Origin of the sequence: Polaribacter marinivivus (assembly GCF_042651285.1) — a bacterium.
GTDB classification, from domain to species: domain Bacteria; phylum Bacteroidota; class Bacteroidia; order Flavobacteriales; family Flavobacteriaceae; genus Polaribacter; species Polaribacter marinivivus.
On the sequence record NZ_JBHSCY010000001.1, the window covers coordinates 514,174 to 629,516 of the forward strand.

Below are 115,343 nucleotides of genomic sequence, written 5' to 3' on the forward strand. Positions count from 1 at the left end.
CACCACTTTCTAATGCATCTTTAACTTCAGCCATAAATGCTTCTACAGTTGCTAAAACGTCTGTTTTTTCAATTCCTGATTTGTCTGAAATTTTTGATACGATATCTGCTTTCGTCATGTCTTTATTTTTATTGTTTTAATTTCAAAAATGCGGATGCAAATATATGATAATTAATCAATTCCGAAAACAATAAATATTAAATTTGTTATGATTTTTATAGTTAATATTGCAAACCTATTTTTTTTGAATGATTTTTTCTAATAAACTAATTCTATGGTACTTACAAAACAAGAGAGATTTACCTTGGCGTAAAACTAAAAATCCATATCATGTTTGGTTATCAGAAATTATACTTCAGCAGACAAGAGTTGCTCAAGGTTTAGATTATTATTTAAAATTTATTGACGCTTTTCCAACTGTAAATCATCTTGCAAATGCAGAAGAAAGTACTGTTTTAAAATTATGGCAAGGTTTAGGATATTACTCTAGAGCTAGAAATTTACATTTTTCAGCAAAATACATCGTAAACGAATTAAATGGTGAGTTTCCAAAGACCTATAAAGAAATTGTAAAACTAAAAGGTGTAGGTGATTATACAGCATCTGCTATTGCTTCTATGTGTTTTAATGAGTCAACTGCTGTTGTAGATGGCAATGTATATAGAGTACTTTCTAGATATTTTGGTATAGATACTCCAATAAATTCATCAGCAGGTATTAAAGAATTTAAAGCTTTGGCTCAATCTTTAATTGATGATTCTCAATCAGGTACTTTTAATCAAGCTATTATGGATTTTGGAGCTATACAATGTAAGCCCAAAAAACCATTATGCTTGTTTTGTCCTTTTGCTGATAGCTGTGTTGCTTTTCAAAAAAACAAAATTGACCTACTACCCGTAAAAGAAAAGAAACTAAAAATAAAAAATAGATATTTTAATTTTTTAGTGATTAAAACAGCTGATCATAAAACCATTTTAAAAGAAAGAAAAGGTAAAGGCATTTGGCAAGGGTTATATCAATTTCCATTATTAGAAAGTGAAAAAAGCATAGATAAGAACGACTTGATTTCTTCTGAAATGTTTAATGAAATGTTTCCAAATGAAGTTTCAATTTCATTATTTAATAAAAAAGAAGTTGTGCATAAATTATCTCATCAACATTTACATACTCAGTTTTGGATTATAGAGTTAAACCATCAAAAAGATGCAAATATTGATTGGAAAGCTATAGAAAACTATCCAGTACCAGTATTAATTTCGAATTTTTTAGAAGAATATCTCTCTTAAAAAATTGATATTTTTTCTTACATTTGATTAGAAATAAAAAAGCTATGGCAGGTACAATAAATAAAGTAATTTTAATTGGTAATTTAGGTGATGATGTTAAAATGCATTATTTTGATGATCAAAATTGTGTAGGTCGTTTTCCTATTGCAACTTCAGAAAGTTATACAAATAAACAAACTGGAGAAAAAATTACAAATACAGATTGGCACAATATTGTGGTTAGAAATGGACTTGCAAAAGTCTGCGAAAAATACCTGACAAAAGGTGATAAAGTTTATGTTGAAGGAAAATTAAAAAATCGTCAGTGGGAACAAGATGGTGTAAAACGTTATGCTACAGAAGTTCATGTAAATGAAATGACGATGCTATCTAACAAGAAAAACAACGAAAACCCAATGTCACCTCAACAAAATCAACAGCCTTCTACTACTCCAAAATCTGTAGTGCAAGAAGAAGATGATGATTTACCATTTTAGTAACTAAATTTTTAAAATTTGGATCCAGATCCTGAACTATTATTAACATTTTTACTCTCTTTTGATTTTTTAACATCAATAAATGCTATTGTATTAATTGTGCTATTAATTTGTTCTGCATTAATATCTGGGACAGAAGTAGCCTTTTTTTCGCTTTCGCAATCAGATTTAAACGAACTCTCTAATGAAGGTAAAGAAGACAACATAATAGTTACTTTACTAGAAAGACCTAGAAAATTATTAGCTACTATACTAATCACTAATAATTTTATAAATATTTTAATTGTACTTCTTTTTGCCTCTTTAGCAGAAACTTTATTTGGTGATTTCGATTATGAAATGAATTTATATTTCTTTTCATTACCTATTCGTTTTTTAATAGAAGTAATATTAGTTACTTTTTTAATTCTATTATTTGGTGAAGTTTTACCTAAAGTTTATGCGTCTAGAAATGCATTAAGCTTTTCTAAATTAATGGCTAAATTCATCAATTTTGTAAATCTAATTTTAACTCCTTTTAGCTTACCATTAATTACATTAACAAAGTTTATAGAAAAAAAATTAGGTAATAAAAACTCAAACTTTTCAGTAGAAACTTTATCTCAAGCATTAGAATTAACATCTGAAGGAGCAACAACAAAAGATGAGCAAAAAATTCTTGAAGGTATTGTAAATTTTGGAAACACAGAAACAGTGCAAATTATGAAACCTAGAATAGACATTTTTGCATTATCTGATGATGAAGAATATGAAGTGGTTCTTGATAAAATTTTAAAAAACGGATATTCTAGAAATCCAGTTTACAATGACAGTATAGACAATATTGTTGGTGTTTTATACGCTAAAGATTTATTAGCCCATTTAAATAAGAAAAATTTTAAATGGCAAAACTTATTACGTGAAGCTTATTTTGTGCCAGAAAATAAAAAGTTAGACGATTTGCTAGACGATTTTAGAGCCCGTAAAAACCACTTAGCTATTGTAGTTGATGAATATGGAGGTACAAGTGGATTGGTTACTTTAGAAGACGTTATTGAAGAAATTGTAGGTGACATAAATGACGAGTTTGATGATGATGATTTACAATATTCAAAAATTGATGAAAACAATTATATTTTTGAAGGAAAAACAACAATCAAAGATTTTTGTAAGGTATTAGATGACGAAGACGAAGCTATTTTTGAGGAAGAAAAAGGAGAAAGTGAAACATTAGCAGGTTTTTTATTAGAAATCTCTGGAAGATTCCCAAAAAAAGGTGAAAAAATAATATTCAAAAATTATACGTTTACAATAGAAGCGTTAGATAAAAAGCGCATAAAACAAATAAAAGCCACAAGAAATGCGTAAGCTACTTTTTTTATTTATGCTAACTATTTTTAGTTCTTGTAAAGAAGATACATTACCAAAACCAAAAGCTTATTTAAGTTTAGAGTACCCTAATAAATCTTATACTCAATTATCTTTACAAAGACCTTTTACTTTTAAAGTAGCCAATAACACTATTGTTGTAAATGAACCCAACAATTGGTTAAAAATTAAATATCCAGACTTAAAAGCGTCTATAGATATCACTTACAGACCTATTAAAAACAACTTAAAAGAACTATTAACAGAAGCAGAAAAACTAGTTTTTAAACATGCAGTAAAAGCAGAACAAATTATACCTAAAGACTTTGTAAATAAAGATAAAAGAGTTTTTGGTAGCTTATATGAAATTACTGGTAATGCAGCCTCTAACTTACAATTTCATGTAACAGACAGTACTAATAATTTTGTAAAAGGATCTTTGTATTTCTATGCAAGACCAAATTACGATTCTATTTTACCTGCAGTTGAATATATTAAAGAAGATATTTTAAAATTGGTTGAAACTTTAGAATGGGAAAAATAATTTTATTGCTTTTTATATCTTTAACAATCTCTTCTTACGCACAGTCTGATAAATTTAAAGAACAAGTTACTATTGTAAATTCTTTTAAGGCAGATTTTTATACATCTCCAAAATCAATAATATTTGTGTTTAATGACTCTGGTCATCTAGGAAATTATTATACAAAATTATTTAAAGATTTAAAAAAAACATTACGCAAAGAAAAAATAAAAGTTGGGTCTGAATTTAATTTTTCTAACAAAAAAGACTTTGCTAATGATATTTCTAATGCTCCAAAAAATAAAAATAAGAGATCTGATTTTGAATTTATATGTAACATAACTACAAAGTACTATAAAGACCCAGAAGAATGGAAAAATTATAAAGATTTAAAAAAAAGAAAAACTCAACATGACTTAATCTTTACCATGTATAATAATAAAAATGAGAGGATTTTAAAACTAAACCTTTTTATACAATCATATTATACAATAGCTACAAAAACAAAAGAAACTTCTATTCTTTTTTATGAATTTATAAAGTAATTAATAGCTAGAAATTCCGCCTGTTAAATTTAAAACATTTAACTCTGGATAAACTTTTTTCATTTTTTCTGTTGCTCTGTAACTATTAAATCCACGTTGGCAAACCATAACATAAGTTTTAGCATAATCGACTTCTATTTTAGTTGCATCAAATTGTTGAATTGGTATAGTTTTATCTACTTTAAATGGTAATTTTAGGTTTGGTAATACAGCAATTAACTCTAAATTTTGCTCCCCTATTTTCTCTTTTAATGCTTTAGGCGAAATTTGCCAATCTGGATTTTGTGAAGAGCAAGCCAAATCAAAATAAGTCTGTGCTTTAAAAAGTTTTGCAATTTTATCTTTAGTAAAAACGGACTTCAATTTCATTTTTAATTGTGTGTTTTGTAAAGCATTGTAAATTAACAATTCATTTATTATAGGTTTTCCAATACCTGTAATTAATTTTAAAACCTCGTTTACTTGCGCTGTTGCTATCATACCCACAATTGCATTTAAGGTTCCAATTGTTGAACAATTTGGAATATCTGTGGCCATTTCTGGAAAAGCATCTCTTAAATTTGTAGAGTAATTACCTTCTTTTTGTAATACATTAAATGTAGCTACATAGCCATCAAATTTATATAAAGAACCATAAACTAGTGGTTTGCTTTTTATAACACAGGCATCATTTAGTAAATACTTTGTGGGTAAAGAATCTGTACCATCAACCACAATATCAACGCCACTAATTAACTCAAAAACATTATCTTTAGTTATGGGCTTATTTGTAAAACTAACTTCAGTAAAAGGAGCCCTTTTTTTTATAAAATTAGATAACACTTCTGCCTTAGGTTTTCCAACATCATCTAATGCGTAAAAAACTTGTCTATGTAGGTTAGTTTCATCAACAGTATCAAAATCTACTAAATGAATTTTACCTAAACCACTTGAAGCCAAATATACAGCTATAGGACTTCCTAAACCTCCACAACCTACTACTAAAACTGATGTATTTTGAAGCTTTTGCTGTCCTTCTTCACCAATTTCAGAAAGTGTAATTTGACGTTTAAAAAGTTGGTTTTTATCCATTATTAGCTAATTCATTTTTAGCTGACTTGAATTCTTCTGGTGTATTTACATTTCTAATAAAGCTGTCATCTATTTCAACAACTTCAACATCAGAATTGATAAGCATTTTACGTGGGCAAGAATAGCCTTGTGCTAAATATTGCAATAAAATTGGGTAAGCTTTTGGCTCATAAATAGTGATTAAAGGTTCTACAAATGTTGCACTTTTTCCTTTAATTGCTGTTGCTACTTTACTAGGATTTCTTTTTTCTAATAATAAAGAAATTATTTCTTCATTTATAAAAGGTAAATCTGTGGCTAAAACAAACCAAGCTATATTTGGATCTTTTTGAAAAGCAGAACAAATACCTCCAAAAGGTCCTAAATTGATAAACTTATCTGAAATTTCATTTTCACTTTCCCCTTTTTGAACTGAATAAAAGGTTTCTAAATTGTGGCTTTCTAACAATTCTTTTGCAACTACTTTTTGTGGCTTTCCAAAATAATTGAGTTCAGACTTATCTGTACCCATTCTTGTACTTTTTCCACCCACTAAAACCAAGCCTTGTAAAGGTGCTATCTTCTCTTTGATTAAATTATGAACATGATTTGAAATAGCATCAATTTCATCAATCGTGTAACACTTTACGTTTTTGATTTGAGGATATTTTTCTTCTAAAAAATCAAAAAAATTAGTTTCAGAATTTAGTTTAATTACAAACTGAATATTTTGTAATTGATCTAATCTTTTTAAAACGGATGCTTCTTTTGCTTCATCTAAAATTAGTATTTGCTTAGCTCCTTGATAATGATTTCCATTAATAAAAACAAAATCAAACTGAGCAAAATCTAATCGTTGTTGGTATTTATTTATACTTCCAGAAGTTGTTATTTGAACATTTCCTTGATGATGAAAAACATATTCTGATAGTTGATTTTTATCTACATCTTTAGCATGTGAAGCATCAAAATATCCCAATTTATATTGGGTGAGTTTTTTAGAAATCTGATGCACTACATTAGAAATTGTATTACAATTTGTTCCTAAAATAGCAATTTCATTAGGTCCAAAATTATCATTATCTCTTCTAACTAAATTTGTATGCTTTTGATGTTTACTCATTTTTTATATCTGATTTTCCTCCAGTTTTTTCAATCAATTTTACTTCTTTAATTACCATTTTTTGACTGATACTTTTACACATGTCATAAATAGTTAAACAAGCAATATTTGCACCAGTTAAGGCTTCCATTTCTACACCCGTTTTTCCTTCAATCGTTACTTTACAAAGCACCTCTATATGTTCTGAATCAGTAATATTAATATCTATAGCTACACCATTTATTAATAATGGATGACACATAGGAATTAACTCTGAAGTTTTTTTTACACCTTGAATTCCTGCAATTATAGCCGTTTGAAAAACAGGTCCTTTTTTAGTGATTAACTCATCATTTGTAAAATGAGAAATTATCTCCTCTCCTAAAAACATAGTTGCTTTTGCTATGGCAGTTCTTTTTGTAATTTTCTTATCAGAAACATTTACCATTTTAGGGTTATTTCTTTGATTTAAATGTGAAAAGCTCATTTAAATAGTTTTAAGTGTTTAGTTTTTAATTTTTAGTTAAACTTTCTTGAGAAGTTTTTACTATTGATGTCAATATTCTAATTAATTCATGAATATCGTTTATTAAATTATCAACATTTAAATTAGTGAGTTCACTCTCTTTCAATAATCTCAACCAATATTTGGTTTCTCTAGCTTCTTTAGAAGAAATTGACATTTTTGCAATGAAATCTTTTTTACTTTGACCAGCTAAAGCTTCTTCTACATTTGCTCCAATTGAAGTTCCACTTCTTAAAATTTGCCTTGAAATAATAAATTCTTTTTCTTCTTGTAACTTTTTATAAAGGTGTATAATTTTTAATGAAAAATCAAAACTCTTTTTCTGAACAATACTTTCTTTCATAGCTATAGTTAAAACTCAAAATTAAACATTAAAAACTAAAAATTGCGAAAGCGTAATATTGGATAGTTTTCTCCAGTTTTAAATTCAGTTTTATCATTTGGCAATTGAATAAATGCATCTGCATTTATTAAACTTGCTAAATCTCCAGAACCATTTCCTTTAATTGGTGTGGCTAATGTATGACCAAATTTATCACTTAATTTTACTTGTAAAAAGTACGTTAAATTTGGTTTAAAAATTATATCTTCAGTTAAAATGGCAGTTTCTTCTTTTGTTTTAACTCTCACTGATTTATAATACCAAGGATAAAAATACATTAAACAATTTACAAAAGTTGATATTGGATTTCCAGGAAAAGCAAACACTTTACAAGTATTGGTTTCACCCATCCAAAAAGGTTTTCCTGGTCTTTGAGCTACTCTATGAAATCTTTTTTTTACACCCAATTCATCAAAAACTTCTGGTAAAAAATCGAATTTACCTTTACTCACTGCTCCACTACAAAGCAACACATCATAATCGTTTAAAAACTGAGCAATTTTTTGCATTAAAATAGGCTTATCATCTGTAATATGCGAAGTTTCAGATTCAATTTTTAAATGCTCTAAAGCTGCAACTAAGGTAAATACATTACTTCTTCTAATTTGATGTTCTTCAGGTTTATCGTTTACAGCAACCAATTCATCACCTGTTGAAAGTATCATTATTTTAGGTTGTTTAGCCACTTTAATGGTAGATTTACCAACTGTAGCAAAAACGCCAATTTCTGCTGCTGAAATGATGATGTTTTTTTCAATTAAAGTTTCTCCAACTTTTCTATCTTTTCCTTTTTCATGAATATTTTGGAATTCGAAAACTTCATTTATCATGATTCTTGCAACACCATTTTTTATTTCTACATCTTCATATCTTATAACAGCATTTGTGTTCTTTGGTAAAACAGCACCTGTCATTACCTCAATACAATTTTCTGAATTTTGTAATGAAATTTGTGCACTTCCTGCAGGTTGTATCCCTTCAATTGTAAATGCTCTTTGACCTTTTTGAAAAGCGATAAAATCTATGGCAATACCATCCATTGAAACTCTGTTAAATGGCGGGAAATCTCTATCTGCAACAATCGTCTCTTTTAAAATTCTACCAACAGATTTGATAAATGGAGTTTCTTCAACTCCAAATTCTTGAGTTGCTTTTAAAATGATATGTTTTGCCTCTTCTACTGAAATCATAAGCCCTCCCTAACCCTCCCAAAAGGAGGGAATTTGTTACTAATTTTTAATTTGATTTACTTTTTCTATTAATATTTCATAGTTTTCAATCCAAAAGTTAACAAGTTTAAGTATTTCTTCCCTTTGGGAAGATTAAGATGGGCATCTACCCTCCAATTGTGCTCATACTCTCAGAAACATTACCTTTTCTATTGGCTTCTGCAATAAAACCATTTTCTGGTTTTTCTTTAACCAAACTTAAAAACAGTGCTTTTAAATCTTCATTACTTGCTCCATTTCTAATAAAATCTCTAAGATTGAAAACGCCATCATCAAACAAACAGTTTTTAAAAGTTCCTGTACTTGTAATTCTTATTCTGTTACAATCATTACAAATGGTTCTTGTAAAAGCAGGAATAATACCAACAGTTCCTAAATGACCATCAACTTTATAATTTCTAGAAGTTGATGATTTTTCAGACTGTATTTCCTCAACATCAAACTCCGTTTTTATCTCTTCTAAAATTTTTTTAAATGTCCAATTTTCTTTAATATCTCTTTGCCCTTTGCCATTAAATGGCATTTCTTCTATAAAACGAACTGCAACATTTTTATCTTTAGTTAGTCTTACAAAATCATTAATTTCATCTGTGTTAAAACCAGATTGTACTACCACATTAAGCTTTAAATTTAATCTGCTTTTTTCTAACGCTTCAAAAGTTTTATAAACGTCCAGAAAAACATCACGTCTTGTAATTTTAGCAAACTTATCTCTTTGTAAACTATCTATACTTAAATTGATATGCTTTACTTTTTCTAATTGCTCTATTCTATCTATATAATGAGAAATTAATGCACCATTTGTTGTGATATTAATTGCATCTAACAAATCGTTATAAGACAACATTTCTAAGAAACCAACAAAGTCTTTTCTTACAAAGGGTTCTCCACCAGTTAAACGCACTTTTTTAACTCCTAATTCTGTTAATACACGAATTAAGCGATACATTTCTTTAAACGTTAATAGTTCTTGTTTGGGTACAATATCAATTCCATGAGCAGGCATACAATATTGACAACGCAAATTACATCTGTCTGTAACTGCCAAACGCACATACTCTATTTGACGACCAAAACTATCTATTAACTGATTCATTAATTTGGTAATTTTTTACTTACTAAACCATAAATTAATGTACCAATTAATGCACCCAATAAAATAATTAAAGCAGGTAACCATTTAAAACCTAGAATTACAAAAACTGGAGCAGCACATGCACCTGAAACTCCCCAACCTAAACCAAAAAAAGTTCCTCCAACAAGTGTTCTTATAAATCCTTTTTGTTTTTGTTTTGGTGTTATTTTGTTTCCATTAATATCTTTTATTTTTTCGCTTTTAAACAATTGCATAATAATTGCAGATACTACAACTGCCCCTCCAATAATGCCAAACATATGAAAGGACTCAAAACGAAACATTTCATAAAAACGATACCAAGAAATGGCTTGCACTTTACTCAATACAATTGCGAAAAATATACCTAGAAGTAAAAATTTAATGTTCTTCATAATTAAAATAGATTAGGGATGATAAACCAAACAGCAATAATACCTCCTATAAAAAACCCGATAACAGCTAATAATGATGGCAATTGAAAACTACTTAAACCTGTGATTGCATGACCAGAGGTACAGCCACCTGCATAACGTGTTCCAAAACCTATACAAACTCCAGATAAGATTAATATTAAAAATCCTTTTAAAGAAAAAATAGCTTCATTGCTAAATATTTCATCTGGAAAATATTGATTTGCAACATTTGTAAAACCTAAATCTGTTAATTCTTGAATGGTTTTTGGGTTTAAATCTATGGTTTGATTCGGAATTAAAAAATTAGAAGATATAAAACCTCCAATAATTAAACCAATAACAAAAAGCATTGCAAAATCGCGCTCTTTCCAATCTTTTTTAAAATAGTCTGATACTTTACCTGCCCCAATCATTGTACATAAAGTCTCAAAATTGGTAGATGCTCCAAAATTTTGTCCAAAATAAAAATACAAAAAGAGTGTTAACGCAATTAGTGGGCCTCCTACATACCAAGCCCAAGGTTCTAAAATAAAATCCATTATAATTTTAGTTTTAAATAATTCATAATTTTTTTAGTTGCTCCAAGATTTTCTTGGATGTAATTTGAATTTATTGCTCCAGATTCTTTTCTAAAATCATCATCTGTTTTTAATTTTAATAAGACTTCAGTAAATTCTTTTTGGTTACTGATAGAAATACAACCATTTGCTGCTACTAAATCTACAGCCTCTTTAAATTTGTCGTATTTATTTCCAATAACTACAGGAATTCCAAAAGTTGCTGGCTCTAATATATTATGTAATCCTGTTTTTAAACCTCCACCAACATATGCTATATCTGCTGCTGCGTAAATTTTGGTTAAAATACCAATTGTATCTATGATAAATACTTGATAATTTGTTAATTCTTTATTTTCTTTTTTAGAATACAAAATAGTAGCTTTTTCTATAGAATTTTGCAGTTCTAAAATAGCATCAGTTTTAATATTATGAGGAGCAATAATAAATTTTTCTTCTTTAGAAGCATGGTTATTGATATAATCCACAATCAATTCTTCATCTTGAATCCAGGTACTACCTGCAACTATTGTGTACTTATTCTCTTTAAATTCATTAATAAAATCGATAGAGTTGTCTTGTGTTAAAATTCTTGAAACTCGATCAAAACGTGTATCTCCTGCAATAGTGACATTTTTAAAATTTATACTTTCTAGTAATTTTTTAGAATTTTTGTCTTGTACAAAAAAGTGATCAAAAGAATTTAATGCGTTTCTCATAAATTGACCATACCATTTAAAGAAAACTTGTTTTTCTCTAAGAATTCCAGAAATTAAAATAGTAGTACTATTTTTATTTTTGAGTTCTTTTAAGAAGTTTGGCCAAAACTCATATTTCACGAAAATTGCTATTTTTGGATTTACAATTTCTACAAACTTTTTTGCATTAGACTTAGAGTCTAAAGGCAAATAACAAATTACATCTGCTAAATTATAGTTTTTACGAATTTCGTAACCAGAAGGAGAAAAAAAGGTAACTAATATTTTATAATTTTTGTAATTGTTTTTTACTTCTTCTATTATTGGCCTTGCTTGCTCAAATTCTCCTAAAGATGCTGCATGAAACCAAATTGTATTTTGATTTCTTAATACTTCTATTTGTTTAAAGACCTCTTTTCTTCCATCTACAAAAAGTTTTATTTTATTATTAAATAAAGCCACTATCCTTAAAAGAATTGATACTTTAAAAACTATAAGATTGTAGAGAAATTTCATAAATGTAAAAGTACAAATTAGCCCTAAATTAATGGCACAAAAAAACGCTCAAACAATGTTTGAGCGTTTATATTATATAATCTTTGTATTTCTTAAGCCTCAAATGGAGTCACAGAAACATAAGATTTATTATCTCTTTTCTTTTGGAATTCTACAATACCATCAACTTTAGCGTGTAAAGTATGATCTTTACCCATGTAAACATTTTCACCTGGGTTGTGAGCAGTTCCTCTTTGACGAACAATAATATTTCCTGCAATTGCAGCTTGTCCTCCAAATATTTTAACACCTAAACGTTTCGATTCTGATTCTCTACCGTTTTTTGAGCTACCAACTCCTTTTTTATGTGCCATGATATAATGGTTTTAAAGTTTTTAATTATTTAGATAAAGCTTCTATTAATTCTGCTTTCTTTAAAGAAGTGTATCCAGTGATACCTTTTTCTTTAGCTACAGCTTTTAATTCTGCAACAGTCATAGAACTGTAATCTGCAGAAGCTTCTTTTACCTCAGCTTTTGGTGCTTCTTCTTTTTTTGGTGCTGCTTTTTTAGCAGTTTTCTTAGCACCTGAAGCAGCAATAGATTCTATTTGAATCTCGCTTAAATACTGTCTGTGTCCGTTTTTCTTTCTGTATCCTTTTCTTCTTTTCTTTTTGAAAACGATAACTTTATCACCTTTTAAGTGACTTAAAATCTGAGCTGTTACTGAAGCTCCTTCTATAGCTGGGGCGCCAATAGTTACATTTCCATTATCATCAGTTAAAAGAACGTTATCAAAAGTTACTTTTGATCCTTCTTCACCTTGTAAACGGTTAACGTAAACCTTTTGGTCTTTTGCTACTTTAAACTGCTGCCCTGCTATCTCTACGATTGCGTACATACTATTTGTTTTGCGTATTTATACTATTTACTTGCATTTTGTTCTTTAAAATGCGGATGCAAATATACATCTTTTTTAATAGTTAACAACATCATCTCTAATAAATTAATTTTAACTTTTTTATAAGCAAAATGATAGTGTTTTTCTGTGTAATAACTAGAAGCTTTCTTATTTTTGAGAAACGTAAATTCATGTAATTATTTTGTAACAAATATTTGCTGTTTGCGTCAGATAGTATCGAAATTTATAAATTAAATAAAAACTAATGAAGAAAAGTATTTTATCTCTAGCTTCTGTTATGCTTTTTGCTTTTGCAGCAAATGCACAGAAAGTTGAGTTTGAAGAGTATGACTTAAAGAATGGATTGCATGTAATTTTACATCAAGATAATTCTGCACCTGTTGTTACAGTTAATGTAATGTATCATGTAGGAGCAAAAGATGAAGAAAATGGAAAAACTGGTATGGCCCATTTTTATGAACACCTATTATTTACTGGAACAAAAAATATAGAAAGAGGAAAGTGGAGTGAAATACAATCTGCAAGAGGTGGTACTGGAAATGCTAGTACAGACTGGGATAGAACTAACTACTACCAAACTTACCCTTCTAATGAATTAAAATTAGCTTTATGGATGGAATCTGAGCGTATGCTACATCCTATTATTGATCAAAAAGCTGTAGATACTCAAAATGAAGTTGTAAAAGAAGAAAAGCGTCAACGAATGGATAATGCTCCTTATGGAAAAGTTATTTATGGAGATGTTTACAACGAAATTTTTGATAAGCATAATTATGGTAGACCAATGATTGGTTATATTAAAGATTTAGATGCTGCAAAATTAGAAGAGTTTCAAGCTTTTTACAATAAATGGTATATGCCAAACAATGCTGTTTTAGTGGTTGCTGGTGATTTTGATAAAGCTGAAGCTAAGACTTGGGTAAAAGATTATTTTGCTTCTATTCCTAAAAGAGAAGCTCCAAAAAGAGAAAAAATTGTTGAACCAATTAGAACGAAAGAAAAAAGAGTAAAAGTTTATGACGCTAATATTCAATTACCTTTAGTGGGTATGGGCTTTATAACTCCTTCTTTTAAAGAAAGAGATGCTAAAGTTTTAGATGTTATTTCAACTATTTTAAGTAATGGTAAAAGTTCTAGATTATACAAAAAATTAGTTGACGATAAAAAAATGGCTTTACAGGCATTTTCTTTTTCTAGACCTTTAGAAGACTACAGTGTTTATTTAATTGGTTCTATATTGGCTCAAGGTGCTGATAAAGACGAATTAATAAAAGAAATTGATGACGAAATTGTAAAATTACAAACAGAATTAATTTCTGATGAAGACTTACAAAAAGTAAGAAATAAATTCGAAAATCAGTTTGTTGCTTCTAACTCTAATGTACAAGGAATTGCTGCTACTTTAGCAAGAGAATACTTATTAGGTGGAGATACAAATAGAATTAATAACGAATTAGATATTATTAACTCTATCACTAAAGAAGAAATTAGAGAGGCTGCTAAAAAATATTTAGCAAAAAACAAACGTGTTGTTATGGATTACTTACCAGAATCTCAAAAAAAATAATCAATCTAAAAGAAGAATAATGAAAACGAAGATATATTCAATGATAACCTTACTGTTCTTAGCAGTAAGTATTTCTGCTCAAGTTGATAGAACTAAGATGCCAGAATCTGGTACTGCTCCAAAAATAAATATTGGAACACCTAAGAAATTTACATTAAAAAACGGACTACAAGTATTAGTTGTAGAAAACCATAAATTACCTAGAGTATCTGTTACTTTAAATATTGACAACCCTCCAATGGCTGAAGGTGACAAGAAAGGAGTTTCAGGTTTTGTTGGAGGCTTGTTAGGTACAGGTTCTACAACAATCTCTAAAGAAGATTTTGATAAAGAAGTAGACTATTTAGGAGCAAATATTGGTTTTGGCTCTGAAAGTGCTTTTGCAAGTTCTCTTTCTAAATATTTTCCAAGAGTTTTAGAATTAATGGCAGATGCTGCTTTTAATCCTGTGTTTTCTAAAGAAGAATTTGATAAGCAAATGAAACAATCTTTAGATGGAATTAAAAACTCAGAAAATAGTGTATCTGCAATTGCTGGTAGAGTTGATAGATTATTAACCTATGGTAAAGATCATCCTTTTGGAGAATTCACGTCAGAAGAAACATTAAAAAATATTTCTCTAGATGACGTTAAAAATTACTACAATAAAGTGTTTAAACCTAATAATGCTTATTTAGTTGTTATAGGTGATGTAAACTACAAAAAAGTAAAAAAGCAAATAACTAAGTTATTTAGTGGCTGGGAAAAAGGTGAAATGCAAACTCAAGCTTTACCAGAAGTTACAAACCCAGAAACTACAGAAATTAACTTTATAAATATGCCTAATGCTGTACAATCAGAAGTTGCTATAATCAATACTGTTGATTTAGATATGAAAGATAAAGATTACTATGCAGTATTACTTGCAAACCAAATTTTAGGTGGTGGTGGTACAGGTAGATTATATAAAAATTTACGTGAAGACAAAGGATATACTTATGGAGCTTATTCAAGTGTTGGTGCAAGTAGATATGCATCACGTTTTAAAGCTTCTGCATCTGTAAGAAATATGGTTACAGATAGTGCTGTAGTAGAATTTATGAAAGAAATAAATACTATTCGTTATAAGAAAGCTACACAAGAAGAATTAGATATTGCAAAAGCAAAATATGTAGGTAATTTTGTAAGAAACGTACAGAATCCTGGTACAGTAGCTAGTTATGCAATAAGTATTTTACAAAATGATTTACCTAAAGATTATTACGAAAACTATCTTAAAAACATAAACGCAGTTACACTAGATGATGTACAAAATGCTGCCATTAAATATTTTAAAGGTAATAAAGCAAGAATTGTTATTACAGGTAAAGCTATTGACGTACTTAAGAATCTTGAAAAAACAGATTACGTAATTAAGTATTTTGATAAAGAAGGTAACCCAACTGAAAAACCAGAAATGACATTACCAATACCTGAAGGAGTAACAGCTGCAACTGTTGTAGACAAATACTTTGAAGCAATTGGTGGTAAAGATAAAGTGTTAGCTGTTACATCTACAATGATGACAGCAAATGCAACTATACAAGGTACACCTATTGTACTTACTTCTAAAGCTGCTGCACCAAACAAAACATCTCAAATAATATCTGTAATGGGTAGTGTGATGTCTAAAACTGTTTTTGATGGTGAGCAAGGTTACCAAGAAGCAAGAGGTCAAAAAATGAACTTACCTGTAGCTCAAATAGAAAAGGCTAAAAAGAACATGGCTCCTTTTAGTGATTTAGCTTATAAAAATGGGTTATTAGATAGAATTGAACCTATTGATGGTAAAAACTTTTACGTAATTAAATTTGATGATGTAGAAGTATTCTATGATTATGAAACTGGTTTAAAAGCAAAAGAAGTTAGAACTGCAAAAGGTCCTCAAGGTGAAGTTAAAATACCAACAACTTACTCAAACTATAAAGTAGTAGATGGTATCTTATTTCCTTATGAAATTGGTCAAAAAATGGGACCTATGGATTTAAAATTCGAAGTAAAAGAAATTAAAATTAATTCTGATGTAACAGATGAAGATTTTAAATAATTTCTAATTTTAGTATAAAATAAAAAAGTCAAAACTTAATGTTTTGGCTTTTTTATTTTTATAAATTACTTAGACTTGTTAAGTAAATAAACACCTAATAAAATTATAAGACCTGCAAACAATTGAGTAACACTTAATTCTTCACCATCTAAAATACCCCAAAAAACCGCTACAATTGGTATTAAATAAGTAACAGAGGATGCAAATATAGGTGTAGCCAAATGCACCATTTTATTGTAAAAAACTTTAGCAATGCCAGTACCAAAAATAGCTAATACAGTTATATAACCTAATGACGATAAATTATTTGAATCAGTAAAAGAAAAATCAGTAAAGAAACCAGTACTTATTAAAACCATTAAAGCAGGTATTATTAATAATAAAAAATTACCTGTTACAATACTTAACGCACTTAAATCATTCAAATATCTTTTTACAATATTTACATTAAGTGCATAACCAATAGATGCTAAAACTACTAATAAAGAAAACCAATAATTTTGATTAGGGTTTAAATCTGCACCTTTTAAAATTAAAATAACAGTACCTATTAGACCTATAGCAATTCCAATAAATTGTCGTTTTTTAAAACTTGCTCCAAAAATTAAAATTCCAAAAATAAAAGTATTAAAAGGTGTGAGCGAGTTTAAAATAGAAGCAATAGAACTATCTATACCATTTACTGCATACGCAAATAAAAAGACTGGAAAAAATGTACCTAATAAAGAAGTAGTAACAATATGTTTGTAATGTTTCTTTTTAATTTTTTTGAGGCTTTTAAAACTAATGGATAACAAAAAGAAACCTGCAATTAGCATTCTTAATGCTCCAACTTGAATAGGAGTTAAACCTAAAAGTGCTTTTTTTATTAAAATAAAAGAACTACCCCAAACTAATGAAAGTAATATTAAATAAAACCACTTTTTTTGATGGTTGGTCATAATTTGCTGTATATAATGCAAAAATCCGATAAATATTCCGTTTCTATTTTGATTTTTAATAAATTTGTACAATAATTAAATTATAAAATCTAATGAGCTTAAAAAACACCATAGTTGCATCTCTATTATTTTGTTTTGTTTTAGTAGGATGTAAAACAGAAGAGAAAAAAGAATTAAAAAAAGAAAATGTCTCTTTAGCCATTTCTGGTATGACATGTGAAATAGGTTGTGCAAAAACCATACAATCTAAATTATCTAAAAAAGAAGGCGTAATAGATGCTAAAGTTATTTTTACAGATAGTATTGCCAATATTGAGTTTGATGCAAATACAGTAACTAAAAAAGAATTAATTGCTTTTGTAGATGGTATTGCAGGAGGAGATTTATACAAAGCATCAGAAACTACTAAAAAAACTCACGAATGCACTAAAGAATGTAAAGAAAAGTGTGAGTTAAAAGAAGGTAAAAAAGAATGCAAAAAGAATTGTACAATGGCTTGTTGTAAAGACAAAAAAGCTTAATCAAAGTTTATCAAATAAAAAAAGCAGGCTTAACAGCCTGCTTTTTTTATTTAGTAATAATATCTTACTTTCTAGTCCAATTTGCTCCCCAAGTAGCATAATCAGTACCAGTTAATGTATTATCTTCTGTGTAGAAATCTGCATCAGTAAAAGTAGATCCAGTATCGTTTTTCAACTTAACATTAACATCAGCAAAAATTACTGAGTTTACATTTAAATCACCACTTAATACTCCAGCACCTGTTGGATTATCTCCTTGGTCTCCATCTAAATCAAAACCTTCGTTAAAACCTTCTATCCAAACATTAGTAAATATACCTTGAGTACCAGCTCTTAAACGAATTGCTTCATTACCTGTACCAGAACCTAAGCCAATAATTGTTAAATTAGTTACAGTTGGTTTAGAGAAATATTTAGGATTAGAATTGTTACCTATGTCTGTATTGTAACCATCAGCTTCAATACCTTTATCATGATCTGGACCATGCTTTACATATGCATCAGTAATTGTACCTGTATAACCTTCTGTCCAGTCTATAGAATCATCTTGAGCATTAACAACAGAAACATTGCTTACATTTACTGTACCTCCAAAAAACTCAACACCATCGTCATTACCTTCAAACATTTGTATGTACTCTATAACCGTTTTATTTCCAACTCCATAAAAAGAGAAACCATTATTTTCTGATTGACCATCTGCTTTACCTCCTGAATATTCAACTCTTACATAACGTAAAATACCAGAATTATCATCAGCTGCAGTACCACCATAAGGTAGGTTAGCTATTTCTGAAGTAGAAGTTGATGAACCTGAAACAGAGTTTATAGGAGCTTTACCTAAGATAATCAGTCCTCCCCAATCACCAGCATTTGGTGTTGTTGCAGAAGAAGTAAAAATAATTGGCTGAGATGAAGTACCTTCTGCCTTAATTTTTGCACCTTGAGCAATAGCTAAATACACATCTGCACCAGTTGCAGAGGCCTTAATTACAGTACCTGCAGGGATAGTTAATGTTGTACCAGTCTCAAAAATTGTAGGACCAGTTAAAATATATTCTTTTGTTGCATCTAAAGTTAAATCTGTTGTGTAATTACCATTAATTTCGATAGCATTACCTGTTGTTGGAGCTCCTCCATTTCCATCTATATTAATTACAATATCAGAAGTTCCATCTTCTCCACAAGAAGTGAATAATAATACTGATAAAAATACTATTGATAAAATTTTAGTTTTCATTTTTTTTAATTTTATAATGTTTCGTTTAATTTAGTTTTTATTAAAAATTATATTTGAAGCTTAAGCTTATATTCATTCCTATTTGAAATTCTGATAAAGTAATATCACCAATTGGTGTCCCTTCTCTTACTCTAGTAATTTTTGGATCTAATAAGTTTTGTGCTTTTAAATTTAGTTCTGTGTTTTCACCAAATTTATTTTTCCAAATAAAATCTAAAGTTGGTACACCTTTTTCTTTGATATTACCAATTTGACCAGAACCTAAAGCGTCTATTCTGTCTGAGAAATAAGAAAATACTAATGAAGCTACTGGTTTGTAGTTTTCCCATTTTGTAGGGCTATAATTTATATTTGCATTCATTAAAAATGGAGATGCACCTTGTAATTGATCTGTAGGTCTGTTAAAAGAAGTATCAAATAATTGACCATCAATATTACTATACAAATCTTGCTCAGTATGCATATAGGTTACATTAAAACCTGCAGATAATTGGGTATCATCATCTTCGTTTTTAATTAAGTTTTTTCTTGCCTCTAATTCAATACCAATAACCTCTGCTTTATCACCTGTTCTAAAATAACGTTGTGTACCTGTTGCATCGTTTGCAATTACTAAGTTTACTGGGTTGTTTATTTGTTTTGCAAACATACTTACAGAGAATAATTCATCTCTTGTCATAAACCATTCGTATTTAAAATCAATGTTAAATACTTTAGAAAAAGACGGATCGTTTAATAAGTCTGGGTTACCACCTATTCTCTGTCCAACTGCTTCGTAAACAAATGGGGCAACTTCTTTAAATTCTGGTACAGAAACAGATTTACTAAATGTAAAACGTAAGTTTTGGTTTTCTTTTAAAGCGTATTTTATATTTAAACTTGGTAAGAAAAAAGTTTCTGTTGCTTCTCTAAATCTTGGATCATTTGGATTGATATTAATTACATCATAATTAATTTCTTGATTAAATGCCTCTAATCGAATACCAGGTACAAAACTCCATTTTTCATTTAAGTTGTATACAGCAGAAACATAACCAGCATTAACTTTTAATTCTCCAGTGTAGGTGTTTTCATTTGCTCCAGGAAAATTAGTTGTTGGTAATTCACCAGGTGATAATGAGTTAAAAACTTCTGTGTTATATAATCTTCCAAAATTTTGTAAATTAAAAATTGCATCTAAGTTAGTGATATCATCTACCTCTAATCTTGGAGTTAAAAAGTCATAACCATATCTAATATTTTCAAATTCACGAGTTTTAACTCTTCCATTATAACCATAGTTTAATGTTAATTTATCTGATACAATGTGAGCTAAATTAATTCTGCTATTTGTTTCTCTATCAATAATTTTTTGAAAATATCTTTGATTATCAAAAACTGTATTGCTAAAAAAAGATGGCTTTGTGTTTGGATCATTATCTAATGCAAATTGATAGTTCTCAAAACTAAATCTTCTTCTATCTGGTTCGTGTGCAAAAACGTTATTATGACCAATTCCCCATGTAAGTGTATATTTAGCATCTTCTTCGTCTGCTGCATAAAACTTGTGTTCTCCCATTAATTGGTTAACAAAAATTAAATCTTGATTAAATTGGATGTTTTGTTGAAAAAATCCTCTATCTGTATCTATAAAAGCATCTCTATTTCTACCTTTTCCTTCAGTTCCATAAAAACCAGCCATATCAGATGAACTATTTAAGAACATTGAGAAATACTTTAATTTATGATCATCATTAACCTTATAAATAGCATTACCCATTACTGTTGTTGCTGTAGTATATTCAAACTCTTGAGAGTTAGGATATTCAATTTTAAAAACATTAGGATAATCTACTAAAGGACCTTCTCTGTATTGGTAAGAATTTTGAAAAGATGCTGTACCATACAAACTTAACCTTGAATCATCTTTAAAATCCCAAGATTTACCACCAGTTAAACCTATATTTAAGTTTATTGGTGCTGCACCATTTTCTGGATCTACTCCATGAGAAAGTATAACTGCAAAAGGATTATGTTCATATCTTCTGTAAAAACCAACATGTCCTGTACCTTCACTTTTCTTAAAATTCTTTCCAGCAGCTCTTGTGTTTACTCCTGTACCAACAGAAACATCAAAAAAGCCATCTCCTTTATAATCTTTAGAAGTAATATTTACATTACCTGCAGCAAAATCACCATAAAATTCTGATGAATAGGCTTTACTTATAGATACACTTTGAATTACTTCTGAAGGAAATAATGATAAGTCTATATTCTTTTTATTTACATCATTAGAAGGTAATGATAAACCATTTAAAGTAGTGTTTAAATATCTATCTCCTAATCCTCTAACATAAACATTATTTGATCCTTCTTGTTTAGATACACCAGAAATTTTAGAAACTGCACCTGCAGCATCACTTACCCCTTTTTCTGCTAATTCTTGTGCACCTATACTTTCTTTAATTACAGTTGCTTTCTTCTGTTCTAATAATAAAGCACTTTTCTTCTCTTTACTGGTGGTTGTTTTAATAACTACATCATCTAAAGCAACACCTTCTTCTGCTGCCATTACTTGATTTAACGTGATAGTTTCACCTGCTTTAATTGCTATTGGTTTTTCAATAGTTTTATAGCCTAAAAAGCTAAAAACTATAATGTGATTCCCTGCTGGCACATTTAAAGTATAATTACCATCAAAATCTGTAGTGGTTCCAATAGTTGTTCCTTTTAACAAAACATTTGCAAAAGGTAAAGGTTCGTTATTGGTTTCTTTATCAGTTAAATTTCCTTTTACAATTCCCTTTTCTTGTGAAACAATAAAATGACTTATTGCTAAAAAAGTTATAATAAAAAATCTCTTCATTTATAATCTAAATTTATTTCACAAAAGTCTATACCTTTTGTAAAATCTATGTTAGTTATAGATTATGCTTGTATTATAGAAGTATTAACTAAAAGTTAATTATACAATAAGCCTTAACAGAAATTTAATTTTGTGAAAACATTAGTTTTAAATGTTGGTTACATATTTGTAATATCTTATATAAGATAAGATGTCTATATAATTTATTAGTTTTTGTCAACTTATTTATATGACCAGCTGCCTTTGGCCAAGGCAGCTTTTTTATTAAAATAATATTACTTTAACAATAACTTAACATTGGTGTTGGTTATTTGCAGCGACAAAAACTAATATCTATTATGAAATTAAAAACACTACGCTTAGTAGTATCTTTAATTTGTGTTTTCACGTTAGTAAACACAAATGCTCAAAAAGCTAATGCTCCTAAATTTGGTAAGGGTCTTTTTAATCTTGTAGGCAAAGACAGCACTTGGTCTATGAAAATTGGTATGAGATTCCAAACACTTACAACTTTTGGTTGGGATGCAGATAATGGTTTATCAAACCCAACCAGTAACATGTTAATTAGAAGGTCTCGATTAAAGTTTGATGGTTGGGCTTTTTCACCAAAATTAAAATATAAGTTAGAATTAGGTTTATCTAACAGAGATAAATCTGGTGCTTCATATTTTACTCACGATGCTCCTAGACAAATTTTAGATGCTGTTTTAAAGTGGAACTTTTCTGGAAAATGGGTGTTGTGGCTAGGGCAAACAAAACTTCCTGGTAACAGAGAACGTGTTGTTTCTTCTGGAGATTTACAATTAGTAGATCGTTCTCTATTAAATAGTAGATTTAATATTGATCGAGATATAGGTGTACAGTTAAGACATAAATTTAATCTTTCAGATAATTTTTTAGTGAAACACATTTATTCTATTGCACAAGGTGAAGGTAGAAATGTAACTAGAGGAAATGTTGGCGGATATCAATATACAGCAAGAGTAGAGTTTTTCCCTTTTGGAGATTTTGCTGGTAAAGGTGATTATAAAGGAGCTGATTTAAAATTTGAGTCAACTCCAAAATTATCGCTTGCTTTTAATTATGATTTTAATAATAATGCTGCTAAAACCAGAAGTAATATGGGGTCTTATATGTTTATTAATGGTACCTCTGCTGACTCTAGTGCAGAATTTTACACAACTGATGTATCAACATTATTTATAGATGCAATGTACAAACATAAAGGGTTTTCATTTATGGGTGAATATGCGAAAAGAAATGCTTCAGATCCTTTTGCTAAAAACTCAGATGGTACTTTAACTGGCGATGTTATAAATGTTGGTAATGGTTTAAACCTACAAACTGGTTATTTGCTATCTAAAACACTTGAAGTTTCTGCACGTTACACGAATATATCTTTAGATAAAAGTATTACAGGTAAAGGCGCAGAAAATCAATATACATTAGGGTTATCTAAATATATTGTAGGGCACAAATTAAAAGTTCAAACAGATTTAAGCTATACAGATATTGGTTTTAAAACCAACCAATTATTATATAGATTACAAGTAGATATTCATTTTTAAAAATAACATAAACGTAACATTCGCAATATTTACTGTTTGTAAATTTGCAATTCTAATTTTAATACAATGGGTGATCCGTATATTTTAATGCTTGTTGCTTTAGCTGCCTTAGCTATAGTAGACTTAGTAGTAGGAGTTAGTAACGATGCTGTAAATTTTCTAAATTCGGCAATTGGCTCCAAGGCAATATCAGTAAAAAACATAATGATAATTGCGAGTTTAGGTGTTTTTATGGGAGCTATTACCTCTAGTGGTATGATGGAAGTAGCACGTAAAGGGATTTTTAATCCTAGCATGTTTATGTTCCAAGACATCATGTTTATTTTTATGGCGGTAATGATTACAGACATTCTTCTACTAGATATCTTTAACTCATTAGGTATGCCAACCTCTACAACAGTATCTATTGTATTCGAATTATTAGGAGCTGCTGTTTGTATTTCATTAATAAAAATATCTAACAACGATTCTGAATCTATTAATGATATCTGGAATTATATCAACCACAAAAAAGCACTAGAAATTATTAATGGAATTTTGCTTTCTGTTGTTGTTGCTTTTTCTGTTGGTGCATTAGTTCAATTTGTCTCTAGACTAATCTATTCTTTTAATTTTGAGAAAAGAGCTACTTATATTAATGCTTTATTTGGTGGTTTTGCAATTACAGCAATCACATACTTCATTATTATTAAAGGTATGAAAGGAACACCTTTTTATAAAGATGTTAAACACTTAATTGAAGGAAATACTTTAGTAATTATTGCTGGTAGTTTTGTTGCTTGGAGTTTAATTTCTCAAGTATTAATAAAAGCTTTTAAAATTAATATTTTAAAATTAATTATTGGTGTAGGTACATTTTCTTTAGCTATGGCTTTTTCTGGAAATGACTTGGTAAACTTTGTTGGTGTACCTATTGCTGCTTGGAACTCTTTCCAAGCTTGGGAAGTTTCTGGTGTTGCTGCAGATGCATTTTCTATGGGAGTTTTATCTAAAAAAGTGCCATCTAATGTTTGGCTGCTTTTACTTGCTGGTGCAATTATGGTGGTTACTCTTTGGACTTCTAGTAAAGCACAAAATGTAATTAAAACAGGTATTGATTTATCTAGACAAGGTGAAGGGCATGAGAAATTTAAACCAAATCCTTTATCTAGAATTGTGGTTAGAGCTGCAATGGGAATTAATACTGGATTAAGTTACGTTTTACCTAAAAGTACTATTGAATTTATAGATAATAAATTTCAAAAACCAGTTATAGAGTTGCCAAAAGACAAAACTTATGAGTTACCTGCATTCGATTTAATTAGAGCTTCTGTAAACTTAATTGTTGCTGGTATATTAATATCTATAGCTACTTCAATGAAGTTACCTTTATCGACAACGTATGTTACTTTTATGGTAGCTATGGGAACATCTCTAGCAGATAGAGCTTGGGGACGTGAAAGTGCAGTGTATAGAGTTGCTGGTGTAATTAATGTAATTGGTGGTTGGTTTTTAACTGCTATAACAGCATTTTTAGCTGCTGCTTTAGTAGCTTATTTAATAAGTTGGGACAAGGTAATGATTCCAATTTTATTAGCACTTGTGGCTTTTTTAATTAGTAGAAATACTTTACTACATAGAAAAAAAGCTAAAGAAGTTAAAAAACAACAATTTATAGAAAGAGCAGACTTGATTACTATTAATGGTGTAATTGAAGAAAGTGCAGATCATATTTCTGAAGTAGCTTCTAGAGTGAACAAATTATATACCAATGTTGTTAATGATTTGGCAAATCATGATTTAAATAAACTACGTAAAACAGACAAACATGTTGGTAAGCTTAATGATGAAATTGACAGCTTAAAAGATGGTGTGTTCTACTTTATTAAATCTTTAGATGAAACTTCTGTTGAAGCAAGTAGATTCTACATTATGGTATTAGGTTATTTACAAGACGTAGCACAATCTATTAGTTACATCTCTAGAGCTAGTTACAAACACGTAAATAACAATCATAAAAATTTAAAGAAAGGGCAGTTAAAAGATTTAAAATCTATTGATGTTCAGTTAACTACTTTGTTGAGTAATATTAGTGAGATTTTCCACAACAGAACTTTCGATAATTTAGAGAGTCTTTTAGTTGAAAAACAACAATTATTGGAAGACGTTTCTGCTTCTATAGAAAATCAAGTAGCGAGAATTAGAACTGATGAAACCAGCCCAAAAAATACCACATTATACTTTAGTATATTATTAGAAACGAAAGATTTAATTGCTGCTTTAATGAATTTACTGCAGACTTATGAAGAGTTTCACCTAAGTACAAAACAAATAAATTAAACAAAATTTATTTTTAAAATAAAAAACCATGAATTCAATTTCATGGTTTTTTTGTTAGAACCAAAAGCCTAAATTAAACAACAACTGACTTTGGTCTTTTTTGTCTGGTGTCCAAGCATATTTTATTTCTATTGGCCCTAATAAAGAATTAAAACTGTAACCTAAAGCATAACCAGAAAGTACATTGCTAAATAATTCTGTATTTTTAAATACATTATCTTCTACCCTAGCATAGTTAGCTATGAATAATGCATAATGATTGTCTGAAAATTGATATCTTAAATTAAATTCAGATTTGATAAATGACTTATCTGAAAGTTCTGCAAAATCATAACCATATAATGAGACAAAAGTATTTATGTAGTTTTGATTGTAGCTTCCTAAATAAAAATTAAATATTTCTGAACTTGGATTATCTAAAGTAAAACCAGCTTCATTAGTTAGCTGAAAAGTAAGCTTATCCCAAAAAGTTGTAGCAAAACCTAAGGTTCCTTTAGTTTGTGCAAACTTTTTGAAATCGTTATTAAAATCAGTTGAATTTAAAAACCACTTAATTCCTAAGTCTGCATAAAAACCTTTTTCTACAAAATATTTTTTATCATATGTATCTAACTTTAAATATCCATATGTACTATAGTAGGTACTTTTATCTAGAATAGTTTCTTCGTTATTATTAAGAATAGTTGGTGTTGTTATTTTTAAATATTTATGCTCTAACCCCAAACCAATAGCAAATTTTCTACTAAAAGTAGTCTGTACAAATAACTGATTGGTAAAGTCTGTATAGCTTAAATTTATATTACTAATATTTGGCTGATTTATAGCAGATAAATTAAACTTTGCATTGTCTCTAAAATGATTATATCTTGAGTTTAAGCCATAACTAAAATAGAAACCATTATCTACGAAGTAATTTAAATTATACCTTATATTATCACCTAAAATTAAATCTAGAGACAATAAATCGTTATTTATAAGTAAATGCTTTTGTCTGTAATTTGCAAGAATACTAGACTTATATAGCAAATCGTAATGAGCCCCTAAACTTATAGAAGCATTTTCATTTGATTCTTTTAATAAAAATTCTAATGTATACGATTGTTTAGAAGCATCCTTACTAATTAATTTGTAGTTTATCTTATCATAATTTTTGGTTGATAATAATAATTGAATTCTTTTAGAAATTTGTTGTCTAGATAAACTATCGCCTTCTTTTATATTCAATTTTCCTAAAACGTATGCTCTTGTATAATTGTTAGAGCCATTTATATTAATTTTTGAGATATACTTTTTAGATATATCTATTGTATGCTCTTTTCTTTTCTTTTTAATAATTTGTTTTGAAGCAATTTCTTTAAAAACTTCTTCGAACTTTTTTGCTTTGGTGTAGCCTTTTTCTATGATTTCATATTTCTTATCAAAATCTACCACATTAAATTCGAATATATCTGGATGAATATACACATCTAACTTTTCTTTTTCCTCATCACTATTATTATACATTTGATAACTAACAATCTGATTTAAAATAGCAATTACAGATGTTAATTTTTCTTTTTCAAACAATCTACCTTCTACATCTACACCAATTAAAATATCTATCCCTTTTGCTTTCATTATAGAAACAGGAAAATTATTAGCTATTCCTCCATCTACAAGTAATTTTCCATTAATTTCTACAGGATTTAGTAATGTTGGAAATGATCCACTTGCTCTTAATGCTAAAGGTAAAGAGCCTTTTTCTAATAACATTTGACCTCCATTTTCTACATCTGTTGCAATACAGAAAAAAGGAATTGGAAGTTTAGAAAAGTCATTTAAGCCTTCTGTAGAATGTAATAATTCATATAAAAGATTTAGAATATTTTGACCTCTTGAGACTCCTTTAGGTAAACCTATTTTTCCATCTGTAACTGGTAATGTCAAGTTTGTTTTTTCGCCATATTCTTTTTCAAAAAAGGTAGAAGTACTTCTGGGTAATTCATCTCTTAAAAGCGGAATAAAATCTGTTCTTTTTACAATTTCTTCTATTTGGTTTGCAGAATAACCAGCAGCATATAAACCACCAATTATTGCACCCATGCTTGTTCCACCAATATAATCTAACTGAATTCCTGCTTTGTCAATTTCTTTTAATATACCAATATGAGCAAAGCCTTTTGCGCCTCCACCACTTAAAATTAAACCTACTTTGGGTTGTTTTTTTTGAGAAAATAGAGTGCTAGAAACTATTAAAAAGTATAAAAACCATTTCTTTTTCATTATTGGGGTGTGTGATAAAATTCAAATATTTGAATGGCTCTTGAGTTACCCACAACTTCTTTTAATTCTTCTAAAGAAGCATTTTTAACCCTCTTAGCCGATTTAAATTTACGTAATAAAGTTGTAATAGTCTGTTTACCAATATTTGGAATTTGCTCCAGCTCAGATTGTATAGCACTTTTACTTCTTTTATTTCTGTGAAATGTAATACCAAATCTATGCGCCTCATTTCTAAGATGCTGAATTATCTTTAAAGTTTCCGATTTTTTATCAATATATAAAGGTACTTTGTCTCCTGGATAATAAATTTCTTCTAACCTTTTTGCTATCCCTATAATAGCTATTTTTCCTCTTAAACCTAATAGATCTAAACTTTTTAGAGCAGATGATAATTGTCCTTTACCTCCATCAATAACAATTAATTGTGGTAGTGGTTCATCTTCAGTCAATAATCGTTTATATCGTCTATAAACTACCTCTTCCATAGATGCAAAATCATCTGCCCCTTCAACGGTTTTTATATTGTAATGTCTATATTCTTTTTTACTAGGTTTACCATCTTTAAAAACCACACATGCAGCAACAGGATTAGTCCCTTGAATATTAGAATTGTCAAAACACTCAATATGTCTTGGCTCTTTAGAAAGTCTTAAATCTGCTTTCATTTGAGCCATAATACGTTTTACATGTCTATCTGGATCTACAATTTTAATTTGTTTAAATTGTTCTTGCCTAAAATATTTAGCATTACGTTCTGAGAGTTCTACTATACGTTTTTTATCTCCTAATTTAGGTATCGTAACTTTAATATTTTCTCCAACATCAACTTTAAAAGGAACATATATTTCTGGAGATGTTGAATTAAATCTTTGTCTTATTTCTACTATAAAAAGTTCTAATAATTCTTGATCTGTTTCGTCTAATTTTTTCTTTATTTCTGTAGTATGAGACTGTATTATAGATCCGTTTGAGAGTTTTAAAAAGTTGGCATATCCATGAGTTTCATCACTTATAATAGAAAAAACATCTACGTTATTTATAGTAGGATTTACTACAGTACTTTTAGCTTGATAATTACTTAATCTATCTAATTTTTCTTTTATTTTTTGAGCTTTTTCAAACTCCATTTTTTCAGCAAAACCCATCATTAAAGAGGTTAAACTTTCTAAACTTTCTTTAAAGTTTCCCTTAATTATATTTCGAATTTCTTTTATTGAATTGTTATAATGGGCCTCTGTTTCTAAACCTTCACAAGGTCCTAGGCAATTACCTAAATGATATTCTAAGCATACTTTATATTTACCTGTATTTACTTTTTCTCTACTTAAATCGTACTTACAAGTTCTTAATGTATATAATTCTTTAATTAAATCTAAAAGTGCTTTTATTGTTTTTACTGAAGTATAAGGTCCAAAATATTCTGATCCATCTCTAATGACTCTTCTTGTCATAAAAACCCTTGGAAAACGTTCTTTTTTTATACAAATCCAAGGATAGCTTTTATCGTCTTTTAATAATACATTGTACTTTGGTTTGTATTTTTTTATAAGGTTATTTTCTAGAAGTAACGCATCTGTTTCTGTCTTTACAACAATATGCTTTATCGTTTTAATATTTTTAACTAGTACTCTAGTTTTTCCACTATCATGATTTTTTGTAAAGTAAGAATTAACTCTTTTCTTAATGTTTTTTGCTTTACCTACATAAATTATAGTGTTTTCTTTATCTAAGTATTGATAAACTCCAGGAGAATCAGGTAATGTTTTTAATTGAAGTTCTAAAGCATCTGTCATACTTCAAAAATACAGTTTTTTTATAGTAAATATTAATCTATGGGTTGTTGATAATTGTCGAAAAAATTAGTGTTTGTTTTATCTACTACTTGCCAACCGTAAACTGCTGAAAGTTGGTAAATTTTAGAAATCTCTTCAAAAAAACGAGTTTTTGCCTCTTTTTTTAAAGCTGATAGCTCAATTGTATTTTTAATCTTTTCAATACTTTTTTGGTTGATTTTATTTAATTCTTCTTTAGAAAAAGAATTAAATTGACTTTGCTGTAAATCGAAATACTTAACATTTGGTGAAATATTGATTTCTTCTTTTGGTATATTGTTGATATATATTTTTTTAGCTATTGAATCTATTTGAATATCTAGTTTAGATAAATCGTAACCAACCTCAACATTTGCATTTACAGAAACAATGGCTTTTTTATCGAAAGAAACCACATCATAAAAATATTTTTTAGAATCGGAATAATTGTAAATTTCAGAAAAACTTGTTGAAGAAATTACGAGCTTACTCATATTTTTAATGCTGTTTACAATAACATTAATTTCTTCTTTTTCGAAATTAGTTTGGTCTTTTTGATACCAAAATTTGGCAATCAAAAAACCTAAAAGAAAAACAAGAATATATCTAGAAACTTTCAAAAAAACTGAACTAAAATTAGTAGTTACAAGTTACTAAAATTTAACGAGTTCCTAATTTTTCGTTTTCTAAAAAATCTGTAGGTTGATTTTTTTTCTTTGCTTCTTTTGGAAAAGCTTGTTTACTAAAAAAGAATAATAATACTACACCAATAGTAATATACGAATCTGCTGGATTAAAAATATACTGAAAAAAAGTATATGGTTCACCACCAACAAATGGAAACCAACTTGGTAATGTACCTTGCCAAATAGGAAAGTAAAACATGTCTACAACTCTACCATAAAATAACTCTCCATAAGGTTTATCTGCAAATAATGTAGCAACTTTATGAGTAGAATCGTCAAAAATTACTCCGTAAAAAACAGAGTCTATAATATTACCAACTGCTCCTGAAAAGATTAAAGCTATACCAATAATAACAGCATTGTGTACTTTTTGCTTTATGGTGGTAATTAACCAATAAATAATCCCAACTACTGCTACTAATCTAAATAAAGTTAAAAATAACTTTCCATTTTTACCTCCAAATTCAAAACCCATAGCCATTCCATTATTTTCTGTAAAATGGATTCTGAACCAATCAAAAACTACTACTTCTTCACCTAAAATAAAATTTGTTTTTACATAAATTTTAATAATTTGGTCTAAAATTATAGCAATTAAAATAGTTAGTATTGCAAGGGTCTTTTTTGACATTTTAAAAATTTTGAAGTCACAAAAATAAGAATATTATTGTGTTATTGAGTAGTTATAAAAATATTAGCTTTAATAGATTGTATTTTTAGATTTTTCTTAGCATTATTCTTCATCAGTTTATATTCTTTCTTATAGGTTGTATCATTAACCTTAATTTTTCCAATATTAGAAATAACATCAATTTTAGAATCTTTTACTTTAGCATAGACATTTCCTGCATATAACCTTAACTCTGTGTTTTTTTGTATGGTATTTAGTTTTACAATACCATTATCTATAAAAATAGCTAAATTATTTTTACAGTTTTTTGTTTCTATGTCTACGTTTTCTCCAAAAACGGTAATTTTTTTTCCTTTTGGTATTTTTATTACAGCTTCTGCTCTTTGTAATCTTTTTGTTATGAATTTTCTAAAAATTACTTCTCTAGTTTCTGTTCCTTCGAAATGAAAATTAATATTAACTTCATTAGAGTTTTCTGTAATTTTTACAAGCTGATCATCATAACTTTCTGCATATAAAATAACCTCTACAATATCTTTATTTGAATTTTCTATTTTTAAATCGTCTAAACCTGTAGTATAAATATTTACTTGGTTTGTATGTATCTGAATTTGTTTTGCTACTTTTTTTTGAGAAAAAACAGCAATAGAAAATAAAATGAAAGTTATGTTGAAAATTTTTTTCATAAAAAAAGCTTCTAAAATAGAAGCTTTATAAGTTTTATATAAATTGATTATTGACGTCTTTTTGCTTCAATACTTAAAGTTGCATGAGGCACTAACTTTAAACGTTCTTTCTGAATTAATTTACCTGTAACTCTACAAATACCATAAGTACCATTTTCGATTCTTAATAATGCATTTTTTAAATCACGAATAAATTTTTCTTGTCTTATAGCTAACTGAACATTAGCTTCTTTACTCATTACATCTGAACCTTCATCAAAAGATTTAAATGATGGTGAAGTATCATCTGTACCATTGTTAGCATCATTTTTATAAGAACTTCTTAAAAGCTCTAAATCTTCTTGTGCTCTTGCTATTTTTTTATCTATTATAGCTTTAAATTCTTGTAAGTCTTGTTCTGAATATTTTAATTTTACGTCTGACATAATCCTACATTTTATCAATTAATATTTTACTTTTAATGTCGTCAAATTCTATTTCAACTCCATTATTTAATTCATCAACAAAAACCAATTCTTTGGTTAATGTTTCGCTCATAATGTAGTCTTTATTATCATTAATAGAATCTTGTAAGTTGGCATAATTAAGCACAGTTAACTTAATTTTATCTGTTACTTCTAAACCAGTGTCTTTACGAGCATTCTGTATTCTATTTACTAACTCTCTAGCAATACCTTCTTTTCGTAAATCATCTGTTATAGTTACATCTAAAGCCACAGTTAAAGCACCTTCATTAGCTACTAACCAACCTTCTATATCTTTTGATGATATTTCTACATCTTCGAGAGACAAAGTAATATTTTTTTCATTAACGTTTATAGAAATGTTTTTATCTTTTTCTATTTTGTTAATATCTTCTTGTGTAAACTTACCAACTTCTGCTGCAATAAAACGCATGTCTTTCCCAAATTTTGGTCCTAAAACTTTAAAATTTGGTTTTATTTGTTTGATTAAGATATCTGAAGCATCTTCCATCAATTGAATTTCCTTGATATTTACTTCGTGCTTAATCAAATTTGAAACTGCTAAGATTTCTTCTTTTTGTTGCTGACTATCAACAGGAATCATGATTTTTTGTAATGGCTGACGCACTTTAATCTTTTCTTTAGCTCTTAATGATAGTACTAAAGATGATATGGTTTGTGCACTTTCCATTTTACGCTCTAAACTCTTATCTACAAAGGCTTCATTAAATTTTGGAAATTCTGCCAAATGCACACTTTCTGAGCTTTCTTTTTGTGTTACCTTATTTAAATCTTGGTATAATCGATCCATAAAAAATGGTGCAATTGGTGCTCCAAGTTTAGCAATAGTAGTCATACAAGTATAAAGTGTTTGATAAGCAGATATTTTATCTTTTTGATAATCTCCTTTCCAAAAACGTCTTCTACTTAAACGAACATACCAGTTACTTAAATATTCTTGCGTAAAATCTGATATAGCTCTAGCAGCTCTTGTTGGCTCATATTCTGCATAGAATTTATCAACTTTATTGATTAAAGTGTGTAATTCAGATAAAATCCATCTGTCTAATTCTGGTCTTTCATGTAAAGGAATATCATCTTCTTCGTAAGAAAAACCATCAATATTAGTATATAAACTAAAGAATGAATATGTATTGTATAATGTGCCAAAAAACTTACGTTTTACTTCTTCAATCCCTTCTAAATCAAACTTTAAATTATCCCAAGGGTTTGCATTAGAAATCATATACCATCTTGTAGCATCTGCTCCATAAGTAGATAATGTTGTAAATGGATCTACAGCATTCCCTAGACGTTTAGACATTTTTTGTCCGTTTTTGTCTAAAACTAATCCGTTTGAAACAACATTTTTATAGGCAACAGAATCAAAAACCATTGTTCCTATAGCATGTAAAGTATAAAACCAACCACGTGTTTGATCTACTCCTTCTGCAATAAAATCTGCTGGAAATGATTTATTCTCATCAATTTTTGCTTTATTTTCAAAAGGATAATGCCACTGAGCATAAGGCATAGAACCAGAATCGAACCAAACATCTATTAAATCTGACTCACGTTTCATAGGTTGCCCAGTTGAAGAAACTAATACAATTTCATCAACGATATTTTTATGTAAATCTATTTTTGCGTAGTTTTCATTTGAGTTATTACCAATTTCAAAATCAGCAAAAATATCAGCTTTTAAAACTCCAGCTTCTACAGCTTTAGCCATTTCATTTTTAAGCTCTTCTACAGAACCAATGCAAATTTCTTCTTTACCATCTTCTGTTCTCCAAATTGGTAATGGAATTCCCCAATAACGTGAACGTGATAAATTCCAATCGTTTGCATTTGCTAACCAATTTCCAAAACGACCAGTTCCTGTAGATTCTGGTTTCCAATTAATGGTTTTGTTTAGCTCATACATTTTGTCTTTAACATCAGTTACTTTAATAAACCAAGAATCTAATGGATAGTATAAAATCGGTTTATCTGTTCTCCAACAATTTGGGTAACTGTGCTTGTATTTTTCTACTTTAAATGCTTTGTTTTCGTTCTTTAATTTTAAACCTAAACGTTCATCAACTGATAAATATTTTTGTTGATTTTTAATTACAGACTGCATTCTGTTTTGCTGAACTTTTAATTCTTCTTCTAGTTCATCATCATTTAAGTATTCAGCTTTTACATACTCATTTGCAAAACCATAAATAGCATCTTTCACTTCTGGTCTAAAACGCCCTTGTAAGTCAACTAATGGCACTAAATTATCGTTCTCGTCTTTAACTAATAAAGGTGGAATTTCAGGTGAAGCTTGTTTTGCAACCAATGCATCATCTGCTCCAAAAGTTGGGGCTGTATGTACTATACCTGTTCCATCTTCTGTGGTAACAAAATCTCCAGCAATTACTCTAAAAGCATCTTGTGGATTATCGAAAGGTAATGCAAACTGCATTAACTGCTCGTATTTTATACCTACTAAATCTGTTCCTTTACATTCTGCAACAACTAAATAAGGTATTTTTTTATCTTCTTTTGAGAAGTTTTTTAATGCTTCTAAATTTTCAGCTTCAGCGTATTTACCTGAAAATTGTTTACCAACTAAATTCTTAGCTAATATTACATGAAAAGGCTCAAAAGTGTATTGGTTATAACTTGCTACAACAACATAATCTATTTTTGGTCCAACTGTTAATGCTGTATTACTTGGTAATGTCCATGGAGTTGTTGTCCAAGCAATAAAATTTAAATGATCAAACTTTTTTAAGAATTCTGGTAATGAACTTTCTATTGCTTTAAACTGTGCAACAACTGTAGTATCTGTTACATCTTGATAAGTACCTGGTTGATTTAATTCGTGAGAACTTAAGCCTGTACCTGCTTTTGGTGAATAAGGCTGAATTGTATAGCCTTTATAAATTAACTCTTTGTTATAAATCTGTTTTAATAACCACCAAACAGACTCCATATATTTTGGTTCATAGGTAATGTATGGATCATCCATATCTACCCAATAACCCATTTTTTGAGTTAAATCGTTCCAAATATCTGTGTAACGCATTACAGCTTTTCTACAAGCTGCATTGTATTCTTCTACAGAAATTTTAACTCCAATATCTTCTTTTGTAATGCCTAATTCTTTCTCAACACCCAATTCTATTGGCAAACCATGAGTATCCCATCCAGCTTTTCGCTTTACTTGGTATCCTTTCATAGTTTTGTAACGTGGAAAAATATCTTTAATAGCTCTGGCTAAAACATGGTGTACACCTGGTAAACCATTTGCAGATGGTGGACCTTCGAAAAACACAAATGGTTTTGCACCTTCTCTTGAAGTAACACTCTTTTCAAATATGTCATTTTCTTGCCAATAATTAAGAATTTCTTCTGCTACTTTTGGTAAGTCAAGTCCTTTATATTCAGGAAATTTCGCTTTCATTATCTCACTTTTCTGATAAGATTGCGAAATTAAGAATTTTAAACGAAAAGAGTTTTAAAATTTTTCGTTTTTAAAGAAATATATAAACTTTACATAACTGTATTGTAAAGCTCTTAAAAACACGTTATTATATTTAAAGTTAAAAAGACTATCAATCATATCATCTATTGAGAAATTTTTATGGAAAAAACGTATTCTATTTTCTATTTGAACATCTGAATATTTACTATACATTCTTGCTGCAGAATACTCACTTAATTTCCATTTTTTTGACTTTTGTTTTAGCCAAACTTTTCGATATTCTTTAAAGTTATCTTTACCAGTTTCTAGATACTCTTGTATATATTTTGCTGCCAAAGCTCCACTTTGCATGGCATATCTTATCCCTTCTCCACCTCTTGGATTTATGGCAGAAATAGCATCCCCTACACCAACTACTTTATCTTTATAAAATGTATCTTTTAATCCTTTGCAATATCTAACAATACCACCATGTTTATCTATTATCTTATACTCTGTAGCTTGCAGATATTCAGCAATTATTTTTTCTGTAATACTTCTTGTAGTTTTATCTGTTTTATCTTGATCTATTGATTTTAAATGTGTTTTACCTGCACCAACTTTTAATATTCTATTTTCCATAGGAAAAATCCAAGAATACCCTTTTATGGCCCATTTGTGACCTAGAAAAAAAAGTAGCTTATCTTTATATTTATCATATATTTCTTGTGACACTTCAATCTCATATTCTGTTCCACTACCTAAAATCATTTCTGGTTGTTGTTCATTAGCATCAAACATTACCTTTCTTAAAGGGCCAGTTGCATCAACTACAATTTTTGATTTTACTTTTCTTATTTCTTTGGTTGATGAATTTTGTAAAGTAATTTCTACTAGATTATCAATACTTTTTTTGCTAAGGTATTTATAACCCATTAAAACTGTACCTCCGTTTTTTTGGGTTTCTTCAGCTAAAAACTCTCGTAATTTTTGGAAATTTAAAACAACGCCTTTTTTAACTTCACCTTCCCAAATATGAATGTCTTTGGTACATTGTATCACAAGATCTTTCCAATAAGCACCAACTACAGATTCTGGCAACTTAAATTCCTCTAAAGGTGCTAAAGTCATACCTGCACTAGAAAAATTATTCAATTTAAAAGAAGCGTACTTTTCTACTAGTAGTACTTTAATCCCTTTTTTAGATAATTCTCTTGCAGTTTGTCCACCTGCAGGACCACCTCCAATTACTATTACATCATACTCTTCCACAAAAATTGGCATTACATTCCTCTTTCATTCTTAATTTTTTCATAAGCATTCTGTATGCTCTGAAACTTTTCATTTGCTCCTTTTAAATGCTCTTCACCCAAGTCTCTTAATTTATCTGGATGGTATTTTTTAACCATTTTTCTGTAAGCTGTTTTTACCTCATCATTAGACACAGATTTAGTAATCTCTAAGATTTTATAAGCATTATCAGAAGCATCGTAGAACATCGCTTTTATAGATTCATAATCATATTGATTAATATATAAATAACCAGCAATTTTTTTAATTTCATCTACTTCTTTTTGAGTTACAAAGTCATCTGCTTTTGCAATACCAAATAAAAAATGAATTAATTGAAGACGAGAAGCATGTGACATATGTTCTCTAATTTGAATACAAACTTGACGTGCAGAAATATCTTTTTTTACAATTCCTTTAAATAGCTTAAATGCATTGTTAGCTCTTTGTTTGCCATACATACTTAAGAATTGAGATCTTACATAATCTAATTCTCTTTGGTCAATTTTTCCATCGGATTTAATGACAATAGATGCCAAAACCAAAAGACTCATTTCAAAATCACCAGATTGTGTGTTAATAGAACCTCTTTTAGATTCTACTCTTCTTTGATAACTCCTCTTTTCTTTAGTAAGGTCTTCTACATTAAATTCATCAACAAAACTACCAATTGCAAAACCAATTGCAGCTCCTATAGGGCCACCTAAAGTAAATCCTAATCCAGCTCCTAACCATTTTGAAAAACTACTCATATAAAAATTTAAAGCTCAAAGATAAAGAATACTTCTTTTTTTGATTACTTTTTTTAGATATCAATTTTATTGATATATCTATTAGAATAAGTGTTCCTTGGTTTTTGAAGTATACTCTTTTTATAAGTATATTTGTGCTCTAAAATTTAGATTATTATGTATCCAGAAGAATTAGTAAAACCAATGCGTAATCAATTGATTGATGCAGGTTTTGAAGCATTATATACAGCTGATGACGTAGAAAAAGCAATGGCAAAAGAAGGTACTACTTTAGTGATGGTAAATTCTGTTTGTGGTTGTGCAGCAGGTACTGCAAGACCAGGAGCAATAGCTTCTTTAGGTGCAGATAAAACACCAGATCATTTAACAACAGTTTTTGCTGGTGTTGAAAAAGAATCTACTCAAAAAGCTAGAGAATATATGATTCCTTTTCCTCCATCATCTCCAGCTATTGCCTTATTTAAAGATGGTAATTTAGTACATATGTTAGAGCGTCATCATATAGAAGGTAGATCTGCTCAAATGATTGCACAAAATTTAGCAGCTGCTTACGAAGAGCACTGTTAATTAGTTAAAAAACACTATTAAAATCCACGTTAATTCGTGGATTTTATATTTTATATTATGCCTATTATGATTTCTGACTATACTAAAGAGGAATTATTAAAGAAATTAAAAACTCAAAAAACATTATTTATTGCACAAACTGCTGTGATTTTTTTAATGATTGTTTTAGCGGTTTTTTCAACAGCTTCAAATGGAGTTTCCTATCAAACATTTTTACCTTTATTTTTTATTCCAATGGCTGTTGTAATGTGGTTTGAAATGAAAAAAATAAAAAAAGAACTTGCTAAAAGAACTTAAAAATGAATCAGGAAAAAGTAATTAATAATACAATAGTGTTTGTAAAAGAAGAGTTAAAAGATGCTGAAGGAGGACATGATTGGTTTCATATAGAACGTGTGTTTAGAAATACTTTACTTATTTCTAGAGAAGAAAAAGTAGACGTTTTTGTGGTTTCTTTAGCTGCTTTACTACATGATATAGCAGATGCTAAATTTCATAAAGGTGATGAATCTATTGGACCTAAAAAAGCTTCTGAATTTTTACATACTCAAAAAGTTGATAATGGTGTTATTGCACATGTAGTAAATATCATTACTCATATGTCATTTAAAAATGAATTATCGTCAGAAAAATCTCCTATAAATTCAAAAGAATTTCAAGTTGTACAAGATGCAGATAAATTAGATGCTATTGGAGCTATTGGTATTGCTCGTTGTTTTAATTATGGGGGTTTTAAAAATAGACCTTTATACGACCCTGAGATAAGACCAAATTTAACAATGACTAAAGAGGAGTATAAAAAATCTGAAGCTCCAACAATTAATCATTTTTATGAAAAATTGTTATTGTTAAAAGATACTATGAATACTGAGGCTGCTAAAAAAATTGCAGAAGAAAGACATCAGTTTATGGAAACTTACTTAAATCAGTTTTATAAAGAATGGAATGGAACTTTATAGGCTAATTTTCTTTAGCTACTTCTAGTGCTGTAATCTTATATTCTAAGATAGATAACTCTTCTCCACTTTCTATTATTTGTTCAACTGTTAAATTTGAGCTTGTATTTATAAAATCTTTAATTTCTTTGCTTTTAAAAGTATAGTACTCTAAAGCTTTATCTATTTTCTTATCCATAGTTTATTGTATTAAATCTTTCATTTCACTTCTGTAAATAGATGCACTTTTTCCTGTAAATTCTTTAAATAGTTTATTAAAGTGAGAAAAATTATTAAAACCACATTCAAAACTAATATCTGTAATACTCATTGTACTTTCAGCTAACAGCTTAGTAGCGTGAACAACTCTATATTCATTTACAATTTTTGTAAATGTTTTACCTGTCGTTTTTTTAAAATATCTACAAAAAGCTGGTACAGTCATACTTACTAAATCTGAAACTTCATCTAAACTAATATGCTCTTTAAAGTTGTCATTTATATGCTTGTATACAACTTCAATTTTATTGCTATCTTGATGTGTAGCTTCAAAAGCAAAACCATCTGCATTTAATAATGTATAATCGTCTGTTGTTGCTAAATCGTTTAATATCTCTATAAAAGAAGTAATTCTTGATGCCCCTTCTAAATCTACTAGTGCTTCTATTTTGGCACCAATTCTTCTTTTAATATCTATATTAAAACGAATTCCTTTTTTAGCTCTTTCAAATAAAGCGTCTATAGCAGCCATTTCAGGAATTTTAAAAAATTCTTTGCCTAAGAATTCTGGTAAAAACTGAATTAATGTTTCTGATCCGTTTGTCGTTAAACGATCTAAATATCCCATGTGTGGTAAATTAGAACCTATTAACACTAATTGACTATTATTAAAATAGCTAATATGATTACCTATATGTCTTTTTCCTTTACCCTTATTTACATATACCAACTCTATCTCTGGATGAAAATGCCAAAAAGGAGTTATTGTTTTTAGAAATTTTTCGTGCTTTTTAACCAACAATGAACTTCCAAAGTTTGGAATAATTTTTTCTAGTGTAGGTTTTTTCTGTATCATTTTACAAAAATACAACACTAAGAAGTGGAATTGTGTATATAATTATCAATATTGTGTGCTATTTTAACTTTAATAAAGATGTTAAGTAATTGTTAAGTTAATTTAGCATATAAACTTACCAATTATGTTGTTTTCTACTATGCATTTCACATATAACTTTGCAGCATAAAATCAAAAATTTGATTAACAAAGAAAGTAATTTATTAAGATTAAAAAATTGAATTATTTGAAATCTCATAAGTAACTGAATTAATTGCAGTTCAATATGTTATAAAAGATTATTAAAAAAGAAAAACAAAAATTTAAAATAACCCAAAAACAAAAAAAATGAAAAATTTGATTAAAACTGTATTAATGATTGTCTTGGTGATGACAACATTTTTAAATTACGGAAACACAAAAAACAAATTTGAAAATTCATTTACTATCATAAGTAATACAAAATTAAAAGTAGTATTTAATGATGTAAAAAAAGGAGAAATTTTAACTGTTAAAGAAAAAAACGGTACTATATTATATTCAGAAAAAATTTCTACTAATGGTAAATTGATAAAAATTCTAGATTTATCTTCTTTGAAAAATGGTAATTACATTATTGAGTTAGAAAAAGATTTTCAAATTATTGTAAATCATGTTACTATAAAAAATAATAATGTTGTTTTTAATAAAAATAAGAAAGAAGTAATTTTTAAACCAGTTGTTAGAAACGAAAAAAACTTATTAATGGTTTCTAAAATTGCATTTGATAAAGAACCTTTATTGCTTTCTATTTACTATAAAGGAGAAATTATATTCTCTGAAACAATTGAAAATAAAGAGATTATTAACAGAGCTTATAGATTAGAACAAGAATTAGATGGACCTTATAAGGTTGTACTTTACAATAACAATAGAAGTTACACTCATAATTTCAATTATTAAGAAAACTATAGTGTAAATATTTTAAATGTTAATTTGATTAAAAACGAGCCTTAAAAGGCTCGTTTTTTTATTTATTAGGAAAATTAGGCTTTCTTTTTTCTAAGAAGGCTGTAGTTCCTTCTTTAAAATCTTGAGTACCAAAACACGAACCAAACTCATCTATCTCAACATCAAAACCATTTAAATTCTTATCGTAATTTGCATTTACTGCTCTTATTGCTGCTGAAATAGCAACAGAGGAATTTCTTAATATTTTTCCTGCAATTTTATTAGCTAAACCTAATAGTTCTTCTTGACTTGTAACATGGTTTACTAAACCACAATCTTTAGCTTCTTCTGCAGAAATCATGGCTGCACTCATAATCATTTCCATGGCTTTACCTTTACCAACTAATTGTGGTAAACGTTGTGTGCCTCCATAACCTGGTATGACTCCTAAAGAAACTTCTGGCAATCCCATTTTTGCATTGTCTGAAGCTATTCTAAAATGACAAGACATGGCTAATTCTAAACCACCACCTAAAGCAAAACCGTTAATTGCTGCGATTACTGGTTTAGATAAATTCTCTATTAAATCAAATAACATCTCTTGTCCTTTTCTAGCTAATTTACCTCCATTTTCTACTGAGAAATGGGCAAACTCTGAAATATCTGCTCCTGCTACAAAAGATTTATCTCCACTACCTGTAAGAATAATCACTTTTACTATACTATTTTCCTCTAGAGCTTTAAAAGCATTAGATAATTCTAAAATAGTTTCTTTATTTAATGCGTTTAATTTCTTTGGCCTATTTATGGTTACAATTGCTGTTTCATTAGCTTCTTCAACTAAAATGTTATTAAACTTCATACTTTTAATTATACGTTATCGATTTATTTTTTTGGCAAAATTACAGTAAATACAGTTCCAAATCCAATTTTTGAAGTAAAAGAAATTGTACCCTCATAAGCTTCAATAATATTTTTTATCATAGGTAATCCTAAGCCCATGCCACTGCTTTTAGTGGTAAATTTAGGTTCAAAAATTAATGCTTTTACATCTTCTTCTATACCTTTCCCATTATCTGAAACAATAATTTTTACACTGTCTTTTTCAGAAAAAACTTTAACCTCTATTAGTGGTTTTTCTTCTTTATCAATCGCCTGTATTGCATTCTTAACTAGATTGGTTACAATTCTAATAAGTTGTGTTTTATCTAGATTTGCAAAAATTTCTTTTTCTTTTGGTAGGTAGTTAATATATTTTTCACCAAAAATTTCTAAGGCTAGTTTTACCACTTTTACAACATCTATCTTTTCCTTTTTTTGAGATGGCATTTTAGCAAAATCAGAAAATGCAGAAGCAATAGAACTCATTACATCTATTTGCTGAATTAAAGTTTTACTATATTCTGCTAATTTTTCTCTTATATTTTCATCCTCAGGATTAAACTTGCGCTCAAAACTTTGTACAGTTAAACGCATTGGAGTTAATGGGTTTTTAATTTCATGAGCAACTTGTTTAGCCATTTCTCTCCAAGCCTGTTCTCTTTCGCTTTTAGCAAGTTTAGCTGCACTTTCTTCAAGCTGATCTATCATATTATTATATGCTTCAACCAACACTTCTATTTCAGAGCTTGCCTCATCTAAAATAATTTTTTCGTTTCTTTCGTTTAAACGCGTTTGTTGCATTCTTTCAGAAATCGTTTTTATAGAACGAGTAATATAACTTGATAAGAAATAAGCTAATGCTATAGCTATCATAAACATTAAAACATAGACCAAACTAAGTCTCTTTATAAACTCTTCTAACTCTTCTTCTATTTCAGAATTATCTTGAGAAAATTGTAATTCTAAAATACCTATTCTTTTAAACTTGGGGTCGTTAATATATGTATATGAAACTTGATAACCTGTCTCTTCAATCTCATCACTTTTAAAAATTCTGTGGTTTGAATTTTGGGCTAATTCATTAAGCTTATCATAACTTAAAGGCTGAATTTTATTTTCTTCGAATGCATTTGTTTTTGAGGAAACTAATAGGTTACCATGTAAATCAAAAATAGAAATATTGAGTTTATTGATTGATGATATTTCGTAAATACGTTCTTGAAATATTTTTGATAAATTTTCTGTCTTTACAGGATAACTTGTTTTATTTGAAAGTTCTAGTTGTATCGTTTCTATTGTGGTAGCTTCTTTACGTTCGAAACGATGAATATTATAATCTTTTGTTTGTTCATCATACTGATAAACTGTTACCACCAAAATTAGTATTGAGGCTAACAACACCAATAAGGTCATTGATAAAAAAATACGTATTCGTAAAGAAATATTTTTAAACACTAATTTCTAATTATCTAGTTTTATTTTTTTTGTTTTCATGGTCAAAATATCATCAAAATCACCATCTTCATCCCAATCATATTTACTTTTTGCAATAAAACCTTCATCAGTTTCTTTTATATGATAACTCACTTTCATATCTCTACGATTATAAAAAAATTGAACAAAAAGTGAGTCTTCTTTTACTTGCCATTTACCATTTGATTCAGAAATTTTTTCTCCTTTTTTATTTAAAAACCAAGAAGTGAAAGTACCATCAGATTTATAGTTAGATTGTGCAATCAGCTCTGGATTATTTTCAAATTTATCTTCATAAACATTTAAAGAATCTGATTTTTGATGCGTTGGCATTTCAATTTTTAAATATGTTGTTTGCCATGAATTTACCATAAATTCTTTAGAATTTTTATCTGCACTACAGCTAACAAAAAGCATTCCAAAAAAAAGAAATACATAAATAAATCGTTGTTTCATATCCTAAACCTTTTAAAAAATACAATATAAGAATTAAAACTCTAGCGTTTTTATGATTTAACTAATGGATAAAATAGTTTTCTAAACTTTATCATTAAAGGGATTCCTCTTGCTAAAATCCAAATAGTAAAAGCAATCCAGATTGCAACTAATTTATAATCTAACCAATCGAAAAATAGTAAAGTAGGTATAAAGCCAAAAGCTGTAGATAAAATTAAAACATTTCTAAGAAATTTCATTTTACCCATTCCTTTAAACATACCATCAAAAATAAAAGTTAAAGCACTTATTGGCATAGTTAGTAAAACAATCCAAAAAACATGATTAAATTCTGCTAAAACCAAATCTTCTTTTGTAAATATTTTACCAATTAGGTTGTAAAATAAAAACCCAAAACTCATTATGATGAGTCCTGTTATAATTCCATATTTAGTAAGTTTTTTACTAATTACTATAAGAGATTTATAGTCTTTTGCGCCAAATAATTTACCAGCTAAAATATTACCTGCACTTGAGTAGCCATCAATCATAAATGCACCTAATAACCATATATTTATCCCAATAGTATACGCTGCTATATAAGCTGCTCCATAATCTGTTGCATAAGCAGTTGCAAAATATAATGCAGTATTTAATGCTATTGTTCTAATGAAAAGATTACCAATCATACCTAACAATCTTGGAATTTCTTCATGAAAAGGGAAACTTATCTTCAATGAAAAATTTGTTTTCTTTACTAACAAAATAAAAGAAATAATAGCCATAGAAATTTGAGCAATAAGACTTGCATATGCTGCACCTTCTATATTCATTGCAGGTATAAAACCTTCTATTCCATATACTAAAATAATATCTAAAAAAACATTCAATAATGCTCCAAATATGGCAATAATCATAGGATAAAATGTGTTCTGTAATCCTCTAAAAATTCCAAAAATAGCAAAAACAAATAATGAAAAAGGAAACCCAAAAATCCTAATTTTAAAATAGATAATACAATATTCTAAAACAACACCAGAAGCATTATAAAACTGAAAAATTTGCTTTGCAAAAGGATAAGAAATTGATAATATTAATATACTACCTAAAACAACAATACCAATAGCTTGAGCAGGTAAATTTTTTATGATATCTAATCTATTAGCCCCTAAATATTGAGAAATAATAGACGATATAGCACTTCTAATTTGACCAAAAACCCAAACTAACATAGAAATAAAAGCACCTACAATACCAACTGCTGCTAAACTTTCTGTTGCGTTTGTATCTATATTACCAATAATAGCAGTATCTGTAATAGATAAAAGTGGCTCTGCTATACCTGCAATAAGAGCTGGAATAGCTAATTTATTTATACGTTTTAAACTTATATCTGTATTCAAAAAAATATTTTTAGCAAAGTTACATATCTAAAATATAGAATGTATAGCCTTTTTTTAAAAAAGACTACCTTTGCATAAATAAATTGTCACAGAAATGCAACACATTTTAGTACCTATTGGATCTACAGAAAGTGCAAAAAATACGCTACAATATGCTATTGATTTTGCTAAAAATATAGACGCAAAAGTATTTGTTTTTAGAGCCTACAGTGCTCTTAGTAAAGCAGGTACAATAATTAATATAGATGCTATTATAGAACGTGAAACTAACCTATATTTAAAAACTATGGTTAGTGCAGTAGATACCAAAAATGTAGATGTAAAACTTATTTCTGCTAAAGGTTCTGTTGTAGATAGTGTACTTGCAATTGATGATGAATTAGGGATAGATTTAATTATTGCAGGTGCAAGAGCTAACTCTATAAAAGAAGAAGTTTTTTTAGGAAAAACTGCTGGAAGTATAGTTAAACAAACAGACATCCCTGTTTTAGCAATTCCTGATGTTTACAAATTCAATCCTATACATAATATATTATTTGCCTTTAATTCAGGAATAGTAAAAAGTAAAACAGCTTTACATCCATTAAGCTTCATAGTTAAGCAATTTAAAAGTCAAGTAAATTTACTTTTGGTAAAAACACCTGATTATAAAGAAGAAGATTTAATTTTAAACGATAAATTAAAAGATTTACAGTCTACATTAACAGTTACAGAAAACGCTACTACTTTTCAAGGTGTTTTAGAGCATTTTCAAACACATAAGCCAGATATGTTATGTGTATTTAGACGCAAAAGAGGATTCTTTCAAAAACTTTGGGAAAAAAATACAGTACTAAAACAAGAATTTCATACTAGTATTCCTTTATTAATTTTAAAGGGTTAATATTTAGCATCAATAGGTTCTAAAAAACTAATTTCTTTATTATATATTTCTACTATATAAGTTTTTAGTTCGTTTAAAAATTCTTCTAACTTATCTTGAGTTATGTTTGTTTCTGATGGTTTTCTAACACCTGCAAAATCTACACTTAAAAATTGACTGTTCAGATTTTTAAATGAAAAAACACCAGCAGTTAGTTTTTTATTTTTATCGTAATTTTTACTTTTAGTAAATAGAAAAGCATATAACAAAACTTGAATGGCTTTATGATGTTTATCATCTCTTAAATTACTAAAATCTGAAATTTTTAACTCAGTATTTTTTACCAAACCTGTTTTATAATCTATAATTCTAGTTACACCATTTAATTCATCAACTCTATCTACTTTTCCATGAATTTTAATAGGAAAATCTAAACCATCTACATGAATTACACTTGCTAAATCTTCTTCTGTTGCTATAATTTTTAGTTGATTCTTTTTGTTAGAAACCAGCTTTAATTCTTGATTTAAAAAATTATATACAAACCTATTAGCAACTTCAAATATCAATCTGTTTTTACCTGTTGAAATATCTCCGTTTTTAAAAAAAACTTTAAATTGATGCTGAACAATATCTGTTGATTTTTGCATCATATCTTTAATAATTTCTACAGATAGTAATTTACCTACAAGAGGTGTATATAGTTTATCTAAAGTTTCGTGAACAATTGTACCAAGTGTATTTGCTGCAACAGTTTCTTCAACATCATTATACTCTTTAATCTTTAGAATTTTCTGTTTATAAAATGTAATCGGATTTCTTAAATAATTAGTTAATGAAGAAGGTGAAAATCCTTGTTTTGCAATTTCTCTTAATCTTACTAAAATCTGTTCATTTTTGTAAATTTCTTTTTGTTCATTTTTTTGAGCAATAACTAAAGGAGAAATCATTTTTTTAGTAATGTTAGGTTGTAACATTTCTAATTGAGTTACAAACCTACTTTTTTCTCCATTACCAAAACCATCATTTTCAGTATTGTATAAAATATAAATATTTTTAGCCCTTTGTGTCAGCCTAAAAAAGTGATAAGAAAAAATAGCATCTTTTTCTCTGTAAGTAGGTAAACCATATTGGATTTTTACATCAAAAGGAATAAATGAGTTTTTCTGAAAATTAGCTGGCAAAACTCCTTCATTTGCAGAAGCTATAATTATTGTTTCAAAATCTAAAACTCTAGTTTCTAACATTCCCATTAACTGTAAACCTTTTAATGGTTCTCCTTGAAATGATAAACTTTCTTGAGATGTAATCTGTTTAAAAAATTGAAAAAATGTCTTTAAATCAGAGAAATGGTGATATTCTTTCTGTAATGTATTTAATTGGTTTAAAATGGTATAAAATCTAAATAAATATTCTTTTTCTAAAGAAACTGTTTCTTCTTTAATAATATCAATCAAATCTAACATTACAGGAATAAATTGTTGTATAGATGTAAATGGATTAAATATATTTAGAATGCTATTTTTATAATCAAACTCAGATTTTTCTAAAAGATTACTAATTTCTTCTTTTGTAATAAAAGTGATGTTATTTTGTGCAATTGCATTGCAAAACTCATCTATGTTAGGCACTTTTTGATATATAAAAGGCTGTCTAAAAAACTGAATTACGTCTTTAAAATAAAATTGTTGCGTTATAGATTTATTTAGTTTTTCTTGAGTCAAAAAAAGCTTAAAAATCGATGAGAATAAGTTAACAACTGGAATATCTTTTAAAGGATAACCCATAGTAATATTTATAGCGTTTATATTTTTAGGTAAAGAACTTAAAGCAACAGGCAACAAAGTTTCATCTGCTAAAACCAAAGCTGTATTATTAAATTTTTCTTTTTTTTCTAAAATTTCACCTATATATTTTACTTGCGTAATATTTTTTGCAGCTCCAATAATTTCAATATTTTTTGAAGAATTAAAATTGGATGTTAATGTCTTTAACTCTTTATTTTCATAATACTTCCATTCAGATTTATATTGTCTAATAAATTTACCTGCTAAATGATTTGTATTAAAAAAAGTTTCATCAACATCCCAATAAATTTCAGAACTACCACTCTCTAATACTTTTTGAAAAATAAATTCTTCTGCTTTATTTAACGCATTAAAACCAATAAAAGAAAAAGTTTTATGACTATTCTTAGTTAAATAAGAGTCTATTTTATTACATGCTTCCCTGTAAATTAAACCTTGATATCCTATATTTTTACGCTTTAAAAACGTGTATAATTCTTTATAATAACTATTTAGTTTTTCTAAAAAAGAATGATGATCTTTTATTAAGTCTGTTTCTTTAAAAGTACCTTTTACAGACCATTTTCTTAGTCTTTCTATATCTCTTATATAAGCAAAAATATCGTCTGTATTAATTAAATGCTGATCAATTTCATTAAAATCTTGAAGCACTGTACTTGCCCAAGAAGTAAAAGTATCAAAAGAAATTTGGTCTTTTTCAAGCTTTTTATAAATCGCATAAAATTCAAATAATAATTGAATATTATCTATTTGATAAATTTCTGAAACTTGTTGTATAAACTCTTCAATACTTAAAATTTCTGGTAAGAACCCAATAGTTATTTTATCTTTTAGATCTTGTTTAACAAATACTTTAGCTCTCTGAGATGGTAAAATTATAACTGCATTTTCTAATGAAGAAGTATTTTTAAGAACATCATTTAAAGTTTCTGAAATAAAGGTCTGCATAGAATAATAAAAAATCTGTATTTGATTTCTAAATTACAAAAACTTACCTTTATAAAAGTTTAATTATAATATAAATTTTAATGTCTGAAACATTATCAATTATGGGTATTCAAGCAGATTTAGCTTGGGAAAATCCAATAGAAAACATTCAAAATTTTGAAACAAAAATTAATGAATTTGATAAAGCTGTAGACATTATTGTTTTACCAGAAATGTTTACCTCTGGCTTTACTATGCAGCCTAATCATGTAGCAGAATCTATGAATGGTACTACAGTTTTATGGATGCAAAAAATAGCCAAAGAAAAACAATTAGCAATAACAGGTAGTTTAGTAATTAAAGAAAATGGCAACTATTATAATCGATTACTTTTTGTACATCCTTCAGGTAAAATTGATTATTATGATAAAAGACATTCTTTTACTTTAGCTGGTGAACATAAAGCATATACTTCTGGAAATAAAAAAACGATTATTGATTATAAAGGTTGGAAAATTTGCCCATTAATTTGTTATGATTTGCGTTTTCCTGTTTGGGCTAGAAATACAGAAAATTATGATCTTTTAATTTACATGGCAAATTGGCCAATAACTAGAATTAAAGCCTGGGAAACACTTCTAAAAGCAAGAGCCATAGAAAATATGTGTTACACTATTGGAGTTAACAGAATAGGCATGGATGCCAATGATTACAAATATTCTGGAAACTCAATTATTGTTGACTTTTTAGGAGAAGAAGTTTCTAATTTACAGCCAAATAAATATGGGTTTATTTACTTTACATTAAACAAAAAAGAACAAAATAACGTTCGTAATAAACTTGGTTTTTTAAATGATAGAGATACTTTTAAAATAGATTATTAATAAACTAGCTTGGTTGAATCATCCATTTAAATTGAAAACTAGAATCTGGTACTTTTATTCTTTCTGTAATTCTATACATTCTGTCTGGCAAATTCATTAAGAAATCTCTTGCTTTTTCTGCTTCAGGTGTAAGATTTGTTATTTTATCTATTTCCCACATTGTATTTAATTTCTTAAGAATATTTACATAATCGAAACCAGTGTAAACCCCTATTCTTTGAGCTACTGTAGAAAAATCATCAAATAAACTTCCTTTAGCACCAAAAGATTCTCTTAAATGCATTGCTGGCATAACAATTTTATGTTTCATCATATGCTGAAAAGCCAACATCATTTGACTAGGATCTATTTTAAAAATTTCTTTTACAAAATGAGCATAAGCTTGGTGATGTCTCATTTCATCTCCTGCAATAATTTTAGACATTTTAGCTAATGCTTTATGACCTTTTTTTCGAGCAATTTTGGCTACATTATTATGAGAAATGTAAGTAGCTAATTCTTGAAAAGTAGTGTAAACAAAGTTTTTATAAGGGTCTGTAGAAGTACCAATATCAAAACCATCTGCGATTAAGTGTTGCGTAGATATTTCTACTTCACGCATATTAACCCTTCCAGATAAATATAGGTATTTGTTTAAGACATCTCCATGTCTATTTTCTTCGGCTGTCCAAGTTCTTACCCACTTTGCCCAACTATTGTCTGGGTCTTGAGACACACCATCTAAATCTAACAACCAAGATTCATAGGTTGGCAATGCTTCTTCAGTAATAGTATCTCCAACTAAAACTACCCAGAAATCATCATCTAATTCTTTTGAAATTTCTCTTATTTCTTCTACTTCTGTAATAAATGAATCCTTTTGAGAGTTAGGCAAAAAATCTGTTGGTTGCCAAATTTTTTCAGCTGGAATTAAATATTTTTCCATAAAACTATCCATACTTTTCTCTAAAGTCAGCATTACTTCTTTTCTTATATTGTGTATAGACATTTTTATTCTTTTATATGTTTTATAATTACTTGTTCTGTTTTATTTATAACATCTTCAACCTTTTTTCCTTCTAGTGAAATAGGTTCATGAGTTTCTATAGTGATAGGAAAAAATACCCCTAAAGGATATTTACCATACCTGAATAATTTCCAAGAGTTGTTAATTGTTAAAGGCACAACTATAGCTTCTGGATTGTAATGAAAAATAGTTTTTAACCCTCCATGTGAAAAGGGTTTAGGTTTTCCATTTCTACTCCTTGTTCCTTCAGGAAAAATAACTGCAGACCAACTTTTTTCATTAATATTTTTAGAAAATTTTACTAATTCTCTAATTGATTGGCCTCTATCTTTTCTATCAATTAAAGCTGCCCCTCCATGTCGTAAATTAAAAGATATACTTGGTATGCCTTTTCCTAATTCTTTTTTGGAAACAAACTTTGGAGTGTATTTTCTAAAAAACCAAATTATTGGAGGAATATCAAACATTCCTTGATGATTAGATACAAAAATGATGGTTTTATTTTTTGGAATATTATGTTTATTAATCAATTTAACTGTGACTCCTAAAAAAAGTAGTCCTTTCACCAAAAACCAACACATAACATCTACTACTTTTTGGTGTCCATTTTGACTAAATAATTTTAACCCTAACCATTGTAAGGGATGAAAAATTAAAAGTAATAGAAAGAAAACCAATCCGAAAATTGGCGATAATATGTAACTAAAAAACTTCATTAATTAAACCAGTTTGTCCAAGGAATTCTAGACAAAATAAGTAGTAATGCTAAACCGTAAAAAATAGCAAATGTTTTAAATTTTGCTGTACTTGTTGTTTTTTTCTTATGTTTAGACCATCCAATAGTAATTAATGTAATTGCTATAATCATCATTACTGGGTGTTCTAAAGCTAATAATCTTATCTCCTTGGTTTTCATAACTTCACTTGTATTAGAAGTTAGTTGATTAAAATATGGTGACATAAAATACCAAGCTAAACCAATTAGTAACTGAATATGAGAAACAATTAAGGTAATTAATCCTAAACGTAAATCTGTACTTTTAAATTCTTTCTTTTTAAAAATACCAACAAAAGCATTTACAACAGCTATTACAAGAATAATTAAAACTATATATGCCCAATAAGAATGTATTTCTTTCATTTTTAAAATATTTTTAGAATGTAAAGTTACAATATAGATATAAAAAAACCACCTTAAAAAAGGTGGTTTTTAATATTTAAATTAATTTCTTTCTTAGAAATTATATCTTACACTAGCATTCCAAGTTCTTCCTAAACCAAAGAAACCTCTGTTAGAAACATCAATTCCTCTATAAGTAGTAGAACCAGCATTTGCAAAGTTTGCAGTAGATAATTCAGAAATATATCTTCTATCTAAAACGTTGTTTACATTTACTCTGAAATCTAAAGATTTAGATTTATCTGAAGTTAAGTTTAATCTATAAGATACACCTGAATCTAAGATACCATATTCTGGTAACTGAAGATTGTTCTTTCTTGCAGATACTCTAGCATATAATTGATCGTAAAATCTAAAGTCAGCATCAAAGCTTAAACCTTCCATAATTCTATAATCTACACCTAAACCAGCAGTGAACTGTGCAGCATCACCTACTTTACCTCCATCTACATCTACAACTGTAGGAGCTTGAATAACATTTCTGTCTTCATCTAATACATCTTGTATTAATTCTCCTGCATATGTCCAGTCACCTATAGAAGTAAATCCTTTTAATCTTAAGTCGTTAGTAATATCGTAGATGAAATCAAATTCTACACCCATATGATATTGAGCTTGACCAAATGTTCTAGTAATTGTAACAACACCAGTATTTGGATCTACATCTGTTGCTCCATCAACTCTATCTTTCCAAGTTGTGCTATATAAGTTAACATTAGCACTAAACTTATCTGATCTATAGTTATATCCTAACTCAATTCCTGTAATTTTTTCATTTTGAGAAATTGGGTTAATCGCATTTGTAAAGTTGTTAAAGATATTGTCATGATAAGGTTGACGAGAATAGAAACCTGTGTTAAAGTAAATGTTACTAGATTCAGATACTTTTAAACCTAAACCAGCTTTTACGTTATAACCAAAGTTGCTTACTTTTTCTGAATCTTCGAATTGAGCTTGATAGTCATATCTATCAAATCTTTGGTGCCATTGGTTAGAAACAGAACCTTGGAAAAATGCAGAAACTACATCATCTGAATACTCTAATTGAGTAAATAAACCTCCGTAAGAAATTCTCTCACTGTTGTCATAATCTATTCTTTGTGCTTCATCCATAGTGTTGAATGTTGCAGCCCATGGGTTAGCATTTCCACTTTCTGTAGCAGTAACAGAAACTACAGGACCAACTCTATTATGAGTATTGTCTCTTAAGCTTCTATCTTCTGTCCAAGAAGTTAATCCATGGAAATTCTCTACTTGTCTAAAGTGAGTTCCATAGTAAGTTCTTAAATCAGCACCAATATTCCAAGTAATATTATCTGTTAATTTAGTTTCTAAGTTAGATACAGCACCATACCAGCTATGTAAGTTCATAGAAGCTCTTGTAATGTATGCACTGTTACCAAAGTTTCCATCACCACCAGTTGCAGCGTTGTTTGCGTAGATTGCATCATAGTCAATTAAACCTTCAGCAGTTCTAACTCTTCTACCTCTGTTACCAGTTCCACCACCTCTACCAAAAGAAGCATATAATACTGTAGATAAGCTAGTAGCATCAGATATAGTATAATCCCAGTTTAAGTTTAATACTGGTTTATGATAGAAGTTTCTTCTTTCTGTCATATACTCTCCTTGATAAAAACCAAAGTTATTGTTGTATTTGAAACCATTTTGTAAATAGCTAGAAATACTTTTTGTAAAGTTTTGATCATGCCATTGTGGAGCACCTGTAATCAAAAAGTTGAAATTATGAGTTTCGTTAGGCTTGTATCCAAAAGAAACGAAGTAAGTTTGACCTTGACCTCTAGTTCCATTGTTATAACCATTTCCTTGCCAGTGAGATAACATTACACTTGTACCCCATCCGTTTTCATTAACTCCAGTGTTATAAGATAACGTAGTTTTTAAATAACTATCGTTTGCTGTACCAGCATAGAAATAACCACCTTGTTTTTTATCTGTAGTTTTAGTTACAAAGTTCATTGTACCACCAACAGAAGAAATTGCTAATTTAGAAGCACCTAAACCTCTCTGAATTTGTACTGCACTTGCAATATCATTTACTCCAGACCAGTTAGACCAGTACATTCTTCCATCTTCCATACCATTAATTGGCTGACCATTTAATAAGAAAGCTGTGTTAGTTTGATCGAAACCACGAACAGAAATTCTAGAATCTCCAAAACCACCTGCTTGTCCAGCAACATAAATAGAAGGAGTGTTAACTAATGTCATAGTAACATCTTGAGTACCTACTTTCTTCTGAATCTCAGCAGCTTTAATTGTAGATACTGCAACAGGAGTCTTTCTACCACCAGATAAATCGATTACCCCTTTACCAATAATAACTACCTCTTCTAAAGAGTTTTCATCTTCTAATAATTTAATAGTTCCTAAGTTAGTTTTAGAACTATTGTAAGAAATTTCTTTAGTTCTAAATCCTAAATAAGAAATTACAAGAACACCAGAATTCTTTGAAGTTGTAATAGAAAAATTACCGTCAAAATCAGTTTCTGTACCGTTTTTAGTACCTTTTTCTAAAATACTAGCTCCAGGTAATGGTTGATTTGCGTTATCAACAATAATACCTGTAATTTTAGTTTGACCTAATACAGTAGCAGCTACAAAAAATAAAGCTACAAAAAGGAAATTTTTAAAATTTTTCATTGTTTAATTTTAAGTTAATTAATGTTTTGCAAAATTCTTGCTTTTACATCGTTGGTTTGTTAAGTTAATGTTAAGTTTTAACAAGAATTTAAGACCCTTAAAATTACAAAAAAGAGATTTACTTATTAATTATCAAATACTTACATATAAACATAGTTGTTAACAAAAAAAAGATTTTTTGTTAAAGTATTTAGAATAACATAATAAAAGAGAAAAACTACTGTTGTTTAAGCAATTTTTTAGCTAATTCTTTCCCAAGTTCTACACCAAATTGATCATAGCTATAAATATTCCATAAAATTCCTTGAGTAAAGATTTTATGTTCGTATAGTGCTATTAATTTCCCTAAAGATTGTGGTGTTAATTTATCAAAAAGAATAGCGTTACTTGGTCTATTACCTTCAAAAACTTTAAATGGTAATAATTGATTGATTTTATCTTCGTCTCCAGAAAACTTTAACTCTAAATGAACTTCTTCTTTTGTTTTACCAAAAGCTAAAGCATCCATTTGTGCATTATAGTTTGCCATTAACTTTTTATGATGATCTGTTAAACCATATAAAGACTCTTTATATCCAATAAAATCTGATGGAATTAACTTTGTTCCTTGATGTACTAATTGCATAAAAGCATGTTGCATATTAGTGCCTGTGCTTCCCCAAACAATAGTACCAGTTTCATAATCTATTTTATCTCCATTTCTATCTACTCCTTTACCATTACTTTCCATAATAGCTTGTTGTAAATAAGAAGGTAATTTAGATAAATACTGTGAGTATGGTAAAACCGCTTCTGTTTCTGCCTTATAAAAATTATTATACCAAACACTTATTAAAGCTAAAATAACTGGAATGTTTTTATCAAAATCTTCATTTCTAAAATGAATATCCATTTTTTCTGCACCATCTAGTAAAGCTCTATAATTATCAAAACCAACAGATAAGCTAATAGATAAACCTACAGCAGACCAAAGAGAAAAACGACCTCCTACCCAATTCCACATTGGAAAAACATTACTTTTATCTATACCAAAACTATCTACTGCTTCTAAATTTGTAGACACAGCAACAAAGTGTTTTGGAATATCGAAAATAGTTGCAGACTTTAAAAACCAATTTTTAATAGTTTCTGCATTTGTAATGGTTTCTTGTGTTGTAAATGTTTTAGATACTATAACAAATAATGTTGTTTCTGGATTTAAATTTTTGATGATTTCTGAAACATGATCACCATCAATATTTGAAACAAAATGAGTATTTAAATGATTTTTGTAAAATTTAAGAGATTCTACAACCATGTCTGGCCCTAGATCAGAACCTCCAATACCAATATTTACAACATCAGTAATTGATTTTCCTGTATAGCCTTTCCATTTACCAGATATCACTTTATTACTAAAGCTTCTTATCTTTCTTAATGTAGTTTGAATTTTAGGCTTAATATCTTTTCCATCAATGAACACAGGTTCTTCAGAAGTACTTCTTAAAGCTGTATGTAAAACTGCTCTACCTTCTGTAGCATTAATAATTTCTCCAGAAAACTGTGCTTCTACTGCTTGTTTTAAACCAACTTCTTTTGCTAAATCTACTAATAAACTTAATGTTTCTTTAGTAATTCTATTTTTAGAAAAATCTACATTTAAATCATTAAGTTGAACAGAAAAAGCTTCTTTTCTATTAGCTTCTTTAAATAAGTTTTTTATGTTAATGTCTTTATTATCTTTAAAATGGTCAGATAATTTTTTCCAAGCTTCTGTTTTTGTTGGATTGATATTGGGTAAAGCCATGTTATTTTTTTGCTATTGTTTCAGAAATTACTTCTGGTTCTTCAACTGGTATTCTATTATAATCTAATTGATATTTTAAAGGTCTGATATATTTTAAAAATTCTGGTTTTACAGACTTTTTCATAGGTTTTGCTTCTGGTAACTTAAGTTTTGGATTTAATGGGTCTACTTGTCTACCATTTTTCCAAAAACGATAACATACATGTGGTCCACCTGTATTACCAGTCATGCCTACATACCCAATTACATCACCTTGTTTTACATATTCGCCTCTTTTTACAGCTTGTCTACTCATATGAAGATACTGTGTAGAATAGGTATTGTTATGTTTAATTTTAACGTATTTTCCATTACCTCCTCTTCTAGTAGATTCTACAACTGTACCACTTGCAGTTGCTATAATTGGAGTTCCTATTTTAGCAGCAAAATCTGTACCTTTATGAGGCCTAACTCTATTACCATAATAAGCAATTCTTCTTCGTAAATTATATCTTGATGAAATTCTATATTGAAATTTTATAGGCGCCTTTAAAAAGAAGCTTCTTAACATATTTCCTTTTTCATCATAATATTCAGGTATATTAAGTGTTGAGTCTGCTACAAAACGAAATGCATATAAATCTTTTCCTTTATGTTTAAATACAGCCGACTTTACTTTTCCATAACCAGCAAAAGTAGAATCATCTATAAATTTTTCTTCATAAAGAATTTTAAAAGAATCGCCTTTTTGTAATCTATAAAAATCTAAAGTCCATGCATAAATGTCTGCAATTGTATAGGTTAAATTTGGTCTTATACCAAGACTATCCATAGTTTGAGAAAAACTTGAATACACAACACCCTCAACTTCTTTTTGAACAACCTCTATAGGTTTTTTATAATTTTTAGCAACTACAACAGAATCTTTAAAATCTAAAATTGTTGCATTAATTTTATCGTGCTTATAAATAAAAACTTGTGCTTTTTCTGTAGAATCTTTGCTTGCTAAAATAGTGTAAGGTTTACCAGCTCTTACTCTTCTAACATCAAATATTTCTTTAGCTGATGAAGCAATTTCATTAATTTTTGGATAAAAAACATGATGCCTATCTAGTATAGTCCCAAAACTTTCACCACTTTTAATAGTGTCTTGGATTACTTTATAATCATCTATTTTATAACCAAATCTAATTTCTGGTTCTGGTTCTTTAATAATGATTTGTTCTGGTTCTTTACCATCTTTTTTACAAGAGACAACCAAAATAGTAACAAAAAATAATAGGATTAATTTCTTCAAAAAACTCAACACTTTTAAGACAGTTTCAAAAGTACAAATAAAGAATTAATTTTTATAAAACCTAAGACAGATAAGTTAAATTTTATTTGTTCATAAAGGAATTTACTAAACCTTTATAAGCTTCTAAATCTGCTCTTAAAGAACCTACTGCTAATGAAGCTTTCATACGAATTGGAATTTTATTAGCATCATCTGTAATCCAAATAGTAACGCTTTCTTCTTCTTTAAAAACTCTACCAGATTGAACAAGAGGTCTAAACATTAACGTATTTACTTTACCAAACCTAGTTCTTAACTCTTCTTTTCCTAAAAAACGCAATCTAAAAGGATAGGTTTGTGCGTCTATAAACATGTCTAATTTTATTTCATCTCCTACTTTAAATTTTGAAACATCTTTATTTCTTAAATAATAAAAAGAAGACAACATATCTTGAATATTTTTAATTGAGACAATTGTATCTTTTTGTTCAACAAAATCTTGAATATATGCAGTGTTGGAAGTATAATTGAAGGCAGTTATTCTATGTTTTTTATAACCACCTTCATTAATTTTTCTCTTAAATAAGTATGGTTTTAAGGTTTCTTTGTCAAAATAAGATTCGTAAACATCATCAACTTCAAAAAACCATTTAATCATTCCAGAAGTCCATCCAGTACCTTTTGTATGATACACTTTTTTTCCTCTAAATTCCTCTTCTTTAACTTCTAAAATTGCAGAACCTGCTCTTAAAAAACCACTGTAACTCATTTTATATCTCAAAAACTCACCATCTTTAAATGCAGAGCTTTTTTGAGCAAATAAAGGGATACAAAATAAAGTTGATATAATAACTAGAGCAAACTTTTTCATAATTAATCAAACATATAAAAAAGGAATGACAATTACTGTTCCAAAAGATAGAAAAATGTTTCTCTTAGACTTAGAGTTGGTCTTTTTAACGTTTTATTAATTTTAAAAAGTTCCCCAATTTTCTAATTCTTCTTTACTCCATAAATATGGATAGAAAATTCTTCGTTGATACTTTGGATGCATATACTTTCGCCAATTACTACCACCAGTAGCTTTAAGTTCAGAATCATCTCCTCCAATATATTTAGCTGCAGCATTATAATGAGCCATAACCCATTTTACATTTACAGTATAATCGTAATGACGCATTGCTTTTATTAAATCTTGATTTTCTTGAACTTCTTTAGGCAATTGTTTGAACTTTTTAGACAGGTTTATATCATTATAGTCTTCCATAAAATCAATAAAATCTCCCATATATTTCTTTTCAAAAAGATTTAATAATGTAGATTTTTGACCTGTGGTATAATTTTTACCTGCTGCTTGCCAGTACAAATGATTGTATGCGTTTTTAAAAGATGAATTACGATCTATAGTATCTCTGTATCTAGCATCAATTAAATTAATTAACTCTGTAGAAGCAAATTCAATTTTTCTATATTGTGCTGATTGAAAGCCACTTGCAGGAGTCAACGTATTTCTAAACTTAAGATATTGATCTTTTTCCATACCATCAGCCATTACATTAAAAGAACTACAAAGCATATCAAAATACCTGCTTATTCTGTTTAAATGCATAGAAAATTTATCTGCAGCTATTTTTGTTGTCTTTGCTACTTGGTCTATTTCCCACAAAATCATTTTAAACAACAATTCATTAACTTGATGATACATAATAAAAACCATTTCATCTGGCTGTGTTGTTCTTGGGTTCTGCAAACCAAGTAAGGCATCTGTTTGAATATAATCCCAATAGGTAATTGGTGTACTCCATAATAAACCCTCTAACATAGAATCTACAGGAACACCAAGCTTTTCGTATTTTTCTTCTATGGCTTTTAAAATTTCTTCTCTATTCATTTTTGGTTGAAAATAAAAAAGCAAGATACTTAAATCTTGCTTTTTGCTTTTATAATGTTCCTCTTTTTTGTTGTTCTCTTTCTATGGATTCGAACAACGCTTTAAAATTACCTGCTCCAAAACCTTTGGCTCCCATTCTTTGAATGATTTCAAAAAACAAGGTAGGTCTATCTTCTACTGGTTTTGTAAAAATTTGTAATAGATAACCTTCTTCATCTGCATCTATCATAATACCTAAAGCTTTAAGTTTTTCGATATCTTCACGCAATTCGTGACTAAATTCTTCTAAACGTCCAGGAACTGCTCTATAATATTCTTCTGGTGGTGTTGATAAAAACTCAACGCCATTTGAACGTAATTGAGAAACTGTTTTTATAATATCGTCAGTAGCCACAGCAATATGTTGTACTCCTGCACCTTCATAAAAATCTAAATATTCCTCTATTTGAGATCGTTTTTTACCTTCTGCTGGTTCATTGATAGGAAATTTGATTCGCCCATTTCCATTAGACATCACTTTACTCATTAATGCAGAGTATTCTGTATGAATTTGCTTATCATCAAAAGATAAAAAGTTTTCAAATCCCATAACATCTTCATACCATTTTACCCAAACATCCATTTGGTTCCAGCCTACATTACCAACCATATGATCTATATATTTTAAACCTGCTGTTGGTGGATTATAATCTGATTCCCATTTTACAAAACCTGGTAAAAATGCACCATTATAATTTTTACGTTCCACAAACATATGTACAGTTTCTCCATACGTGTAAATTCCTGCTCTTACAACTTCGCCAAACTCATCTTTTTCAACAGTAGGCTCCATATAAGATTTTGCGCCTCTAGAAGTAGTTTCTTTATAAGCTTGTCTAGCATCTTCTACCCAAAGTGCTATTATTTTAACACCATCTCCATGTTTTACAATATGATCATTTATTGGAGATTTACTACTCAAAGGCGTAGTTAGCATTAACTTGATTTTGTCTTGAGTTAGCACGTAACTTACAGAGTCTTTAGAGCCAGTTTCTAATCCACGATAAGCATGAGATTGAAAACCAAAAGCTGTTTTATAAAAGTGTGCAGCTTGTTTTGCATTTCCTACATAAAATTCTACATAATCTGTACCTAATAATGGAAGGAAATCTTGTGCTCCTTCAAATATTTTTTCTAAACCGTAGTTTACTGATTTTATTTCTTTTTTACTCATTTCTTTGTTTTTGATTGATTATTCTAACCAAGATTTATAATAATCTTCGTCAGCAATTTTCATAGCTTCTTCTGTAACCTGTAAAGGCTTAAACGTATCTACCATAACAGCTAATTCTTCAGTTACAGTTTCTCCAATACTTCTTTCTGTAGCTCCTGGATGTGGACCATGAGGTATACCTGCAGGATGCAGAGAAATATGACCAGCTTCAATATCGTTTCTGCTCATAAAATCTCCATCAACATAATATAATACCTCATCTGAATCTATGTTACTATGATTGTATGGAGCAGGAATTGAGTTTGGATGATAATCGTACAAACGAGGTACAAAACTACAAATTACAAAAGCTGATGTTTCAAAAGTTTGATGCACTGGAGGTGGCTGATGAATTCTACCTGTTATAGGTTCAAAATCATGAATTGAAAATGCATATGGAAAATTATATCCATCATAACCTACCACATCAAAAGGATGTGAAGCATATATCATTTCTATAATTTCTCCTTGCTTTTTGACTTTAATTAAAAAATCACCTAATTCATCATAAGTTTCTAATTCTTCTGGTCTTCTTAAATCACGCTCACAAAAAGGTGAATGTTCTAATAATTGACCAAACCAATTTCTATAACGTTTTGGGGTATAGACTGGATGATAAGATTCTACAATAAACAATCTATTGTTGTCATCATCAAAATCTAATTTATAGATGATTCCACGTGGAATTACTAAATAATCTCCATATTTAAAATCGATATTACCCAACATTGTACGTAATTTTCCTGTTCCTTTATGAATGAAAATTACCTCATCTGCATCTGTGTTTTTATAAAAATAATCTTTTGTAGATTCTTTAGGAGCAGCAAGAATAATATTACAATCTGAGTTTGTAAGTACTACTTTTCTACTTTCTAAATAATCATTTTCTGGCTTTACTTGAAAACCTCTTAAACGATAAGATTGGATATTATTAGCTTTCGCAATTTTTGGTTTTACTGAATATTGTTTTCTTATTTCTTTAACCATAGTTGGTCTATGCTCATGATAGCTGTTGGTTGACATACCATCAAAACCAATAGTACCAAAGAGTTGTTCATAATAAAGACTCCCATCTTTTTTACGAAACTGTGTATGTCTTTTAGGTGGAATTTTCCCTAATTTATGATAAAAAGGCATCTTGTTAATGTATTAATGAGTTAATAAAATAATGTAGGTATTTTTTATTTAATATTAATAGCTACATTTTTACATTTGAAAATTGATACATTAATCCATTATTCTGGATTACGTTTGATTAAGTATTTTAAATAAGTAAGTAATTCTAAATACATTTCAATCGTTTTCGTTGTTATCACAAAGATACAAAAAGTCCCTCAGAAAGCCTTACTAAGATATTGACATAAAAAAAGCCGAAACAATTTTGTTTCGGCTTCTAAGTTTTTTAATTAATGTTACTCTGTAGGTAATCTTTCATCAATCATTTTTAATGGCATATCTCCCATTAAATCAAACACATCTAAAATACTTCTAACAGTATCTTCTTCTTCTACTTGCTCATTTACAAACCATTGTAAAAATACTTCAGAAGCATAATCATTTGCAGTTCTTGCTTTACTAAAACATTTGTAGATAGATTGCGTAACTCCAATTTCTTGGTCTAAAGACTTTTCGTAAATTTCTCTTAAACTTTCGAAATCATTATTTACTTCTGGTACTGCAGGAGATATTGCTGCTCCTCCAGCATCATTTATAAAATTAAATATCTTCATTCCATGAGCTCTTTCCTCTTCAGCTTGCTTGTAGAAAAAAGCTTTACTATTTAACAATTCTCTTTGATCACACCAAGAAGCCATTGCTAAATAAGAGGCAGATGCGTGCATTTCTAACGCAACTTGTTCGTTTAAAGCATCCATTACTTCTGGATGAATTGTCATTTGTCTTCTTATTGCTGTCTTCATAATTATAGGTTTTAATTATACAAAAATACACTAAATACAGTTTATATCTATTCTGATTTAGAAATTTAAAGCTAATCTAAATAAAAGGAGATAGTTATAGTTAGATAACTAATAATGATAGAAACATAGAGATAACTCTTCTTTTAAATCTAATAATTTAGGAATTTCTAAAAACACCAAATGTTTTCTGTCTGCAATAAACAAAAGGACAAAATTTTCATTTTGAATGATGTTCTCTAAATTTTCTGGTAAAGTAATCTCATTAATTTTATTGCGTAAGTGCAATAATTGAGGAAATGTAAGCTTCATTTTCTTATCATCTATCGTTAGTTGATAGTGACAAAAAGTTACATGCTGTAATTGTATATTAAATTGTATGTCTGTAAATACATTCACAGTACAAAAATAACTATTTATTTAGAATAAATAAAAATAAAATTATGAGAAAGTTGAAAATCTACTCAATCTTTTTAATGACTGCTTTTGGTGCTTCTTTTTTAGTGCCATCAAAACCTTCTACACCACCAACAGTTGTGTATTTCATTACGTACTTTTTATCTGGAAAAATACGTTTATACGCACTTTGACACATTAAAGTCGCTTCATGAAAACCACATAGAATCAATTTTAATTTTCCTGGATAAGTGTTTACATCTCCAATTGCATAAATGCCTGGAACATTGGTTTGATAATCTAAAGCATTATTCACTTTAATAGCGTTCTTCTCTATTTCTAATCCCCAATTTGCAATTGGACCAAGTTTTGGAGATAACCCAAAAAGAGGTATAAAATGGTCGGTTTCTATAGTAAAAGGATCAGAACCATTTTGTACAACAGCAACTCCTTCAACTTTATCTTTACCAACAATTCCTTTAACTTCTGCAGGAGTTATTAATTTAATTTTACCAGCGTCTTTTAATTCTTGCACTTTATCTACAGAATCTAAAGCACCTCTGAATTCGTTTCTTCTATGAATTAAAGTAACTTCTGATGCAACATCAGTTAAGAAAATAGACCAGTCTAAAGCAGAGTCTCCTCCACCAGCAATAACTACCCTTTTGTTCCTATAAATTTCTGGATCTTTAATGATATACTCAACTCCTTTTTCTTCAAATTCTGATATATTAGAAATAGGTGGTTTTCTGGGTTCGAAACTTCCTAAACCGCCAGCAATTGCAACAACTTTTGCATGATGCTTGGTACCTTTATTTGTTGTTACTATAAATGTACCATCTTCTTGTTTATCAATAGTATCTGCTCTTTCTCCAAGTGTAAATCCTGGTTCAAATTGCTTAATTTGTTCCATCAATTTATCAGTTAAATCACCTGCCAAAATCTCTGGATAAGCAGGAATATCATAAATAGGTTTCTTTGGATAAATCTCTGAACATTGACCTCCTGCTTGAGGCAAAGCATCAATTAAATGACATCTTAGTTTTAATAAACCTGCTTCAAAAACAGTAAATAATCCTGTTGGTCCTGCACCAATAATAAGTATATCTGTTGTAATCATTCTAACAAAAAATGTAACGCAAAATTAATTTGTTGAAGTTTTTTAAAAACTGATTTTTATCAGTTTAAGCTACGTTAATAACCTCCTCTATTTGTGGAGCATATTTTTTAATTGTAGCTTCTACACCGTTTTTTAAAGTCATTTGATTTACTGAACAACCTGTACAAGCACCTTCTAATTGTACTTTTACAATGGTATCTTCTATAGATAAAAGTTTAATATTTCCTCCATCACTCATTAAAAAAGGACGAATTTCATCTAATGCTTTTTCTACATTACTGTGTATTTCTTGTGATGTCATAATTTATTTTTTTACTGCACTACAACCACTCATTGTTGTTATTCTTACAACCTCTGTTGGTGGTAAATTTGCATTTCTTTTTAATAATTCTGATACCATTTCTTTAGTAATCTCATTAAAAGATTTTTCTAAAACAGTACCTTCTTGTAAAGCAACTGGGTGACCTACATCACCAGCTTCACGAATACTTTGTACTAATGGTATTTCTCCTAAAAATTTAGTATTAATATCTTCTGCCAAATTTTTAGCTCCATCTTTTCCAAAGATATAATATTTATTGTTTGGTAATTCTTCTGGTGTAAAATATGCCATATTTTCTACAATACCTAAAACTGGTACTTTAATAGAATCTTGCTGAAACATAGCTACACCTTTTTTAGCATCTGCTAAAGCAATATTTTGCGGAGTAGAAACCACTACTGCTCCATTTATTGGTAAAGCTTGTACAATAGACAAATGCACATCACCTGTTCCTGGAGGTAAATCAATTAAAAGAAAATCTAACTCTCCCCAAGCACCATCAAATATTAATTGCTTTAATGCTTTAGAAGCCATAGGTCCTCTCCAAATTACTGCTTGATCTGGATTTGTAAAAAATCCTAAAGACAATAATTTTACCCCATAATTCTCTATTGGCTTCATTTTTGATCGTCCATCAACATTTACAGAAAGTGGTCTTGCTTTTTCAACATCGAACATAATATGCTGAGAAGGTCCATACACATCTGCATCTAAAACACCTACACTAAAACCCATTTTAGCTAATGAAATAGCAACATTAGAAGTTATTGTAGATTTACCTACACCACCTTTACCAGAAGCTACTGCTATAATGTTTTTTATATTTGGAATTTCTTTTCCGCGAATTAAATTAGGGTCTTCTTTAGGTGCAGCTTTTTCAACTTTTACATTCACTTTTACATCAATCTTTTGATGCACTTTATCGTGAATAGCTTTCATTATTTCTACTTCAACTTTCTTTTTTGCTTGTAAAGACGGATTAGAAATTACTACATCTACAATTACTTCGTCTCCAAAAACAACAATGTTCTTAACATTATTATTTTCAACTAAACTTTTGCCTTCTCCAGGAGCTGTAATTGTTTCTAAAGCTTTATTTATATCTTGTTTTGTAAAACTCATTTTATAAAAGATTATTTTTATTTAATCTAGATTGCAAAGATACAGCTTACAGCTTATAAAATAAAGCTAATAAATTGTGAAAACTTATAGATAGATAAGTGTAGTTTATTTTAATTCTTCTGAAGGATTCCAAAATACTTCGTCTAAATTTTGAATTTGATTATCGATAACAACAATCCCTTCGTTTTCTAACAATTGTTGCATTAAGTTAGTACCATCAAAATGATGTTTGCCTGTTAACAAACCCTTTCTATTAACAACTCTATGTGCAGGAACTTCAATTTCTTGATTGTGAGAATTATTCATAGCCCAACCTACCATTCTTGCAGATCTTGCAGCTCCTAAATATTTTGCTATTGCACCATAATTAGTAACTCTACCAAAAGGAATTTTGCGAGCCACAACATACACTTTTTCGAAAAAGTTTTCAGATTTTTTCATGAAGTGAATATAGAAATATTTTGAGAATCATTAATAAACTCTAGTTTGAGTATCTAATAATTTAATCTGAATTTGATGTAAGTAATTGCTTTATCTACAGCTAAATACTGATTCTCGTAAAAAGTTTGAATTTCTGTAACTTCTTTTGGTGCTCCAGAGTTATGATAGACATTATGATTAGCATACAAAACCTCATGACCTTCACCATGTAATAAACCTAAAGTATAGCCATGCATAAATTCTGAATCTGTTTTTAAATTGATAATACCACCTTCTTTTAAGACATTAAAATATCTTTTTAAAAACGTAGTATTTGTCATTCTATGCTTTGTGCGTTGATATTTTATTTGAGGATCAGGAAAAGTTATCCAAATTTCAGAAATTTCATTTGCTGCAAAAATGTAATCTACCAACTCTATTTGTGTTCTTACAAAAGCAACATTTGGTAGATTTTCTTCTATAGCTGTTTTAGCTCCTCTCCAAAAGCGAGCTCCTTTTATATCTATACCAATATAATTTTTATCAGAATTTTGTCTTGCTAATGCAACTGTATATTCACCTTTTCCACAGCCTAGCTCAACAATAAGTGGATTATTATTACCAAAAAAAGAATGCCATTTACCTTTATGAGAAAAGTTATTTAAAACTTCATCTCTTGTAGGCTGAATGACATTTTTAAACGTTTCGTTTTCTTGAAAACGTTTTAATTTATTTTTACTTCCCAAAATGTATGGAAATTAAGCTCTATCTTCTGTTCCTTCGTCTAAGAAACGCTTAGATTCTTTCATCCAATAAGCGAAAAGAACTATTAAAACAACTAAGAAAAGCCAGTTAATTATATTTGAAGTCCACCAACCAAACTCTGCAGTTGCTAATTGCAATCTTAACCATTGAAAAGGTAGAAATAAAATATCTGTGAATAAACTACCAATCCATCTAAAAATATTGCTTGCTATCATAACTTAATTATATTTACACTGCAAAAATAACAAAAGAAATAATGTTAGCCAATTTTTTAAACAAATCTAAACCTATCATTTTTATTGGAATCTTAATTCTTTTTTTTTGTGTACTTACTGTAACTTTAATATTTGGTTCATTTACTGCTAAAACCTTTAGTTCTATTATATTAGAAAGTATTGTCTTTCTCTTTTTTTTCTTGTTTATCTTTTTTCTATTCAACTTTATTACCAAGAAAAACGGAATAACTTTCGATAATTCTTATGCTTTTTTCATTTTCATAATTTTATCAATAAGCATATTACCATACTTACTAGATATAAACATGTTGTTTTTAACTAGTATTTATTTATTAATTGTTAGAAAAATTTATAGTCTTAGGTCTAATAAATCAATTTTAGAGAAAATTTATGATGCTAGTTTTTGGCTAGGCATTTTTTTTATTTTTAAACCAATTTCATTGATTTTTATATTACTGATTTATGCTTCAATTTATTTACATAAAAAACTAACAATAAATACTCTTGTAATACCAATAATTGGTTTTGCAACACCTTTAATTATCTATTTTTCATATTTATTTTGGTTTAATCAAACTCAAGTTTTTTTTGACTTATTTCAGTTTAAAATAAATTTATCTCTTAATAACTTAATTGAACCAAACCTTATCTTTTTTGCTTTAATTATTGCTTTATTAACTTTTATTTTTATGATTTATAAATCTAGAACCACGCTATCAATTAATAACACTTTTAAAAGAAGTTGGATTTTAATAATATTAAACCTATTTGTAGCTTTTTTGTTTGTGTTGTTATTGAACCAAAAAACCACTGGTGATTTAATTTACTTATTTTTTCCTGTAGCTATAATTATTGCAAATGGAGTTGAGCTAATTGAGAAAAAGATTATAAAAGACAGTATCTTATACATTCTTTTTATAGGATGTTTTTTAGCGAGATTTGTTTTATAATTTTTCTCCAAAAGCTAAATCTCCTGCATCTCCTAAACCAGGAACTATATACCCTTTATCATTTAAATTATCGTCTATAGTTGCAATCCATAAATGAGTATTTTTAGGAAAATGCTTTTCAATAAATGCTATCCCTTCTTTAGAACCAATTACAGAAACAATATGTAATTCTTTAGGAATACCATTCTTTTTAATTGCCTCATAAACTGCCACCAAAGATTGACCTGTTGCCAACATTGGATCTGCTATAAATAATGTTTTACCTTCAATTTTTGGTGAAGCAAAATACTCTACAACTATCTCAAAATCATTAGAGTTTTTTGTGTGTTTTCTAAAAGCAGAAATAAAAGCATTTTCTGCATCATCAAAATAATTTAACAACCCTTGATGTAAAGGTAATCCTGCTCTTAAAATTGAACAAAGCACAATATTATTATAAGATAATTGTTGTTTCTTTTTACCTAAAGGTGTCTCTACATAAAAGCTAGTATAAGATAATTTCTTACTTAACTCGTAACCTAAAATCTCACCTATTCTTTCTATATTTCTTCTAAAACGAAGAGAGTCTTTTTGAATATTCTTATCTCTAATTTCAGATATAAATTTATTTAAAATAGAGTTTTCTTCAGATATATGATGAACAATCATTTGTATTTTTATTTTGTATTTCGATGTAAAATACTAAAATTATAAACTTCAAAAACATAGAAGCAGTTTAAATTCATCAACAAAATAAAAAGTTATCTTTGTGGCTCATTTAAAATAGTGATTGTATGATTCAATCTATGACTGGTTATGGAAAAGCTGTGTTGCAATTGTCAACCAAAAAAGTAACCATAGAAATTAAATCTTTAAATAGTAAAAATTTAGATTTAAATGTTAGAATACCTTCTTACTACAAAGAAAAAGAATTAAATGTTCGTAAAAAACTGGCTAAAAAATTAGTAAGAGGTAAAGTCGACTTTTCGATTTTTGTAGAAATGACAGCTGATGAAACCTCTACAACCATAAATAATGGTGTAGTAAAACAATACATGCAACAACTTAGAAATGTTATGCAAAGTGGCACTTCAGAAGATTTAGAGTTATTAAAGATGGCTATAAGCATGCCTGATGCTTTAAAAACAGAACGTGAAGAGTTAGATGAAGAAGAGTGGAATTTAATTGATGAGAAAATTGATGAAGCTTTAACAAAAATTGTACAATATAGAATTGATGAAGCAAATTCTTTAGAAATAGATTTTAAAGAAAGAATTGCTAATATTAAAAAATATTTAGAAGAAGTAAATGCTTTAGATAATGATAGGATAGAAAATGTAAAAGCAAGACTTAAAAAGGCTATTGATGATTTAAAAGTAGAAACTGATGAAAATAGATTTGAACAAGAGTTGATTTATTATCTAGAAAAACTAGATATTAATGAAGAAAAAGTTCGTTTAGCAAATCATTTAGATTACTTTTTACAAACTTTAGCATCTGAAGAATCTAATGGTAAAAAATTAGGTTTTATTATCCAAGAAATGGGTAGAGAAATAAATACTACAGGTTCTAAAGCTAATTTTGCACCCATGCAAAAAGCAGTTATCCAAATGAAAAACGAGTTAGAACAAATTAAAGAACAAATTTTAAACGTACTTTAATATGAGTGAATTTAAAGGAAAGTTATTTGTGTTTTCTGCGCCTTCTGGTTCTGGTAAAACTACAATAGTTCGTCATTTATTAAATCAAGAAAAACTAAACTTAGCATTTTCTATTTCAGCAACTTCTAGAAAACCAAGAGGTAATGAAAAAGATGGAGAAGATTATTATTTTATTTCTTTAGAAGAGTTTAAAAATAATATTAAAGCAGATAAATTCTTAGAGTGGGAAGAAGTATATAGAGATAATTTTTATGGTACTTTAAAAGCAGAGGTAGAAAGAATTTGGGCACAAAAGAAACACGTTATTTTTGATATTGATGTTGTTGGAGGATTAAGAATTAAAAAGAAATTTCCAGAAAAAACATTAGCGGTTTTTGTGAAACCACCAAGTGTAGACGAATTAAAAATAAGATTAAAAAAACGTTCTACAGAAAGTGAAGAGAAAATAAATATGCGTATTGCAAAAGCATCTGTAGAGTTAGCCACTGCACCACAATTTGATAAAATTATTAAAAATTACGATTTAGAAGTTGCTTTAAAAGAGGCAGAAGAATTGGTAAGTAACTTTTTAGAATTAAACTAAAATCTTAAAAGCGTAAAAACTTAATTATGAAAATCGGTTTATATTTTGGCACTTTTAACCCAATACATGTTGGGCATTTAATTATTGCCAATCATATGATTGAATATTCTGATTTAGATGAAATCTGGATGGTTGTTACGCCTCATAATCCTTTTAAAAAGAAAAGCTCACTTTTAGAAAATCACCATCGATTTGAATTGGTTTATAGAGCTACAGAGAGTTATCCAAAAATTAAACCCTCAGATATTGAGTTTAAACTACCACAACCCAACTATACTGTTCATACATTGGCTCATATTTCAGATAAATTTACGAACAAAGAGTTTTGTTTAATTATGGGCGAAGACAATTTAAAAAGTTTTCATAAATGGAAAAATTATGAAACTATTTTAGAGCATCATCACATTTATGTATATCCAAGAATTGCAGAAGGTACTGTAGAACATCAATTTAAAAATCATTCTAAAATTCATAAAGTTGATGCACCAATTGTACAAATTTCATCAACAATGATTCGTAAAGGAATTGAGAATAAAAAAAATGTGAAACCACTTTTAACAAAAGAAGTTTGGCAATACATAGATGAAATGAATTTTTATAAAAAATAGTTTCCTTATTTTTACGTTAAATAGTAGTTATAAATAATTTTCAAGTGGATCATCAACCTCCAAAAAAATCGTCTTTTAAACAAAAACTAACTGACAAGTATAGGTTAGTAGTTTTAAATGAAGATACTTTTGAAGAGCGATTTTCTTTAAAACTATCTCGCTTAAATGTTTTTGTTTTAGGGGGGGTTATTTCTTTTTTATTGATTTTAATCACTACTTTTTTCATCACTTTTACACCAATTAAAGAATATATCCCTGGATATTCGTCTACAGATTTAAAAATAAAAGCTACAAAATTGGCTTTTGAAACAGACTCTTTAAAAAGAAAGCTAGACGTTTTAGAAGATTTTACAAAGAATTTAGGACCAATTTTAACTGGTGAAATTAAACCAGATATAATAGATACTATTTCTTTAGAAAGCAATAGGGTTGTTTTAAATGATAGTTTACTTATTGCCTCTAAAGAAGATTCTTTATTTAGAGAAAAAATAGAAAGTCAAGATCGTTTTCCGATTCAAAATAACGCACAAAACAAAGCTAATATTGTGTTTTTTGCGCCTCTAAAAGGTACAGTTTCTCAAGATTTCGACGCTAAAGCTAAGCACTTAGCTATTGATATTGTTGCTCCAAAAAACACGCCTGTTAAAGCAGCTGCAGATGGTACTGTAATTTTTTCTGGATGGACTACTGAAACAGGTTATGTAATTATTCTAAAACATAAAGAAGATTATATAACAGTTTACAAACACAATGGAAATTTACTTAAAGAACAAGGAGATTTTGTTAAATCTGGAGAAGTAATTGCTAGTGTAGGTTCTACAGGAGAGTTAACAACAGGACCTCATTTACATTTTGAGCTTTGGAAAGCTGGTTATTCTGTAAATCCTAATAATTTTATCGACTTCAAATAAATGAGTTTAAAATCTTTTTTTGCAATTCCTTTTGCTAAAATAGCTACTAGAAATGTTTATAAATGGGCAAATAAACCCCATAAAACACAAGAAAAAGTTTTTAAAAACCTAATTAAGATTGGTAAAAAGACTGCTTTTGGTAAAGATCATGATTTTAAAAATATTTCTAATTACCAAGATTTTAAAAACAGAGTAAAAGTACAAGATTACGAAGGTTTAAGAGCTTATGTAGATAGAATTGTAGCAGGAGAATCTGATGTGCTTTGGGAAGGTAAACCTTTATATTTTGCAAAAACTTCTGGCACAACATCTGGAGCAAAATATATTCCTATTACTAAAGCATCTATGCCAACACATATAAAGGCAGCAAGAAATGCTTTATTATTTTATATAGCAGAAAAAAATGATGCAAGTTTTGTTGATGGCAAAATGATTTTTCTACAAGGTAGCCCAGTATTACAAGACAAAAACGGAATTAAATTAGGCAGATTAAGTGGAATTGTTGCACATTATGTACCTCAATATTTATTAAAAAACAGATTACCAAGTTGGAAAACTAATTGTATTGAAGATTGGGACACTAAAGTAAATGCCATTGTAGAAGAAACGATTAACGAGGATATGTCTGTTATCAGTGGTATCCCTTCTTGGGTACAGATGTATTTTGAAAAATTAATAGAAAAGACTGGAAAAAAAATATCAGAAATCTTTCCAAACTTTAACTTCTTTATTTATGGAGGTGTAAATTTTGAACCCTACAAAAATAAGTTTGAAACTTTAATAGGTAAAAAAATAGATTACATAGAATTGTATCCTGCATCAGAAGGTTTTATAGCATATCAAGATTCTCAAAAAGCAAAAGGAATGCTATTGCAGTTAGATTCTGGTATTTTCTATGAGTTTATTCCTGCATCAGAATTTTTTGATGAAAACCCAACTAGAATTTCATTAAAAGATGTAAAAGTTGGTATAAATTATGTAATCATTTTAAATACTACTGCTGGTCTTTGGGGTTACAATATTGGTGATACAGTTGAATTTACTTCAACAAAACCATATAGAATTAAAGTTACTGGTAGAATTAAACATTTTATTTCTGCTTTTGGAGAACATGTTATTGGTAAAGAAGTAGAAAAAGCATTAAATGATGCTATACAGGGTACAGATATTAATATTAGCGAGTTTACTGTGGCACCTCAAGTAAATCCAAAAAGTGGCTTACCTTATCATGAATGGTTTATAGAGTTTGAGAATGAACCCAAAAAATTAGAAGAATTTGCTTTAAAAGTAGATACTTCTATGCAAGAACAAAATATTTATTATTTTGATTTAATTGAAGGTAAAATCTTACGTCCTTTAGTTATTAGAAAAGTAAAAAAAGGTGGTTTTCATGCATATATGAAATCTATTGGTAAATTTGGAGGACAAAATAAAATTCCACAATTATCTGATAACAGAAAAATTGCTGATGTTTTAGAGAACTTTTTAGTAGATTAATTTTTTATTTATGGGAGGAGATTTTTTATTCTTAGGTTTAGCAGTAGCACTAGTTATTGTTTACTTTTACAACAAATATAGAAACAGACGTTAATGAGCAATATTAGAATTACAAAACAGTTTAGCTTTGAAACTGGCCATGCTTTATATGGTTATGATGGAAAATGTAGAAACGTTCATGGGCATTCGTATAAACTTTCTGTAACTGTTTCAGGTAAACCAATAACAGACAACACCAATGTAAAATTTGGTATGGTTATAGATTTTGGTGATTTAAAAAAAATTGTAAAACAAGAAATTGTAGACTTGTTTGACCATGCTACAGTGTTTAATAAAAATACGCCACATGTAGAATTAGCTAAAGAATTAATAGACAGAGGTCATCATGTTTTATTAGTAGACTATCAACCAACAAGTGAAATGATGGTAATAGATTTTGCTAAAAAAATTAAAGCGCGTTTACCAAAAAACATAAAATTACATGCTATAAAGTTACAAGAAACAGACACTAGCTTTGCAGAATGGTATGCAAGTGAAAATTAAAAATGTTGTTAAAAAGAATTCTTAAACAATAATCTTTCCTTTAAAAAGTTATATTTGACTAAAATAAGCCTTATGAAATCAATCAAAATATTTTTGCTTTTACTCGTTAGCATTACCTTAACTAATTGTGGTGATAATAATGAAGAGCCTGCATATCCTTTAACTTATGAGAATATTTCAGGAACTTATAATATTCAGAGTTTAAGTATAGACACAGAAACTACAACTTTAGTGGGCATAATTCCTGTTACTGCAAAAGCAAATGGAGTTGGAGATACTTTTCAAGTAGACATGATTTTAAATACAGATAAAACCTATTCAATAAAAGGAGAACATAGAATTGTCATTACTACATCTGTACCTGGTGTTGCACCAACAACTACTCAAGAAATTGTGGTTATAGACGAAAGTGGAAATTACACAATTAACGCAGATAATTCTATAACTTTCTCAGATCAGAATGCAGATTTTTTAAGTGGTGATTTAAATGTTACTGTATTTACAGCTAACAACTTTTCTTTGACTCAAGAAATTGAAGGTACAGAGCCATTAACAAATAGTGATTTTAAAGTAAATCTTGCTGTAAGTTTTATTAGGAAATAAGAAAAATTTATAATAAAAAGCTGTTCTTAAGGACAGCTTTTTTTATTTACCATTAAAATTATTCATTGTATTTGCTAAACCTGCAGTACCAAAAGAAGTAATTACCTCTACAGATTTTGGTAAACGCTCTATAAGCTGACTTTCTTCATCTGAAGTCCATTCTCCTAAAACATAATCTACTTGCCTTCCTTTAGAATAATTAGAACCTACTCCAAAACGAAATCTTGGGTATTTATTAGTGGCTAGTTTTTCTTGAATGTCTTTTAATCCATTATGTCCTCCATCAGAACCTTTTGCTTTCACTCTTATTGTACCAAAATCGATATTTAAATCATCTGTTACAATTAATAAATTATCAACTGAGATTTTTTCTTTTTGCATCCAGTATTTTACGGCTTTCCCACTCAAGTTCATAAAAGTACTTGGTTTTAATAAAACAAAAGTTCTGCCTTTAAACCTAAAACTAGTAACATCACCTAACTTATCTGTTTCAAAAGATACATTATGTTCTTTAGCTACCTCATCAAGAATTTTAAATCCAATATTATGACGTGTATTTTGATATTTTTCTCCAATATTTCCTAAACCTACAATCAAATATTTTTTCATTGATTCTTCCTTTTCTAATTGCTTTGAGTTAAATAATTTAAAGATCAAATCTTTTAATTTCATAATTCAAAAATAAGATATCTTCTATAAATAAGATAAATAAAAAAAGCGCTACAAAGTTTTGTAGCGCTTTAAGTATTTTAATCACTTAAAAATTATGCTTCTGTTTCAGCTGCTGCTTTAGATGCATTACGTGACATTCTTACTTGAGCAACAACAGTATTGTCTGGGTGTAAGATTGAATATTTATCGTTCTTTAATTCTGTAACATATAATTTATTACCAATTTCTAATTCAGTAATATCTGCTTCTATAAAATCTGGTAAGTTAGCTGGTAAAGCTTTTACTCTCATTTTACGTAAGTTATGACGTAAAGCACCACCTATAGCAACACCTTTAGATTTACCTACTAATTTAACAGGAATGTTCATTGTAATTTCTTTATCATCAAATAATTGATAGAAATCTACATGTAAAATTCTGTCTGATACTGGGTGAAATTGAATATCCTGTAAGATTGCAGGAATTTTTTGTCCATCAACATCAATACTTGCAGTGTATACATTTGGAGTATATACCAAGTTTTTAAACGCTTTTTCTTCTGCTGAAAAATGTATTGGCTTATCTCCTCCGTAAATAACGCAAGGAACCATTCCAGCATTACGTAAGGCTTTAGTAGCTACTTTGCCCACGCTTTCTCTTTTTGATCCTTTAATTGTAATTGATTTCATTACTTTTTTTAATAATTAATTATATTATAAATTTATCACTTATTGACTTGTTATCCTGCACTTTATGCATAACATCAGCAAATAAGGGCGCGCAAGATACAACTTTTATTTTAGAAGTCTCCTTTTTTAACGGAATTGTATCAGAAACTATTAATTCTGTTAATGCAGAGTTCTCTATTTTTTCGTAAGCACCACCAGAAAGTATAGGATGTGTACAAATTGCTCTAACACTTAAAGCTCCTCTTTCTTTCATTAAATTTGCAGCATGTGCAAGAGTACCTCCTGTGTCTATCATATCATCTACTAAAACAACATTTTTACCTTCTACATCTCCAATTAACTCCATATGCCCAATGACATTGGCTTTTTTACGTTGTTTATAACAAATAACAACATCAGACAATAAGTGTTTTGAATAAGCGTAAGCTCTTTTAGAACCTCCCATATCTGGTGAAGCTATTGTTAGATTTTCAAGATTTAAACTTTTTATGTACGGTAAAAATATAGTTGATGCGAATAAATGATCTACTGGCTTTTCAAAAAAACCTTGTATTTGATCTGCATGTAAATCCATTGTCATAATTCTTGTAGCACCAGCTGCTTCTAATAATTTTGCTACTAGTTTTGCTCCAATAGCAACTCTTGGTTTATCTTTTCTATCTTGTCTTGCCCAACCAAAATAAGGCATAACAGCTGTAATATGTCTAGCAGAAGCTCTTTTTGCTGCGTCTAACATTAACAACATTTCCATTAGATTATCTGCATTAGGAAACGTAGAACCAATAATAAAAACTCTTCTACCTCTTACAGACTCTTCAAATGCTGGTTGAAATTCACCATCTGAAAAATAAGTGGTAATAACGTTACCTAAAGTTGTATTGTATTCTGTAGCAATTTTTTCTGCTAAAACCGTGCTTTGTCTGCAAGCAAAAAGTTTTGGAGCTAATGATGTAGTTGACATAAAGTGAGTGTTAAATTGTGCTGTATTTGTGATTGCAAAAATAGAAATTAAATAGCTACTATTGAAATTATAATTAGAGTTTAAAAACTAATTTTATTTATTTAGATTTGCAATCTTATTTACTTAAGCTCAAGTGGCGGAATTGGTAGACGCGCTGGATTCAAAATCCAGTTTCTTCGGAAGTGTGGGTTCGATTCCCACCTTGAGTACAAATAAAAGCCATAACTATGTTTTTAACTTATAGTTATGGTTTTTTTATCTTTTAAAACTAACAGATAAAAAACACTTTTTGTTTTATTTAATATTTATTTTTAAAATAGATTATAAATTTGTTTTCTGGATTTTTAACCAATTGTATTTATTATTTATGAATGATTTTACTTTATATGTAAAAATGGGATTAAATCATGTGTTAGATTTTACTGCCTATGACCATATCTTATTTTTAGTTGCACTTTGTGTGGTGTTTAATGTTAAAGAATGGAAAAGAGTATTATGGCTAGTTACGCTTTTTACTGTTGGACATTCAATTACATTAGCACTTTCAGCTTATAAAATTTTAAATATTGATGTTGCTTTAATAGAGTTTTTAATACCTGTAACTATTTTTATTACTGGTGTCTTTAATATCTTTCATCTAAAAAGAGAAGAAGCAAATGCCAATAATATAAACTTAATCTTTGCGTTAATATTTGGTCTAATTCATGGTTTAGGATTTTCCAATTATTTTAGAATGATGATTGGGCAAGAAGAAGACAAACTTTTACCTCTTATAGAATTTGCTCTAGGCATAGAACTAGCACAATTAATTATAGTTTCTGGTATACTTCTAATTGGGTTTATTTTACAAAAGTTTGCAAAACTTAAAAAACAATATTGGATTATGGCTACCTCAATTTTAGTATTAATAATCTCAGCTAAAATGATTTGGGAAAGAATCTTTTGGTAAATAATTAACTTTTAATTCTATAAATCTTCATAATTTCGTTAGATGACTTTAGAAAAGCAACTAAAATATGATAAAGCTTACTTAAAAATGGCTTTAGAATGGGGTAAATTATCTCATTGTAAAAGAAAACAAGTAGGCGCTTTAATTGTAAAAGATAGAATGATTATTTCTGATGGGTTTAATGGAACTCCAACAGGATTTGAAAATTGTTGTGAAAATGAAGAAGGTGCTACAAAATGGGAAGTTTTACATGCAGAAGCTAACGCAATTTTAAAAGTGGCTTCATCTACACAATCTGCAAAAGATGCAACATTATATATTACCTTATCTCCTTGTAGAGAATGCAGTAAACTAATTCATCAAGCAGGTATAAAACGTGTAGTTTACGCAAATGCCTATAAAGATCCTTCTGGTTTAAATTTTTTAGAAAAAGCTGGTGTAGAATTAAATCATTTACCTTATGAATAAAAACAACCTACCTATTTACTTCGCTATTGCTGTAATATTAGGCATACTTATTGGTGTTTTTTTTGGAGGTAATTCTAATGATATTTTATCTTTAAATAAAAATACTTCTCAAGAACAAAAGATTAAAAGACTCATCAATTTTATCGAAAAAGATTATGTAGATGATGTTAATACAGATAGTTTATTAGATGGCGCTATTAACCAAATGCTAAATAAACTAGATCCTCATTCTGTTTATATTCCTAAAGAAAATTTACAGGCTGTAACAGAAAATATGCAAGGTAATTTTGTGGGAATAGGTGTTCAGTTTAGAATGATAAACGACTCTATTACAGTTGTACAACCCATTAAAGGAGGCCCAAGTATAAAAGCAGGTATAAAAGCAGGAGATAGAATTTTAATGGCAGATAAAGACACTTTATTTGGTAAAAATTTTAGAAGCGGAATAGTACCAAAATATTTAAAAGGCAAACCTGAAACCGAAGTAAAACTTCAAATTTATAGAAAAAGTAACGACTCTTTATTTTATGTAAATCTTAAAAGAGGTAAAGTAAACATTAAAAGTGTAGACCTTGCTTATATGATTAACGATTCTGTAGGATATATTAAGTTAGATCGTTTTGCAAGAAATACTTACAGAGAATTTAAAACCTCTTTAAAAAATCTAAAAAGTAAAGGCATGACTGACTTAGTTTTAGATTTAAGAGGAAATGGTGGTGGCTTTATAGATATTGCGAATAGAATTTTAGATGATTTCTTAGAGAAAGATAAGTTAATGGTTTTTACCAAAAACAATAAAAATAAAATCGAAGAATATTTTGCAACCTCAACAGGAATGTTCGAACAAGGAGGTATTTATGTCTTAATTGATGAAAATTCTGCTTCTGCATCAGAAATTGTAGCAGGGGCATTACAAGATAATGACAAAGGTACTATCATTGGTAGACGTTCATTTGGTAAAGGTCTTGTTCAAATAGAAATGCCTTTAGGAGATGGATCTGCTGTTCGTTTAACCACTGCAAGATATTATACACCTACAGGTCGTTCTATACAAAAACCTTATGAATCTAAAGGAAAAAGAAAATACTACAGAGATTATCAAAAAAGATTAGCAAGTGGAGAATTACTTAACAAAGACAGTATAAAAGTTTTAGATTCTTTAAAATTTACAACTCCTAAAGGAAAGATTGTTTATGGTGGAGGAGGTATTATTCCTGACGTTTTTGTTCCTATTGACACAACAGCTTACATGTCTAATTTCTTTTTTAATACCATTAATAATTTTGCATTTGATTATGTAGACAACAATAGAAAAAAGCTTGAAAAATGGGATATAGATAGTTTTATAAATAATTTTGACAATGAAGAAGAAGTCTTTGACGAGTATTTATCATCAATAAAAGATAAAGCAACTCCTTCTTATAAAACTAAAGAAACTATCAAAAGATACTTAAAAGCTTCTATTGCTAATGTACTTTTTGGTGATGTTGGTTTTTACAGAATCATTCATCAAGAAGACAAAATGCTACAAAAAGTCTTAGAGTTGGAAAGTAAAGAGGAATAGCTTTTCTTTGCATTAATGATTGAGATTACAACATCAGAAAACAAAAAAGTCTATTTTGCTTCAGACCAGCATTTAGGAGCTCCTACTCCAGAAAAAAGTTTTCCTAGAGAGAAAAAATTTGTAGCTTGGTTAAATGAAGTAAAAAAAGATGCTGAAGCAATTTTTTTATTAGGTGATTTATTTGATTTTTGGTTTGAATATGAAACTGTTGTTCCAAAAGGATTTGTAAGAGTCTTAGGTAAGTTAGCAGAAATAAGAGATTCAGGTATTCCAATTTATTTCTTTGTTGGTAACCATGATTTATGGATGAAAGACTACTTTCAAAAAGAATTAAATATTCCTGTTTATCATTCACCACAAAAATTCTTAATCAACAATAAAATCTTCTTTATAGGTCATGGAGATGGTTTAGGCCCAGAAGACAAAGGCTATAAACGCATGAAAAAAGTGTTTACTTTTCCTTTATTTAAATGGATGTTTAAATGGCTTCACCCAGATTTAGGTGTTAAATTAGGGCAATACATGTCTGTAAAAAATAAAATGATCTCTGGTGAAGAAGATGCAAAATTTTTAGGGGAAGAAAACGAATGGTTAGTGCAATACTGTAAAAGAAAATTAGAATCTGAACATTATGATTATTTTGTATTTGGTCATAGGCATTTACCATTAGAAATTAAACTACAAAAAAACAGTACATATATTAATCTTGGAGACTGGATTAACTACTACACTTTTGGTGCTTTTGATACCACTTCTTTTAAATTAACAGAATTTAACTGAAACCCCTATCAATTCTATAAAAAACGAAATAACCTTTAACCTTGTTTTAACAAATAAATTTTGTTAAAATTGTAGTTTTGTTTTACGTAAAAAATTAATAATCAATTACTATATATAATGGACGTAGATGTTAGAGCTATTAATGAGAAAATAGAAAGAGAGAGTGCCTTTGTAGACATTCTAACTTTAGAAATGAATAAAGTTATTGTAGGTCAAAAACAAATGATAGAAAGTTTGTTAATTGGCTTATTAGGTAATGGCCATATCTTGCTAGAAGGTGTGCCTGGTTTAGCAAAAACATTAGCTATAAACACTTTATCTAAAGCAGTACAAGGTAGTTTTAGTAGAGTTCAATTTACCCCAGATTTACTACCTGCAGATGTTGTTGGTACTATGATTTACAACATGAAAGTAAATGATTTCTCTATTAAAAAAGGGCCAATTTTTGCAAACTTTGTTTTAGCAGATGAGATTAACAGAGCACCTGCAAAAGTACAATCTGCTTTATTAGAAGCTATGCAAGAGCGTCAAATAACTATTGGTGATGAAACTTTTAAGTTAGACGAACCTTTTTTAGTTATGGCAACTCAAAACCCAGTTGAGCAAGAAGGTACCTATCCTTTACCAGAAGCTCAAGTAGATAGATTTATGCTAAAAGTAGTTATTGATTATCCTCGTTTGCAAGATGAGCAAATTATTATGCGTCAAAACTTAACAGGCGATTTTTCTTCTGTAAACCCAGTAATTTCTTTAGAGCAAATTAACAGAGCAAGACAAGCTGTTAATGAAGTTTACATGGATGAAAAAATTGAAAAATATATTTTAGATATCATTTTTGCAACACGTTATCCAGAAAAATACAACTTACCAGATTTAAAAGATTTAATCAGTTTTGGGGCTTCTCCAAGAGGTAGTATCAACTTAGCAAAAGCTGCTAAATGTTATGCCTTTATAAAAAGAAGAGGGTATGTAATTCCAGAAGATGTTAGAGCAGTTGTTAAAGATGTTTTACGTCACAGAATTGGTATTACTTACGAAGCAGAAGCAGAAAATATTACTTCTGTAGACATCATCAATTCAATTATTAACGAAGTAGAAGTACCTTAGAATTAGCTCTTAGCATTTAGCAATTAGCCAGCAGCAAAAAGCAAATAGCCAACAGCTTAGAATATGGATACCAAAGAAATACTAAAGAAAGTTCGTAAAATAGAAATTAAGACAAAGCGTTTGTCTAATGATATTTTTGGTGGTGAATACCATTCATCATTTAAAGGACGAGGTATGACTTTTTCTGAAGTTCGCCAATATCAATTTGGAGATGATGTAAGAACTATAGATTGGAATGTTACTGCACGTTATAATGAACCTTATGTAAAAGTTTTTGAGGAAGAACGTGAACTTACAATGATGTTATTGGTAGATGTTTCAGGTTCAGAATTATTTGGTACCTCAACTCAATTTAAGAAAAACACCATTACAGAAATTGCTGCTACACTAGCCTTTTCTGCTACTCAAAATAACGATAAAGTAGGTTTGGCTTTATTTTCTGATGAAATAGAGTTATTTATTCCTCCAAAAAAAGGTAAAAGTCACGTTCTAAGAATTATTAGAGAGCTTATTGAGTTTAAACCAAAAAGTAAAAAAACAAATATTTCTGAAGCTTTACGTTTTTTGTCTAGTGTTTTAAAAAAGCGTGCTATTGCTTTTGTTTTATCCGATTTTATGGATGATGATTATGAAAAAACACTAAAAATAGCAGCTAACAAACATGATGTTACAGGTATTAGAGTTTATGACAAACATGATGAAGAAATTCCTAATCTTGGAATGGTACCAATGCAAGATGCAGAAACTGGCACTATACAATTAGTAAATACAGCCTCTAAAACTGTAAGAAGAAATTACAAAGCAAATGCTTTACGATTAGCAGATTATTACGAAAATACTTTTAAAAGAGGAGGTGCTGGGGCTATTAATACAAGAGTTGATGAAAGCTATGTTAAAAAATTATTAGGTTATTTTAAACATAAAGGAAGATAGATGAAGAGGAAATTTTACTACATATTATTTTTATTTTCTGCTGTTGTTTTTGGGCAAAACCCAAAAGTAAAAGCACAAATAGAAACTTCTAATATTAGAATTGGAGAGCAGTTTAATTTAAGAATTTCTGTTAACGAAACAGAAAATGTTATTCTTCCAAAATTAGAATTAAAAGGATTAGAAATAATAGATTCTGCAAAAGTAGATACTTTACAGAATATGTTAATTCAAAAATATATTATTACAGGTTTTGATAGCGGTTCTTTTTATATACCTCAACAACAGGTTTTTATTAGAAATCAAGCTTACCTAACAGACTCCTTGTTAATTAATGTTGCTACAGTAGAAATTGATACAACAAAGGTTAAAAAGTATCCTATAAAATCTATTAAGAAAGAGCCTTATACTTTTGATGATTTTAAAGTTTATATTTATTTATTGTTAGCTGCATTAGCAATTATTGCTTTCTGGATCTATTGGTTTGTTATTAGAAAAAGAAAAATTGAAGAAGAAGAACCAACTTATAGGTTATTAGAACCTTATGAAGAAGCTATGTTTAAGTTGAATGAGTTAGATGAAAAATTATTGTGGCAAAATAATAAAGTAAAACAATATTATTCAGAATTAACAGAAATCATCAGAAATTATATTGAGCGTGAACTTAAATTACCAGCATTAGAAAAAACTTCTGATGAGGTTATAGAAATGCTTAGAGATTTTAACGATGCAGAAAGTATTGAAACCACAAAAGAAAATATAGAAAAACTAAGAGATTTATTTAGAGAAGCAGATTTAGTAAAATTTGCAAAATCTAAACCTCTAGCTCCAGAGATTGAAGAAGATAGAAAAGATGCAGAAGTAATCATCCATAATTTAAAACCTAAAGTAAAAGTTAATGATGATGAATTGGAATAATGCAGAATTTTTAAATCCAGAGTTTTTATATCTGTTAATACTTATTCCATTATTAGCAGTTTGGTACTTTTTTATGCGTAAAAAAGATGCTGCTGTTTTATCTATACCCTCTATAAAAGGTTTTAGAACCAGTTCTTTTTTATCAAAATTAAAACCTCTTTTATATGTCTTAAGGCTCTTAGCTTTAGCTGCTATAATTGTTGCTTTAGCAAGACCAAGAAATGTATCTGTAAGTAAAAGAACAAAAACTAATAGAGGTATAGATATAGTTATGGCTATAGATGTTTCTGCTAGTATGCTAGCAAGAGATTTACGCCCAAACAGACTAGAAGCACTTAAAAAAGTAGCTATCAATTTTGTAAACAGAAGACCAAATGATAGAATTGGTATTGTAGTTTATGCAGGAGAAAGTTTTACACAAACACCAATAACTAGTGATAAACGTATTGTAAAAAGAACCATTTCTGAATTACAATGGGGTCGTTTAGAAGGTGGTACAGCAATTGGCATGGGTTTAGGTTCTGGAGTAAATAGATTAAAAGATAGTGAAGCTAAAAGTAAAGTTATTATTCTTTTAACAGATGGAGTAAACAACTCTGGAAACATAGACCCAAGAACAGCTACAGAATTGGCTAAAGAATTAGGTATAAAAGTATATACTATTGGAATTGGAACTAATGGTATGGCTGATTTCCCTTGGAGTAAAGACCCTAGAACTGGACAATTAAATTTTAGAAAACAACAAGTAGAAATAGACGAAGACTTATTAAAATTTATTGCTTCAGAAACTGAAGGAAAATATTTTAGAGCTACCAATAATACTGAGTTACAAGAAATTTATGATGAAATAGATAAGCTTGAAAAAACAAAAATCGAAGAATTTAAATATTACAATTACAAAGAATTATATAGACCTTTAGTTTTCTTAGCATTAGGTTTATTGATTTTAGAGTTTTTATTAAGAAACACATTATTTAAGAGTTTTATATAAAATGTATAAGTTAGAAGAACCAATTTATTTTTATGTTTTAGCAATCATTCCTGTAATGATTGTTATTTTCTTGTTGGTTTTATGGTGGAAAAAAAGAACTCAAAAAAAGTTTGCAGATTTAGAATTACTAGAACAATTAGCTCCAAACTCATCTGTTTTTAAATCAACATTAAAATTATTAATACTTTCTTTAGGAATCGCTTTTCTAGTGCTAGCCTTGGTTAATCCAAAAATGGGTTCTAAATTAAAAACTGTAAAAAGAGAAGGTGTAGATATTGTATTTGCTTTAGATGTTTCTAGAAGTATGTTGGCTGAAGATATTGCACCAAATAGATTAGAAAAAGCCAAACAAGTTATTTCAAAAATCATAGATAATTTAGGTAGTGATAGAGTTGGTGTTATTATTTATGCAGGTAATTCGTATCCGCTTTTACCAATAACAACAGATCATGCTGCAGCAAATATGTTCTTACAAAATGCAAGTCCAGATTTGGTATCTAGCCAAGGGACAGCAATAAACGAAGCCTTAGAACTTGCAAAAACATATTATAATAATGATGAACAAACCAATCGTTTTTTAGTCATTATTTCAGATGGTGAAGATCATCAAGAAGAAACCAAGCAAATGGCACAAAATTTGTCTAATGATGGTGTAAAGGTTTATACTATAGGTGTAGGTACTGAAAAAGGAGGACCAATTCCTTTACGTGAAAGTGGTGATTTGGTAGGTTACAAAAAAGATAGAAAAGGAGAAACTGTTATAACAAAAAGAAACGCAGAAGTTTTGCAAAATATAGCAGACATTGCTAATGGTAAATATATAGATGGTAATATAACCGAAAATCCTGTAAAAGAAATTTCGAGCATTATGGCTAATGCTCAAAAAAGTGAATTCGAAACCAAACAATTTTCTGATTATAAAGATCAGTTTCAATGGTTTTTAGGTATAGGTGTTTTCTTTTTATTACTCGATGTTTTCTTATTTGAGAAGAAAACAAAATGGGTGAAAAAAGTAGATTTATTTAACGAAGAAAAAACAAAAAAGTAAAAGAATGAACAAAAAAATAATATACTTATGTATGGCAGTTATTTTATGTTCTGTAAATAAAATTTCTGCTCAAAAAGATTCTATTGCGCAACAACGTAAAGCAAGAAAATTAGTTAGAAACGGAAATGCCCTATACGAAAAACAACAATTTACAGATGCTTCTGTAGCTTATAAAAAAGCATTAGCTAATAGTTCTTATTATGACAAAGCAAGTTATAATTTAGGTAATGCTTTATACCAAGGTAAAAATTTTAAAGAAGCTATTCCTTCTTATGAATTAACTGCAAAAACAGCAGAAGATAAATACACAAAAGCAGAGGCCTATCATAATTTAGGTAATGCATACATGGAAACTAAAAATTACCAAGGTGCAGTAGAAGCTTTTAAAAATTCGTTAAGAAACAATCCTAATGATGATGAAACTCGTTATAATTTTGCTGTTGCTAAAAAGTTATTAGACGAACAAAACAAGCAAAATAAAAACGATAAAAATAAAGACAAAAACAAGGACAATAAAGACAAAGAGAATAAGGACAAAGAGAATAAGGACAAAGACGATAAAAATAAGGATAAAGACAAGAAAGATGGTGATGATAAAGATAAGAAAGAAGACGATAAAGATAAAGACGGAAAAGGAGATAAAGACCAAAAAGATAAGCAAGATCCTAAAAAAGACGATAATAAAGATAAAAAACAAAAGCCTAAGCCTCAACAAGGCAAAATGTCTCCACAACAAATTAAGCAATTGTTAGAGAGCTTAAATAATGAGGAGAAGAAAACTCAGAAAAAAATGAATGCCAAAAAAGCGAAAGGCACAAAAACAAAACAAGAAAAAGATTGGTAAATTTGGTCTCGAAATAAAATCAATGGAATTGAAAAAATACATATCAATTTATTTTGTTTTTTGTAGTCTACTTTTGTTTTCTCAAGAAGCTGAGTTAAGTGTTTCTGTAAGTAAAAACAAATTAGGGCTAAATCAACGTTTACGCGTAGAATTCTCTATAAACAAACAAGGAGCAGATAATTTTACGCCTCCAAAATTCAGTAATTTTAAAGTTATCCAAGGTCCTAGTCAATCTGTAAGTCAGTCTTGGATTAATGGCAAAGTAAGCTTTTCTCAATCTTATACTTACATCATTAAACCTAAAAGAAAAGGTGAGTTAATTATTGAGCCTGCAAGTATAGATATTAATGGAGGTACTATAAATTCTAAAATGATGAAAATTATTGTTTTAGATCCTGTAGAGATTCCAGATAATCCAAACGATCCAAATTATATTGCTGAACAAAATATTCATTTAGTTGCAGAAATTTCTAAATCTAGCCCATATGTTGGTGAAGGCATTTATGTAGAATATAGATTATATGTTAGTGAAAACGTAAGTGTTTATGATACCTCTGTAACAGAAGCTCCACAATATAATGGCTTTTGGAATCAAGAAATTAAAATTGATGGTTTCCCAGTAAAAATGGGGAAATACAATGGAGAAAATTACAGGTATATTGTTTTACAGAAAGCATTATTAATACCAACAAAATCAGGAAGATTAGCAATAGACCCAATGAAAATGGATATTGTTATTGGTGTACCAACAGGAAGAGCTGATTTTTTTGGAAATGTAATGACAAAAAACATTAAAAAAGAGTTTTCATCAGCTAAAAAAGTAATTATTCCAAAAGATCTTCCTTTAGAAGGCAAACCAGAAGATTTTACTGGAGCTGTGGGTAATTTTGATTTTGAAGTTACATTAAGTAAAGATGCTTTAAAAGCAAATGAATCTTCACAAATAAAAGTTGCAGTTTCAGGTAAAGGAAATTTAAAATTATTTGAACTACCAACTGTAGAAACTCCTGCAGAATTAGAGAAATATCAACCAGAAAGAAAAGAAAATGTAAAAGTTGCTACAAATGGTTTATCTGGTTCTGTTACAGATACCTATACAGTAGTTCCTCAATACAAAGGAAAATATAAAATACCAAGTGTAAACTTTTCATTCTTTGATCCAAATACAAAAAAATATAATACAATTTCAACAGAAGATTTATATGTAAATGTGTTAGAAGGCAAAGAAATTACAACAGTAGTTAATAAAACTGATGTAGAAAAAAGAACAGTTACTTTAACAGGCAAAAACTTTAGATACATACAAACTAAAACAGATTTCTCTACCAAAGAAACCACAGACTTTTTTAAATCTAATCTTTTTTATGGCTTATTATTTTTACCACTTTTACTAATTCCTATTGGTATTATCATTGCTAAAAATAATGAGAAAAGAAATAGTGATGTTATTGGTCGTAAACAAAGAAGAGCAGAAAAATTAGCTAAAAAATACTTGTCTGAAGCACAAAAACAATTAGGCAAAAAAGAAGCTTTTTATGAAGCTTTAGAAAGAGCTTTACACAACTATTTAAAAGCTAAATTAAATGTTGAAACTGCTGATATTAGTAAAGACAGAATAACTCAACTTTTAAATAATAGAAAAGTTGAAGAATCAACTATAAATCAGTTTATAGATGTATTAAAAGCTTCTGATTTTGCACGTTACACACCAGTAACAGATACAGAAATGAAGCAAGAATATGAGAAAGCAAAACAAGTAATCGTTGAATTAGATAAACAGTTATAAGATGAAGAAAATCCTAATTTTATTACTGCTAATTGCAAATGTATTAAATGCTCAAGATGAGCAAAAGATATTTGAATCTGCTAATGAAATGTACAGACAGCAGAACTACGAAAAAGCGATTGAGTATTACAAATTCTTAGAAAAATATAACCTAATTTCATCTGAGCTTTTTTACAATTTAGGTAACTCTTATTACAAATTAAATAAAGTTGGCCCTTCTATTTATTATTATGAAAAAGCTTTAAAATTAAATCCTTTAAATAAAGATGTACAAAACAATTTAGTTTTTGCAAGAAGGTTGGCATTAGATAATATTGAAGAATTACCAAAAACTGTTTTTCAAAAATTAAATAGTAGATATTTACAAAAACTATCTTATAATCAATGGGCAATAGTTTCAATTGTTTTTTGTGTATTGGGCAGTTTGCTTTTCTTACTTTTTTATTTTTCAAATCAACCTAGAAGTAAAAGAACTTTTTTTATAACAAGCTTAATTAGCTTTTTGTTTTTAATTATTTCTTTAACAATTACTTACAATCAGTTTTCTTACTTTAAAAATAACAAAGTAGCTATTGTTTTTGCTGAAGAAACAGAAGTTAGAAATGCTCCTTCTTTAAATTCAGAAGAAGTATTTACCTTACATGAAGGCACAAAAGTTATTGTTTTAGACACTATAGACGATTGGAAAAAAATAAAAATTGCTGATGGTAAAATAGGTTGGATTATTGCTAATGATATTCAATTATTAGATAACTTTTAATTTTTTACTTAGCTCGTTTCTTTTTTACTATATTGCATTTCATAATTTATTTTTTTGAAAACAAAACTCGCAATATTATTATCTTTTCTTTTTATAAGTTTACTAATTACACCAGTAATTTCTAGCCTTATAGATAGTAATCAAGAAATTACTTCTCTTTATGATTCTAAAGATGAAGAAAATAAAAACGAGGAATTAGAAAAAGATATCGAAATAGAATTAAGAACTTTTTCTAAAAACACTTTATTAGAAATTTTTTATGAAGATGATAAGGATGTTACTTCTTTTAATGATAGTTATTACTTAGAACTATCAAAGAAAAACACACCTCCTCCAGAACTAAATTCTTAGTTCTATTTTCAATCAATTTATCAATCAAAATTATTTTTTCAATCAATCTAAATTAATCATTTAGAAAAACTTTTTTATTTATGTTTAAATACATTAAAAACGATTTACCTGCTAGTATAGTAGTATTTTTTGTTGCACTGCCTCTTTGTTTAGGTATTGCATTAGCAAGTGGAGCTCCACTTTTTTCTGGCTTAATTGCTGGTATTGTTGGGGGTATAGTAGTTGGAGCATTATCTGGCTCTAATATTGGGGTAAGTGGTCCTGCTGCAGGTTTAGCAGCAATAGTACTTACAGCTATAGGCTCTTTAGGAGGCTATGAAAACTTTTTAGTTGCTGTAGTTTTAGGTGGTATCATACAACTTATTTTTGGACTTTTAAAAGCAGGGGTAATTGGATATTATTTTCCATCATCTGTAATTAAAGGAATGTTAACTGGTATTGGAATCATTATTATTCTAAAGCAAATACCTCACTTTTTTGGTTATGATGCAGATCCTGAAGGAGATTTTGCTTTCTTTCAAGTTGATGGTGAAAACACTTTTTCAGAAATATTAAAAACATTAAATAATATTAGCCTGGGTTCTACAATTATAGGACTTGTTGGTTTAGGAATTTTATTACTTTGGAGTAATGTTTTGTCTAAAAAAGGTAAAATTTTTCAATTAATTCAAGGCCCATTAGTTGCTGTAGTTTTAGGTATTATTTATTTTGTTGTTACTGGTGATGACACTAAATATGGTATTAGCTCTGAACATTTAGTAAGTGTGCCTGTACCAAGTGATATGGATTCTTTTTTAGGCCAATTTAGCTTTCCAAACTTTGGAGTTATTGGCAATCCAGAAATTTGGGTTACAGCTTTCACAATAGCTTTGGTGGCTAGTTTAGAGACCTTACTATGTGTTGAAGCAACAGACAAATTAGATCCACATAAAAACGTTACACCAACAAACAGAGAATTACTAGCACAAGGAACAGGAAATGTTATTTCTGGTTTAATTGGTGGTTTACCAATAACTCAGGTAATTGTTAGAAGTTCTGCTAATATACAATCTGGAGGTAGAACAAAATTGTCAGCCATAGTTCATGGTTTCTTTTTATTAATCTCTATTATTTTAATACCAACTTTATTAAATAAAATACCATTGTCTGTACTTGCAGCAATTTTATTTATTGTTGGTTTTAAATTAGCAAAACCATCGCTTTTTAAACAAATGTGGAAATTAGGGTGGAAACAATTTGTGCCATTTTTAGTAACTGTTTTAGGGATTGTATTTACAGATCTTTTAAAAGGTATTGGAATGGGTCTTGCTGTGGGTATCGTTATTATTTTAATTAAGAGTTTTCAAAACTCACACTTTTTACACAAAGAAGGAGAAGACATTGATGATGGTAAAATTAAAATGACACTTGCAGAAGAGGTTACTTTCTTTAATAAAGGTGCTATTTTAAAAGAGTTAGACAACTTACCAAAAGATTCTTTATTAGAATTAGATGTAAGACAAACCAAATATTTAGATAACGATATTATTGAAATTCTTGAAGACTTTAGTATTAAAGCTAGAGAAAGAAATATAACCATCAAATTAATATCAGAAAGAGGAATTGTAGAAAATCCTGACAGTTTTATAGAGTTTTTTAAATTAAAAAAATAAATCAACCATGAGAAATAAAGCCATAAATAAATTAGCACAAGAAGCGCTAACTCCAGATGATGTTTTACAAGATTTATTACAAGGTAATGAGCGATTTGTAAACAATAAACTTGCAGAAGTTGCACATTTAGAACTAGTAAAAGAAACAATTACTGGTCAATACCCAAAAGCTGTTATTTTATCTTGTATAGACTCAAGAGTGCCTGTAGAACAGGTTTTTGACCAAGCCATAGGTGATATTTTTGTAGCTAGAGTTGCAGGTAATTTCGAAAATACAGATATTTTAGGAAGTATAGAATACGCATGTGCAGTTGCTGGTAGTAAACTTATTTTTGTTTTAGGACATGAAAGTTGTGGTGCAGTAAAAGCAGCTTGTGATGGTGTAGAGTTAGGTAATATTACAAGTATGTTAGCCAACATTATTCCTGCAGTTAAAAAGTCTTCTACAGAGGTTGAAGGCGAAGCTAATTCTTCTAATAAAGAATTTGTTGCAAAAACAGTAGAAAACAACGTATTGTTAACGATGCAAAGAATACAAGAAAGAAGTAACCTTTTATCTGAAATGATAGATGGTGATGAAGTTAAAATAGTGGGTGGTGTTTACTCTTTAAGTTCTGGTAAAGTAAACTTAGTGTAAAACCATTTTTCATCCATTTTAAAATCCTTTTTTAAAGTTTTTATTCTCCTTTGATAAACTTTAGAGAAGGATTTTCTTCATCTAAAACTGTAGGAAATAAAGTTGGCACTATCGATTTTACTGGAGCATATAAAATAGATTCATCTAAAGTTTCTTTATTTACGAAAGGTATAGTTTTATTAAACTTATCAAAAAATAAAAAGATAACACTTAAAATTACAGCAGACTTTAAAGTACTAAAAATTCCTCCAAGAATTTTATTTAATAATCCTAAAGAAGTTATATCTGCAAGTTTGGTTAACACTTTACCTATAAAAATAATAATTAGTACAACAAACAAAAATGTGGCAATAAAAGCTACTATTTTATTGGTTTGATGAGACCATTCTAAGACTGAATTTTCTAAGAAATTTTCTGCATAGTAAGAAAAATGAATTGCACAAAATACACCAGCAATAATAGCTACTAAAGAAGCAACTTCTGCAAAAAGGCCATTCATTATACCTCTTACAAAAGCAAAAGCTAAAATTACCCCAATAACAATATCAAAAACGTTCACTATTAATAATTTGTGTAAATCTACATTATATTTTTTACAATTTAAAAATGCACATTGTATCTTTACATTCTTAATTTTTTCTAATGACAAAAGAGCTTAACTTAAAAGAAAAATGGGACATTTTAGTGACTAAACTTTCAGAAGATTTTTCTGATGGTGATGAATTACAGGTAGATGGAATTATCTATTTAATTGGTGTTCAAGAATTAGGGCAAGGTCATCGAAAATTTAAAAAAGACGAAAAAGTAAATTTAATGCATATTGCCATTTGTAAGCTTTTAGAACCATATGGTTATTATGAATTTGATTTTTTTGACGAAGATGGTTGGCCTCATTACAAGACAATTACAGAATTACCAAATTTAAAACCTGGTGAACAAACTGTATTAATGAAAGAAGCTATTGTAAATTATTTTGATGACTTAGATTATTTTTAGTTTAAGTAACACTCAATTTACGAACCATAACAGAAAATATTTTAGGAACAAAACGTTTTACATAAACACCTAACTTCTCTTTTGCACCAGCTATATAAACTTCTTCTTTTTTATTTTTTATTGCTTTAGCCATTAATTTTGCAAAACGTTCTGGTTGTATGCCATTTGCTGTAGCTTTATCCATTTTTTGTTGTGGAGAACCATCACCAGTTAAAGCATTTTTAGAAATATTTGTATTTACAAATCCTGGGCAAACTAATGTAACAGCAATATTATCATTGTGATGTTCTGCTCGTAAACTATCAAAAAAACCATGTAAGGCATGTTTACTAGCTGCATAACTAGATCGTAAAGGAGTACCTATTTTACCTACAATACTTGTTGTGGTTACAAAATGCCCAGCATTATTTTCTATAAAATGTGGTAAAATAGCTTTTGTTAAAGCTACAACCCCTAAATAGTTGATATCTATAATACGTTTATCAACAGTAATTGCAGTATCTTTTACTAAAGAACGTTGACTAATACCACCATTATTTACCAAAACGTCTATTCTTCCAAAAAATGTAAGCGCTTCATCTGCTATGGGCTTTAAGTTTGTATAATCCTCATAATCTAGTGTTATAATTTTTACATCCTCAGGAATTTTACATTCACTTTTTGTAATTTCTAAATCTTCTTTATTTCTTGATGATAAAATTAACTTAGCATTTTGATTTGATAACTCTATAGCTAAGGCTTTTCCTATTCCAGAAGAAGCACCTGTAACCCAAATAACCTTATTATTAAAACTCATGTTGTTATTATTTAACTTTACAATATACTTATTTTACTATAGAAATAGTATTTTTGGTATGCTTCTTGAAAAAAGAGAACTATTAAATATATTTTAAAATGTTAAGAAAACTAATTGCTTTATTTCTTCTAATATCTTCATTTACAATTGCTCAAAATACAGTTAAGGGCTACATCAGTCCTAATTTAAAAAGCGATTGGTTAATTCTTTATAGATTAGAAGGCACTAGACAAATCTTTGTAAATAATACCACAATAAAAAAAGATTCTCTATATATTAATAATAAAATACAAGCTGTAGGAAGTTTTGAAATAACATTACCAAAAAATGCTAAAATAGGATCTTACAGAGCTACTTTTAGATTAGAAGGAGCTGGTTTTGTAGATTTTTTCTACAATAAAGAAGATGTAGAATTTATATTTAATCCTGATTTTCCTCAACAATCAATTGCATTTACAAAATCTAAAGAGAATAAATTATACAAACAATATTTAGATGATATTACTGTTGTTCAAGAAAAAATAGATTCGATACAAGTTGCATTTCTACAAAACAAAAAAGTAAAACTAGATTCAGCTTATAAAAAAGCTTATTCTGCTTTTAATAAAGAGCAAAGCAAATACGAAAGTGAATCAAAAAACATGTTAATTCATGATTTTATTACAGCAAGCCCAAGAATAAATTCTGAAACCATTTTAAATACCCCAGACGAATATTTAGGACTTATAAAAAGTACTTTTTTCGATAAACTAGATTTTACAAATAAGCAATTGGTAAACTCATCGTTTTTAACCAATAGAATATTAGATTACATATTTTATATTAATTATGCAGATAATGCTAAAGAACAGCAAACTCTTTATAAAAAGACAATTACTAAAGTTTTATCTAAAATAGATAGCAAAAGTTATAAGTCTAAAATTATAGAGTTTTTAATTGGGCAATTTGAAACTCAAAACAATATAGAAATTATAGATTATTTGTTTAATGAGCATTACAATAAGTTACCAATAAATTTACAAAACCAGCAATTTAAAAAAGAAAAGGAAGCCCTATTTGCTGCAGAAATTGGCAGAATAGCACCAGATTTTTCGTGGTCTAAAAACGGACAAAACTTTAAGTTATCTACATTAAATGATGCTGAAAAATATGTATTAGTTTTCTGGAGTACAGGTTGTTCTCATTGTTTAAGAGAAATTCCACAATTACATAGTTTTATGAAGTCTAAGTCTAATATAAAAGTAGTGGCTTTTGCTTTAGAAAAAGAAGCTTTTGTATGGCAAGAATACACAAAGGCAAACTTACAAGGTTGGCATAATGTGTTAGGGTTAAACAAATGGGAAAATAAAACAGCAAGAACCTATAATATTAATGCAACTCCATCTTACTTTGTTTTAGATAAAAACAAGAAAATTATTGCAAAACCTAATGAGTTTAAAGATGTAAAAGAGTTTATAAATAAACTTTAAAAATGTAGAAAAGCATCTTTTAAGTGCTCTATTATAGTTTGTTTTTTATTGGTAATAATAGCAATAATATCAAAGCGAACCTCAACATCTAAATCTCTTTCAACAACATAATTATCGATTGCAGAAAGTAACAGTTTTATTTTTTTAGGATTTACAAAATCTTGGGGATTACCAAAATAATTAGAGGTTCTTGTTTTAACCTCAATAGCAACTAGAACATCTTCTTTTTGAGCAATGATGTCTACCTCTGCTTTTAAGTATCTATAGTTAGTTTCTAAAATTGTATAGTTATTCTCTAGCAAAAAATCAATAGCTAACTGCTCCCCTTTTTTTCCTAAATCATTATGATCTGCCATTATTATAAGACTTTTTTTATAGTATAAAAATTATTCTTCTGTTGTATTCATGTATGGTTTAAAAACGCTCCTTTAAAAAAGTTATTTATTAGATTGCAATATTGACAATAGCCATACAATGTATAAAAAATTAGACAGTTTTTCTCAAATTAGTAGTTTATTGATTTTACTAGTTTCATTCAACATTTTTTCTCAAGTATCTGTTGGTAATGGAAGTTACACAAATACATTTCCAGGTACAGATGCTGCAAATAGAAATGCTTTTCCTTCTGGAGAGCCAAAAACTTCTGGTATAGCCGCTACAAAACCAGTACCAACAAACGATTGGTGGTCTAAATTAATTAAAGAAGATTTTGCAGATAATTTATTTAATTATCCAATGACCATGAAAACTACAAACCAAGGTCTAATTGTTACTTTTATTCCAGTTGGAAGACCAATTGGTGATAATGCTGCTATACAGGTTGGGTTAACCAACTTAAATGCTACTAAAACTACTGTTTCTGATTTTTCTGATTGGACTGTCACTATGGATTGGAATGACAATACACATAACTTAAAAGCAACTTCTGGAATTGGAATGCCTTTTGTTTATTTAGAAAAAAATGATAATGCAACAGCTGAAGTAACTATAAACTCAGGAAATGTAACCCTGTCTAATGAATTAATTATTATTGAAAATGCATCTGATGGAGGTGACTTTGTGGTTTATGCTCCTTCTGGAAGTACTTGGACAAAAAATGGAAACGTATATACTTCTTCTTTAAATGGAAAAAATTATTGGTCTATTGCAATGTTATCCTTAACAACTGCTAATGTGAGTGCTGTGGCTCAAGAATATAAAAAGTACGCGTATGTTTTTCCTACAAATACTTCTGCAGATTGGTCTTTTAATAAGAATTCATCTAAAGTAACAACAACATTTACAATAGAAACAGCAACTAAAGAAGGTGCTAACACTAATATTTTACAAGGTTTATTACCCCATCAATGGAATAATTTAGCATCAAATTCTGCTACACCTAGTGGTTACAGTTACCAAACTGCGAGAGGAGAATTAAAAACTTTAGAAGGGAATTCTTTTATTGTAGAAAATACATTTAAAGGAATTTTACCAACATTGCCAGATGTAACAAACTTTAGCACCACCTATAAACCCAATGAATTACATTCAAAAATAACATCTATTCAAAATGATAAACTAGCAACTTGGACAGATTCTTATAATGAAGGACAAGTAATGAATCGTTTAATTCAGACTGCAAGAATTGCAGATCAAACAGGAAATATAGAAGGTAGAGATAAAATGATTGCTACAATTAAAGAACGATTACAAGATTGGTTGAGTTATGAAAATGGCGAAGTTGCCTTTTTGTTTTATTATAATTCAAATTGGTCTACCTTATTAGGTTATCCTTCAGGGCATGGACAAGATAGCAACATAAACGATCATCATTTTCATTGGGGATATTTTATACATGCTGCTGCTTTTTTAGAGCAATTTGAACCAGGTTGGGCTTCAAATTGGGGAGAAATGATAAATCTTTTGATAAGAGATGCTGCATCTTCAAATAGAAATGATGATAAATTTCCATATTTAAGAAACTTCAGCCCTTTTGCTGGTCATAGTTGGGCAAATGGTTTTGCATCTTTTCCTCATGGAAATGATCAAGAATCTACATCAGAAAGCATGCAATTTGCTTCATCGTTAATTCATTGGGGAACTATAACAAATAATGATGAAATTAGAGATTTAGGAATTTACATTTACACAACAGAACAAACAGCTATTGAAGAATATTGGTTTGATATGTATGAAAGAAATTTTGATGCAAATCATCCTTATAGCTTGGTTTCTAGAATATGGGGTAATTGGTATGATAATGGTACTTTTTGGACATCAGACATAGCTGCTTCTTATGGTATTGAGTTATATCCAATTCATGGAGGATCTCTTTATTTATCACACAATCAACAATATGCAAAAAAATTATGGGCAGAAATGGAAGCTAATACACCTGTGTTAAATAATGCTGAAAATGAGAATTTATGGTATGACACTTATTGGAAATTTCTTTCCATGACAGATCCTCAAAAAGCACTAGATCTTTATAATGGTTATTCAGATAGAAATGTAAAATTTGGTATTTCAGATGCTCAAACCTATCATTGGTTGCATGCAATGAAAGCTTTGGGTCAAATAGACATTTCTGTTACTGCAGATTACCCAATTGCTGCTGTTTTTAATGATAATGGCTCTAAAACCTATGTTGCTCACAATTACTCTAATACTCAAATCACTGTAAATTATTCAGACGGATATCAACTTATTGTTCCTGCTAATAAAATGGTAACTAGCAGAGATATTAATGTTAGTGCAATTTTATCATCAGATAAAAAAGAAATTAGTGAAAACGAATCTATAAACCTTACTGTAAACACATCTGGTAATGGAATTATAAAAGTTGAATTTTATAATAACGATACTTATTTAGCAGAAGATGCCTCAGTTCCTTTTACTTACGCCTCTTCTAACTTAAGTGCAGGTATTTACAATTTATTTGCAAAAGTTTATACTGCTAATGGTTTTGTTTTTTCTAATGTAATTAACGTACAAGTTGGCGATCAAAAACCTTATCAAGATACTGTCCATACAATACCAGGCACTATTGAAGCTGGACATTATGATTATTTTGTTGGTGGAGTAGGACAAAATATAACCTATTATGATGATTCTGTAGTAAATGAAGGTGATTTTAGAACAACAGAATATGTAGATGTGTTAAGTGTAGCTAATGAAGGAGCAACAGTAGGATGGATTTCTGCTGGTGAATGGTTAGAATATACAATTGATGTACAAACAACTGGGTGTTATACATTAAACACTCGTTTTGCTTCAGGAAATTCCAATGGAGGAGGTCCAATTTATTTTGAAATTGATGGAACTAAAATTAGCGAAGACATCAGGTTTTCTGCAACAGGAGACTGGAATAATTGGGTAACAAAAACAACTAATTTAGAACTAAATCAAGGAACACATATATTAAGGCTAGTTGCAGATCAAGGAGAAGTAAATATTGGTAAAATGGAGTTTGTTTATAATGCAAGTACTTGTCCTACAGAGCAAGAATCTTCGTTACCTTTTGACTTTGAAACATTTCCAACAACTGCTGATTTTAATAATTTTGATGGAGGTATAGCTATTGTAGAAAACGTTTCAGCTGCTCAAAATAATGGAAATAGTAGTACAAAATTAGCAAAACTTGTAAGAGATGGAGGGCAACCTTGGGCAGGTTCATTTATAAACCTAAAAAACACTTTAGATTTTAGAACAAATAATTATATAGTATTAGATATTTGGACAGAAGCCCCTGTAGGAACATCGATGCAAATAAAACTAGAACAACAAAATGGTAATGCTGCTTTTTCTTTAGCAACACCAACAACTGTCTCTGGTGCATGGGAAACTTTAGTTTGGGATTTTGGTCAACTTGGCTCTAGTGCTTATGATAAACTAGTATTTATGTTTGATATTAATAATGTTGGTAATGGATCTAACACATCAACTTTTTATTTTGATAATGTAAGACAAGAAAACACGTTAAGTATTAATGAGTTTTCAATTAATGATATTCTAATTTATCCAAATCCTATTAAAAATACGATACAAGTAATTTCTAAAACAAAAGAAATTTCTAAAATTGAACTCTTTAACATTATTGGAAAAAAATTAAAAGTAATTACTAGAAATTTTAATGAAATTGGGGTAGAAGAGTTATCAAGTGGATTATATTTAATTAAAGTTTTTTCTGAAAATAAAAGTTTTACCACTAAAATAATTAAAGAATAAATATCTATTTTTTTATTTAAAACATTATTTACTACTTTTAAATAATGGATTTTCCTTTTGGTTTTGGACAAAAAAGCTCTTTGCTTTTAATTTTCTTTTTTAATGGAATTTTATTCTCATTTCTACTATTAAAAAAGGGTATTCAAAACAATAATAACGCTAATAAATGGTTGAGTTTTTTATTGTTTTTGTGTGCTATGTATATTGCACCATATATGTTGGGGTATGCAGGTTGGTATTCAAGAAAAGTGACAAGAGAAATTCTCTATTTTATTCCATTTATGCAGGTTTTACTAATTGGTCCTGTCATTTTTTTCTATACTAAAAGTCTTCTTAATTCAACTTTTAAAATATCTAAAAAAGAATACTATCATTTTATACCTGCCCTTATTTATTTAATATACAGTCTAATTGTTTTTATTACAGATAAACTAATTTTAGATGAGTTTTATTTTTATGCAGATGGTAGAGATAAAGACATGGCAAATTGGTATCAAATAGCTGGTATCATATCTATGGTTTATTATCTAATAGCAAGTCTAAAGTTCTATAAAAATTATAAAAAACTAGTTTTTGATAAAGTAAGTTTCGCAGATTCTATTTTATTTGAATGGATTCCGAATTTTTTAATTGCTTTTTTAAGTATTGTTGTTTTAAGAGTATTATTATTTCTTTTAAATCCTGAATGGGGCAATTTTGGTAACCAATTTTGGCATTATATTGCATTTTCTATTGTTGTACTTTATGTATCTGTAAATGGGTATGCTAATGCAGTAAAAATGTCTTTTTTAAATGATGTTAATTCAGAAACCATTAATGTTTACCAAGAATCAGATGAAGATCACAAGACAAAACAAGACAACACAAATCTTGAAGAAATTGAATTTTGGAAAGACAAAATTCTACATTTAGTTGAAAGAGATAAAATATTTAAAAATCCAACTTTAACACTATCTGATCTTTCAAAACTATTAAATACAAACACTAAAACTATTTCTAAAAGTATCAATTCAGGATTTGATATGAATTTTAATGACTTTATTAATCATTATAGAATTGAAGCTGTAAAAGAAAAACTACAAAAAGAAGAGCATAAAACTTCTACTTTATTAGGCATTGCTTTTGACTGTGGTTTTAATAGTAAGGCTACTTTTAATAGAGCTTTTAAAAAGAGTACAGATTTATCTCCAAAAGATTATCTTAAAAATTTATAACAATCTTAGTCTCAAATCAAGATTTGAAGCGTATATACCTAACTTATATCACATATTTGCATCAAAATTAATTCTATTATGAGGTATTTCATATTGTGTTCAGCACTATTCTTTGGGTTGCAAATTTCAAGTCAAAATCAAGATTTTCAAAAAATTGATTCCATTTTAAAATCTAAAGTTGAGGAAAATCATCCTGGAATTGCAGTTGGTATTCTTAAAGATGGCAACATCATTTATGAAAAATATTTTGGGCTATCTAACCTTCAGCATAAAGTGAATTTTGATGAAAACACAAGATCTAATATTGCATCAACTGCGAAACAATTTACTGCCTTAATGATTTTAGATTTATCATTAAATGAAAAATTGAGTTTAGAGAATGATATCAGAAAATACTTACCAAAACTATATAAAAATGTTAATGATAAAATTAAATTACGTCATTTATTAAATCATACTAGTGGTATTCGTGATTATGTTGAATTATTAGATTTAGAAGGAGATGTTTGGTGGAAAAGAGTTGGTTTAAACAATAATGCTATTTTAGAATTAATAGAAAACCAAGAAGAATTAGGGTTTACACCTGGCACTCAATATAGCTACAGCAACACAAATTACGTTCTACTTACCAAAGTAATTGAAAAAGTTTCAGGAAAAACTTTTAATGTGTATTCTAAAAATTTCTTTGAAAATTTAGGTATGAATGAAACTTCTTTTGTTGAAGGCTATATGAAAGTAATTCCTAACAGAGCAAACCCATATTCTGATTGGGGAAGAGGAGAATGGTGGGAAGTACCAACAGTTACCAAAACCAATGGAGAAGGTTTTTTATTTACCACTTTAAAAGATCAGTTGATTTTTGAAAAAGCTATACAAAATGCAGATCATAATAATAATGTTTTATTAATTAAAAGTCAGCAACCCATACCAAATACCGAGATGAAAACCTATGGTTTTGGATTAGAACTCGAAGATAAATTAGGTAGAAAAGCTGTGCACCATTCAGGAGGAACTTATGGATTTCATTCACAAACCTACAGATTTCCAAAAGAGCAATTAACCATTTTTGCAATGAGTAATAATGGTAATATTAGTACCAATTTAATAGCCCAAGAAATTGCAAAAATTCTATTACCAAAGTCTGAATATAAAATTAAATACAATTCTAAATTCTACGAAAATTCAGAGGCAAATGACGTAATAGTTTTAGGAAAATATACCTATCCACTAGAAAATAAAATCGTAGAAATCATAAATAATGAAGGAAAAACATTTTGGAAAGAGAAAAACTTTACTGTAGAAATGGTTTCTGAAGATAAAAACTTGTATTCTTTCACCAATAATAAAAAACTAAAAGTGAGGTTTTATGCAGATAAAATGGTTGAGTATTATCCTTCAGGAAAAACAATTACTTATAGTAAAGTAAATGATGAATTTCTATCTAAATCAGATGTAGAAAATTTGGTAGGGAATTACTATAACAAAGCATTAAAAGTTGGTTTCGATTTAAAATTGAATGAAAAAAACAAGTTACAATTTAAGTTGTCTAGCAATAAAGGTTTAAATGATGTTACGTTTTATAATCGTAAATATGGGATAGCAAACAACTTTTTCTTAAAAGTAAAAAGAGACTTGTTTAATAGAGTAATAGAAATAAAACTTACTTATGGTAGAGCTCATAATATTAGATTTATTAAGAAAACAAATTTAAAATTTCAGCCAAAAATTTCTACTGAAAATGGCTCTATTAACGTAACAACCATTGGTTCTAAAAAAGGGAATTCTTCAACAATTTTGCTGACTAAAAATTATGCAAATGGCAATGAAATTTGGTACAAGAAATTTGGAGGAAGTAGTTATGATAAAGCAAGTTCTATTATAGATACTGTAGATGGTTATTTAATTATAGGGTCTACGAGTTCTTATGGAAAAGGGAATTACGACATGTTTGCCATTAAAACTGATCAAAAAGGTAATAAGCTTTGGCAAAACACCTTTGGAGGATTTTATAACGAATATGGTTACACAGCAGAAAAGACAAAAACAGGTTTTATTATAAAAGGCACCAAACAAAACTGCCCTAATAATACTGATATCAATAGAAAATGCACAACTAATGTTTGGTTTGTTACGATAGATAAAAATGGTAAGGAAGTTTCAAATCAGCTACTTGAAGAAATTAAACATTAGTCAAATGATAAAGTTGAATGTTCTTTTGAGATAATCAACTTTGTTTTTCTTCCAAAAATTAAAGCTCTATTGTCAGCTTCATGACCTGCAGGAAAATTAAAAATAACAGGAATGTCAGCAGGAATTGCATCTAAAATGAGTTGCTCTATAGAACTCCCCCATTTTGTAGAATTCTTTTTAATCAAGCTCATATTACCTACAACTACCGCTTTTACATTAGTAAAATAATTGGCTCTTTTTAAACTTTGTAACATTCTGTCTATAGCATATTTATACTCACCTATTTCTTCTATAAATAAAATTTTATCATCAGTATTTAATTGGCTTTTAGAGCCTAACATCGATGTTAAAATCGCTAAATTACCTCCTATTATTTGACCTTGAATTGTATCTAAATTTTGTGTTCTATTGTATTTTGATAAAGGAATTTTATAACTCAAATTTTCACCAAAAAGTGCTTTTTTAAATGTTGAGATGGTTTCAATAATTGCTGAAGGTTTTTCCTCTAAACTAGTAGCCATCATTGCATGTAATGTTTCAATTCCTAAATTATGAATATGATTATGAAACGCTGTAATATCAGAATATCCAATAATCCATTTAGGATTTTGTGTAAACTTTGTGAAATCGAGCTTGTCTAAAATTCGTACAGAACCATAACCTCCTCTTGCTGCCCAAATGGCTTTTATATTTTTATTATCTAACGCTTCTTGAAAATCTGCTGCTCTTTCATTATCTGTGCCAGCAAAGTGATTGTTTTGATGAAACATATTTTTACCAAGAACCACATATAGCCCCCAACTTTCAGCTAATTGTTTTGCTTGTAAAACAACAGCTTTTCTACTTGGTTTTAAAATTCCTGCAGGTGCAAGAATTGCAATGGTATCACCAGCTTTTAAATAAGCAGGGGATTTTAATTTTTCTTGTGCTTTTATTGAAACTAAAATCATCAAGAATAAAAAAGTAACTATTTTATACTTCATTTTTTAATACTTTTTATGCCAACCCAAACCAAAAGTTATACCAACACCAACATAAGATCTTTTAGCAAGATTACCATATAATTTTAAACCTAGTCCACGACCAAAACTTGTAGGCTTCCCTACAGGAATTAACCCAAATAAAACTTTATATCTTTCTTTTTTTGAATGAAACCAATGAATGCCAAATTCTAAAGGAAAACCAACAAAGTTATATTGTGAAATTACAACATCTTGTTTTATATCTTTATAATTACTATAAGAAATTCCTCCAGCAAAGTGATAAGCTAAATCATTTTTAACAAACCTTCTTCCATAGAGTATAGAGTATTCTCTTGTTAATTTTTGATCAATGCTAATTGGGATAATTCCAAAAATCACATCTACGTTTTCGATACGAGAAATTTCAAAAAATCTAAATTTAAATAAATTTTTCTCTATTTGATAATTTAAACTTAAACCTCCAGATAAACCATTAGTAACACCAAATGAATATCCAATATTTACATCCACAAAAACTATTGGATTATCTTTTCTAGAAATAGAATCTTTTTCTTTTTGAGCATATGCAAACCTTGAGCTAAAAATTATTAGTATAATTAATATTAGACTTCTCATTTCAATTTTTTGTACTTATGTAAATGTATCTATTTTCAATGGTTATAAAAAATTGCTTTTTTGTACTTTTGCACTTCAAAAATGATTCCAAAAATTTAAGAGAAACTTTATGAGTGCTCCAAAAAGATATACAATTACAGCTGCATTACCATATACAAATGGTCCTATACATATTGGTCATTTAGCAGGTGTTTACGTTCCTGCAGATATTTATGCTCGTTATTTACGAAATATTGGTAAAGATGTAGCTTACATCTGTGGTTCTGATGAACATGGTGTAGCCATACCTATGAGAGCTAAAAAAGAAGGTGTTTCTCCACAAGATATTATAGACAAGTATCATACAATCATTAAAAAATCTTTTTTAGAATTTGGAATTTCGTTTGATAATTATTCAAGAACTTCTGCTGAAATTCATCATAAAACTGCATCAGAATTTTTTACCAAATTATATAATGATGGAGAATTTATTGAAGAAGTAACTGCACAATTGTATGATGAAGAAGCCAATCAGTTTTTAGCTGATAGATTTGTTGTGGGTACTTGCCCTAAATGTGGATTTGAAGAAAGTTATGGAGACCAATGTGAAAATTGTGGAACTAGCCATAATGCAACAGATTTAATTAATCCTAAATCTGCAATTACTGGTAATGTACCTACTATAAAAGAAACAAAACACTGGTTTTTACCTTTAGATAAACATGAAGATTTTCTTAGAGAATGGATTTTAAAAGGCCATAAAAAAGATTGGAAACCAAATGTATATGGTCAAGTAAAATCTTGGGTAGATGATGGATTAAAACCAAGAGCTGTAACTAGAGATTTAGATTGGGGTATTCCTGTGCCAATTGAAGGTGCAGAAGGTAAAGTATTATATGTTTGGTTTGATGCACCTATTGGATATATCTCTTCTACAAAAGAATGGGCTGCAAGAGAAGGTAAAAACTGGGAAGACTATTGGAAGAAAGATGATACTAAATTAGTGCATTTTATAGGAAAGGATAATATTGTCTTTCATTGTATTATTTTCCCAAGCATGTTAAAAGCTCAAGGAGATTATATTTTACCTGACAATGTACCTGCAAATGAGTTTTTAAATTTAGAAGGTAATAAATTATCAACTTCTAAAAATTGGGCAGTTTGGTTACATGAATATTTAGAAGATTTTCCAAATCAGCAAGATGTGTTAAGATATACATTAACTGCAAATGCTCCAGAAAGTAAAGACAACGATTTTACATGGAAAGATTTTCAAGCAAAAAATAATAATGAGTTGGTTGCCATTTTTGGAAACTTCATAAACAGAGTTTTAGTGTTAACTCATAAATATTATGAAGGAATTATACCAACACCAAATGAATTTACAGAAATAGATGAAGATGTTTTAGCGGCTTTAAAAGATTATCCAGCAATTATTGGAAAATCAATAGAGCGTTATCGCTTTAGAGAAGCAAGTCAAGAGTTAATGAATTTAGCTAGATTAGGAAATAAATATTTAGCTGATGAAGAACCTTGGAAAAAAATTAAAACAGATGAAGAACGCGTAAAAACTATTATGTATGTGGCATTACAAATTGCTGCAGGTTTAGCTGTTGTTTCAGAGCCATTTTTACCTTTTACTTCTGCCAAATTAAAAAACATGTTAAACATTGTTTTTTGTAGAAAAGAAAAAGGGTTGTGTTGGTCAGACATTTCTACAAAAGACATTTTACTAAGGGCTGGTCATCAAATTAATAAATCTGAACTATTATTTTCAAAAATAGAAGATAAAACTATAGATGCTCAACTTGAAAAATTAGAAGCTACTAAACTAGCAAACGAACAAGAAAACAAATCTGTTGAACCTCAAAAAGAAACTATTGAGTTTGATGATTTTACAAAACTAGACATCAGAATAGGTACTATTTTAGAGGCTGAAAAAGTGGCTAAGACTAAAAAACTTTTAAAACTAAAGGTTGATGTAGGTATAGATACAAGAACTATTGTTTCTGGTATTGCCGAAAGTTTTTCTCCAGAAGACATTATTGGGCAACAAGTTTCTGTGTTAGTAAACTTAGCTCCAAGAAAAATTAGAGGAGTAGAAAGTCAAGGTATGATATTAATGACTGATACAACAGATGGGAAATTAGCTTTTGTTGAGCCAGAGAAAGCTGTAAAAAACGGCCAACAAGTTAGTTAATTTTAAAGTTTATTTACATTTTCTACATTCAAGTTATTTTTTACTACTTTTCGTGGTTTAAAAAATAATTATGTCTAAAAAAATAGCATTTATTGCATTCGTAGTTTCTCTAGGAGGATTTTTATTTGGTTTTGATGCAGGTATTATCTCTGGTGTGATGTCTTATGCTAGTCCAGAATTTAATTTAGATGACATTCAATCTGGTTGGGTAGTAAGTTCACCTTCCTTTGCAGCAATGATTGCAATGCTATTTTCTGGTAGATTAAGTGATAAAATAGGACGCAAAAAAATTTTAATTATTGTAGCATTTTTATATTCAATCTCTGCACTACTATCTGCAATAGCTACTTCATACGAAATGCTTTATATAGCAAGAATGATTGGTGGATTAGCTTTTGGAGCAGCATTAGTATTAGCACCAATGTATATTGCAGAAGTTTCTACAGCTAAAAACAGAGGAAAGCTTGTTGCTATACAGCAATTAAATATTGTACTTGGGTTTTTTGCTGCGTTTTTAAGTAATTACTTTTTTAATAAATACAATACTCCAGATAGTACGTTTCTTACAGATACAAATGTTTGGAGATGGATGCTAGGTGTAGAACTAATTCCTGCTTTATTCTATTTTATTGCATTATTTTTTGTTCCTAGAAGTCCTAGGTGGTTGTTCTTAAAAGAAAAACTAGAGGAAGCTAAAAGAGTTTTACAAAATATTCATGGAAATTTAGTTGCTAAATCTGAAATGGATGCTATCGTAAAAAATGCTGAAAAAGAAGAACAAATAAAATCAAGAGTAAATATTACAGACTTAATTAAACCTGGTTTACGCTTTATTTTTGTAGTAGGATTAGTTATTGGTATTTTACAACAAATTACGGGTATAAATGCTGTTTACTTTTATGCAACTTCTATTTTCAAACAAACAGGAATTGGAACAGACGCTGCTTTTTCTTCTGGAATTTTATTAAGTTCAATAACAGTAATTTTTACCTTAATTTCTATGTATTTAATTGATAGAGCAGGTAGAAGACCTTTGTTATTAGTAGGTACTTTTGGTATTGCTTTTAGCCTATTATTATGTGCTTATGGTTTTAAACAAGCTACTTATCAACTTACTTCTGAAAAAATTGAAGCCTTAAGTTTTAGTGGATCAGAAAAATTACAAACTATTGCCAATAAACAATATAGTTTTGATGTTGATTTTAAAAATGAATTAAAATCGATTTTAGGAAATCAATTATATGCTAAAAATGATGGTGAAATTTTAGAGGCAGCAACAACTATAAATGCAAATTTAGTTTTAATTGGTATTCTAGGTTTTATTGCTTGTTTTGCCTTTTCTTTAGGCCCTGTAATGTGGGTGTTATTATCAGAGTTATATCCTTTAAAATATAGAGGTTTAGCAATAGGAATTATTGCCTTTGTAAACTCTTTAGTAAGCTCTATTATTCAACTTATTTTCCCTTGGGAATTGTCTAATTTAGGAAACGCTATGTCGTTTTTCTTATTTGGTATTATTGCATTAATTGGCTTTTTTATCATGCTTAAAATAGTCCCTGAAACCAAAGGAAAATCTTTGGAAGAAATTGAAAAGGAATTTGTGAATGCGTAAATTTGCATATGCTTAAAATTGCACATCATGTAATTTATAACCATCCTTTAAAAGAAGGACATCGTTTTCCTATGGAAAAGTATGATTTGTTACCTCAACAACTTATTTATGAAGGCACTTGTGCTGAAGATAATTTTTTTGAGCCTGAAATACCCAATAACAAACACTTTTTTACAGTTCATGAACCCGAATATTTTTTCGATTTATTAAACATTACTTTAGACCAAAAAGCAGCCAGAAGAATAGGGTTTCCACTATCTGAAGTCTTAATTGAACGTGAAATGATTATTGCAGATGGCACCATGAAAGCTTCAGAATTTGCCTTACAACATGGTATTGCCATGAATATAGCTGGAGGCACACATCATGCATTTACTAATAAAGGTGAAGCTTTTTGCATGCTAAATGACCAAGCTATAGGTGCTAAATATTTACAAAATAAAGGTTTAGTTAAGAAAGTGCTTATTGTAGATTTAGATGTACATCAAGGAAATGGAACTGCAGAAATTTTTAAGAATGATCATTCTGTTTTTACCTTTTCTATGCATGGTAAAAGTAATTATCCTTTTGTAAAAGAACAATCAGATTTAGATATTGCTTTAGAAAATGAAACAAAAGACGATGAATATTTAACCATCTTAAAAGAAACATTACCAAAACTCATCAATCAAGAAAAACCAGATTTTATTTATTATTTGTGTGGTGTAGATGTTGTTGAAACAGATAAATTAGGGAAACTCTCTTTAACTATAGAGGGTTGTGCAGCAAGAGATCGATTTGTGCTACAAACTTGCTTTGATGAAAAAATTCCTGTGATGTGTTCTATGGGTGGTGGTTATTCTAAAGATGTAAACATTGTTGTAGAAGCCCATGCAAATACATTTCGATTAGCTCAAGAAATATATTTTTAAGAAAACAATCTATTTTTTAAATTTTATTTAGTTTTTGGAATGATTATTGTTAAATTTTACAAAAAAATCAAACTAACTATGAAAATAATTAAAATTACCCCATCTACTAAATTTGCTTTTTTATCTCTTTTTTTTTCAATTATTACTGTTTTTGGACAACAATCCTTCAAAAACCTAGAAATTGAATCTGAATTTAAAAACTACACTCAGCCTTATGAAGAAGTAATGTATGCCCACATTAACAAAACAAAATTTATTAAAGGCGAAACTATTGGTTTTACAGTGTATGCTTTAAATAAAAAAAATAAAATACTTTCTTCAGTTACCTCTAACATATATTGTGTTATTACAGATAAAGATAATAATGTAATTAAAGAGCAAATGGTAAGAGCAAAAGACGGAATTGCAAATGGCTCTTTTACTATTGATAAAAAATTTAAAGATGGTAACTTTAATCTTAAGGTATTTACAAATTGGATGATGAACTTTTCTCCTCAAAATATTTTTGTAGAAAATTTTGAAGTTTTAAGTACAAAATCTAATCAAAATAAAGGTAAATCAGAAAGATCTAAAAAAATAGACTTACAGTTTTTGCCAGAAAGTGGGCATCTTTTAAGAGATGTATTAAATACAGTAGGTGTAATTGCAAAAGATTCTTTAGGATTTGGCATTTCTAATTTAAAAGGTAAAATTGTTGATTCTAACAATAAAGAAATCACCAATTTTAAATTAAATAAAATGGGTATTGGTCGTATTTCGTTTATTCCTAAACATGTAGAAAGGTATAATGCTATTATAGATTATAAAGGTGAAAAACAAACCATTTTATTAAATAACAAGGTTGAAAATAAAGGCGTTATTTTAAAAGTATCTTCTAATAATGAACAAGCAATAGTATCTGTTGTTGCAAATGAATATACTAAAGCATTTACTAAGAATAATAAGTATACCCTTATTTTACATGATGGTAAAAACATTGAAGAAATACCTATAAATTTTGAAGATAAACTTACAATATCTTTAAAAGTACCTTTAGAAAAATTATCAAAAGGGATTAATGTTTTTACTTTATTTAATGAAGATAATATTCCTGTTTCAGAAAGATTATTCTTCAACTTTAAAGGGTTAAATCTAAAAGAAAGTAAATTAATTTCATCAAATACAAAAAATGGTAAGACAAGTGTAAATTTTCAATTTAACAATAATAACACTAATTACAATAATGTAAGTGTTTCTGTTTTACCAAAAGGCACTAAATCTTACAGAAAAAGTAATAATATGATTTCTCAAGTTCTGCTAAAACCTTACATAAATGGTTTTGTAGAAAATGCGAATTATTATTTTTCTGACATCAACCAGCAAAAAAAACATGAACTAGATAATTTATTAATTACTCAAGGATGGAGTAGCTATGATTGGATGACTATTTTTAACAATAAAAATAAATTCAACTACACTTTTGATGAGGGTATTACTATAAAGTTTAATGTACCAACAAAGAAAAAAGAGAGTAATTTTTTAATACATCCATTAAAAGAAAATGAACCAAAACTTATCTCTTTTGACGATAAGATAAAATCTTTTACAGCTTATAAGTACTTTCCTGAAGATGATGAAAAATTGTACTTATCTAAAATTAGTAAGAGTGGTAAAGTAGAAAAAGTACCTGTTTACGCTCAATTATTTCCAAATGTAATACCAAGTTTAAAAAATAAAGTTTCTTTTTTTAAAACTAAACCTACTTACTACACATTTGAGAATTTAGTTGACATCAACAACTTTATCAATTTAAACAATTCAGAAGTTTTAGATGAAATTCAAATAAAAGCAAAAACTGAAAGAGATCGTATAGAAAAAATAAGAAATAGTGCTTTTGGTAGAGTGCAGTTTTTAAGAGATAATGATAGAAATAATACTTTAGCAATTTATTTAAATGCACAAGCAGGAATTTCTGCTAGAGACAATTTTCAAACAGGAAGGTTTGAAGTATACAATAGATCTGCTGGTGGTGTACCTGCTCTATATTTAAATGATTTTTTTACTTTGGATTATAGTTTCTATTTTAATTATTACTTAGACTATGTAGAATATATCGAAATAAATTCTGTTGGTATTGGACCAATGACATTTGGACCTGGAGGTACTATTAAAATCTATGAAAATTATAAAAAATTTAAAAATTACAGACCTACTTTATCTAAAATAGACTTTCCTGTAACGTTTACAAAACCCAAGAAATTTTATATACCAGAATATGCTAATTATAAAAATAATTTCTTTAAAAATTATGGTGTTTTAGATTGGTTACCTAAAAATAAAATAAGTGAATCTGGTAATTTAAATTTAGCGTTTAATAGTAAAAATGCTAAAGAAGTTGTTTTATTTATAGAGGGTATAACCGAAAATGGAGATTTTATATTAGATGAAAAAATTATAAAAATTGATTAATTGTTATTATCAAAAACATAATCTAATGTTTATATTTTTAAACTAAGTTAAAGTATGAAACATTTTACTTTATTAGTATTTTTCTTTTCTATCGTAATTTTTTCTCAAAGCAAAGAAAAAAATATAGACTCATTATTTTTAAATTATACTAAAGAATACGAAGAAGTAACTTATGCACATTTAAATAAATCTATTTTCATCCAAGGAGAAGCTGTTGGTTTTACTATTTATGTATTTCATAAACACAAAAAACAACTTTCTAAGAAAACGAAAAACGTATATGTTAACATATACAATAATGAAAACCAAATAGTATCACAACAACTTTTAAAAGTAACTAATGGTATTGCAAATGGTACAATATCACTAAATAAGGAGTTTAAAAAAGGTAATTATACGTTTCTTGTTTTCACCAATTGGATGTTAAACTTTAATAAACAAAACATTTTTAGAACATCATTTAAGGTTTTAGATATAGACAATAATTCCGTCCTGGATTTAAATAATAAAAAAGCAAAAAGTTTAGATATTCAGTTATTACCAGAAAGTGGTCATTTTTTAGATAAAACAATTAATTCTGTTGGAGTAGTTGTTAAAGATTCTTTAGGTTTTGGTGTTCCTAATTTAGAGGGTACAATATTAAGTAATAAAGATACTATAACCCATATTAAACTAAACAATTTAGGTATTACAAGATTTTCATTTTTTGCTGAGAGTACAAAAGATTACAAACTAATTTTTACAATTAATAATAAAATAGAAAAGAATTTTGCAAAAAATATAGCAAATAAGGGTGTTTTATTAAGTGTTAAAGAAGTTAATGAATTATGTTTCATTTCTTTAAAAACAAATAATGAAACATTAAAAAGTATAAAAACAAAACCTCTTTTACTCACTTTTCATGATGGAAAAGTATTAAATAAAATTTCTGTAAAATTTAATAATAAAACTACAATTACAAAAAAAATACCTTTATCAAAATTGTCATCAGGTATTACAATATTTACAGTTTTTAATGAAAAAGGCAAACCAATTAGCGAACGATTATTTTTTAATTATAATAACATTTCTGTTTTAAAAAGCAACATACAAAATATTCATAAAAACGACTCTTTAGCTTCTATTATTTTAAACTATAAAACCAACAATTCTAAAACCACTTTTACTAATGTAAGTGTTTCTGTTTTACCAAAAAATACAAAATCTTATTTACATAATAATACCATGCTATCTCAAGTTTTCTTAAAACCTTATATTAAGGGAATTATAGAAAATGGCAGTTATTATTTTAAAAATGTAACTAATAAAACAAAATACGATTTAGACAATTTATTAATAACACAAGGTTGGAGTTCTTACGATTGGACAAGTATTTTTTCTTCGACCTTAAATAATAAAAAATATGTTTTTGAAGATGGTTTAACTTTAAACTTTAAGATTCCAGAAAAAGAAAAACTTCAAAAATTGTTTATACATGGTACAAAATACAATCCTCCAAAATTTATAGACGTTTATAAAAACACTAAAGAATTTCCATTATCAGATTTTTTTCTTTTTGAAGAAGAAAAACTAAATATTTCTAAAGTAGATTTTAAAGGAAAACTAAGTAAACCTAATTTAAAAATAGAATTTTATCCAAAAGAAATTCCTGAAATAAACATTAAAAATTTAAAGACTTTACCCATTGTTGAATTTTACACTTATGAGAATACTGTTGCTGCAAATAACTTTTCTAAATTAAATAATTTTGAAATTCTAGATGGTATTTCTTTAACTACAAATCTTGAGAAAATAAGGCGTCAAAAAATAAAAAGTGAAGCTTTTGGTAGAGTATTTTTCATAGATAAACTAGAAAGAAATCAATCTTTAGTTAATTTCTTAAATGCAAAACCAGGTATTATAGCTTTTGATGATTATACAAAAGCGCAAATTGTAGTTAAAAATAAAAGGTCAAAAGAAAATTTAAGGTTGGTTTTAAATGGTCTTCAAGTTTCTGAGTATTTACTTTTTAATTACTGGATGGATGTTGTAGATTATATAGAAATTGATACAAGATCTCCTCTATTTTCTATAAAAAATCATGCAGGAGGAACAGTAAATATAAAAACCAAGTCAAATGCATTTAGTAAAAGAGATGTTTCTATATCTACTTATAAAGCACCTCTTACATTTACTAAAAAAAAGAAGTTTTATATCCCAAAATATACAAACTATAAAGATGTTTTTTTTAAAAACTATGGTGTTTTAGATTGGTTACCTAAGAATAAAATAAGCGAATCTAGTAATTTAAATTTATCTTTTAACAGTAAAAATACTAAAGAAGTTGTTTTGTTTATTGAAGGTATAACCGAAAATGGAGATTTCATATTAGATGAAAAAATTATAAAAATTGATTAATTGTTATTACAAAAATTGAAATAATATGCTATTAATAAAAAATCCGCTAATAAGCGGATTTTTTATTTTAAAATAATTTTACAGTTTTACCTGCATCTTCTGGTTTTATTTTTACTAATAATTTCCTTAAACCTAATTTATTTACTTTGTAAACTTTTGTACCTACAGACCAATTTTCTTTTCTTGTAGAAAATGGCATCATTGGAAAACCATATCCAAATTTACTTCCATCAGATTTTGGTCCTACTACTACAAAATGATTTCTATTACTAGAATTGTTTTTAATTTTAAAACGTATCCAACTTACTTTTGTGTTTTCTACTTTCTTTGTCTTAGCTATAGCTTTTTTTATATCTCCTTTTAAAGATTTTGGTGTATTCACTAATATCAGTCTTCCATCATTTTTAATGATAGAATTAATTTCATTTTCTGCAAATACTTTAGCTTTTCCATAACCCCAAATATTAGCTCTAACATTCTCTGCTTTTAGTTTAGAAGCATCTATTTCTCCATTTTCTAAACCTATATTAAACTGTGCTACTTTACCAGAAACAATAACATTGCCTATTGGAGCCATTACATTTAAATAATCAGAATCTATATTAATGATTTGCAATGTTTCATGTGTACCTGTTTCTACTCTTCTTAAATTTGGTGCTCCAATTTTAATATTTATTTTTTGTGAAGCTTGAATCCATTTTAGTTGATCTAAATGTAGTTTACCTTCTAATACCTCAGTATCAATTTTATCAAAAAGATTGCTGTCTGTTGTAATTGTCATCAATTCTTTAGCAGCATAATCAATAGTAATTTTAGCGTATAAATTAATTTTTATTTCCTCTACATTTTCTATTGAAAAAGTTCTGGTTTCTATTTTTTTATTTCCTTTTACTTGAGCATTTATAGATGTAGTAATCAATAATACTATGATGATTATTTTTTTCATGATTGTTTTATTTTCTAGTGATTTCTGAATGTTCTTTATTAAATGTGGTTTTGTAGATAATGGTTTCTGCTTTGTATTCAAAAACAATTTCTCTATTGTCACTTCCTTTTAATTCGTAATCATTTCCGTTTTTAACAAACTTAAAATTGATGCCATAAACAGCTGTTTTTTCATTAAAAGTAGCTTCATAAATTCCATCTTTATTCTCATCTGTTAAAGGGTAAGACTCTCTCCATTGATTAGGTAAAAAGTTTCCTCTAATTCCTATAGATTCGATATTTTCTAATCCATTTGTATCTACTAAAAAAGTAACTTTTTTATCAAATTCTTCTTGAACACAACTTGAAAGTATTATAGTTGTTATGGTTAAAAGTGTCATTAATTTTTTCATTTTTATAAATTTTAATTGTAGTTATTATTTTGTCTTTGAAAGAAGTTTCTTTGAGATTAAGTAATCGATTCCAAATCGTCCAGACCCTAAATACAAATGATAGATTGCAACCCATAAAAAACCCATTGCTGGTAACATTGCCCAAGTTCCTTGACCCCATTTTTGAAGAAAAATAGCCACTAACATTGTACACATAATTAAGAAAGAAGCTATTCTTGTTTTAAAGCCTAGTGCAAGAAATAAACCACCAACTGCTTCAGCAAATGCACCCATCCAAGCAAAAAATACAGGGAATAACGCAAAAATACCTCCATATTCTGCAAC

Annotated in this window: 110 protein-coding genes and 1 tRNA gene (2 of these 111 only partly in view); 50 read left to right on the plus strand and 61 right to left on the minus strand. The window is 28.5% G+C overall.

Annotation, left to right across the window (positions count from 1 at the left end):
* On the minus strand, nucleotides 1–118 hold the 5' portion of the coding sequence (locus ACFOWD_RS02400; protein ID WP_298990068.1) for an HU family DNA-binding protein. It extends 173 nt beyond the left edge of the window; only the first 118 of its 291 coding nucleotides appear in the window; it begins with the start codon at nucleotides 116–118; the stop codon falls past the left edge of the window.
* Between the two features lie 130 nt (nucleotides 119–248).
* Here ACFOWD_RS02400 and mutY point away from each other — a divergent pair, with 130 nt between their 5' ends.
* From mutY to ACFOWD_RS02425, 5 genes are read left to right on the plus strand one after another with little or no spacing between them, the layout of a single operon-like run.
* Nucleotides 249–1,286, plus strand: a complete 1,038-nt coding sequence (gene mutY / locus ACFOWD_RS02405) for an A/G-specific adenine glycosylase (RefSeq protein WP_377407811.1) — start codon at nucleotides 249–251, stop codon at nucleotides 1,284–1,286.
* 44 nt (nucleotides 1,287–1,330) lie between these two features.
* Nucleotides 1,331–1,762, plus strand: a complete 432-nt coding sequence (locus tag ACFOWD_RS02410) for a single-stranded DNA-binding protein (RefSeq protein WP_377407813.1) — start codon at nucleotides 1,331–1,333, stop codon at nucleotides 1,760–1,762.
* Between the two features lie 18 nt (nucleotides 1,763–1,780).
* Nucleotides 1,781–3,109, plus strand: coding sequence for a gliding motility-associated protein GldE (locus tag ACFOWD_RS02415; RefSeq protein WP_377407815.1), 1,329 nt, complete (start codon nucleotides 1,781–1,783; stop codon nucleotides 3,107–3,109).
* Nucleotides 3,102–3,653, plus strand: a complete 552-nt coding sequence (gene gldD, locus ACFOWD_RS02420) for a gliding motility lipoprotein GldD (RefSeq protein ID WP_377407817.1) — start codon at nucleotides 3,102–3,104, stop codon at nucleotides 3,651–3,653. Before ACFOWD_RS02415 ends, gldD begins: the two co-directional genes overlap by 8 nt.
* On the plus strand, nucleotides 3,641–4,177 hold the full coding sequence (locus tag ACFOWD_RS02425) for a hypothetical protein (protein ID WP_377407819.1): 537 nt from the start codon (nucleotides 3,641–3,643) through the stop codon (nucleotides 4,175–4,177). The genes gldD and ACFOWD_RS02425 overlap by 13 nt, the downstream gene beginning before the upstream one ends.
* Here the strand turns inward: ACFOWD_RS02425 and ACFOWD_RS02430 are convergent, their stop codons facing one another.
* The 11 genes from ACFOWD_RS02430 to rplU all read right to left on the minus strand — a co-directional run bounded on the left by ACFOWD_RS02430 (nucleotide 4,178) and on the right by rplU (nucleotide 12,646).
* Complete coding sequence (locus ACFOWD_RS02430) at nucleotides 4,178–5,248, minus strand: ThiF family adenylyltransferase (RefSeq protein ID WP_377407821.1); 1,071 nt, start codon at nucleotides 5,246–5,248, stop codon at nucleotides 4,178–4,180.
* Nucleotides 5,241–6,350 carry an NTP transferase domain-containing protein gene (locus tag ACFOWD_RS02435; RefSeq protein WP_377407823.1) on the minus strand — a complete coding sequence of 370 codons (1,110 nt, stop codon included), beginning with the start codon at nucleotides 6,348–6,350 and terminating at the stop codon, nucleotides 5,241–5,243. Before ACFOWD_RS02435 ends, ACFOWD_RS02430 begins: the two co-directional genes overlap by 8 nt.
* Nucleotides 6,343–6,816 carry a cyclic pyranopterin monophosphate synthase MoaC gene (gene moaC, locus ACFOWD_RS02440; RefSeq protein ID WP_377407825.1) on the minus strand — a complete coding sequence of 158 codons (474 nt, stop codon included), beginning with the start codon at nucleotides 6,814–6,816 and terminating at the stop codon, nucleotides 6,343–6,345. The genes ACFOWD_RS02435 and moaC overlap by 8 nt, the downstream gene beginning before the upstream one ends.
* 25 nt (nucleotides 6,817–6,841) lie before the next feature.
* Nucleotides 6,842–7,198, minus strand: a complete 357-nt coding sequence (locus ACFOWD_RS02445; RefSeq protein ID WP_377407827.1) for a four helix bundle protein — start codon at nucleotides 7,196–7,198, stop codon at nucleotides 6,842–6,844.
* 35 nt (nucleotides 7,199–7,233) lie between these two features.
* A complete protein-coding gene (locus tag ACFOWD_RS02450; RefSeq protein ID WP_377407829.1) occupies nucleotides 7,234–8,427 on the minus strand; it encodes a molybdopterin molybdotransferase MoeA in 1,194 nt (397 codons plus the stop codon).
* Nucleotides 8,428–8,572: 145 nt separating this feature from the next.
* A complete protein-coding gene (moaA, locus tag ACFOWD_RS02455) occupies nucleotides 8,573–9,562 on the minus strand; it encodes a GTP 3',8-cyclase MoaA (RefSeq protein WP_377407831.1) in 990 nt (329 codons plus the stop codon).
* Nucleotides 9,562–9,975: a DUF6691 family protein gene (locus ACFOWD_RS02460; protein ID WP_377407833.1), complete on the minus strand. Its 414-nt coding sequence runs from the start codon at nucleotides 9,973–9,975 to the stop codon at nucleotides 9,562–9,564. Before ACFOWD_RS02460 ends, moaA begins: the two co-directional genes overlap by 1 nt.
* Before the next feature lie 2 nt (nucleotides 9,976–9,977).
* On the minus strand, nucleotides 9,978–10,535 hold the full coding sequence (locus tag ACFOWD_RS02465) for a YeeE/YedE family protein (RefSeq protein ID WP_377407835.1): 558 nt from the start codon (nucleotides 10,533–10,535) through the stop codon (nucleotides 9,978–9,980).
* Nucleotides 10,535–11,767, minus strand: a complete 1,233-nt coding sequence (locus tag ACFOWD_RS02470; RefSeq protein WP_377407837.1) for a 3-deoxy-D-manno-octulosonic acid transferase — start codon at nucleotides 11,765–11,767, stop codon at nucleotides 10,535–10,537. Before ACFOWD_RS02470 ends, ACFOWD_RS02465 begins: the two co-directional genes overlap by 1 nt.
* 92 nt (nucleotides 11,768–11,859) lie before the next feature.
* Nucleotides 11,860–12,120 carry a 50S ribosomal protein L27 gene (gene rpmA / locus ACFOWD_RS02475; protein ID WP_298990115.1) on the minus strand — a complete coding sequence of 87 codons (261 nt, stop codon included), beginning with the start codon at nucleotides 12,118–12,120 and terminating at the stop codon, nucleotides 11,860–11,862.
* 25 nt (nucleotides 12,121–12,145) lie between these two features.
* Nucleotides 12,146–12,646 carry a 50S ribosomal protein L21 gene (rplU, locus tag ACFOWD_RS02480; protein WP_377407839.1) on the minus strand — a complete coding sequence of 167 codons (501 nt, stop codon included), beginning with the start codon at nucleotides 12,644–12,646 and terminating at the stop codon, nucleotides 12,146–12,148.
* A 265-nt stretch (nucleotides 12,647–12,911) separates the two neighbouring features.
* Here rplU and ACFOWD_RS02485 point away from each other — a divergent pair, with 265 nt between their 5' ends.
* Together ACFOWD_RS02485 and ACFOWD_RS02490 are read left to right on the plus strand one after the other, a co-directional pair.
* A complete protein-coding gene (locus ACFOWD_RS02485; protein ID WP_377407841.1) occupies nucleotides 12,912–14,234 on the plus strand; it encodes a M16 family metallopeptidase in 1,323 nt (440 codons plus the stop codon).
* A gap of 19 nt (nucleotides 14,235–14,253) precedes the next feature.
* Nucleotides 14,254–16,299 carry a M16 family metallopeptidase gene (locus ACFOWD_RS02490; RefSeq protein WP_377407843.1) on the plus strand — a complete coding sequence of 682 codons (2,046 nt, stop codon included), beginning with the start codon at nucleotides 14,254–14,256 and terminating at the stop codon, nucleotides 16,297–16,299.
* A gap of 65 nt (nucleotides 16,300–16,364) precedes the next feature.
* Here ACFOWD_RS02490 and ACFOWD_RS02495 read toward each other — a convergent pair whose 3' ends face one another.
* Nucleotides 16,365–17,240, minus strand: a complete 876-nt coding sequence (locus ACFOWD_RS02495; RefSeq protein ID WP_377407845.1) for a DMT family transporter — start codon at nucleotides 17,238–17,240, stop codon at nucleotides 16,365–16,367.
* Between the two features lie 92 nt (nucleotides 17,241–17,332).
* Here ACFOWD_RS02495 and ACFOWD_RS02500 point away from each other — a divergent pair, with 92 nt between their 5' ends.
* Nucleotides 17,333–17,761: a cation transporter gene (locus tag ACFOWD_RS02500; protein WP_377407847.1), complete on the plus strand. Its 429-nt coding sequence runs from the start codon at nucleotides 17,333–17,335 to the stop codon at nucleotides 17,759–17,761.
* A gap of 64 nt (nucleotides 17,762–17,825) precedes the next feature.
* Here the strand turns inward: ACFOWD_RS02500 and ACFOWD_RS02505 are convergent, their stop codons facing one another.
* Both ACFOWD_RS02505 and ACFOWD_RS02510 read right to left on the minus strand, forming a co-directional pair.
* Nucleotides 17,826–19,001, minus strand: coding sequence for a multidrug transporter (locus ACFOWD_RS02505; RefSeq protein WP_377407849.1), 1,176 nt, complete (start codon nucleotides 18,999–19,001; stop codon nucleotides 17,826–17,828).
* A gap of 40 nt (nucleotides 19,002–19,041) precedes the next feature.
* Nucleotides 19,042–21,846, minus strand: coding sequence for a TonB-dependent receptor (locus ACFOWD_RS02510; RefSeq protein ID WP_377407851.1), 2,805 nt, complete (start codon nucleotides 21,844–21,846; stop codon nucleotides 19,042–19,044).
* 338 nt (nucleotides 21,847–22,184) lie between these two features.
* Between ACFOWD_RS02510 and ACFOWD_RS02515 the strand changes: the two genes are divergently transcribed.
* On the plus strand, nucleotides 22,185–23,414 hold the full coding sequence (locus ACFOWD_RS02515; RefSeq protein ID WP_377407853.1) for a porin: 1,230 nt from the start codon (nucleotides 22,185–22,187) through the stop codon (nucleotides 23,412–23,414).
* A gap of 66 nt (nucleotides 23,415–23,480) precedes the next feature.
* Nucleotides 23,481–25,733: an inorganic phosphate transporter gene (locus ACFOWD_RS02520; RefSeq protein ID WP_377407855.1), complete on the plus strand. Its 2,253-nt coding sequence runs from the start codon at nucleotides 23,481–23,483 to the stop codon at nucleotides 25,731–25,733.
* 54 nt (nucleotides 25,734–25,787) lie between these two features.
* On the opposite strand, the gene ACFOWD_RS02525 is transcribed toward ACFOWD_RS02520, so the two are convergent.
* From ACFOWD_RS02525 to ACFOWD_RS02565, 9 genes are read right to left on the minus strand one after another with little or no spacing between them, the layout of a single operon-like run.
* A complete protein-coding gene (locus tag ACFOWD_RS02525) occupies nucleotides 25,788–27,995 on the minus strand; it encodes a patatin-like phospholipase family protein (RefSeq protein WP_377407857.1) in 2,208 nt (735 codons plus the stop codon).
* Nucleotides 27,995–29,788 carry an excinuclease ABC subunit UvrC gene (uvrC, locus tag ACFOWD_RS02530; protein ID WP_377407859.1) on the minus strand — a complete coding sequence of 598 codons (1,794 nt, stop codon included), beginning with the start codon at nucleotides 29,786–29,788 and terminating at the stop codon, nucleotides 27,995–27,997. Before uvrC ends, ACFOWD_RS02525 begins: the two co-directional genes overlap by 1 nt.
* A gap of 32 nt (nucleotides 29,789–29,820) precedes the next feature.
* Entirely contained in the window at nucleotides 29,821–30,426 is a 606-nt protein-coding gene (locus ACFOWD_RS02535) for a DUF4230 domain-containing protein (protein ID WP_377407861.1), read from the minus strand.
* A 40-nt stretch (nucleotides 30,427–30,466) separates the two neighbouring features.
* The gene (locus ACFOWD_RS02540; protein ID WP_377407863.1) at nucleotides 30,467–31,123 is read right to left on the minus strand and encodes a lipoprotein signal peptidase; all 657 of its coding nucleotides are present in this window, start codon (nucleotides 31,121–31,123) and stop codon (nucleotides 30,467–30,469) included.
* 41 nt (nucleotides 31,124–31,164) lie between these two features.
* Nucleotides 31,165–31,809 (minus strand): hypothetical protein, encoded by a 645-nt coding sequence (locus ACFOWD_RS02545; protein WP_377407865.1) that lies wholly within the window; start codon nucleotides 31,807–31,809, stop codon nucleotides 31,165–31,167.
* 47 nt (nucleotides 31,810–31,856) lie between these two features.
* Nucleotides 31,857–32,234: a TraR/DksA family transcriptional regulator gene (locus tag ACFOWD_RS02550; protein ID WP_298990150.1), complete on the minus strand. Its 378-nt coding sequence runs from the start codon at nucleotides 32,232–32,234 to the stop codon at nucleotides 31,857–31,859.
* 4 nt (nucleotides 32,235–32,238) lie between these two features.
* Nucleotides 32,239–35,712 carry an isoleucine--tRNA ligase gene (gene ileS / locus ACFOWD_RS02555; protein ID WP_377407867.1) on the minus strand — a complete coding sequence of 1,158 codons (3,474 nt, stop codon included), beginning with the start codon at nucleotides 35,710–35,712 and terminating at the stop codon, nucleotides 32,239–32,241.
* Nucleotides 35,713–35,766: 54 nt separating this feature from the next.
* Nucleotides 35,767–36,996 (minus strand): FAD-dependent monooxygenase, encoded by a 1,230-nt coding sequence (locus tag ACFOWD_RS02560; protein WP_377407869.1) that lies wholly within the window; start codon nucleotides 36,994–36,996, stop codon nucleotides 35,767–35,769.
* Nucleotides 36,996–37,754 carry a TerB family tellurite resistance protein gene (locus ACFOWD_RS02565; protein ID WP_377407871.1) on the minus strand — a complete coding sequence of 253 codons (759 nt, stop codon included), beginning with the start codon at nucleotides 37,752–37,754 and terminating at the stop codon, nucleotides 36,996–36,998. The genes ACFOWD_RS02560 and ACFOWD_RS02565 overlap by 1 nt, the downstream gene beginning before the upstream one ends.
* A 156-nt stretch (nucleotides 37,755–37,910) precedes the next feature.
* Between ACFOWD_RS02565 and ACFOWD_RS02570 the strand changes: the two genes are divergently transcribed.
* Genes ACFOWD_RS02570 through ACFOWD_RS02580 form a run of 3 tightly spaced genes read left to right on the plus strand, consistent with a single transcriptional unit; the run spans nucleotide 37,911 to nucleotide 39,280 of the window.
* Complete coding sequence (locus ACFOWD_RS02570) at nucleotides 37,911–38,321, plus strand: BrxA/BrxB family bacilliredoxin (RefSeq protein ID WP_298990160.1); 411 nt, start codon at nucleotides 37,911–37,913, stop codon at nucleotides 38,319–38,321.
* A gap of 36 nt (nucleotides 38,322–38,357) precedes the next feature.
* On the plus strand, nucleotides 38,358–38,618 hold the full coding sequence (locus tag ACFOWD_RS02575) for a hypothetical protein (protein WP_377407873.1): 261 nt from the start codon (nucleotides 38,358–38,360) through the stop codon (nucleotides 38,616–38,618).
* 2 nt (nucleotides 38,619–38,620) lie between these two features.
* The gene (locus ACFOWD_RS02580; RefSeq protein WP_377407875.1) at nucleotides 38,621–39,280 is read left to right on the plus strand and encodes an HD domain-containing protein; all 660 of its coding nucleotides are present in this window, start codon (nucleotides 38,621–38,623) and stop codon (nucleotides 39,278–39,280) included.
* Between the two features lies 1 nt (nucleotide 39,281).
* On the opposite strand, the gene ACFOWD_RS02585 is transcribed toward ACFOWD_RS02580, so the two are convergent.
* Together ACFOWD_RS02585 and ACFOWD_RS02590 are read right to left on the minus strand one after the other, a co-directional pair.
* Nucleotides 39,282–39,455 carry a hypothetical protein gene (locus ACFOWD_RS02585; RefSeq protein ID WP_298990171.1) on the minus strand — a complete coding sequence of 58 codons (174 nt, stop codon included), beginning with the start codon at nucleotides 39,453–39,455 and terminating at the stop codon, nucleotides 39,282–39,284.
* A gap of 3 nt (nucleotides 39,456–39,458) precedes the next feature.
* Nucleotides 39,459–40,331, minus strand: coding sequence for an AraC family transcriptional regulator (locus ACFOWD_RS02590; protein WP_377407877.1), 873 nt, complete (start codon nucleotides 40,329–40,331; stop codon nucleotides 39,459–39,461).
* 327 nt (nucleotides 40,332–40,658) lie between these two features.
* Between ACFOWD_RS02590 and ACFOWD_RS02595 the strand changes: the two genes are divergently transcribed.
* On the plus strand, nucleotides 40,659–41,252 hold the full coding sequence (locus ACFOWD_RS02595) for a hypothetical protein (RefSeq protein WP_377407879.1): 594 nt from the start codon (nucleotides 40,659–40,661) through the stop codon (nucleotides 41,250–41,252).
* 67 nt (nucleotides 41,253–41,319) lie between these two features.
* Here the strand turns inward: ACFOWD_RS02595 and ACFOWD_RS02600 are convergent, their stop codons facing one another.
* Genes ACFOWD_RS02600 through ACFOWD_RS02615 form a run of 4 tightly spaced genes read right to left on the minus strand, consistent with a single transcriptional unit; the run spans nucleotide 41,320 to nucleotide 45,433 of the window.
* Complete coding sequence (locus tag ACFOWD_RS02600) at nucleotides 41,320–42,102, minus strand: enoyl-CoA hydratase/isomerase family protein (protein ID WP_377407881.1); 783 nt, start codon at nucleotides 42,100–42,102, stop codon at nucleotides 41,320–41,322.
* A 23-nt stretch (nucleotides 42,103–42,125) separates the two neighbouring features.
* The gene (locus tag ACFOWD_RS02605) at nucleotides 42,126–43,535 is read right to left on the minus strand and encodes a sensor histidine kinase (RefSeq protein WP_298990182.1); all 1,410 of its coding nucleotides are present in this window, start codon (nucleotides 43,533–43,535) and stop codon (nucleotides 42,126–42,128) included.
* Nucleotides 43,536–43,583: 48 nt separating this feature from the next.
* Nucleotides 43,584–44,051: a hypothetical protein gene (locus ACFOWD_RS02610; protein ID WP_377407883.1), complete on the minus strand. Its 468-nt coding sequence runs from the start codon at nucleotides 44,049–44,051 to the stop codon at nucleotides 43,584–43,586.
* Between the two features lie 50 nt (nucleotides 44,052–44,101).
* Complete coding sequence (locus tag ACFOWD_RS02615; RefSeq protein WP_377407885.1) at nucleotides 44,102–45,433, minus strand: MATE family efflux transporter; 1,332 nt, start codon at nucleotides 45,431–45,433, stop codon at nucleotides 44,102–44,104.
* Nucleotides 45,434–45,527: 94 nt separating this feature from the next.
* Here ACFOWD_RS02615 and ACFOWD_RS02620 point away from each other — a divergent pair, with 94 nt between their 5' ends.
* A complete protein-coding gene (locus tag ACFOWD_RS02620) occupies nucleotides 45,528–46,316 on the plus strand; it encodes a universal stress protein (protein WP_377407886.1) in 789 nt (262 codons plus the stop codon).
* Here ACFOWD_RS02620 and ACFOWD_RS02625 read toward each other — a convergent pair.
* Nucleotides 46,313–49,051: a PD-(D/E)XK nuclease family protein gene (locus ACFOWD_RS02625; protein ID WP_377407888.1), complete on the minus strand. Its 2,739-nt coding sequence runs from the start codon at nucleotides 49,049–49,051 to the stop codon at nucleotides 46,313–46,315. The genes ACFOWD_RS02620 and ACFOWD_RS02625 overlap by 4 nt on opposite strands.
* Before the next feature lie 80 nt (nucleotides 49,052–49,131).
* On the opposite strand from ACFOWD_RS02625, the gene ACFOWD_RS02630 reads away from it, so the two are divergent.
* Nucleotides 49,132–49,914: an amidohydrolase gene (locus ACFOWD_RS02630; RefSeq protein ID WP_377407890.1), complete on the plus strand. Its 783-nt coding sequence runs from the start codon at nucleotides 49,132–49,134 to the stop codon at nucleotides 49,912–49,914.
* A gap of 4 nt (nucleotides 49,915–49,918) precedes the next feature.
* Here ACFOWD_RS02630 and ACFOWD_RS02635 read toward each other — a convergent pair whose 3' ends face one another.
* The 18 genes from ACFOWD_RS02635 to ACFOWD_RS02720 form a co-directional block, all read right to left on the minus strand.
* Complete coding sequence (locus ACFOWD_RS02635) at nucleotides 49,919–50,902, minus strand: acyl-ACP desaturase (protein WP_377407892.1); 984 nt, start codon at nucleotides 50,900–50,902, stop codon at nucleotides 49,919–49,921.
* A gap of 2 nt (nucleotides 50,903–50,904) precedes the next feature.
* Complete coding sequence (locus tag ACFOWD_RS02640) at nucleotides 50,905–51,636, minus strand: lysophospholipid acyltransferase family protein (RefSeq protein WP_377407894.1); 732 nt, start codon at nucleotides 51,634–51,636, stop codon at nucleotides 50,905–50,907.
* Nucleotides 51,636–52,061, minus strand: coding sequence for a hypothetical protein (locus tag ACFOWD_RS02645; protein ID WP_377407896.1), 426 nt, complete (start codon nucleotides 52,059–52,061; stop codon nucleotides 51,636–51,638). Before ACFOWD_RS02645 ends, ACFOWD_RS02640 begins: the two co-directional genes overlap by 1 nt.
* A gap of 93 nt (nucleotides 52,062–52,154) precedes the next feature.
* Nucleotides 52,155–54,764 carry a TonB-dependent receptor gene (locus ACFOWD_RS02650; protein ID WP_377407898.1) on the minus strand — a complete coding sequence of 870 codons (2,610 nt, stop codon included), beginning with the start codon at nucleotides 54,762–54,764 and terminating at the stop codon, nucleotides 52,155–52,157.
* Nucleotides 54,765–54,981: 217 nt separating this feature from the next.
* Nucleotides 54,982–56,550, minus strand: a complete 1,569-nt coding sequence (gene pgi / locus ACFOWD_RS02655; RefSeq protein WP_377407900.1) for a glucose-6-phosphate isomerase — start codon at nucleotides 56,548–56,550, stop codon at nucleotides 54,982–54,984.
* A gap of 1 nt (nucleotide 56,551) precedes the next feature.
* On the minus strand, nucleotides 56,552–57,826 hold the full coding sequence (locus ACFOWD_RS02660) for a M23 family metallopeptidase (RefSeq protein WP_377407902.1): 1,275 nt from the start codon (nucleotides 57,824–57,826) through the stop codon (nucleotides 56,552–56,554).
* A gap of 82 nt (nucleotides 57,827–57,908) precedes the next feature.
* Nucleotides 57,909–58,676, minus strand: coding sequence for a DUF3108 domain-containing protein (locus ACFOWD_RS02665; protein WP_377407903.1), 768 nt, complete (start codon nucleotides 58,674–58,676; stop codon nucleotides 57,909–57,911).
* Between the two features lie 102 nt (nucleotides 58,677–58,778).
* Nucleotides 58,779–59,696, minus strand: coding sequence for a tryptophan 2,3-dioxygenase family protein (locus ACFOWD_RS02670; protein WP_377407905.1), 918 nt, complete (start codon nucleotides 59,694–59,696; stop codon nucleotides 58,779–58,781).
* 49 nt (nucleotides 59,697–59,745) lie between these two features.
* Nucleotides 59,746–60,909 carry a 4-hydroxyphenylpyruvate dioxygenase gene (hppD, locus tag ACFOWD_RS02675; RefSeq protein WP_377407907.1) on the minus strand — a complete coding sequence of 388 codons (1,164 nt, stop codon included), beginning with the start codon at nucleotides 60,907–60,909 and terminating at the stop codon, nucleotides 59,746–59,748.
* 18 nt (nucleotides 60,910–60,927) lie between these two features.
* Nucleotides 60,928–62,085, minus strand: a complete 1,158-nt coding sequence (locus ACFOWD_RS02680) for a homogentisate 1,2-dioxygenase (protein WP_377407909.1) — start codon at nucleotides 62,083–62,085, stop codon at nucleotides 60,928–60,930.
* Nucleotides 62,086–62,360: 275 nt separating this feature from the next.
* Complete coding sequence (locus tag ACFOWD_RS02685) at nucleotides 62,361–62,867, minus strand: ferritin (RefSeq protein WP_377407910.1); 507 nt, start codon at nucleotides 62,865–62,867, stop codon at nucleotides 62,361–62,363.
* A gap of 108 nt (nucleotides 62,868–62,975) precedes the next feature.
* Complete coding sequence (locus ACFOWD_RS02690) at nucleotides 62,976–63,263, minus strand: hypothetical protein (RefSeq protein WP_377407912.1); 288 nt, start codon at nucleotides 63,261–63,263, stop codon at nucleotides 62,976–62,978.
* Between the two features lie 61 nt (nucleotides 63,264–63,324).
* Nucleotides 63,325–64,380, minus strand: coding sequence for an NAD(P)/FAD-dependent oxidoreductase (locus tag ACFOWD_RS02695; RefSeq protein WP_377407914.1), 1,056 nt, complete (start codon nucleotides 64,378–64,380; stop codon nucleotides 63,325–63,327).
* A gap of 64 nt (nucleotides 64,381–64,444) precedes the next feature.
* Nucleotides 64,445–64,681: a NifU family protein gene (locus tag ACFOWD_RS02700; RefSeq protein ID WP_298990238.1), complete on the minus strand. Its 237-nt coding sequence runs from the start codon at nucleotides 64,679–64,681 to the stop codon at nucleotides 64,445–64,447.
* A 3-nt stretch (nucleotides 64,682–64,684) separates the two neighbouring features.
* Nucleotides 64,685–65,824, minus strand: coding sequence for an Mrp/NBP35 family ATP-binding protein (locus tag ACFOWD_RS02705; protein ID WP_377407916.1), 1,140 nt, complete (start codon nucleotides 65,822–65,824; stop codon nucleotides 64,685–64,687).
* Nucleotides 65,825–65,929: 105 nt separating this feature from the next.
* On the minus strand, nucleotides 65,930–66,265 hold the full coding sequence (locus ACFOWD_RS02710; RefSeq protein ID WP_377407918.1) for an MGMT family protein: 336 nt from the start codon (nucleotides 66,263–66,265) through the stop codon (nucleotides 65,930–65,932).
* Between the two features lie 53 nt (nucleotides 66,266–66,318).
* Nucleotides 66,319–66,990: a tRNA (guanosine(46)-N7)-methyltransferase TrmB gene (gene trmB, locus ACFOWD_RS02715; protein WP_377407919.1), complete on the minus strand. Its 672-nt coding sequence runs from the start codon at nucleotides 66,988–66,990 to the stop codon at nucleotides 66,319–66,321.
* 12 nt (nucleotides 66,991–67,002) lie between these two features.
* On the minus strand, nucleotides 67,003–67,224 hold the full coding sequence (locus tag ACFOWD_RS02720; protein ID WP_298990247.1) for a DUF6341 family protein: 222 nt from the start codon (nucleotides 67,222–67,224) through the stop codon (nucleotides 67,003–67,005).
* Between the two features lie 461 nt (nucleotides 67,225–67,685).
* On the opposite strand from ACFOWD_RS02720, the gene ACFOWD_RS02725 reads away from it, so the two are divergent.
* Nucleotides 67,686–68,195 carry a hypothetical protein gene (locus ACFOWD_RS02725; RefSeq protein WP_377407921.1) on the plus strand — a complete coding sequence of 170 codons (510 nt, stop codon included), beginning with the start codon at nucleotides 67,686–67,688 and terminating at the stop codon, nucleotides 68,193–68,195.
* Here ACFOWD_RS02725 and upp read toward each other — a convergent pair.
* Nucleotides 68,190–68,843, minus strand: a complete 654-nt coding sequence (upp, locus tag ACFOWD_RS02730) for a uracil phosphoribosyltransferase (RefSeq protein WP_298990253.1) — start codon at nucleotides 68,841–68,843, stop codon at nucleotides 68,190–68,192. The genes ACFOWD_RS02725 and upp overlap by 6 nt on opposite strands.
* 125 nt (nucleotides 68,844–68,968) lie before the next feature.
* Here upp and ACFOWD_RS02735 point away from each other — a divergent pair, with 125 nt between their 5' ends.
* The 7 genes from ACFOWD_RS02735 (at nucleotide 68,969) to ACFOWD_RS02765 (ending at nucleotide 74,580) form a co-directional block, all read left to right on the plus strand.
* The gene (locus tag ACFOWD_RS02735; protein ID WP_377407923.1) at nucleotides 68,969–69,835 is read left to right on the plus strand and encodes a YicC/YloC family endoribonuclease; all 867 of its coding nucleotides are present in this window, start codon (nucleotides 68,969–68,971) and stop codon (nucleotides 69,833–69,835) included.
* Nucleotide 69,836: 1 nt separating this feature from the next.
* Complete coding sequence (gmk, locus tag ACFOWD_RS02740) at nucleotides 69,837–70,418, plus strand: guanylate kinase (RefSeq protein WP_298990256.1); 582 nt, start codon at nucleotides 69,837–69,839, stop codon at nucleotides 70,416–70,418.
* Between the two features lie 26 nt (nucleotides 70,419–70,444).
* Complete coding sequence (nadD, locus tag ACFOWD_RS02745) at nucleotides 70,445–71,026, plus strand: nicotinate (nicotinamide) nucleotide adenylyltransferase (RefSeq protein ID WP_377407925.1); 582 nt, start codon at nucleotides 70,445–70,447, stop codon at nucleotides 71,024–71,026.
* 44 nt (nucleotides 71,027–71,070) lie between these two features.
* Nucleotides 71,071–71,937, plus strand: a complete 867-nt coding sequence (locus tag ACFOWD_RS02750) for a M23 family metallopeptidase (RefSeq protein ID WP_377407927.1) — start codon at nucleotides 71,071–71,073, stop codon at nucleotides 71,935–71,937.
* A complete protein-coding gene (locus ACFOWD_RS02755) occupies nucleotides 71,938–73,434 on the plus strand; it encodes a GH3 auxin-responsive promoter family protein (protein WP_377407929.1) in 1,497 nt (498 codons plus the stop codon).
* A 93-nt stretch (nucleotides 73,435–73,527) separates the two neighbouring features.
* A complete protein-coding gene (locus ACFOWD_RS02760) occupies nucleotides 73,528–73,977 on the plus strand; it encodes a 6-pyruvoyl trahydropterin synthase family protein (protein WP_377407930.1) in 450 nt (149 codons plus the stop codon).
* A 72-nt stretch (nucleotides 73,978–74,049) separates the two neighbouring features.
* Nucleotides 74,050–74,580 (plus strand): hypothetical protein, encoded by a 531-nt coding sequence (locus ACFOWD_RS02765; RefSeq protein ID WP_298990273.1) that lies wholly within the window; start codon nucleotides 74,050–74,052, stop codon nucleotides 74,578–74,580.
* 42 nt (nucleotides 74,581–74,622) lie between these two features.
* Here ACFOWD_RS02765 and pth read toward each other — a convergent pair whose 3' ends face one another.
* The 3 genes from pth to ACFOWD_RS02780 all read right to left on the minus strand — a co-directional run bounded on the left by pth (nucleotide 74,623) and on the right by ACFOWD_RS02780 (nucleotide 76,881).
* Nucleotides 74,623–75,189 carry an aminoacyl-tRNA hydrolase gene (gene pth, locus ACFOWD_RS02770; protein WP_298990275.1) on the minus strand — a complete coding sequence of 189 codons (567 nt, stop codon included), beginning with the start codon at nucleotides 75,187–75,189 and terminating at the stop codon, nucleotides 74,623–74,625.
* A gap of 155 nt (nucleotides 75,190–75,344) precedes the next feature.
* The gene (locus ACFOWD_RS02775; protein ID WP_298990278.1) at nucleotides 75,345–75,920 is read right to left on the minus strand and encodes a 50S ribosomal protein L25/general stress protein Ctc; all 576 of its coding nucleotides are present in this window, start codon (nucleotides 75,918–75,920) and stop codon (nucleotides 75,345–75,347) included.
* A 19-nt stretch (nucleotides 75,921–75,939) separates the two neighbouring features.
* Nucleotides 75,940–76,881, minus strand: coding sequence for a ribose-phosphate pyrophosphokinase (locus ACFOWD_RS02780; RefSeq protein ID WP_298990280.1), 942 nt, complete (start codon nucleotides 76,879–76,881; stop codon nucleotides 75,940–75,942).
* Between the two features lie 127 nt (nucleotides 76,882–77,008).
* Between ACFOWD_RS02780 and ACFOWD_RS02785 the strand changes: the two genes are divergently transcribed.
* The 16 genes from ACFOWD_RS02785 (at nucleotide 77,009) to ACFOWD_RS02860 (ending at nucleotide 91,666) form a co-directional block, all read left to right on the plus strand.
* A tRNA-Leu gene (locus tag ACFOWD_RS02785) sits at nucleotides 77,009–77,090 on the plus strand.
* Between the two features lie 158 nt (nucleotides 77,091–77,248).
* Nucleotides 77,249–77,830, plus strand: a complete 582-nt coding sequence (locus ACFOWD_RS02790; RefSeq protein ID WP_298990283.1) for a HupE/UreJ family protein — start codon at nucleotides 77,249–77,251, stop codon at nucleotides 77,828–77,830.
* A gap of 42 nt (nucleotides 77,831–77,872) precedes the next feature.
* Nucleotides 77,873–78,298, plus strand: a complete 426-nt coding sequence (locus ACFOWD_RS02795; protein ID WP_377407933.1) for a deoxycytidylate deaminase — start codon at nucleotides 77,873–77,875, stop codon at nucleotides 78,296–78,298.
* Nucleotides 78,291–79,862: a S41 family peptidase gene (locus ACFOWD_RS02800; RefSeq protein WP_377407935.1), complete on the plus strand. Its 1,572-nt coding sequence runs from the start codon at nucleotides 78,291–78,293 to the stop codon at nucleotides 79,860–79,862. The genes ACFOWD_RS02795 and ACFOWD_RS02800 overlap by 8 nt, the downstream gene beginning before the upstream one ends.
* A gap of 15 nt (nucleotides 79,863–79,877) precedes the next feature.
* Nucleotides 79,878–80,642, plus strand: a complete 765-nt coding sequence (locus tag ACFOWD_RS02805; protein ID WP_298990290.1) for a UDP-2,3-diacylglucosamine diphosphatase — start codon at nucleotides 79,878–79,880, stop codon at nucleotides 80,640–80,642.
* A 117-nt stretch (nucleotides 80,643–80,759) separates the two neighbouring features.
* On the plus strand, nucleotides 80,760–81,749 hold the full coding sequence (locus ACFOWD_RS02810; RefSeq protein WP_377407937.1) for an AAA family ATPase: 990 nt from the start codon (nucleotides 80,760–80,762) through the stop codon (nucleotides 81,747–81,749).
* 63 nt (nucleotides 81,750–81,812) lie between these two features.
* Nucleotides 81,813–82,682 (plus strand): DUF58 domain-containing protein, encoded by an 870-nt coding sequence (locus tag ACFOWD_RS02815; protein ID WP_377407939.1) that lies wholly within the window; start codon nucleotides 81,813–81,815, stop codon nucleotides 82,680–82,682.
* Nucleotides 82,683–83,597, plus strand: a complete 915-nt coding sequence (locus tag ACFOWD_RS02820) for a hypothetical protein (protein WP_377407941.1) — start codon at nucleotides 82,683–82,685, stop codon at nucleotides 83,595–83,597.
* The gene (locus tag ACFOWD_RS02825; RefSeq protein WP_377409595.1) at nucleotides 83,584–84,588 is read left to right on the plus strand and encodes a vWA domain-containing protein; all 1,005 of its coding nucleotides are present in this window, start codon (nucleotides 83,584–83,586) and stop codon (nucleotides 84,586–84,588) included. Before ACFOWD_RS02820 ends, ACFOWD_RS02825 begins: the two co-directional genes overlap by 14 nt.
* Before the next feature lies 1 nt (nucleotide 84,589).
* Nucleotides 84,590–85,636 carry a VWA domain-containing protein gene (locus ACFOWD_RS02830; RefSeq protein WP_298990305.1) on the plus strand — a complete coding sequence of 349 codons (1,047 nt, stop codon included), beginning with the start codon at nucleotides 84,590–84,592 and terminating at the stop codon, nucleotides 85,634–85,636.
* A gap of 4 nt (nucleotides 85,637–85,640) precedes the next feature.
* Nucleotides 85,641–86,480, plus strand: a complete 840-nt coding sequence (locus ACFOWD_RS02835) for a tetratricopeptide repeat protein (protein ID WP_377407943.1) — start codon at nucleotides 85,641–85,643, stop codon at nucleotides 86,478–86,480.
* Nucleotides 86,431–88,266, plus strand: coding sequence for a BatD family protein (locus tag ACFOWD_RS02840; RefSeq protein WP_377407945.1), 1,836 nt, complete (start codon nucleotides 86,431–86,433; stop codon nucleotides 88,264–88,266). Before ACFOWD_RS02835 ends, ACFOWD_RS02840 begins: the two co-directional genes overlap by 50 nt.
* A 1-nt stretch (nucleotide 88,267) precedes the next feature.
* A complete protein-coding gene (locus ACFOWD_RS02845; protein WP_377407947.1) occupies nucleotides 88,268–89,026 on the plus strand; it encodes a tetratricopeptide repeat protein in 759 nt (252 codons plus the stop codon).
* Between the two features lie 54 nt (nucleotides 89,027–89,080).
* Nucleotides 89,081–89,377: a hypothetical protein gene (locus tag ACFOWD_RS02850; RefSeq protein ID WP_377407949.1), complete on the plus strand. Its 297-nt coding sequence runs from the start codon at nucleotides 89,081–89,083 to the stop codon at nucleotides 89,375–89,377.
* Between the two features lie 80 nt (nucleotides 89,378–89,457).
* Complete coding sequence (locus tag ACFOWD_RS02855) at nucleotides 89,458–91,029, plus strand: SulP family inorganic anion transporter (RefSeq protein ID WP_298990315.1); 1,572 nt, start codon at nucleotides 89,458–89,460, stop codon at nucleotides 91,027–91,029.
* Between the two features lie 7 nt (nucleotides 91,030–91,036).
* Nucleotides 91,037–91,666 (plus strand): carbonic anhydrase family protein, encoded by a 630-nt coding sequence (locus ACFOWD_RS02860; RefSeq protein ID WP_298990319.1) that lies wholly within the window; start codon nucleotides 91,037–91,039, stop codon nucleotides 91,664–91,666.
* A 40-nt stretch (nucleotides 91,667–91,706) separates the two neighbouring features.
* On the opposite strand, the gene ACFOWD_RS02865 is transcribed toward ACFOWD_RS02860, so the two are convergent.
* The gene (locus ACFOWD_RS02865; RefSeq protein WP_298990324.1) at nucleotides 91,707–92,225 is read right to left on the minus strand and encodes a CvpA family protein; all 519 of its coding nucleotides are present in this window, start codon (nucleotides 92,223–92,225) and stop codon (nucleotides 91,707–91,709) included.
* An 83-nt stretch (nucleotides 92,226–92,308) separates the two neighbouring features.
* On the opposite strand from ACFOWD_RS02865, the gene ACFOWD_RS02870 reads away from it, so the two are divergent.
* Nucleotides 92,309–92,662, plus strand: coding sequence for a hypothetical protein (locus ACFOWD_RS02870; RefSeq protein WP_377407951.1), 354 nt, complete (start codon nucleotides 92,309–92,311; stop codon nucleotides 92,660–92,662).
* Nucleotide 92,663: 1 nt separating this feature from the next.
* Here the strand turns inward: ACFOWD_RS02870 and ACFOWD_RS02875 are convergent, their stop codons facing one another.
* Nucleotides 92,664–93,458 carry an SDR family oxidoreductase gene (locus ACFOWD_RS02875; RefSeq protein WP_377407953.1) on the minus strand — a complete coding sequence of 265 codons (795 nt, stop codon included), beginning with the start codon at nucleotides 93,456–93,458 and terminating at the stop codon, nucleotides 92,664–92,666.
* Nucleotides 93,459–93,556: 98 nt separating this feature from the next.
* Here ACFOWD_RS02875 and ACFOWD_RS02880 point away from each other — a divergent pair, with 98 nt between their 5' ends.
* Nucleotides 93,557–94,927 carry a TlpA family protein disulfide reductase gene (locus ACFOWD_RS02880; protein WP_377407955.1) on the plus strand — a complete coding sequence of 457 codons (1,371 nt, stop codon included), beginning with the start codon at nucleotides 93,557–93,559 and terminating at the stop codon, nucleotides 94,925–94,927.
* Here ACFOWD_RS02880 and ACFOWD_RS02885 read toward each other — a convergent pair.
* Nucleotides 94,924–95,283: a YraN family protein gene (locus ACFOWD_RS02885; RefSeq protein ID WP_377407958.1), complete on the minus strand. Its 360-nt coding sequence runs from the start codon at nucleotides 95,281–95,283 to the stop codon at nucleotides 94,924–94,926. The genes ACFOWD_RS02880 and ACFOWD_RS02885 overlap by 4 nt on opposite strands.
* A 118-nt stretch (nucleotides 95,284–95,401) precedes the next feature.
* Between ACFOWD_RS02885 and ACFOWD_RS02890 the strand changes: the two genes are divergently transcribed.
* From ACFOWD_RS02890 to ACFOWD_RS02900, 3 genes are all read left to right on the plus strand, one after another.
* Complete coding sequence (locus tag ACFOWD_RS02890) at nucleotides 95,402–99,133, plus strand: glycosyl hydrolase (protein WP_377407960.1); 3,732 nt, start codon at nucleotides 95,402–95,404, stop codon at nucleotides 99,131–99,133.
* 44 nt (nucleotides 99,134–99,177) lie between these two features.
* Nucleotides 99,178–100,347: a helix-turn-helix domain-containing protein gene (locus ACFOWD_RS02895; RefSeq protein ID WP_377407962.1), complete on the plus strand. Its 1,170-nt coding sequence runs from the start codon at nucleotides 99,178–99,180 to the stop codon at nucleotides 100,345–100,347.
* Nucleotides 100,348–100,425: 78 nt separating this feature from the next.
* On the plus strand, nucleotides 100,426–102,537 hold the full coding sequence (locus tag ACFOWD_RS02900; protein ID WP_377407964.1) for a serine hydrolase domain-containing protein: 2,112 nt from the start codon (nucleotides 100,426–100,428) through the stop codon (nucleotides 102,535–102,537).
* Here ACFOWD_RS02900 and ACFOWD_RS02905 read toward each other — a convergent pair.
* Both ACFOWD_RS02905 and ACFOWD_RS02910 read right to left on the minus strand, forming a co-directional pair.
* Nucleotides 102,534–103,520, minus strand: a complete 987-nt coding sequence (locus ACFOWD_RS02905) for a S66 peptidase family protein (RefSeq protein WP_377407966.1) — start codon at nucleotides 103,518–103,520, stop codon at nucleotides 102,534–102,536. The two genes, ACFOWD_RS02900 and ACFOWD_RS02905, sit on opposite strands and share 4 nt — an antisense overlap.
* A gap of 3 nt (nucleotides 103,521–103,523) precedes the next feature.
* Nucleotides 103,524–104,135: a hypothetical protein gene (locus ACFOWD_RS02910; protein WP_377407968.1), complete on the minus strand. Its 612-nt coding sequence runs from the start codon at nucleotides 104,133–104,135 to the stop codon at nucleotides 103,524–103,526.
* A 109-nt stretch (nucleotides 104,136–104,244) separates the two neighbouring features.
* Between ACFOWD_RS02910 and metG the strand changes: the two genes are divergently transcribed.
* The 5 genes from metG (at nucleotide 104,245) to ACFOWD_RS02935 (ending at nucleotide 113,682) form a co-directional block, all read left to right on the plus strand.
* Nucleotides 104,245–106,314 carry a methionine--tRNA ligase gene (gene metG / locus ACFOWD_RS02915; protein WP_377407970.1) on the plus strand — a complete coding sequence of 690 codons (2,070 nt, stop codon included), beginning with the start codon at nucleotides 104,245–104,247 and terminating at the stop codon, nucleotides 106,312–106,314.
* Between the two features lie 70 nt (nucleotides 106,315–106,384).
* Nucleotides 106,385–107,926, plus strand: a complete 1,542-nt coding sequence (locus ACFOWD_RS02920; protein WP_377407972.1) for a sugar porter family MFS transporter — start codon at nucleotides 106,385–106,387, stop codon at nucleotides 107,924–107,926.
* 8 nt (nucleotides 107,927–107,934) lie between these two features.
* Entirely contained in the window at nucleotides 107,935–108,837 is a 903-nt protein-coding gene (locus tag ACFOWD_RS02925) for a histone deacetylase family protein (protein WP_377407974.1), read from the plus strand.
* Between the two features lie 78 nt (nucleotides 108,838–108,915).
* Nucleotides 108,916–111,285: a hypothetical protein gene (locus ACFOWD_RS02930; RefSeq protein ID WP_377407976.1), complete on the plus strand. Its 2,370-nt coding sequence runs from the start codon at nucleotides 108,916–108,918 to the stop codon at nucleotides 111,283–111,285.
* Nucleotides 111,286–111,339: 54 nt separating this feature from the next.
* Complete coding sequence (locus tag ACFOWD_RS02935) at nucleotides 111,340–113,682, plus strand: hypothetical protein (protein ID WP_377407978.1); 2,343 nt, start codon at nucleotides 111,340–111,342, stop codon at nucleotides 113,680–113,682.
* 67 nt (nucleotides 113,683–113,749) lie between these two features.
* On the opposite strand, the gene ACFOWD_RS02940 is transcribed toward ACFOWD_RS02935, so the two are convergent.
* The 3 genes in view from ACFOWD_RS02940 to ACFOWD_RS02950 are tightly spaced (at most 24 nt apart) and all read right to left on the minus strand, a layout consistent with a single transcriptional unit that may run on beyond the window.
* Nucleotides 113,750–114,628 carry a GIN domain-containing protein gene (locus tag ACFOWD_RS02940; RefSeq protein WP_377407980.1) on the minus strand — a complete coding sequence of 293 codons (879 nt, stop codon included), beginning with the start codon at nucleotides 114,626–114,628 and terminating at the stop codon, nucleotides 113,750–113,752.
* A 7-nt stretch (nucleotides 114,629–114,635) separates the two neighbouring features.
* Nucleotides 114,636–115,019, minus strand: coding sequence for a hypothetical protein (locus tag ACFOWD_RS02945; RefSeq protein ID WP_377407982.1), 384 nt, complete (start codon nucleotides 115,017–115,019; stop codon nucleotides 114,636–114,638).
* A 24-nt stretch (nucleotides 115,020–115,043) separates the two neighbouring features.
* A protein-coding gene (locus ACFOWD_RS02950) for a DoxX family protein (protein ID WP_298990368.1) crosses the window boundary here: on the minus strand, nucleotides 115,044–115,343 show its 3' portion. 207 nt of this gene lie beyond the right edge of the window; 300 of the gene's 507 nt are visible here — the last part of the coding sequence; the start codon falls outside the window, past its right edge; it ends in the stop codon at nucleotides 115,044–115,046.

Bases quoted from the DNA above. Each gene is read 5' to 3' on its own strand.
- mutY (WP_377407811.1), top strand. From the start codon at position 249: ATGATTTTTTCTAATAAACTAATTCTATGGTACTTACAAAACAAGAGA.
- ACFOWD_RS02410 (WP_377407813.1), top strand. From the start codon at position 1,331: ATGGCAGGTACAATAAATAAAGTAATTTTAATTGGTAATTTAGGTGAT.
- gldD (WP_377407817.1), top strand. From the start codon at position 3,102: ATGCGTAAGCTACTTTTTTTATTTATGCTAACTATTTTTAGTTCTTGT.
- ACFOWD_RS02425 (WP_377407819.1), top strand. From the start codon at position 3,641: ATGGGAAAAATAATTTTATTGCTTTTTATATCTTTAACAATCTCTTCT.
- ACFOWD_RS02430 (WP_377407821.1), bottom strand. From the start codon at position 5,248: ATGGATAAAAACCAACTTTTTAAACGTCAAATTACACTTTCTGAAATT.
- ACFOWD_RS02435 (WP_377407823.1), bottom strand. From the start codon at position 6,350: ATGAGTAAACATCAAAAGCATACAAATTTAGTTAGAAGAGATAATGAT.
- moaC (WP_377407825.1), bottom strand. From the start codon at position 6,816: ATGAGCTTTTCACATTTAAATCAAAGAAATAACCCTAAAATGGTAAAT.
- ACFOWD_RS02445 (WP_377407827.1), bottom strand. From the start codon at position 7,198: ATGAAAGAAAGTATTGTTCAGAAAAAGAGTTTTGATTTTTCATTAAAA.
- ACFOWD_RS02450 (WP_377407829.1), bottom strand. From the start codon at position 8,427: ATGATTTCAGTAGAAGAGGCAAAACATATCATTTTAAAAGCAACTCAA.
- moaA (WP_377407831.1), bottom strand. From the start codon at position 9,562: ATGAATCAGTTAATAGATAGTTTTGGTCGTCAAATAGAGTATGTGCGT.
- ACFOWD_RS02460 (WP_377407833.1), bottom strand. From the start codon at position 9,975: ATGAAGAACATTAAATTTTTACTTCTAGGTATATTTTTCGCAATTGTA.
- ACFOWD_RS02465 (WP_377407835.1), bottom strand. From the start codon at position 10,535: ATGGATTTTATTTTAGAACCTTGGGCTTGGTATGTAGGAGGCCCACTA.
- ACFOWD_RS02470 (WP_377407837.1), bottom strand. From the start codon at position 11,767: ATGAAATTTCTCTACAATCTTATAGTTTTTAAAGTATCAATTCTTTTA.
- rpmA (WP_298990115.1), bottom strand. From the start codon at position 12,120: ATGGCACATAAAAAAGGAGTTGGTAGCTCAAAAAACGGTAGAGAATCA.
- rplU (WP_377407839.1), bottom strand. From the start codon at position 12,646: ATGTACGCAATCGTAGAGATAGCAGGGCAGCAGTTTAAAGTAGCAAAA.
- ACFOWD_RS02485 (WP_377407841.1), top strand. From the start codon at position 12,912: ATGAAGAAAAGTATTTTATCTCTAGCTTCTGTTATGCTTTTTGCTTTT.
- ACFOWD_RS02490 (WP_377407843.1), top strand. From the start codon at position 14,254: ATGAAAACGAAGATATATTCAATGATAACCTTACTGTTCTTAGCAGTA.
- ACFOWD_RS02495 (WP_377407845.1), bottom strand. From the start codon at position 17,240: ATGACCAACCATCAAAAAAAGTGGTTTTATTTAATATTACTTTCATTA.
- ACFOWD_RS02500 (WP_377407847.1), top strand. From the start codon at position 17,333: ATGAGCTTAAAAAACACCATAGTTGCATCTCTATTATTTTGTTTTGTT.
- ACFOWD_RS02505 (WP_377407849.1), bottom strand. From the start codon at position 19,001: ATGAAAACTAAAATTTTATCAATAGTATTTTTATCAGTATTATTATTC.
- ACFOWD_RS02510 (WP_377407851.1), bottom strand. From the start codon at position 21,846: ATGAAGAGATTTTTTATTATAACTTTTTTAGCAATAAGTCATTTTATT.
- ACFOWD_RS02515 (WP_377407853.1), top strand. From the start codon at position 22,185: ATGAAATTAAAAACACTACGCTTAGTAGTATCTTTAATTTGTGTTTTC.
- ACFOWD_RS02520 (WP_377407855.1), top strand. From the start codon at position 23,481: ATGGGTGATCCGTATATTTTAATGCTTGTTGCTTTAGCTGCCTTAGCT.
- ACFOWD_RS02525 (WP_377407857.1), bottom strand. From the start codon at position 27,995: ATGAAAAAGAAATGGTTTTTATACTTTTTAATAGTTTCTAGCACTCTA.
- uvrC (WP_377407859.1), bottom strand. From the start codon at position 29,788: ATGACAGATGCTTTAGAACTTCAATTAAAAACATTACCTGATTCTCCT.
- ACFOWD_RS02540 (WP_377407863.1), bottom strand. From the start codon at position 31,123: ATGTCAAAAAAGACCCTTGCAATACTAACTATTTTAATTGCTATAATT.
- ACFOWD_RS02545 (WP_377407865.1), bottom strand. From the start codon at position 31,809: ATGAAAAAAATTTTCAACATAACTTTCATTTTATTTTCTATTGCTGTT.
- ACFOWD_RS02550 (WP_298990150.1), bottom strand. From the start codon at position 32,234: ATGTCAGACGTAAAATTAAAATATTCAGAACAAGACTTACAAGAATTT.
- ileS (WP_377407867.1), bottom strand. From the start codon at position 35,712: ATGAAAGCGAAATTTCCTGAATATAAAGGACTTGACTTACCAAAAGTA.
- ACFOWD_RS02560 (WP_377407869.1), bottom strand. From the start codon at position 36,996: ATGCCAATTTTTGTGGAAGAGTATGATGTAATAGTAATTGGAGGTGGT.
- ACFOWD_RS02565 (WP_377407871.1), bottom strand. From the start codon at position 37,754: ATGAGTAGTTTTTCAAAATGGTTAGGAGCTGGATTAGGATTTACTTTA.
- ACFOWD_RS02570 (WP_298990160.1), top strand. From the start codon at position 37,911: ATGTATCCAGAAGAATTAGTAAAACCAATGCGTAATCAATTGATTGAT.
- ACFOWD_RS02580 (WP_377407875.1), top strand. From the start codon at position 38,621: ATGAATCAGGAAAAAGTAATTAATAATACAATAGTGTTTGTAAAAGAA.
- ACFOWD_RS02585 (WP_298990171.1), bottom strand. From the start codon at position 39,455: ATGGATAAGAAAATAGATAAAGCTTTAGAGTACTATACTTTTAAAAGC.
- ACFOWD_RS02590 (WP_377407877.1), bottom strand. From the start codon at position 40,331: ATGATACAGAAAAAACCTACACTAGAAAAAATTATTCCAAACTTTGGA.
- ACFOWD_RS02595 (WP_377407879.1), top strand. From the start codon at position 40,659: ATGAAAAATTTGATTAAAACTGTATTAATGATTGTCTTGGTGATGACA.
- ACFOWD_RS02600 (WP_377407881.1), bottom strand. From the start codon at position 42,102: ATGAAGTTTAATAACATTTTAGTTGAAGAAGCTAATGAAACAGCAATT.
- ACFOWD_RS02605 (WP_298990182.1), bottom strand. From the start codon at position 43,535: ATGACCTTATTGGTGTTGTTAGCCTCAATACTAATTTTGGTGGTAACA.
- ACFOWD_RS02610 (WP_377407883.1), bottom strand. From the start codon at position 44,051: ATGAAACAACGATTTATTTATGTATTTCTTTTTTTTGGAATGCTTTTT.
- ACFOWD_RS02620 (WP_377407886.1), top strand. From the start codon at position 45,528: ATGCAACACATTTTAGTACCTATTGGATCTACAGAAAGTGCAAAAAAT.
- ACFOWD_RS02625 (WP_377407888.1), bottom strand. From the start codon at position 49,051: ATGCAGACCTTTATTTCAGAAACTTTAAATGATGTTCTTAAAAATACT.
- ACFOWD_RS02630 (WP_377407890.1), top strand. From the start codon at position 49,132: ATGTCTGAAACATTATCAATTATGGGTATTCAAGCAGATTTAGCTTGG.
- ACFOWD_RS02635 (WP_377407892.1), bottom strand. From the start codon at position 50,902: ATGTCTATACACAATATAAGAAAAGAAGTAATGCTGACTTTAGAGAAA.
- ACFOWD_RS02640 (WP_377407894.1), bottom strand. From the start codon at position 51,636: ATGAAGTTTTTTAGTTACATATTATCGCCAATTTTCGGATTGGTTTTC.
- ACFOWD_RS02645 (WP_377407896.1), bottom strand. From the start codon at position 52,061: ATGAAAGAAATACATTCTTATTGGGCATATATAGTTTTAATTATTCTT.
- ACFOWD_RS02650 (WP_377407898.1), bottom strand. From the start codon at position 54,764: ATGAAAAATTTTAAAAATTTCCTTTTTGTAGCTTTATTTTTTGTAGCT.
- pgi (WP_377407900.1), bottom strand. From the start codon at position 56,550: ATGGCTTTACCCAATATCAATCCAACAAAAACAGAAGCTTGGAAAAAA.
- ACFOWD_RS02665 (WP_377407903.1), bottom strand. From the start codon at position 58,676: ATGAAAAAGTTTGCTCTAGTTATTATATCAACTTTATTTTGTATCCCT.
- ACFOWD_RS02670 (WP_377407905.1), bottom strand. From the start codon at position 59,696: ATGAATAGAGAAGAAATTTTAAAAGCCATAGAAGAAAAATACGAAAAG.
- hppD (WP_377407907.1), bottom strand. From the start codon at position 60,909: ATGAGTAAAAAAGAAATAAAATCAGTAAACTACGGTTTAGAAAAAATA.
- ACFOWD_RS02680 (WP_377407909.1), bottom strand. From the start codon at position 62,085: ATGCCTTTTTATCATAAATTAGGGAAAATTCCACCTAAAAGACATACA.
- ACFOWD_RS02685 (WP_377407910.1), bottom strand. From the start codon at position 62,867: ATGAAGACAGCAATAAGAAGACAAATGACAATTCATCCAGAAGTAATG.
- ACFOWD_RS02695 (WP_377407914.1), bottom strand. From the start codon at position 64,380: ATGATTACAACAGATATACTTATTATTGGTGCAGGACCAACAGGATTA.
- ACFOWD_RS02700 (WP_298990238.1), bottom strand. From the start codon at position 64,681: ATGACATCACAAGAAATACACAGTAATGTAGAAAAAGCATTAGATGAA.
- ACFOWD_RS02705 (WP_377407916.1), bottom strand. From the start codon at position 65,824: ATGAGTTTTACAAAACAAGATATAAATAAAGCTTTAGAAACAATTACA.
- ACFOWD_RS02710 (WP_377407918.1), bottom strand. From the start codon at position 66,265: ATGAAAAAATCTGAAAACTTTTTCGAAAAAGTGTATGTTGTGGCTCGC.
- ACFOWD_RS02720 (WP_298990247.1), bottom strand. From the start codon at position 67,224: ATGATAGCAAGCAATATTTTTAGATGGATTGGTAGTTTATTCACAGAT.
- upp (WP_298990253.1), bottom strand. From the start codon at position 68,843: ATGATTGTTCATCATATATCTGAAGAAAACTCTATTTTAAATAAATTT.
- ACFOWD_RS02735 (WP_377407923.1), top strand. From the start codon at position 68,969: ATGATTCAATCTATGACTGGTTATGGAAAAGCTGTGTTGCAATTGTCA.
- gmk (WP_298990256.1), top strand. From the start codon at position 69,837: ATGAGTGAATTTAAAGGAAAGTTATTTGTGTTTTCTGCGCCTTCTGGT.
- nadD (WP_377407925.1), top strand. From the start codon at position 70,445: ATGAAAATCGGTTTATATTTTGGCACTTTTAACCCAATACATGTTGGG.
- ACFOWD_RS02755 (WP_377407929.1), top strand. From the start codon at position 71,938: ATGAGTTTAAAATCTTTTTTTGCAATTCCTTTTGCTAAAATAGCTACT.
- ACFOWD_RS02760 (WP_377407930.1), top strand. From the start codon at position 73,528: ATGAGCAATATTAGAATTACAAAACAGTTTAGCTTTGAAACTGGCCAT.
- ACFOWD_RS02765 (WP_298990273.1), top strand. From the start codon at position 74,050: ATGAAATCAATCAAAATATTTTTGCTTTTACTCGTTAGCATTACCTTA.
- pth (WP_298990275.1), bottom strand. From the start codon at position 75,189: ATGAAAAAATATTTGATTGTAGGTTTAGGAAATATTGGAGAAAAATAT.
- ACFOWD_RS02775 (WP_298990278.1), bottom strand. From the start codon at position 75,920: ATGAAATCAATTACAATTAAAGGATCAAAAAGAGAAAGCGTGGGCAAA.
- ACFOWD_RS02780 (WP_298990280.1), bottom strand. From the start codon at position 76,881: ATGTCAACTACATCATTAGCTCCAAAACTTTTTGCTTGCAGACAAAGC.
- ACFOWD_RS02790 (WP_298990283.1), top strand. From the start codon at position 77,249: ATGAATGATTTTACTTTATATGTAAAAATGGGATTAAATCATGTGTTA.
- ACFOWD_RS02795 (WP_377407933.1), top strand. From the start codon at position 77,873: ATGACTTTAGAAAAGCAACTAAAATATGATAAAGCTTACTTAAAAATG.
- ACFOWD_RS02800 (WP_377407935.1), top strand. From the start codon at position 78,291: ATGAATAAAAACAACCTACCTATTTACTTCGCTATTGCTGTAATATTA.
- ACFOWD_RS02805 (WP_298990290.1), top strand. From the start codon at position 79,878: ATGATTGAGATTACAACATCAGAAAACAAAAAAGTCTATTTTGCTTCA.
- ACFOWD_RS02810 (WP_377407937.1), top strand. From the start codon at position 80,760: ATGGACGTAGATGTTAGAGCTATTAATGAGAAAATAGAAAGAGAGAGT.
- ACFOWD_RS02815 (WP_377407939.1), top strand. From the start codon at position 81,813: ATGGATACCAAAGAAATACTAAAGAAAGTTCGTAAAATAGAAATTAAG.
- ACFOWD_RS02820 (WP_377407941.1), top strand. From the start codon at position 82,683: ATGAAGAGGAAATTTTACTACATATTATTTTTATTTTCTGCTGTTGTT.
- ACFOWD_RS02825 (WP_377409595.1), top strand. From the start codon at position 83,584: ATGAATTGGAATAATGCAGAATTTTTAAATCCAGAGTTTTTATATCTG.
- ACFOWD_RS02830 (WP_298990305.1), top strand. From the start codon at position 84,590: ATGTATAAGTTAGAAGAACCAATTTATTTTTATGTTTTAGCAATCATT.
- ACFOWD_RS02835 (WP_377407943.1), top strand. From the start codon at position 85,641: ATGAACAAAAAAATAATATACTTATGTATGGCAGTTATTTTATGTTCT.
- ACFOWD_RS02840 (WP_377407945.1), top strand. From the start codon at position 86,431: ATGCCAAAAAAGCGAAAGGCACAAAAACAAAACAAGAAAAAGATTGGT.
- ACFOWD_RS02845 (WP_377407947.1), top strand. From the start codon at position 88,268: ATGAAGAAAATCCTAATTTTATTACTGCTAATTGCAAATGTATTAAAT.
- ACFOWD_RS02855 (WP_298990315.1), top strand. From the start codon at position 89,458: ATGTTTAAATACATTAAAAACGATTTACCTGCTAGTATAGTAGTATTT.
- ACFOWD_RS02860 (WP_298990319.1), top strand. From the start codon at position 91,037: ATGAGAAATAAAGCCATAAATAAATTAGCACAAGAAGCGCTAACTCCA.
- ACFOWD_RS02870 (WP_377407951.1), top strand. From the start codon at position 92,309: ATGACAAAAGAGCTTAACTTAAAAGAAAAATGGGACATTTTAGTGACT.
- ACFOWD_RS02875 (WP_377407953.1), bottom strand. From the start codon at position 93,458: ATGAGTTTTAATAATAAGGTTATTTGGGTTACAGGTGCTTCTTCTGGA.
- ACFOWD_RS02880 (WP_377407955.1), top strand. From the start codon at position 93,557: ATGTTAAGAAAACTAATTGCTTTATTTCTTCTAATATCTTCATTTACA.
- ACFOWD_RS02885 (WP_377407958.1), bottom strand. From the start codon at position 95,283: ATGGCAGATCATAATGATTTAGGAAAAAAAGGGGAGCAGTTAGCTATT.
- ACFOWD_RS02890 (WP_377407960.1), top strand. From the start codon at position 95,402: ATGTATAAAAAATTAGACAGTTTTTCTCAAATTAGTAGTTTATTGATT.
- ACFOWD_RS02895 (WP_377407962.1), top strand. From the start codon at position 99,178: ATGGATTTTCCTTTTGGTTTTGGACAAAAAAGCTCTTTGCTTTTAATT.
- ACFOWD_RS02900 (WP_377407964.1), top strand. From the start codon at position 100,426: ATGAGGTATTTCATATTGTGTTCAGCACTATTCTTTGGGTTGCAAATT.
- ACFOWD_RS02905 (WP_377407966.1), bottom strand. From the start codon at position 103,520: ATGAAGTATAAAATAGTTACTTTTTTATTCTTGATGATTTTAGTTTCA.
- ACFOWD_RS02910 (WP_377407968.1), bottom strand. From the start codon at position 104,135: ATGAGAAGTCTAATATTAATTATACTAATAATTTTTAGCTCAAGGTTT.
- metG (WP_377407970.1), top strand. From the start codon at position 104,245: ATGAGTGCTCCAAAAAGATATACAATTACAGCTGCATTACCATATACA.
- ACFOWD_RS02920 (WP_377407972.1), top strand. From the start codon at position 106,385: ATGTCTAAAAAAATAGCATTTATTGCATTCGTAGTTTCTCTAGGAGGA.
- ACFOWD_RS02925 (WP_377407974.1), top strand. From the start codon at position 107,935: ATGCTTAAAATTGCACATCATGTAATTTATAACCATCCTTTAAAAGAA.
- ACFOWD_RS02930 (WP_377407976.1), top strand. From the start codon at position 108,916: ATGAAAATAATTAAAATTACCCCATCTACTAAATTTGCTTTTTTATCT.
- ACFOWD_RS02935 (WP_377407978.1), top strand. From the start codon at position 111,340: ATGAAACATTTTACTTTATTAGTATTTTTCTTTTCTATCGTAATTTTT.
- ACFOWD_RS02940 (WP_377407980.1), bottom strand. From the start codon at position 114,628: ATGAAAAAAATAATCATCATAGTATTATTGATTACTACATCTATAAAT.
- ACFOWD_RS02945 (WP_377407982.1), bottom strand. From the start codon at position 115,019: ATGAAAAAATTAATGACACTTTTAACCATAACAACTATAATACTTTCA.